The sequence below is a fragment of the Silvimonas terrae genome (genome assembly GCF_014202765.1).
Lineage (GTDB): Bacteria > Pseudomonadota > Gammaproteobacteria > Burkholderiales > Chitinibacteraceae > Silvimonas > Silvimonas terrae.
This window is the reverse complement of the sequence record NZ_JACHHN010000001.1, coordinates 795,516-910,858: the sequence shown is the minus strand read 5'-3', so window position 1 is coordinate 910,858 and position 115,343 is coordinate 795,516. Positions and strand designations below refer to the sequence as shown.

The following is a 115,343-nucleotide window of genomic DNA, read 5'->3' as shown; positions in this document are numbered from 1 at the left end:
TTGCGCGTGACTACCCCAGAGCATGAAAACAATGCCGGATTCTTGCGCGGCCAGTTGCCGGATGATCTCGTCAGTGAGGACTTCCCAGCCACGTTTGGCGTGCGATGCTGCGCAATCAGCCTCTACCGTCAGTACGGTGTTAAGCAGCAACACGCCCTGATCGGCCCAACCCGTCAGTGAACCATCTTGCGGTGGCGTCAGCCCCAGATCGCGCGCAATTTCTTTCCAGATATTGTTCAGTGAGGGTGGCTTTTTGATGCCCGGGGGTACTGAAAAACTCAGCCCATGCGCCTGACCTGCGCCGTGATACGGGTCTTGCCCCAAAATCACCACTTTGACATCGGCCGGGGCGACATGCGCCAGTGCGGCAAACCAGTGGGCACGCGGCGGATAAATCACTTTGCCGGCAGCCGCTTCGGCGGTCAGAAACGCATCAAGGCCAGTCAGTGCGGGGTTTTGGCGCAACGCCGACAACAACGGTTGCCAGGCGGCTGGAATCGCATCAAAAATCAAGAATCTGCTCCACGATTGCGGCGAATGAATTCGCGGTGATGACGGAAAACCGTCCGTTCAAAGACTTCTTTCAGGCCCGGCGTGGGGTAATCCCATTTCGCCAGAATAATGTGCGCCTGGCCATCGGCCTCGACCTGTTCCACCTGGGCGGGCAAGCTCATCAGGTAAGGCAGGCTGGCGCTTAACATCAAGCCCACGTAACCAGTCTGGCCCACGGCCAAGGGTTCGGACTGCGCCCATTGCACGTGTTCAATGCCGATCAACCCGTCCCGTTCTGACGGCTTTTGCGGGGTCAGCAAACGCGCCAGCCACAATAATTGCAGATCAAGCCGGGATTCCACCTGAGAAACCTCACGCTCTTCATGCGGGTGCTGGTCCATGGCCTCCAGCACCTCCAGGTAACGCTGGGCTTCCAGAGGATGTTGGGTGGGTTCGTTCTGCCAGGTCAGTGGCAGGCGCATTTCAAAAAAAAGACCGTCGGGGAAATTAGACATGGGCGGGTTCCACAGCGCAGTTGCGGCTCAGAGGATAGTCTGATTATAGGCTGTCGGCGGCTCAGGCCGTGCGCGCTTGCCGCACGCGCTCGTACAGGCATATGGCGGCAGCAGCGCCCACGTTGAGCGATTCAATCCCCGGGTGCATGGGGATCGTCAGCCGCAGGGTGGCGCGGGCAGCCATGTCGGCAGACACACCCTGTCCTTCCGATCCCATGACGAGGGCCAGATTACCAGTGAGCGTAGCGGCATAGAGGTCTTGCGCGTCGTCCAGCATCAGCGCAGCCACCGGGCCGGCAAAGCCATCGGCAAACTGCGCCAGGTCCGCACGTTCTACCAGATCAAGGACAAAGTGTGCGCCCATGCCGGCACGCAAGACTTTGGGTGACCACAGGTCAGCGCAATGATCAGACAACAAGACCTGGTCTACCCCGGCGGCCGCAGCGGTGCGCAAAATGGAACCGACATTGCCAGGGTCCTGGACGCCATCAAGTAACAGGCACAAACCGTGCTGCCGGGCTGTCTGGCTATCGGGAATACTCACCAGCGCCATCACGCCGGTGGGGCTGGGCAATTCAGACAGAGACTTGAACAACGTGGCTTCCAGCACCGTTGCCGGCACGTCACAGGCTTTGATCAAACCCGCTACCTCAGGATTACCGGCACCGTCTGGCGTGATCAACAGTTTTTCGATCACCCAGCCCGCATCCAGCGCGGCAGCAACGAGGTGCGCGCCATCGAGCAGGGTTTTCTTTTGCTTGAGACGGTCCCGCCGATGCGTCGCCAGTTTATGGCAAAGCTTGTACAACGCGTTCTGCGGCGAATGAATCACTTCCATACCACTCTCGGGAAAAAATCAGGCGCGGTTGTTACGCTCGGCCAGCGCACGGCTGACCAGCAAACAAACCTGTTTGAACTGGGTAAAGGTGGCTTCGTCCAGCGGCGTCAGGGAGGTGCGCTGACCGACAAACAAACCAACCGGACGCTCGTTCATGAAAATGGACATGGCACAGAAATCCCCCGCCCCAAACCGCTGTAGCCAGGTGCCCGGCAACAGTTTTTGCAGATTGATACGGGTGTGCTCGTTCAGCCAGACCGCTTGCGGCTTGGTCATCAAGCGCGCAAACAGGTGGACGTTGTCCATCGGCAGCGAAAAATCATTCAGCCGGTCTTGTGCATCCGGGCTTTGGATAAAACGGGTTCGCAACAGACTGTCTTGCGCTGAGTACACCATGAAGGCCGCGCGCTGAATGCCCATACCTTCGGTAAACACGCGCAATGCCAGTTCAATCAGTTGAGAGGCATTTGCCCCCTGGTGTGCGGCATCATTCAGCGCATGCAGCCGTTCAGCAAAGCGATTGGCCGGGGGAACAGGTGGTGCGGCGGGCTCCGGTGGAGCAACGGGTTCCCAGGGGCCCGGCAACATGGGCAAGGCATAGGCCGCCTGCAAGCGCCCGCTACGTGCGGTTTCCTTGCGCACAAACTTCAGGATGGCTGCGGTCGTCAGGTTCCAGCATTCATCCAGCGGGCTTTGCAGTACGTCTGCAATGACTTGCAGCGCAACTTCGACCTCCGGTTGCCACCAGCCGAACTCCAGCGCACGCGCCATTTTCAGCACGGCCACTTGCATGGACTGACGTGGGGTTTCCACGTGGCTGCCCGCCTGTAGCTGCACCAGGGGCTCCGGAAAATGCCAGGCACCGAGCATGTCACAGGCGGCGTTCTCGGCGCTGGCCGCGCCAGATTGATCGGTCGAGAGGATGCCCAGCAGCGTCGGCAAACCCGACAACACCGCAGCGATGAAAATTTCGTCGAGTTTGGCATCAAAGCGCTGACTGGCGTATTCGCGTGCCAGCCTGGCCGCAAAACGCAGATTGGTCACCGCCGCATGCAAGTCAGCCACCGCGTGCGGGCGATCGGGCAGCAGGCTGGCTTCCGCCACCGGGCCGTTGGCAAAGCGCTCCAGGAACGGGGTGATGCCGTAAAGCGCCAGGCAGTTTTCGACCGAAACCACATCCGCCGACAGACTGGTGCGTTCGCGATGATTGACGGTGCGTAGCACCTGCGCGGTCAACAGCGGATCACGCAATACGATGTCGACCAGATCAGCCGGCCGCACCCGGTCCGGCCGGCGCAGCATCGGCAGCAACAAATCCTTGCTGGCTTGCAGCATGGGCAGCGGGCGGTTGGTCCACTGCGCAATCCATGGTGCAAATGAGGGGGCTAGATTGACTGCCATATCAAAAGCTTGCTGTGTTTCCAGTCGCCAATATCGATGGTTTTGTCCGGTGTCTGCCCGGGCACGCCAAAGCTGTTGCTGATCAACCGGCAATCAGGCCGGCACTCTGCCTTGACCTTCTGCCACAGGCGCGGCATGGGTTCAGGTGACAAGTAAGCATAGACCACATCAAACCCGGCCAGATTCTGGGTAAACGCATCAGCGCGGCGCCAGTCCGCCTGGGCACCCAGTCGCCAGCGCCCGATCAACCAGGGTAACCAGGCCATTTCCACCCCGGTGACCGTCACATCGGGCCGGTGTTTACCCAGCCACGCCAGCACCGTCCCCGTGCCCCCACCCAGATCGATGACATGTGCATGGGACGGGATTTCCTGCGACAACAAGGCCAACGCACGCGGGTTACTCAGATACAGAGGTACCCGGCTTTGAACTGCGCCGGCAGAAACCAGGAACAACAACACAAATGCGACCAGCCACAGCCATGGTGGCACTTGCCAGCTCAAGGCGGCCAGAATGGCGGCAGGAAAACACAAGTGGATGAAACTCCACCAGTGACCGTCGTGCCAGAACCAGGCGACGAATGCAGCCGTTACGCCGCCAGCCAGTGCCAGCGCCCACACCGGGGTTGCCGGCATGAACCACCACAGCAGCGCCATGACGGCGACCGCCAGTACCTGCAACAAGACAAAACGCAGCGGCTGCGGCATTAATTCGCCCCGGACGCCACCTTGCCGCCCACTTTGGCAGCCACCTCAGACGCTGGAATGGCTTTGGCTTCCTGGTCAATACCAGCCTGCCGGCGAATTTCGGCTTCGGCTTCCTTGTTCAGCACCACAATGCTGATACGACGATTGACTGGCGCATAGATATTGGCGGTATCCAGCGGTACCTGCTCGGCAAAGCCATTCACCCGCAAAATCTTGTCGGTAGACAGCCCGCCTCCTGCCAGCAACTCGCGCCGCGAGGCATTGGCCCGGTCAGAGGAAAGCTCCCAGTTGGAATACCCGCGCTGCCCCGAGGCAAAGGGTTGCGCATCAGTGTGGCCAGACAGCGAGAGATCATTGGGGACGTCGTTCAGCAGCTTGCCGATTTCATCCAGAATATCTTTGGCATACGGCTCCAGTTCGCTAGAGCCAGACTTGAACATGGGCCGGTTCTGGTCATCCACAATCTGGATGCGCAAGCCGTCTGCCACCATGTCCAGCTTGAGTTGTTTCTTGTATTGGGCCAACTTGCTGTTGGATTTGGCCTTGTCGTCCATCAGCGCTTCAAATTTCTTTTTCAGCTCGCTCAGACGTCGCCGGTCCTTGGCTTGTTCATCTTCCTGGACGGCGCCTTTTTTCATCTGCCCCACTTGCTGGGTCAAATCCTTACCGCCGCCCTTGATCAGCGAATCAGCATCGCCCGCGCCCTCGCCGCCCCGACGGGCAATCTTGAGCGGGTTGGAGAAATAATCAGCAATCCCCTTGAGGTTGCCCTTGGACACGGAGCCCAACAGCCACATCAGCAGAAAGAACGCCATCATGGCCGTCATAAAGTCGGCGTACGCGATCTTCCAGGCGCCGCCATGATGGCCATGGCCGCCCTTCTTGATGCGCTTGACTACGATGGGGCGTTGCGAGTCGTCGCTCATGGCATGTGCTCAGAAAATCGGGTTCAACGGGGGCACAAAACAGTGCAGCTATCGTGCCGAAGAAAGTCCCGCGGGCAAGGCGTGCGAAGCGCAGACAGTACTTCCAGTACGGCAAGTGAGCACAACGCAGCCTGCGGGGCTTTCTTCACCACGATTATTTGGCCTTGGCGTTCTTCACGTAATCTTCCAGCTCCTTGAAGCTGGGGCGCTCTGTGCTCTCGACCGCCTTGCGGCCAAACTCCACCGCCACTTGCGGCGCATAGCCATTCAGGCTGGCCAGCAAGGTCGTTTTCACGGCGTTGAAGGCCTGGGTGGCCGCCGCCGCCCGCGCTTCCAGCACCGAGGCAATCGGACCCACAAAACCGTATGCCAGCAAAATACCCATAAAGGTCCCCACCAGCGCCGCGCCGATCAGCTTACCCAGCTCAGACGGAGGCAGATGCAATGAACCCATGGTGTGCACCACCCCCATCACCGCCGCCACGATACCAAACGCCGGCAAGCCGTCGGCCAGTTTGGCAATCACGGTCGAGGGCACGGCGGCCTCGTGATGGTGGGTATCGATTTCCACATCCATCAGGTTTTCAATTTCAAACGCATTGAGGTTGCCGCCGACCATCAGCCGCAGGTAATCGGTCATGAATTCGATCAGGTGATGATCGTGCGCCACTTTGGGGTATTTGCTGAACACGGCGCTGCTGTGCGGATCATCCACATCCGCTTCGATCGACATCAGACCTTCCTTGCGGATCTTGGTCAAAATCTCGAACTGCAGCGCAAACAAATCCATGAAGAAATTTTTGTTGTACGGTGAGCCTTTGAAAATCGAGGGTGCGGCCTTGAGGGTGGCTTTCATGGGCTTGCCACCGTAGCCAACGATCAAGGCACCGATCCCGCCACCAAAAATAATGACGATTTCGGTCGGTTGCCACAGCACGGCCAGTTCGCCGCCGTGCACCGCATAGGCGCCGAAAATACAAGCGACCATGAATATGTAACCAATAATGACAAACATGCGCCGTGTTTTCCCGGTATTACCGCTCTGTTATTGGAGGGAGCATCACTCTGGCATTGGCATCGCACCAATACCCATATTGTGTTCAATCAGCGTATGTAGCGTCCCGGATGACCCGGAATATTCATTATGAATACGCCTCCCGTTCCGCAGTTTAGTTGCAGTGCAAGGAGGCGACAACCGCCAATCAATCCCACAGCGGCATTTGCGCCACGGCTTGTCGTACCGGGCCGAAGCTCATGCGGTGAATCGGGCACGGCCCCAGAGCTTTGAGTGCGGCCAGATGCGCCGCAGTGGGATAGCCTTTGTGCTGGGCAAACCCGTAACCCGGCCAGCGGGTTTCGTATTCTGCGACTTCATGGTCCCGCGCTACTTTGGCCAGGACGGATGCGGCTGAAATGCAGGCATGCAGCGCGTCTCCGCCCACTACGGTTTCTACGGCGCAGGCCAGTTTGGGCGCCCGGTTGCCATCAATCAGGGCCTTGTCCGGTACGGTCTGCAAGCCCGCCACCGCGCGCTGCATGGCCAGCATGGTGGCTTGCAGAATGTTGATCTGGTCGATTTCTTCATGCGTGGCAAATGCAATCGACCACGCCAGCGCTCGTTCCTTGATTTGTGGAAACAGGCGCTCGCGTTGTTTTTCAGACAATTTTTTGGAATCGTCCAGCCCGATCAGGCCGTGATCGTCCGGCAAGATCACCGCTGCGGCGTATACGGACCCCGCCAGCGGGCCACGCCCGGCTTCATCTACCCCGCAGACCAGCATGTTTATCTCCGCTTGTTCAGCAAGGACACGACAACTTGTGCGGCGCGTTCCGCCGCATTGCAACGCAGTTGCTCATGGAACCCGGTGAAACATTGGTCTAGCCGCGCGCCAAAGCGTTTGTCATCGACCATATTGGTGACGGCCTGCAGCAGGTTTTCCACAGTGGCTTCGTGTTGCAACAATTCGGGCACCACAAAACCGCCAGCCAGCGCATTGGGCAAGCTCACATACGGCGTCTTGATCTTTTTCTTGACCATGCGATAGGTCATGCTGGACAGCTTGTAGGTCACCACCAGCGGACGCTTGGCCAGCATGGCTTCCAGCGCTGCCGTGCCAGAAGCCACGATGATGGCGTCCGAGGCCAGCATGGCATCGTGCGCGTGACCAAACATCAGGCGGAATGGCAATTCTTGTGCACCCAATTGCCACATGCGCACTTCAAACATATCCCGCGTTTCCCGGGTAATAAACGGCACCAGGAAGACGGCGTTCGGGTAACGTTCCGCCAGTTGTTTGGCGGTTTCGATAAACAAGGTGGCGTGCAGTTCCAGTTCGCTCTGGCGACTACCTGGCAGCATGGCAAATGCCAACGCCTTGTCACTCACGCCCAGTTGCTCCCGATAGACCTCCCGCTTGGGTTCCAGCGGAAACATGTCTGCCAGGGGGTGCCCCACATACGTGGCAGGCACGCCGGCTTGCCGGTAAAGCGGTTCTTCAAACGGAAACAGCAGCAGCACGTGGGATACGGCTTTGGCAATCTTTTTGAGCCGTTCGCTACGCCAGGCCCAGATCGAGGGGCTGACGTAATGGATGGTGGTGATGCCGGCCGCCTTGGCGGTGGCTTCCAGCCCAAGGTTGAAGTCCGGGGCATCAATGCCGATCACAAGGTCCGGGCGCTCGCGCAGGATGGCCTGCTTGAGTTGTCGCCGGATGCGCAACAACGCGGGCAAATGGCGAATCACCTCGACATACCCGCGTACCGCCAGTTTTTCCATGGGAACGACGGAATGCGCGCCCAGGGCTTTCATTTTGGGGCCGGCAATACCGGAAAAGCGGGCGTCGGGAATCAAGCGCTGCAGCGCTTCAATGAGCTGGGCGCCCAGTAAATCGCCCGAGGCTTCACCTGCGACAATGGCAATGCGCGGGCCGCTACCGGTCTGGGGAAAGAGTCGATCAATCATCGGCTCGACAGTATCTGGATTAAGGGTTGGGAAAAAGCCTGAAAACGACCGGTCATGGGCTTAGCGGATAAAACCGCGCTCGCTCGTCCGGATAAAACCGGCGAAACGGGCGACATCTGCGGAGCTTGCTGCCAGTTCGTCCAGCGCGGCCAGCGATTCATCCAGCGAAAGACTCTGCCGGTATAACACACGGTAGGCTTTTTTAACCTGGGCAATCTGTTCGGCGGTAAACCCGTGACGGCGCATGCCTTCGCTATGCACGCCGGCCGGTTTGGCGCGGTTACCCGCAGCCACCACAAAGGGCGGAACATCTTGCGAGATGGCGGCAGTAAACGCCGACATGGCGTACGCGCCAATCTTGCAGAACTGGTGCACGGTGGTAAACCCGCCCAGAAAGGCAAAATCATCGACGTAGACGTGGCCAGCCAGCGTGACATTATTGGCAAAAATGGTGCCACTGCCAATGCGGCAATCGTGGGCAATGTGCACGTAGGCCATGATCCAGTTGTCGTCGCCAATGCTGGTTAAACTCTCGTCCTGCACGGTACCGGTCGAGACCGTGACGTTCTGGAAGAACGCATTGCCATTGCCGATCACCAGCCGCGTGGGCTCGCCTTTATACTTTTTGTCCTGCGGATCACAACCAATGCTGCCAAACGAGTAAAACCGGTTGCGCTCGCCAATGGTGGTGACACCCGAAATGACCACATGCGCATCGACCACGGTATCAGCGCCAATGGTGACATCCGGCCCGATCACGGCATAGGGGCCAACGATAACGCTGTCATGCAACTTTGCCTTGGGGTCTACTACCGCTGTCGGATGGATGTTTGCCATATCCGTCGATCCTGGAAAAAATTCTGGCGGGCTGCTGGCCCGCCGGTTTTACACGGTTACTGCCGCGCCGCAATGCACGGCGGCGCGCTGGTCGTGCTGGTCAGCTTATTTGTTGACTTTGCGTTCAGCACACATCAGGTCAGCTTCCGCGGCAAGTTCTTCGCCCACGTAGGCCTTGGCCTGATATTTGTAGATGCCGCGTTTTTGCGCCACCATCTCCACACACAAGGTCAGTTGATCGCCAGGCAATACCTGACGCTTGAAACGGGCATTGTCGATACCGGCAAAGAAATAGAGCGTGCCATCTGTGGGCATGCGGCCTTCAGACTTGAACGACAGGACGCCAGCGGCCTGGGCCAGTGCTTCCATGATCAACACGCCAGGCATGACCGGGTATTGCGGAAAATGACCCTGAAAGAACGGCTCATTGATCGTTACGTTCTTGATTGCCTTGATCGACTTGCCCAGTTCCAGATCAACCACGCGGTCGATCAGCAAGAACGGGTATCGGTGTGGCAAATACTTGACGATCTCGTTGATGTCCATCGTCTCGCTCATTATTCCTCCTGCGTGCCGCCTGCCAGCAAGGCAGCGACCTGTTTCTCGAGTTGTTTGACCTTGCTGTTCGTGACATCAAGGCGCCGCAAATGCACGGCATTTTTGGCCCATTGGTCTTGTGGGGCCGCGGGGATCGGGCCGCCATAGACACCAGGCTCACGGATACTTTTGGTCACGGCGGTGGCGGCCAGAATGATCGTGCCGTCCGCTATTTCCAGGTGACCGCCAATCATGGCCGCGCCGCCAATCTGACAGCGTGCGCCGATGCGTGTGGAACCGGCGATGCCGACACACGATGCCATGGCGGCATGTTCACCAATCTGGCAGTTATGACCAATCATGATCAGGTTATCGATGCGTGCGCCATTGGCGACAATGGTGTCTTCCAGCGCGCCGCGATCAATCGTGGTATTGGCGCCAATCTCAACGTCATCGCCAATAATGGCACGGCCAATTTGCGGAATTTTTTCCCAGTGGTCACCGGCCCAGGCATTGCCAAAGCCATCGGCGCCGATCACTGCGCCCGGATGCAAGATGACGCGCTCGCCAATAATGCATTCCGCCATCAGGCAAGACTGCGGGTACATGCGCGCACCCGCGCCGACCTGGGCGCGTTCACCGACGTAGGCCTGCGGCATGATCACGGCACCAGGGCCGATCACCGCGCCAGCACACACCGTGGCATTGGGGCCGACTTCGGCATCTGCCGCGACAATGGCGGTCGGGTCAACATACGCAGCCGGATGCACACCGGCACGGACTGCCGGTGCCGGGTGCAGCAAGGCAGCGGCACGCGCGTAATACAGATACGGGTTATCGGTGAGGATATGCGGCGTGGTCACGCCCTCGGCATCGGCCGGCTTGAGCAATACACACGCGGCTTTGCAATCCGTCAGCAGATCTTTGAACTTGGGGTTGTTCAAAAACGTCAGGGCGTCCGGTGTAGCCCCTTCCAGTGAGGAAACACGCGTTACCTCACTATCCGCACCACAGAGTTCACCACCAAGTTTTGCTACCAGTTGGGACAAACGCATAGTCAGGTCACTTACTTGTCTGACAAGGCCTTCAGCACCTTGTCAGTGATATCGATACGCGGACTGTGGAAAGCCGCTTCCTGCAAGATCAGATCGAATTTCTCGGCTTGCGCGATCTGTTGCACCGCGTTGTTGACGCGCTCTTGAATGCCGGCCAGTTCTTCATTGCGGCGCGAATTCAGATCTTCATTGAGTTCACGCGACATGCGCTGGTAATCCAGGTTGAGCTTGACCAGCTGGCGCTCTTTATCTTTGCGATCTGCGTCGGTCAGACCACCTTTATCAAGCACCAGTTGCAAGGATTTGCCTTGATCGGCGATCTTCTGCACATCGGCACGACGGCCTTCGAACTCTTTCTCCAGCCGTTTGGTCGCGCGTTGCGCCGGGGCTGAGTCCCGCAAAATACGGTCCACGTCCACAAAGCCGATTTTCAGCGACGGATCGGCCGCGCTGGCCACACCGCAAACCAGCAACAGCACACACAGAAAGATACCAGGCAGTTGTGCAAATTTCATGCTTTAACCTCGTTCAAACCCGAAATCAGAAGATATTCCCGAGCTGGAACTGGAAGGATTCCAACTTGTCGGACTCGTCTTTCTTCAGCGCCTTGGCCAGCGAGAACTTCAACGGACCAATCGGCGACACCCACGAGAACGACGCGCCCGTGGAGTAACGCATGCTGCCCGCTGGCACGTCATCTGTCGGGCCACGCACCAGACCAGAGTCAATGAACAGGGACAAACGCGTGCTCTTGTCGTTCTTCAGGCCCGGCATCGGGAAGAACAGTTCCAGACTGTTGGTCAACATGCGGTTGCCCCCCATGCCGTCGCCGTTCTCATCCTTGGGACCAATCGTACCGTAGGAGAAGCCGCGTACCGAGTTCACGCCACCGGCATAATAGTTCTTGTAGAACGGATAGGTGGTATTACCATAGGTGCCACCATACCCGCCTTGCAGGTTCCATTCCAGCGCGGTGCCCTCATCGCCAAACGGAATCCAGTACTGGCTATTGAGGCCCAGACGATAGTACTTGAGGTCGGACGACGGGATGGCCGCTTCGGCCGAGGTGCTGAAGTTCCAGCCCTTGGTCGGGTAAGAGGCACTGTCACGCGTGTCACGGCCAAACTTGGTGTTCACGCTGAACGTGCCCGTCTTGGCACCGAATTCATTCACAAACTCGTTCACGTATTTCGGCGTGTTCGCATTGGTGATGATCTCAAGGTTGTCATAGGCCAGACCCATGCCAATCGAGTTGAACTCGGTGACTGGCAGGCCGAAGTTCAGCGCGCCACCCCAGCCGCTGGTGGTGTAGTTACCCAGGCTGTTGTAAGACGGATCGGTATCGCGCTTGTAGAAGTTCCAGCCCATGGAGATCCCGTCCGGCGTAGCGTACGGATCACTCAGACCCAGCGAGTACACGCGCTGGGCGGAGCTGTTGTTGAATTCTGCGGAGAACGCCTTGCCGCTACCCAGGAAGTTGGTCTGCGACACCGAAGCAATCAGCACCACGCCTTCAGACTGACCGTAACCGGCGCCGATGTTGAACTGGCCGGTTTTCTTTTCAGTGACCTTGACGTTCATATCCACCTGGTCCGGCGACTCGGGCACCGGTGGCGTGTCAATGGTAACTTCCTGGAAGTAATCGAGCTGGTTCAGACGCTGCTTGGAACGATCGACCTTGGAGGCATCGTACGGCGCAGATTCCAGCTGACGCAGTTCACGACGCACCACTTCATCACGGGTCATGGTGTTGCCGGTGATGTTGATGTTGCGCACGTACACCTTGCGGCCCGGGTCAACATAGAAGGTAAACGCGACGGTGTGGTTAACCTTGTCGACTTCCGGCACGGCGTTGACGTTGGCAAAAGCATAACCATCGTTGCCCAGTTTGCCCGAGATCGTTGTCGTGGCCTTGTTCAGCTTGGAGCGATTGAAGATTTCGCCCGGCTTGATGTTGACCATTTTTTCAAGCTCGGCCTGCGAGAGCGTGCTTTCGCCGGCAAACTTGATATCGCTGACCGTGTATTGCGGGCCTTCGGTCATGTTGATGGTCAGGAAGACGGTTTCTTTGTCTTCGCCAATCGCCACCTGGGTGGAGTCAATGTTGTACTCCAGATACCCGCGATCCATATAGTAGGAGCGCAGGGTTTCCAGGTCAGCCGTCATTTTCTGGCGGGAGTACTGATCGTCACGGGTGTACCAGCTAAACCAGCCCGGCGTGGACATGCTCATCTCGTCCAGCAGCTTGCTTTCCTTGAAGACATGCGAGCCGACCAGGTTCACCTGCTGGATCACCGCAGTTGCGCCTTCAGAGATATCAAACTGGATACCGACACGGTTGCGTTCAAGACGGGTCTGCGAGGTCTTGATCTGCACGGAGTAACGGCCGCGCGAATAATATTGCTGCTTGAGTTCCTGCACGGCGGCATCAAGCACGCCCTGATCAAAAATACGCCCTTCCGTAAAGTTCTGGCTCTTGAGCGCAGTCTTGATCTGGTCTTTGTCCATCAACTTGGCGCCGTTGATGTTGATCTGTGCAATCGTCGGACGTTCATCCACGGTCACGATCAGGACATCACCGCTGCGCTCCAGGCGGACATCGTTGAAAAAGCCGGTGGCGTACAGTGCCTTGATGGCCTGTTGCGCCTTGCTGTCATCCAGGTTCTCGCCCACTTTCACGGGCAGGTAGTTGAACACCGTGCCAGCGTCAGTCCGCTGCAGGCCCTCTACCCGGATATCCTTCACCACAAAAGCATCGATGGCCCAGACAGGGAGTGCACTGAAAGACAATGCTGCGCCAAGCATCAAGGAAAGCGGTTTTAATTTCATTGTGTCGGATCGGAAACTGGCAGTAATCAACCAGAGATAAGTCGGAAGAAATCGTTATATAGCGCTAGCGCCATTAACCCGGCAATAAACGCAAGGCCCAACCGCATGCCGAACGCTTGTACCCGCTCAGGGACCGGCCGTCCGGTCACCAGTTCGGCGGTATGATACAGCAAATGACCGCCATCCAGCAGCGGCACAGGTAGCAGGTTCAAAACAGCCAGGGAAAGGCTGATTCGGGCCAGTGTTTCAAGGAAGGGCAAGAACCCCATCTGGGCCGATCGCCCGGCCATGTCTGCCAGGGTAACCGGACCCCCTATCTGCTTGACAGAGACGTGGCCCACAATCATGCGACCAAACATCTGCAGGGTGAACTTGACCGTATCAATCACCTTGTTCCAGGCGGCACCAATAGCTGCTAGCGGGCCGTAGCGCAACTGCATTTGTTGCGCATTCCAGCGCGCCTCATCCAGCTTTGGCGCCAGCCCCAATTGTCCGATATGTTCACCCTTGACCACCACTTCATGTGGCGTCACGGTTTTGTTCAGCGTTTGTCCGTGCCGCTCCAGCACCAGGCTGACCGGCACCACAGGGTAACGCATGACAGCCTGCTGCAGCACGCTCCAGCTTTGCACCGGCTTGCCATTGACCGAGATAATCCGGTCGCCTGGTTTGATGTCCGCAGTCGCAGCGGCACTATCGGGGGCGACCTGGCCGATGACGTTGGTAATGGGCAAGGGTGAAATACCAAAACGGTCAATCAGACCTGCGTCTATTTCGCCCAGACTGGTCCGCGTGGGGTCCACGGCAATCGTGGCATCACCAGACTGGCTATGTACGGCCAGCTCAAAGGGCTCATGCCTGCTGGCAGCATCAATCAGGAATTCGGCCAGATCATCCCAGGTTTTAACCGGTTTGTTGTCAATGGCGTCAATACGATCACCGGCACGCAAGCCAATCTGCTGCGCGGGCGAACCTTGCGTGACATCGGCCAGCACCGGTCGCAAGGTGGTCACGCCAGAAATAAACAGCACCCAGTAAAACAACAGGGCCAACAGCAGATTGGCTGCGGGTCCCGCCACCGCCACTGCCATTTTCTTGAGTGGATGTTGCTGATTGAACGAACGCGGCAAATCTTCCGGTTCGACCGGGCGTTCACGCTCATCGAGCATGCGCACATAGCCGCCTAGCGGCACGGCAGCCAGTTGCCAGGTGGTTTCGCCCCGCTGCCAGGACAGCAGCTTTTTGCCAAACCCGATAGAGAACGTCAGAACTTTGATACCGCAACGACGCGCCACCCAGTAATGACCCAGTTCATGAAAGGTCACCAGAATGCCGATCGTCACCACAAAGGCGAGCACAGAGATCAATACGCTCATGAGGTCAGCTTTGTGCTTCCAGCCAGCGTTGTGCGGTCACGCGCGCCAGGCCGTCAGCCTGCTGCAGGGCGTCGAGCGAATCTGCCTTGCAATCACCGACGCAAGTGGCCAGCACTTCTTCAATCAGCACCGGAATTTGCGTGTAGCCAAGCTGGCGATCCAGAAATGCGGCCACTGCGACCTCGTTCGCTGCATTGAGCACAGCCGTTGCCGCCCCGCCTGCCCGCAGGGCTTCGAAGGCAAGGCGCAGACACGGTGTGCGCACCAGATCGGGCGCTTCAAAGTCCAGCCGACCCACACTAAAGAGATCCAGCGACTTGACACCCGATTCAACGCGCTGCGGATAAGACAGGCCATAGGCAATCGGGGTGCGCATATCCGGCGTGCCCAGTTGGGCCAGCACGGAGCCGTCAGCGTATTCAACCATGGAGTGGATGATGCTTTGCGGGTGCACAACCACGGTGATTTCATCGGGCCCGGCGTTGAACAGCCAGTGCGCCTCAATGACCTCCAGCCCCTTGTTCATCATGGTGGCGGAATCGACGGAAATCTTGCGCCCCATCGACCAGTTGGGGTGCTTGACGGCTTCTTCCGGCGTCACACTGGAGAGGGTCTCTACCGGGCGGGTGCGGAACGGGCCACCTGAAGCGGTCAACAGAATGCGCTTGACGCCAGCCTGAGCCAGCGTGCCGCGATAAGGATGCTCCCGATGTGCGCGGGGCAGCACCTGGAAGATGGCGTTGTGTTCGCTGTCGATTGGCAGCAGCTCGGCGCCGCTGGCGTTGACGGCATCCATAAAAAGCTTGCCCGCCAGCACCAGCGTTTCTTTATTGGCCAGCAACACACGCTTGGCGGCGCGAGCCGCCGCCAGAGTCGGGCGCATCCCTGCCGCACCGACAATCGCGGCCATCACCATGGTGACCTCTGGCGCGATGGCAACCTGCTCCAGTGCGGCCTCGCCACACAAGACTTCGGTCTCGCTACCGGCGGCCCTCAGGAGGCCACGCAGCGTTTCGGCGGATTGTTCATCCAGCACTACGGCATAACGCGGCGTGTGCTGACGGCATTGCTCCGCCAGTTTGTCGAGCTGGGTGGCGCCGGTCAGTGCGTAAACACGGAACTGGCCAGCATGACGGGCGACCACGTCAAGGGTACTCACCCCGATGCTACCGGTGGAGCCCAGCACGGTCAGCGTTTGGATTGCGCTCATGGTTACTGCCCGAAATTCGTTTTGTCGAGATTAATCAGCATGCCGGCACAGCGGCCGGAATCATGCCTGAATCAGCCAGGGCCACGCCAGCGCCGCCACAGGCAGCAAGGCAATCAGGCTATCTACGCGATCCAGCACACCACCATGACCTGGCAGCAACTGACTACTATCCTTGATGCCGGCCTGGCGCTTGAACAGGGACTCCATCAGGTCACCCACAATGGACACGGCGGTCAGACACCAACCTGCCAGCAGCATTTTCCACCAGACAATTCCGGCGACATGCCCCATGACCACGACGTAGATACCCACTGCAATCAACGCGCCAGCTACGCCTTCCCAGGTTTTTCCCGGGCTAATGGCGGGGGCCAGCTTGTGCTTGCCAAAGGCCTTGCCGGAAAAATACGCCGCCGTATCTGCAACCCAGGCCACGACCATGACGGCGAGCAAGCCGGAAGCACCAGCCTGCGCCCGCAACGCGGCCAGCGCAATACCTGCAGCGACCAGCAACAAAATGCCAGGCAGACAGCCCTTGAGCGCGGTGCTTTGCAGATTCCAGCGAAACTTGAGCCACAACGGGGCGACAACAACCCAGAACACCGTCGCCACGGCAAGCACCGGCCAGACCCACGGTTCACGGAACACAAAGAACTCAGGCGGCGCCAGCAACTCAACCAGCACACCCACTGTGACACCAAGGGCAATGCGGCCGGCGGAGCCCAGCTTGCATAAACCACCCCACTCCCACGCGCCCAGTGCGGTGACCAGCGCGGCAAACACCACCCAGCCAGAATGGGGCAGCAAATAAAGCGCACACAAAACCAGCGGTATCAAAACCAGTGCAGTCAGAACTCGGGTAATCAGCATTTCAGGACGCCGCGCTTTGTGGGTGCAGTTGTTCGCTGATCCGGCCAAACCGGCGCTCACGCCCCTGATACCAGGCCACGGCCTGGGCCATGGCGTCGTAATCGAAGTCAGGCCAGAGCATGTCGGTGAAATAGAGTTCGGCGTAGGCCAGCTGCCACAACAGGAAGTTACTGATGCGACGCTCGCCGCCGGTGCGGATAAACAGATCAGGCTCCGGCGCATAAGCCATGGCGAGATACGGCGCCAGATCAGATTCTTCTATCCGCGCCCCCGCCAGCTCCGGGCGATCCCGCAGCATGCATTCGGTCGCCTGCAAGATATCCCAGCGGCCACCGTAATCCGCAGCAATAGATAGCGTGACGCCGGCATTGCCGGCAGTGCGTGCTTCAGCAGATTCAATCCATTGCACCAACTCGGGCGCAAAATGGCTGCGGTCACCCACGATCTTCAGGCGAATGCCGTTCTCGTGCATGCGATCCACCTCGGATTGCAGCACCTTGAGAAACAAGCCCATCAGAAAAGAGACTTCGTCGGCCGGGCGGCGCCAGTTTTCGCTACTGAAGGCAAATACGGTGAGATACCGGATGCCCAGCTTGTCACACGCTTTGACCGTCGCCCGTAACGCATCGACCCCTTTTTTGTGGCCGAACACGCGGGGCATCAGGCGCTGTTTGGCCCAGCGCCCGTTGCCATCCATGATGATTGCAACGTGGCCGGGTACGCCAGACAGCTCGTCCGGGGTTTCCAGCGTGGAACTACGAAAAATACTCACCCGTCACCTCTTTGAGGACTTTCGACAACGACCGCAGCAACGCAGACTTAAACCGTCAGCAGTTCTTTTTCTTTTTCAGCCAGGGCCTTGTCGACCTCGGCGATGTATTTGTCAGTCAGCTTTTGCACTTCTTCCTGGCCACGACGCTCTTCGTCTTCGGAGATTTCCTTGTCCTTGAGCAGGTTTTTCAGGTCGTTATTGGCATCGCGACGGATATTGCGGGTCGATACGCGAGCGCCTTCGGCTTCGGTGCGTACCACCTTGATCAGGTCTTTGCGGCGCTCTTCGGTGAGCATGGGCATCGGCACGCGGATCTGGTCGCCATTGGTGGCCGGATTCAACCCCAGGTCAGAGTCACGAATGGCCTTTTCCACCTTGCCAACCATGGTCTTTTCGTACGGCTGCACAGCAATGGTCCGGGCATCGGACAGGGACACGTTGGCCACCTGGTTTACCGGCACCAAAGAGCCGTAGTAATCCACCTGAATATGATCCAGCAGGCCGGTGTGGGCGCGACCGGTACGGACCTTCATCAGGTCGGTCTTGAGCGCCTCGAGCGTCTTCTGCATGCGGGTTTCGGTATCTTTCTTCAAGTCAGCGATCATGATTCAAACCTCATCAAGCGTGGCCTGCATTGCAGTGGGTCACGCCAAATCAAAAACCGGCCGCATTTTATCACGACCGGCAAGAAAACCATGGGTCCAGCCCAAGACCCGACGTAACTTAGCAGTGTACCAGCGTACCTTCATCTTCCCCAAGTACCACGCGCTTGAGCGCGCCAGCCTTGAAGATGCTGAATACACTGATGTTCATTTTCTGGTCGCGACAGAGCGCAAATGCAGTGGCATCCATAACCTTGAGGTTACGGGAAATGGCTTCGTCAAACGTGACGGTGTGATAACGCACTGCATCCGGATTCTTCTTGGGATCGTCCGTATAGACGCCGTCCACCTTGGTCGCCTTGAGCACAATATCTGCACCCACTTCCATACCGCGCAGTGCTGCAGCCGTATCCGTGGTGAAGAACGGGTTGCCGGTACCGGCCCCAAAAATCACCACCTTGTTTTCTTCCAGATAACGGATGGCTTTGCCGCGGATATAAGGCTCTGCCACCTGCTGAATGGTCAGCGCGGACTGCACGCGACTGACGATGCCAGCGTGACGCATGGCATCTTGCAGGGCCAGTGCATTCATGACCGTTGCCAGCATCCCCATGTAGTCGGCGGTAGCGCGATCCATACCGGCAGCAGCCGGTGCCACGCCACGGAAGATATTACCGCCACCGATCACAATGGCGACCTGCACGCCCAGATCAACCACGGCCTTGATTTCCTGGACAATGCGCTCGATGGTGACACGGTTGATACCGTAGCTGTCCTCTCCCATCAGGGCCTCACCAGACAGTTTCACCAAGATGCGTTTGTATTTGGTATCGGGGCTCATTCGGGTTCCTTTTGTGAGGTATCTTGAGGATGTGACGGGCCGGCTCTTGGCCAGCCGAAGTATGCACTTTGCGATGCCACTCGAACATGGCGAAGTACACACCGGGCGAACAAACGCCGCGCGTCGCCGCGCGGCGTTGTTGTTTGGTGCGGGCAAGGTAGACACTTGCCGGTTTCGCCCGTCTTTACCCTGTCTGAGCCGTTATAGCACAGCATGGGAAAAACCGGGCGCGATGCGACGATCAGACCTTGGCAGCGGCAGCCACTTCAGCGGCGTAGTCCACAACCTTCTTCTCGATCCCTTCACCCACCACGAACATGGTGAATGCATCCACCTTGGCGCTGTTCTCGGCCAGCAGTTTTTCAACGGTCTGGTCCGGATTCTTCACGAACGGCTGACCCAGCAGGGTCACCTCAGCCAGGTACTTGGATACGCGGCCTTCAACCATCTTGGCAACGATATCAGCCGGCTTGCCCGATTCAGCAGCTTGCGCGGTGTAGATCTTGCGTTCGGATTCCAGCAATTCGGCCGGAACCTGGTCCTTGGACACACACACCGGCTTGGAAGCGGCCACGTGCATGGCGATATCCTTACCCAGTTGCTCGTCACCACCTTGCAGAGCCACCAGCACGCCGATCTTGGAGCCGTGCAGGTAAGCGGCCAGTTGACCGTTGGTTTCGTAACGCACGGCGCGACGCAGAGTGATGTTTTCTGCCAGCTTGGAGATCACAGCCTTGCGGTGTTCTTCAACGGTAGCACCGTCAACGGTCACGTTCGCCAGGGCTTCAACGTCGGTCACGTTGGATTCAGCAACGGCTTTCACGGCCAGCGCGGCAAAGGCCAGGAAGTTGGCATCCTTGCCCACAAAGTCGGTTTCGCAGTTCACTTCGATCAGCGCGCCCAGCTTCTTGTCGCCGGAGATGAATGCAGCCACGGTGCCTTCAGCAGCGGTACGACCGGCCAGCTTGGAAGCCTTGTTGCCGGACTTGATACGCAGCGCTTCTTCAGCAGCCTTGATATCGCCACCCGCTTCAACCAGGGCCTTCTTGCATTCCATCATGCCCATGCCGGTCAGTTCGCGCAGTTCGCCGACCAATTTTGCGGTAATTTCCGCCATAGTGATTCTCCTGAAATTCGAATGTGTCTCTGGATACTTGCGAAAAAGGGGCGCAACGCCCCTTTTTCATGCAGATTCTAGCGAGCTGAAATTACGCTTGCGCTTCAGCAGCAGCTTCCACGACTTCCTGCACAGCCTGGTTACGGCCTTCCAGCACGGCATCAGCCACGCCACGGGCGTACAGACGGATAGCGCGGGAGGAGTCATCGTTACCCGGGATGATGAAGTTGATGCCTTCCGGGTTGTTGTTGGTATCAACAACACCGATCACCGGAATACCCAGCTTCTGGGCTTCAACGATGGCACCCTTCTGGTAGCCAGTGTCGATCACGAAGATCGCGTCCGGCAGACCCTTCATATCCTTGATGCCGCCCAGCGAGCGCTCGAGCTTTTCAACTTCGCGCTTGATGTCCAGCAGTTCTTTCTTGCCGTAGCCGTTGTTTTCATCAGCCAGAATAGCGGTCAGGTCTTCCAGACGCTTGATGGACTGCTTGACGGTCTTGAAGTTCGTCAGCATACCGCCGAGCCAGCGGTGATCAACGAACGGCATACCGGCGCGTTGTGCTTCTTCAGCCAGGATTTCGCGAGCCTGGCGCTTGGTACCAACAAACAGGACAGTACCCTTGTTGGCCGACAGACGACGCACGTACTTCAGCGCCTCTTCGAACAGCGGCAGGGTCTTTTCCAGGTTGATAATGTGAATCTTGTTGCGAGCACCGAAAATGTACTGGCTCATCTTGGGATGCCAGTAACGGGTTTGGTGACCAAAGTGGACGCCCGCTTCGAGCATCTGACGCATGCTGATAGACATAAAACTGAACTCCGATAAGGGTTATGGCCTACCGTCCGCGTTGCACGCCGGGTCAGATAATTGATTGACCCTGAGTGGCGCACCCTTAATGGCGGACCGGGAAGATTTCCGCGAAATGCGAAAGCGCAAGATTATAACCTGATTGTGACAACTCGCTCAAGTCGCCCGGAACAACAAACACGCAGCCCGTATTTATGGTGCCCGCACCCCGGTACAGGCCGGTGCATCCGTAGTGGCACACACGCTGGTCAGGCGTGCCTGCGCGTCGGCCTGCAAAGACTGATCTGCCAGCGCCCTCGCCAGCTCAAGTTGCAGCGCAAAGTCATCGGCCAGCCAGGCTGGGTTGGCCAGAGTGCGGTCCAGCGCCAACCCTTGCTGCAGGGTTTGCCAGCCTGCCGCCGGCTGCCCTTGCACTAGATGGCTCTGTGCAATCAGCCGCAACGCATGGGCCCGTTCCGCAACCGGCAGGGCATCGCCTTGCGCCAGCACTGCATTGGCGAGCTGCAAAGCCCCGGCCGCATCGCCTTGCTGCAGACGAATGCGGGCTGCCAGATTGGATAATTGCGGAGCGATGGCGCAATCAGCGCCACACAAGGTTTGCGATTGTTGCAATAACGCGGTGGCCGCATGTGCATCAGGCATGGCCAGCAAGGCCAGTTGATAAGTGGCCTGAGCGCGTTGCGCCTTGCTGAACAAGGGCGAGTTCATGGCGCTCAGCGTGGAGATCACCTGCTGCGATTGATGCAGACGCGCCTGGGCATTCGCCAGCCCCAGTCGTGCCTCGCCCTGCCCGTTCCAGTCATCTGCCGACTGGAACAGCGTCAGCGCAATCTGCCACTGCACGGCCGCATCCTCCCAGCGCTGTTGATGACCCGCCCGGTTAGCGCTAGCCATGGCAGTGCGCGCCTGGGTGGCGACCGTCATGGCCGGCGTGGGTGGCGTCGGCGCGGAACTACAAGCCACCAGGGCACCAGCCGCCAACAGCAATAAATACAGTAAATGCTGACGCAGCATGGCTCACTCCCCCCGGCTTTCCGGCACCGGCGCCGAAGCATCCGGCGCACTGACCCAGTTGCGGAACGGCCAACTGCGTTGCGCGCCGTTCACCAGATCATCGCCACTCTGCACCAGATCCCCGGCATTACGCACAATGGAGGGCAATTGCGGCGCGACGCCATCCACCGCCTTGCGCGCGGTCGTCGCCAGCGCCGCGGCCTCACTGGCGGTGCGGTTGGCATTATCCAGAATACCCGGCAGGCGGGTAGCCACATCAGAAGCCGCCCGGTCTGCCTGGGCCAGCACCTGGTCTGCGCGGCGGGCAGCCTGGGTGGCTTGATCCAGCGTGGCGGGCAAGTCTTTGGCGGCGACTTGATCCAGATGCTGCAACACCTGATCCAGTGTTTTGCGGGTTTCACGCAGCTCAGCACTGAACTGGTTCAGATTGGCCACGGTGCCACGCACGTCCCCCTTGGGGTCATTCAGATAATCAAGCGTGTCATGAATCGAATCGATCACCGGAATCGTCCGCTGGCGCAGGTCTGCCGCAATTTCAGACAGACCCATCACTGGCGCAAAGACGAGCTTGCCACCCTCCTGAATAGGGGCTGCCGTGGCCGTGCCGCCAGCGATCTCTATATAGTGGTCGCCCAGAAAGCCATCTTGCTGCAACAGCGCCACCGAGTCGGGCTTGACCCATTTCAGATAGCGGTTCTCCACCAGCAGTTCGACGTCGACTTTGGCTTGGTCATTGAGTGCAACACGATCCACCACGCCGATTTTGAAGCCGGAAAAACGCACTTGCATACCAGTGCTCATACTGTTGCCACTTTCTGCGACAAAAGACAGCCGCGTTTTGGGTGTGAAATAACCCTGGCGAATGGCCAGCAACACCACCAGCGCAACAAAGCACAGAAAACCAGCAACAATGAACACACCGACCCGCCAGCCCAGCCACTGGAAACGGGCATCGGTGTCCTTGAGATATTTAATGGGCATCAATCGATCCGGCAATCAAAACAAGCGGTTTTGACCCACCCCATCAGGGCGGGCCGTGTTACTTTTTAGTTATATATATGCTGAAGTTCTGCCAAACACGCCAGCATATCTGCACCAGCCACAGCGCACTTCACCAGACTTCGGTTTGTGGCAATGGCAGAATCTCTTGCATATGCAGCGCCGGGTCCGGGGCACCAATGCCCACCACCACCAGCGGCACCGCCAATGTCATGCGCTCAAACAAATCTTTGCAGGCGTGCGGCGCAGACTGACTTATCCAGCCAAACCAGTCTTGATCTGCCAGCAAATACCTGGCCTCCTGCATATAGGCACGCACCAGCACCAATTGCCGCTTGCGCTCCCGATCCAGACTGGCGGGCAAGGCCGCGGCCAACTGGGTTAGCGCCTTGCCCTCCAGCCCCAATTGCGCAAACGCTTCCTGGAAGCGGACCTCTAGCTGGGCTAGCGATTGTTGGCGATGATACCAGGCCGGCAGGGCCAGGTTCTCCCACACCCGCAAATTGCTTAACAAACCACCAGTGCCTTCCAGCGCGCCAATCTGCCCGGGCGCCAACGGATTCAGCACCTCGGCACACGCGTCAAAGCGTTGCTGCATTTGTTGTTCATTGCCGCAGATCAGCCAGTAACGCTGACCCGGCTCCAGCGTTTGCTCAATCCCGCCAGACAGTTTCAGGAGAGCCATAGCGACCACATGAAATCCAGCACAAAAATCGCACTGAGCCCCCGCACTACCGCTCGGGAGGATGCCTTGGGGATATCCGTGACATACGGCCCGACCCGCAAGCCCACATGGCACGCCAGCAAACTGGTGCCCATACCGAACAGCGCCGCCTTGGCCATGCAGGTCAGCACCTGTTCCAGGGTGAGCATGCGGTCCAATTCGGACACTTGATAAGTCACATCGGCCCCCGCCCCCAGCAAGGCACCACCCAGTTGTGCGGCGACTGCCAGGTAAAATGACAGGCCAACACAGGCAACGGTCATGCCCAGCACGCGCGGCATGATCAGATAGCCACCCAGCGGAATCCCCATGCGATAGAGACTGCGGATTTCGCCATGAACCTGCATGGTCGCCAGTTCACTCGCCACCGCCGAGGATGAACGCGCCACCAGAATAATCGCGGCCAGTAACGGGCTGATCTCCTTGAACCCCAAGGACGCCAGCAGACGGAGGGCGGCCTCCTGACTTTGGCCGTATTGGCCATGCAACATCGCCACCACAATACCGCCCAGCGCAAAGCCAACCAGCAAAACCAGCAGCGCCGCCTCATTACCGGTGAAATAGATTTGCTTGAGCAATACGCGCCTGGCTGGCGCATGGCGCAAGCCGGAGAGCGGGTCAAGCACTGGGGAAAACAGGCGGCGCAGCATGAAAAATGTAAAGCCCGATGAAAGACAGCGGTCACTATAACGTGCATTTTGCCCTTGTCACAAAGGCCGGCGGACGCTGCGCTCTGGAAAAGCCCATCGCCAGCCCCAAGCTCTCTCGGTAGTTAACCCGCTTCTTTGCACCTGAAGGCGTTGTGCCGGGGCAATCAGCGCCATAGTCAATTTCGATTAGATCGACCCGATCCAATGAATTAGACTAACGACAAAATTCAAGCCCTCCATCTACACAGGAATTTTCCCATGTCCACCAGACATTCCAATCTGCTGATTCTGGGCTCTGGCCCGGCCGGTTATACCGCAGCCGTGTACGCCGCCCGCGCCAACCTCAAGCCTGTGCTGATTACCGGCCTTGCCCAGGGCGGTCAACTCACCACCACCACGGAAGTGGATAACTGGCCTGCCGACGCCGACGGCGTGCAGGGTCCGGAACTGATGGTGCGCTTTCAAAAGCATGCAGAACGCTTTGGTACGGAAATCCTGTTTGACCACATCCACACCACCTACCTGAACGAAAAGCCGATCCGCCTGGTGGGCGACTCTGGCGAATACACGTGCGACGCACTGATTGTGGCAACCGGCGCTTCGGCTCAGTACATCGGCCTGCCTAGCGAAGAAGCATTTGCCGGCAAGGGCGTATCGGCTTGCGCAACGTGTGACGGTTTCTTCTACCGTGGCCAGCGCGTCGCCGTGGTCGGTGGCGGCAATACTGCCGTGGAAGAAGCCTTGTACCTGGCCAATATTGCCAACCATGTGACCCTGATTCACCGCCGCGACACTTTCCGCGCCGAGAAAATTCTGGTCGATCACCTGATGGCCAAAGTGGCTGAAGGCAAGATTTCGCTGGAAACCCATCAAACCCTGGACGAAGTATTGGGCGACAACACCGGCGTGACCGGCGTGCGCCTGAAGTCCACACAAGACGGCAGCACAAAGAATGTCGAACTGGCGGGTGTATTCATTGCCATTGGCCACAAGCCGAACACCGACATTTTCAAGGGTCAGCTGGAAATGGACAGCACCGGCTACCTGATCACCAAGGGCGGCCGCGATGGCAATGCCACTGCGACCAGCGTGCCAGGCGTGTTTGCCGCCGGCGATGTGCAGGATCATATCTACCGCCAGGCTGTGACGTCCGCCGCCAGCGGTTGCCAGGCCGCGCTGGATGCGGATCGCTACCTGGAAACCCTGCGCTAAGCCTTGTTGTCAGAACCACATTAAAAAAAGCCGCCTCTCTGGATGCGGCTTTTTTATTGGTCGATTTGTCGATTTGTTGTTGCGTAGTGACGCCAGATCAACCGTAGCTGCGCACCACAACGGAGATGCCCTGCTGATCGCCCGGGGATGGCGCCGGATCACGCACCGGCGGCGGGCTCACGATTTCTTTTTTGACCGCTTGCCGGCCGGGGCGCTGCGGATCTTCAGCCACAGGCGGCGTTTGCGGCGGCAGATCAGTTTGAGGATTTGGCATCGGCAACACTCCAGAACACAAAACTAAAACACCAATACTAAAAGCAGCGCGCTCTGCCCGCGGGTGGGAATATCGCCATTGCCTTTGCGCTTTCTCGCCTTTCCGGCCCAACGCCTTACAGCCGGATGCCACAACCGCCATACGCATGTTATGTTGCGGGCATTACCGCTCCAACCTGCCCAGCCATGAGTTCCGACCCGAAACAGCGCCTCAAGGAAATCAAAAAGACGCTTAAACAGGCCGCTGCCGCCCCCAAGCCGGCCCCGATCAAACCACCGGAACCGACAGACCACGAACTCTTTATTGCGGCGACCAAGGGCGTTATGCCGCTTTATCGCCCCGCCACTGTGGAACATGCGCGCGCGCGACCCAGCCCGTGGCCGCGCCAGCGTGAAAAAGATGAAGCCGCCGTCATGGCCGAAGCCATGTCTGACCTGTGGCCGTGGGATGAACTGGAAAGCGGCGAAGAACTCTTGTTCATCCGGCCCGGCCTGAAGCTGGAAACCCTGCGCAAATTACGGCGTGGCGAATGGGTGGTCCAGGCACAACTGGACCTGCACGGGCACACCACAGATACCGCCCGGCTGGCGGTGGCCGAGTTTCTGCTGCAATGCCGGCGCACCAACAAGCGCTGTGTGCGTATTATTCACGGGAAGGGCCTGGGCTCGAAAAACCGCGAGCCTGTACTCAAGCTCAAACTGAAGAACTGGCTGGCCCAGCGAGATGAAGTGCTGGGCTTTAGCCAGGCACGCCCGGTTGACGGCGGCGCTGGTGCTGTACTGGTGTTGCTCAAAGGCTGGCGAGAGAAATAACGCATCGCCCGCAGCGCCCGTAAAAGTCTGTAACAGGCGGCTTAAGCTTGCCCTAAGCCCTCCAGGCGGCCATTCAGGTACAATGCCGCGTTTTCATACTAGCGTGATCCGATGAACGCCTTCTTTTCCCGTCCCGGTTTCCGGGTCCTGATTGTGGTGCTGTTTGCGGTACTGTGGTTCGGCACACTGGGTTATCGCAAGGTCATCACGCCGGATGAAGGCCGTTATGCCGAGATCGGCCGCGAGATGGCGGTCTCTGGCGACTGGGTCACGCCCCGCCTGAATGGCATCAAGTATTTCGAAAAGCCGGCCCTGCAATACTGGGGTACTGCCGCCAGCTTCAAACTGCTGGGCGAAAATGAATTTGCCGCGCGCCTCTGGCCGGGTCTGACCGGCTTTCTGGGTGTCCTGTTTGCTTTTCTTGTCTCCCGTCGTTTCTGGGGCGAGCGCGTGGCATGGCTGACCGGCGCCATTCTGGCCAGTTGCGTCTGGTGGATGGCCAATGGTCACTTTCTGACGCTGGATATGGGCGTGAGCTTTTTCATGTCGCTGGGCATGGGTGCGTTCATGCTGGCCCAGCGCAAAGACGCCACTGAAGACGAAAACCGCAACTGGATGGTGGCCTGCTGGGCCGCCATGGGTCTGGCCATCTTGTCCAAGGGCCTGATCGGCATTGTGCTGCCGGGCGCGGTGCTGGTGTTGTACTCCCTGATTCAGCGTGATGCCCGCCTGTGGCTGCGGCTGCATATTGGCAAGGGTTTGTTGGTGATGCTGGTCATTACCGTGCCGTGGTTCTGGTTTGTCTCCCGCGCCAATTCCGAGTTCTTGTGGTTCTTCTTCGTGCATGAGCACTTTCAGCGCTTTACCACGACAGAGCATCATCGGCTGGGCCCGGTCTGGTATTTTATCCCGGTCCTGATTGCCGGCATGCTGCCGTGGACGTCGCTGTTGCCGCAGGCGCTCAAGCTGGGTTGGCAGAAAGATGAAACCCAACGGTTTCAGGCCAACCGTTTCTTGCTGATCTGGGCGGTTTTCATTTTTGCCTTTTTCTCCAAGTCTGACTCCAAGCTGCCGTCTTATATCCTGCCGATTTTCCCGGCACTGGCCATGCTGGCCGCGCAAGTACTGGACAAGCTCTCGGCCCGCGCGGTGCGCTGGCACCTGGGCTGGGTGGCCTTGCTGGGTCTGGCGGTGATCATTGGCGCGTATTTCTTCGGGCAAACCGGCAGCGTACGCACGCCGCAAGAGATCAATCACATCTATTCATGGTGGCTGGTGGCAGCCGGCATGGTCTTGCTGGCCACGGGCGTTGCCACGTGGATGCTCGCCAGCCGTAACCAGAAATGCGCGGCCATTGCCGCCACGGTGATTGGCAGCGTGATTGGCTTTCAGATTCCCATGCTTGGGCATGAATCGTTTGCGGTCACCAACTCCAGCTATTACCTCGTGCAGGCGATGAAGCCCCATATCACGCCCAGCACCACGCTCTATGCCGTGGAGTACTACGATCAAAGCTTGCCGTTTTATCTCAAGCGCACACTGCAATTTGTGGATTATGTAGATGAATTTGAAACCGGCCAGAAAGCTGAGCCAGACAAACTCATCCATATGGACGAATTTGCCCGCCGCTGGCAAACCGACCAGGCCCCCATGGCCGTTGTCACCCAGACCACGTATGAGAAGCTGCAAAAACTGGGCCTCTCCATGAGCATTTTGACCAGCGACCCGCGTCGCCTTGTGATTACCCGACCATGAAAGCACTTGAATTCGTATTGATCCTGATTGGCGTGCTGCTCAACGCCGGCGCCCAACTGGCCCTGAAAGCCGGCGTGCGCAATATCGGCCATTTTGAGTTTTCTGCAGCCAATGCCCTGCCGATTGGCTGGCAGCTGGCGACCAATCCCTACATCATCACCGGCTTGTCCTGCTACGTGATCAGCGTGGTGGTATGGATCATGGCGCTCTCCCGGGTTGAGGTCAGTGTGGCCTACCCGATGCTGTCCATTGGTTACGTTGTCAACGCCATCCTTGCCTGGCAGTTATTTGGCGAGGCGCTGTCTACCCAGCGCGTGGCTGGCATTGGCATCATCATTGTTGGCGTTTACCTGATTGCCCGGAGTTAAGTTCATCCATGACTGATTTTCTGCCGTTTACCCGCCCTACCATCGACGAAGAAACCATTGCCGACGTCGCCAACGTGCTGCGCAGCGGCTGGATCACCAGCGGCCCTAAAGTGCAGGCGCTGGAAGCCGGGCTGTCGGCTTATTTCGGCGGGCGGCCGGTGCGCGTGGTCAATTCAGCGACGGGCGCCATGGAAATCGCCCTCAGACTGATGAACATTGGCGCGGGCGATGAAGTGATCACCACGCCGATGACCTGGGTGGCGACCACCAACATCATCATCAACGCCGGCGCCATGCCGGTACTGGTGGATATTGATCCGCGCACGCGCAATATTGATCTGGACAAGGTTGAAGCCGCGATCACCCCGCGCACCAAGGCCATCCTGCCGGTGGATCTGGCCGGTTTGCCAGTCGATCGTGACCGCCTGTATGCGATCGCCAAAAAACACAATCTGCGCGTGCTGGAAGATGCAGCGCAATCGCAAGGCGCCACCTGGGGCGGCCAGCGCGTCGGCAGCTTTGGCGACTTGTGTTCGATCTCGTTCCACCCGAACAAGAACATGACCACCACCGAAGGCGGTGCGCTGGTCATGAATACCGACGAAGAAGTGCGCGAGTTCGTGAAATGGCGACTGCAAGGCGTGACGCGCTTTCCGGACGGCACCATGGATTGCGACCTGCCCGGCGGCAAGTACAACCTCACGGATGTCTCCGCCGCAGTGGGCCTGGGGCAATTGAAGCGTCTGGATGAGTTCAACGCGCGCCGCGCCGAACTGGCCAGACGCTACTTCAAGCTGATCGACCGTGATTTGGGCCTGGAACTGCCGCCCGAGTCTGACGACAGCAACTGGCACATGTTCCAGCCACTGCTGCCGCTCAAGAACATGAGCATCAGCCGTGGCGAGTTTATTGATCGCATGAAAGACCAGGGCATTGGTGTCGGCATTCATTACCCGGCCCTGCATCTGTTCACCCTGTACCGTGAACGCGGTTACAAAGAAGGCATGTATCCGCACGCCGAACACGTGGGCGCGTCCACCGTCAGCCTGCCGCTGTTCCCGGGCATGAAAGACGAAGATGTAGACCGCGTGTGTGCCGCGCTCACTACCGTGCTCAAACCGGTCTTGAAGCGCTGAGCCCCGCGCGGATATCGGTCAGTCAGTGCAAAACGGGCATGACTGCGACATAACAACAATACAATCAACCGGAACCAGGTCGGGCAGCGCCCGGCCTCTTCCACTTACGACGATAGCCAAACCCTTATGAGCCAACCTGAAGTTACGGTCGTTATTCCTGTCTACAACGAAGAAGCGGGTCTACAGGCCCTGTTCGACCGGCTCTACCCGGCGCTGGATGCCCTGGGCAAAAGTTATGAAGTGCTGTTTGTGAATGACGGCAGCCGCGATCGCTCTGCCGGCATGCTGGCTGCGCAGTATGAAAAGCGTCCGGACGTGACGCGCGTGATTTTGCTTAACGGCAACTTTGGCCAGCACCGCGCCATTCTGGCCGGCTTTGAAAACGCCCGTGGCCTGCGCATTGTCACCATGGATGCCGACCTGCAAAACCCGCCGGAAGACGTCGGCACCTTGCTGGCAGAAATGGACAAGGGCCACGATTACGTGGGCTCCATCCGCCGCCAGCGTAATGACTCGGTCTGGCGCCATGTCGCCAGCCGCGCCATGAATCACCTGCGCGAGAAGCTCACCAAGATCAAGATGACCGATCAGGGCTGCATGCTGCGCGCCTATGATCGCCGCATTATCGACCTGATCAACCAATGCGCGGAAATGCATACCTTCATTCCGGCGCTGGCGTATTCGTTCTCGCAAAACCCGACCGAAGTGATTGTCGGCCATGAAGAGCGTCATGCAGGCGAGTCCAAGTATTCGCTCTACAGCCTGATCCGGTTGAATTTTGACTTGATGACCGGGTTCTCTATTGTGCCGCTGCAGGCGTTCTCCATGCTGGGCATGGTGATTTCGTTTTTCTCTGCCGTGCTGGTGCTGGTGCTGATCGGTCGCCGTATTTTCGTCGGGCCGGAAGTCGGCGGTCTGTTCACGCTGTTTGCCATTGCCTTCTTCCTGATCGGGATCACGCTGTTTGGCATCGGCATTCTGGGTGAGTACATCGGCCGGATTTACCACGAAGTTCGCCAGCGGCCGCGTTACCTGATCAGCGCCATTCTGGAAAAGAAGGACGAGGCATGAGTCGCGCCGTTGTTTTTGCTTACCACAACGTTGGCGTGCGCTGCCTGAAGGTGCTGCTGGCCCGCGGTGTCGATGTCGCACTGGTGGTCACGCATGAAGACAACCCCAACGAGAACATCTGGTTTGGTTCCGTGGCCCAGGTCTGCCGGGATTACGATATCCCGTTCATCACGCCAGAGAACCCCAACACACCAGAAGTAGAACAACAGGTTGCCGCGCTGAACGCGGACTTTTTGTTCAGTTTCTACTACCGCAACATGCTGAAAGCCCCGTTGCTGGAGTCCGTCAAACGTGGCGCGTTCAATATGCACGGCTCCCTGCTGCCCAAGTATCGCGGCCGCGTGCCGGTGAACTGGGCCATCATCAAGGGCGAAACCGAAGCCGGTGCCACCTTGCACGTCATGAACGTCAAGCCGGACAATGGCCCGTTGGTGGCGCAGCAAGCCGTACCCATCCTGCCCGATGACACGGCAGAAGAAGTGTTTGTGAAGGTCACTGTCGCAGCAGAACAGTGCCTGTATAACGCCCTGCCGGGTTTACTGGATGGCACGGCTGTTTTCACGCAGCAAGACCTCAGCCAGGGCGGCTACTTTGGTGGCCGCAAGGCGGAAGACGGGCGGATAGACTGGCAACAGTCGGCTACGCAGGTTCATAATCTGGTCCGCGCCGTCACCCATCCGTATCCAGGCGCGTTTACCGACACACCGCATGGTCGTTTGATCCTGTGGCGTACCCGTGTTGTTGCCGGCAACGGCGCCACCGGCCCGGTGGCCCTGTTCAGCGAAGCAGACCGACTGTTTGCCCGCAGTGCCGATGGTAGCGTGCTGCGTGTATTTGATGCCGAACTCGCCGGCCAGACCCTGACGGCTGAAACCCTGACCCGCATTGCGGGCGGGGCGTTGCCGCTGGTTTGAAGCGTGAACGGTCGCCGCCATGGCGCGTCGACCCTGATTTTAAATTGATTGATTAATTTGCTGGTTTCACCTGAGAAGGACAAAGAAGATGAAAAAAGTGCTGATTCTGGGCGTGAACGGTTTTATCGGCCACCACCTGACCAAGCGCATTCTGGAGACTACCGACTGGGAAGTGTTCGGTATGGATATGTTCACTGACAAGATCAGTGAATTCCTGGATCACAAGCGCTTCCACTTCTTTGAAGGTGATATCACCATCAACAAGGAATGGATCGAGTATCACGTGAAGAAGTGTGACGTGGTGCTGCCGCTGGTGGCCATTGCTACCCCGTCCACCTACGTGAACAATCCGCTGCGCGTGTTCGAGCTGGACTTTGAAGCCAACCTGCCGATCGTGCGTCAGGCGCTGCAATACAAGAAGCATCTGGTCTTCCCGTCCACCTCGGAAGTCTATGGCATGTGCCATGACGACGAGTTTGATCCGGAGAACTCCGAACTGATCTGCGGCCCGATCAACAAGCCGCGCTGGATCTACTCCTGCTCCAAGCAGTTGATGGATCGCGTGATCCACGCTTATGGCATGGAACAAGGTCTGAACTACACACTGTTCCGTCCGTTCAACTGGATTGGTGCCGGTCTGGATAACATCCACACCCCGAAGGAAGGCTCCAGCCGCGTGATTACCCAGTTCCTGGGTCACATTGCCCGTGGCGAGACCATCAAGCTGGTCGACGGCGGCCATCAAAAGCGTGCCTTCACTTACATTGATGACGGTATCGATGCGCTGATGAAGATCATCGAAAACAAGGATGGCAAGGCATCGGGCCAGATTTACAACATCGGCAATCCGGTCAACAACTACTCCATCCGCGATCTGGCTTCCATGATGATCGAACTGGCGAAAAAGTATCCGGAATACGCCGATGGCGTCGCCAAGGTGCAAGTGGTTGAAACCACGTCGGGTGAGTACTACGGCAAGGGCTATCAAGACGTGCAAAACCGCGTGCCGAAGATCGACAACACCAAGACCGATCTGAACTGGGCACCGACCACCAGCATGGCTGACGCACTCAAGGGTATTTTTGATGCGTACAAAAACCAGGTTGGCGCTGCCCGCGAACTGGTGGACTGATCTGTTCTGCGGCATGCCTGCAATAGCTTGCCGGCATGCCGCGTGAGTAAGGCAATAAAAAACGGGAGGCTCGCCTCCCGTTTTTTATTGCCAGCACCACCGCATTACTTCGCCTGGCTTTTTCCCGGCAATGGATCAGACACCGGCCATAACTGCCGCACCGGCTGATCAAAGTGGTACAGCATATAACGCTCGGTATCGTCGCCGGGGCGACTTGCCACCGCCACAGGCTCAACGCCCTTGGCCATCGCTGGTAACTGCCCGGAACGGCTTTGTACCAGCAGCCACTGGCAAGACCAGGCATCCGGCATGGTTTCCAGACGGCGTGTACGCATGCCATCGTAGTAATCCAGCAAGGCACGTTGCGGCTCACCCAGCCAGACACTCGCCACGCACTCGTTCTGTGCCACAGGTTTGTCCAGCGCCGGCTTGAGCGCGACAAACACTTCGCGATAGCGCATGCCAAAGTCCAGTGCGGGCAACCACAAGGTAGCAATCGCCCCCCAGATCAGCGTAATCAGCAAGGTCCAGCGCCAGACAAAACCGGCCGGTGTATTGCGCTCTACTCTCCGCCACAAGCCCAGCACCACGGCCACCAGCAAGGCACAAGCCACCCACGCGGCCGGATGCCAGGCAGGCGTCCAGCCCGCAAAGGTGCGGCGCGTCAGCAAAGCCTCTACCGCTGGCGGTGTCCCGGTTGCCAGTGCATAACCACACACCACCCCCGCAGCCAGTAAAAGCGTAGCCAGCAACGCAACCAGAATCGATACGCTGCTCCAGCCACGGGACTGATCCCGATACATGGTCAGCCCGGCCAGCCCCAGCAACACCAGCGGGGCCAGCAAGGGCATGGCGTACAGTTCACGTGCATCCGAGGCCAGGATCAGCACCGACAGGTTGATCATGAAAAACAGCAAAGCCGGGGCCATTGCAACGGACAACTGCACTTTGCCACGCCAGGCGCGCCAAAAGCCCCAGAGCGCCAGTGGCAACGCCGGGAAGGCATACCACGGCAATGTTTTCAGATAGAAGAACCGCGTTGCCGTCGGCCCCAGATGGGCCGTGCCATTGAAGCGGCCAAAGTTGTTGATCGATAGCCACAAGCCAAACAACGCCGGGTCACGCGCATAAAGCTGGCTTACCCATAGCGCTGGCAGCGGCAAACCCACGATCAGTGCAATCACAAACGCAAGGCCGTAGCGGCCGTTGCGGTAACCGGGCACCAGCAGGGGCAACAACACGGCCGTCAATCCCAGGCAGCCGGGCCCAAGCAAGCCCTTGGCCAGAAAAGCCACGGCGCCACCCAGCCCCAGCGCAAGGCCGCCTGCCAGCGGCCGTACCGGTGCCCAGGTCATGCCACAGATACCCCACGCCACCCCGGCAAAGAGCGCCAGGTCGGTCACCATCTGGTGGCCACGCAACGGCAAGCCCAGGCAGCCCAATAGCAGCAATATGGCCCAGCGGCCCGCGCCTTCGCCATAGATACGACGTGCGGCCAGCGCGGAGCCCAGCATGGTCAGTACTAACCAGAAGCCGGCGGTAAGGCGCGCGGCGTCAGGCGGCGACAAGATGTCCCCAAACGCCCGCAGAAACCAGGCCGCGCTGATAAAGAAAATGGGCGGCTTTTCCATGAAGGGTTCGCCGGCCAGCGTGGGCACTACCCAGTCCCCGGTTCTGGCCACGTGCTGGACCAGACCAAAGGTATAGGCCTCATCCGGCTTCCATGGCTCGTGGCCCACCAGCCCTGGCAGGAGCCAGGCCAGCAACAGGATCAGCAGCAACCAGCCAGAGATAGCGGGCAAGCGGTGCGGTAGTTCGCTACCCGCACGGGAGGAAGAAGATAGATTCAGGCTACGCATTCATTTATGGGCAAATAACAGAAGATTTGAAAACGGGGGAACCCGCAGGACGGTGAGAGGCGCAAGGTCACGCCGGATCAATGTGCGTTCAGACCCGGCTGCCACAACACATCGCCCTCACCCTGTGCCCGGTTAGCAACGCGTGCCAGCACAAACAGCAGATCCGAAAGCCGGTTGAGGTAGTGCACCGCTGCATCCGCCACTGCTTGTTCCCGGCGTAGCGCAATCAGGCTGCGCTCTGCCCGGCGGGCAACACAGCGCCCTACGTGCAGCAGGGCTGCGGCGCGGGTGCCGCCAGGCAGGATGAACTCTTTAAGCGGCGGTAGTTCGGCGTTGAAGTCGGCCAGCGCTTCATCCAGGCGCAGCAATTGTGTTTGCGTCATCGCGGTGTGCCCCGGAATACACAACTCACCGCCCAGGTCGAACAAATCGTGCTGCACCCGAACCAGACAGTCACGCACCGCCGCGGGCAGGGTTTCGCACAGCAGCACACCCAGTTGCGAGTTCAGTTCATCCACCTCGCCCAGGGCATGGATACGCAAATCGTCCTTGCTCACGCGTGAGCCGTCGCCCAGACCGGTGGTGCCGTCATCCCCTGTACGCGTGGTGATCTTGCTCAGGCGGTTGCCCATGGGTGTCGCTCCGTATGTTTGCTGTCGTCAGTGGGTTTCATCATGGCCAATCGCCACGTCGACCAGCGTCGGCTGGAGAATGGCCTCCACCGTGGCTGGTGCAAGGGCAACCAGAAACCCGCGTTTGCCACCATTGATGTAGATCTGCGCCAGCGCCGTGATGGATCGCTCCATATACACCGGCATGGCCTTGCGCGTGCCAAACGGCGACGTGCCACCCACCATATAACCAGAATGCTTGTTGGCGATCTCCGGTGTACACGGCCGGATGGTTTTTTTGTGTAGCAACCGTGCCAGGTTCTTGGTCGAGACCTCGCAATCGCCGTGCATCAGCATGATCAACGGCTGCTTGTCTTCGTCTTCCATGATCAGCGTTTTGATCACCGCGTGTTCAGCTACACCCAACTCGCGCGCAGACACCGCCGTGCCGCCTTTTTCTTCGTACTCGTACAGGTGTTCGGTGTAGACGGCCTTGTGTTGCCGCAGGGTGCGGATCGCCGCAGTGACGGGGATTTTTTCACTCATCCTGTTCTCACTTGTTGCCATGACCGGCTTGCCAGCCCGCGAGTTTACCCTGTCAGCACCCGCTGCGGCAGCTTCCTGCTACGGGCCACCCGGTCCTGGCCGGTTTTTCTGGGCCATTTCTGATAGAATACCCGATTGAATCACTCAACTATTGATCACCTCTACCGGTCAGGATCAGCCCGTGCCCCACGCCTTTGCCGAGTCGCCCCTTTCGCCCCGCTTTGCCACCCTGCCGTCGCGCTTTTTTGCGCACGTGCCGCCCACACCTTTGGCGACACCGCAACTGGTGGCATGGAACAGCGCATTGGCCAAAGAACTGGGGCTGCACGCCAACCCCCAGGACCACGCCGGCATTGATGATTATCTGGGCGGCAACCGCATTCTGGACAACACCATGCCGTTGGCGAGTGTGTATTGCGGCCACCAGTTTGGCGTGTACGTCTCGCAACTGGGTGATGGCCGGGCCATCCTGATTGCAGAACTGCCGGATGCACAAGGGCACATCCAGGAAATCCAGCTCAAGGGGGCAGGCCCGACACCGTGGTCACGCCACGCCGATGGGCGGGCGGTGCTGCGCTCCAGCATCCGTGAGTACCTGTGTTCTGAGGCCATGCATGGCCTGGGCATTCCCACCACCCGCGCACTGGCCCTGGTCGCCTCGCCCACACCCGTCTGGCGGGAAACGCGGGAAACCGCCGCCGTGGTCACCCGCGTCGCGCCCACTTTCGTGCGTTTTGGTCACTTTGAGTACTACAGCCATCATGATGAACATGAGCATCTGCGTACCCTCACCGACTGGACCATCCAGCATTTCTATCCGGAATGCGCAGACGCGCCCTCACCCGCGCTTGCTTTGCTGGAGGCGGTGATTGCCCGAACCGCCAGCATGGTTGCGCAATGGCAGGCCGTAGGCTTTTGTCATGGCGTGATGAACACCGACAATATGTCCATTCTGGGCCTGACACTCGATTACGGTCCGTTTGGCTTTATGGATGGGTTTGACGCCCGCCACATCTGCAACCACAGCGACGACAGCGGCCGTTACGCCTACAACCAGCAACCGCAGGTGGCGCTGTGGAACCTCAACGCCCTGGCGCAAGCTTTGCTGCCCTTGCTGGATAAAGAGGCCGCTATTGCCGCCTTGCATCGTTTCCAGGACTTGTTCGAAAGCGCCTTTGCCGACCAGTTCCAGGCCAAACTGGGGCTGGCTGACTGGCAAGATGAAGACTGGACCCTGCTGACCGACCTCCTGAACCTGATGCATGCCAGCCGCACCGACTGGACTACCTTCTGGCGCGATCTGGCCGCGGCCCACGATGACCAGCCATTGGCATCCCCGCTGCGTGACCGTTTTGTGGATCGGGAGGCGTTTGACGCCTGGCTGGCGCTCTATCTGGCGCGCAGCCTGCAAACTGGCCAGAGCCCGGATGAAATTGCCCGCCGCATGCGCGCCGCCAACCCGTTGTATGTGCTGCGAAATCACATGGCGGAGACGGCAATCCGCCTCGCCCAGCAAGGGGATTACAGCGAAGTCAGCCGACTGCATGCCTGCCTTTCACAACCGTTTACCGAAAACCCGGAATTTGCCGCTTATGCTGCACCAGCGCCCGACTGGGCCACAGATCTTTCTGTGTCTTGTTCGTCCTGATATTCCGTTGTAATACGCCTGTCAAAAAAACATGCCGAATGTGATTTACGCGACAGACGCGGGCTGGGATAATCGCGGCCATCCTGCCTCTGTAATCCCTACCTAATGCCCGATCTTTTCAGCGGAATCCCGTTGCACGTTGCTGTCAGCCTGACGCTGGCGCTGTTGTTTGTCCTCTTTTTCGAATTTATCAATGGTTTTCACGATACGGCCAATGCAGTCGCTACCGTGATTTACACCAAATCCATGCCGCCGCATCTGGCGGTGGTGCTCTCGGGTATTTTCAATTTTGCGGGTGTGTTGCTGGGCGGGCTGGGCGTGGCGTATGCCATCGTCCATCTGCTGCCGGTAGACCTCTTGATCAACGTCAGCACCAGCCACGGCCTGATCATGGTGTTTGCGCTGCTGGCTTCCGCCATCTTGTGGAACTTCGGCACCTGGTACCTGGGCCTGCCGGCTTCCAGCTCCCACACGCTGATCGGTTCCATTCTGGGTGTCGGCCTGACCAACGCCTGGCTGACGCACACCTCGGTCAAGGATGGGATCAACTGGGGCAAGGCCGTTGAAATCGGCATGTCGCTGATCATCTCGCCCATTGTCGGTGTGGTATTGGCCGGCACCTTGCTGCTGGTGCTGAAAAAACTGCGCCCGGATTCGGGCATGCACAAGACGCCGGAACAGCGCAAAGGCGTTGACGGCAAAAAACATCCGCCGTTCTGGACCCGCCTTGTGTTGATTCTGTCGGCGCTGGGCGTGAGCTTCGCCCACGGTTCCAACGACGGTCAGAAAGGCATTGGCCTGATCATGCTGGTGTTGATCGGCATTGTGCCGGCCAAATTTGTGGTGGACCTGGATGCCACGGCGTATCAGATCGAACGCACGCGGGACGCCACCATCCACCTGCGGCAGTTCTATCAGCGCAATGCGGCCGCCGCGAACGAGCAACAGGTCAAACTCAGTGATTATCTGGCGCTGGGCAAAGCGCCCACCAGTGACCTGCCCGCCCGTTACAAATGCGATCCGGCACTGACCGAGCCAATGATTGCCGACCTGTTGTCCACGCTCGATGGCGTGCAGTCTTACCGCGACATCACGCCGGATGCACGCAACCGCGTGCGCCGCTCGCTCTTGTGCCTGGACGATACCGCCAAGAAAGTGGGCAGCATGAAATCCATCAGTTCGGGCGAAAAAGCGGATCTCTCCCGCCTGCGCAAAGACCTGACCGCGACCACCGAATACTCGCCTTACTGGGTGATTCTGGCGGTGGCACTGGCCTTGGGTGTCGGCACCATGATTGGCTGGCGCCGCGTGGTACAAACCGTGGGTGAAAAGATCGGCAAGCAAGGCATGACCTATGCGCAAGGCCTGTCGGCCCAGATTACCGCCGCCGTTTCTATCGGCATTGCCAATATCTTTGGTCTGCCCGTATCGACGACGCACGTCCTGTCTTCCGGCGTGGCGGGCACCATGCTGGCCAACCGCAGCGGCCTGCAAGGCGCGACCATCCGCAATATTCTGCTGGCCTGGGTGTTGACCCTGCCTGCCGCCATGGCCCTGGCCGCCGGCATGTTCTGGCTGGCCAGCCGCTTCATTCAGTAATTGGTTGCACTGATTACGAAAATTGACAGATCAAACGGCGCGAACTAACATCGCGCCGTTTTCTTTTTCGGGGTTCTTCCCTTGGAAATCCAGATACAACCCGGTTTCGCCTTGCTTGTTTGCTGATCCGGCTGGACTCTGCTTTTTAGAACTGTCTACGATCTACTGCGCCCGCTCGCCAGATCGTCAACAGGCTCTTGGCCATTGTCCTGCCTGAACGGCGGGATGGTGCGCGTCTTTAAAGATTTGCCTCACCCTCTCCTTGCATTGTGATGATTTCTGTTTTGGCGGCGCAAACCGCCGCGACGGCCTGTGCTGTCGCAACAGCGTCATGACACGTTGCTGTAATGCCGGTCATGACAAGGAGATTGCATGTTCAACGTTTTTACCTTTGATCTGGCCCATTTTGTTCAGTCCCTCGTCGCACTGGTTGTTGCCTTTGTACTGGGCACCGTGATTGGGTACGAGCGCCAGTTCCGCCAACGCACGGCGGGTTTGCGCACCAATACGCTGGTGGCCGTCGCCGCAGCCGCCTTTGTCGATATGGCGTTCCGGCTGGATGGCGCGGGCGGCGCAATCCGCGTGGCGTCCTACGTGGTTTCCGGCGTGGGTTTTCTGGGGGCCGGTGCCATCATGAAAGAAGGCATCAATGTGCGCGGCCTCAACACCGCAGCGACGCTCTGGGGCTCTGCGGCGGTGGGTGCGGCCGCCGGCGTGCGGCAACTGGATGCCGCCCTGCTTTGCGCCATTTTAGTATTGGCCGCCAACACCTTGCTGCGCCCGCTGGTCAACGCCATCAACCGCCAACCGATCAGCGATCGCAGCAGCGAAGTGACCTGGGAGCTGCATGTGGTGGTCGATGGCGAGCAACAAAAGCACGCGCTGGCGCTGATCGACGCCCTGCTTGATCAAGCCCAGTACCCGCTGGGCGACATGGATATCGAGCCGTTTGGCGATGATGACGTCGAGATCACCGCCACGCTGCTGGCGACCTCCGCCAATTCCGCCGAACTGGAGCGGATTGCCAGAAAACTCTCTACGCAGAACTACATCAAGCAGGCGTTCTGGAACTCCAGCACCATGGAGTAAGCTACTCACAGACAATAAAAAAACCGCCTCAAGGGCGGTTTCTTATTTGAGACCTCAAACCGGGGTTAGCGCCCTCAAGCCACCAGCCGCGCAATCGCGCGCTCTACACGGGCCAGCCCCTCTGCAATATCTGCATCCGGCATGACCAGCGACGGCGCAAAGCGCAGCACATCCGGCCCGGCCATCAGGATCATGGCGCCTTCTTCCACGGCAAAGTTCAGCACATCGCGCGCGCGGCCTTTGTACTGGTCATTGAGTTCTGCACCAATCAACAGACCCAGACCACGCACGTCCTTGAATACCGGATAGCGTTTACCGATATCGGCCAGCGTATTACGAATCAGCGCCGCTTTGGCTTCAACGCCACTGAGCACCGCTGGATCGGTAATCACATCCATGACCGCGCCGGCCACTGCACACGCCAGCGGGTTGCCCCCGTAAGTGGTGCCGTGCGTGCCGACAGCCAGGTGTTTGGCCAGGTTTTCCGTGGTCAGCATGGCGCCAATCGGAAAGCCGCCCCCCAGACCCTTGGCGGTGGAAAGGATATCCGGCGTCACGCCGTAATGCTGGTAGGCGAACAACTGGCCGGAGCGGCCGTTGCCGCTTTGCACTTCATCAAAAATCAGGAAGGCATTGTGCTTGTCGCACAGTTCGCGAAGCGCTTGCAGGAACGCTTTGTTTGCCGGGGTGACACCGCCCTCGCCCTGGATGGGCTCAATGATCACGCATGCGGTGTCGTCATCAATCAGTGCCTTGAAGGCATCCAGGTCGTTGTAATCAAAGTGGAAAATGCCTTCCGGCTTGGGGCCGAAACCATCGGAGTACTTGGTCTGGCCGCCCACACACACGGTAAAGAAGGTACGACCGTGGAAGGAGTTATACGCGGCCAGCACTTTGTTTTTCTGCTCGCCAAAACGCTCAATGGCGGCACGGCGCGCCAGCTTGAGCGCGGCTTCGTTCGCCTCGGCACCAGAGTTGCAGAAGAACACGCGCTCGGCAAAGGTGTGCTCGACCAGTTTCTTGGCCAGCGCCAGCGCGGGCTCGTTGGTGAACACATTGGACAAATGCCACAACTTGCTGCCTTGCTCATTCAGCGCTTTCACCAGCGCTGGATGGCAATGCCCCAACGAGTTCACCGCAATACCACCACCAAAGTCGATATATTCACGACCCGCCTGATCCCACACGCGGCTACCTTCGCCACGAACCGGCACAAAAGCCGCGGGCGAGTAATTGGGCACCATGTATTGATCAAAATCGGCTCTGGTAAAAGACATTGCAGTTCCTTTTTGCGTAATCCGGATGAAGGTCGGGTCAGTAGGCACGCCCATTGGGGTTCATTCTAACTGCCATGACGCAAAGCAAAAACTACTAATTTTTGTGAGGCGTGAGGCGTGAGGCGTGAGGCGCACAGATGGTACCGCCGGGATCTGGTGGCCGCGTAAGCAATAGATATGAGTTATGCCAGTCGGGGCCGGTCCGGCGTAAAGGGGTTGCTGGATTCCCGCCAAGGGAGCCGCCGAGGTCGGGAATGACGAGGTGGTGGCGAGAATGCCCCATTCTTGCAGGCAGGCGGTTTGCGGGGTTGGAATGCTGTTGCTGTTGCTGTTGCTGTTGCTGTTGCTGTTGCTGTTGCTGTTGCTGTTGCTGTTGGGGTTGCTTTTGACTTTCCCTCCCCATTAAAGCCAAGCGCCGAAGGAGTGGAGGGAGACCTTAGGCTCCCGACCGACTGAGGGAAGCCCGGAGGGCCGCCCGGCTGGGGTCGCCTTTCTTTGGTTACTTTCTTTGGCGAGGCAAAGAAAGTGACGTGCTCCGGCCACCGCCGGTATCAAAACGCCTTTCAAACCCGCGCCGCAAGGCGCTAACACCCCCAGCGACCTTGTCCAGGCCGGCCACCCCGGATTCCCGCTACCGCTCCATCCGGGCTACGGTACTTGCTGTCGGGCAACCCCCGACATGTAAACCAACCGCGCCGTCAGGCGCTAACAGCGGTTCAAGGTTTCAAAGTCAGCCAAGGTGGATTGTCGCCAAGGCTCCGAATCCACCCTACCCACCCCGCACGCAAAAAAACGGCGCCATTCCGCTGCGCCGTTTTTTTCCCGCATCCCCACAAAACTCACCCTGCGACAGCAGTCTCCCCCGCCAACAGCAACCAGGTCTCAATCACCGTATCCGGATTCAGCGAGATGGTTTCAATCTCCTGCTCCACCAGCCACTGCGCCAGGTCCGGGTGGTCTGACGGCCCCTGGCCGCAGATCCCGACATACTTGCCCCGCGCGCGGCAGGCCTTGATCGCCATCGACAGCATGGCTTTGACTGCCTCATTGCGTTCGTCAAACGAGGCCGAAACCGGGCCGCCGGAATCACGATCAATCCCCAGCGTCAGTTGGGTCATGTCGTTGGAGCCAATGGAGAAACCATCGAAGTAATCCAGGAAGCGGTCCGCCAACACCGCGTTGGACGGGATTTCGCACATCATGATCACCCGCAGCCCATTGTCGCCGCGCTTGAGGCCGTTTTCTGCCAGCAGATCGATCACTTTGGCGGCCTCGGTCAAGGTGCGCACAAACGGGATCATCAGCTCCACGTTGGTCAGACCCATCACGTCGCGCACTTTCTTGGCGGCACGACATTCCAGCTCAAAACAATCGCGGAATGAAGGGTCGATATAACGCGAGGCCCCCCGGAAACCCAGCATCGGGTTTTCTTCATGCGGTTCGTACTGCGGGCCGCCCAACAGATTGGCGTATTCGTTGGACTTGAAGTCCGACAGCCGCACGATCACCTTGCGTGGCCAGAAAGCGGCCGCCAGCGTGGCAATGCCTTCTGCAATCTTGTCGACGTAGAAATCCACTGCGGAACGGTAACCGGCAATGCGCTCTTCCACCTTGGCTTTCAGACCCGGTTCCAGGTTCGGGTAAGCCAGCAGCGCCTTGGGGTGAACACCGATCATGCGGTTGATGATGAATTCCAGCCGCGCCAGACCCACGCCCTCGTTCGGTAACTGGCAGAATTCGAACGCCAGCTCCGGATTGCCGACGTTCATCATCAGCTTGACCGGGGACTTGGGCATTTGCGCCAGCGACACGTCCACGCGCTCAAACTTCAGTAGACCCTGGTAAACATATCCGGCATCGCCCTCGGCACACGAGACGGTCACCTCATCCCCCTCGTGCAGCAGTTGTGTGGCATCACCACACCCGACCACCGCCGGAATACCCAGTTCGCGCGCAATAATGGCCGCGTGGCAGGTGCGGCCGCCCCGGTTGGTCACAATGGCTGCGGCGCGCTTCATCACCGGCTCCCAGTCCGGATCGGTCATGTCGGACACCAGAATATCGCCCGGTTGCACACGGTCCATTTCGGTCACATCGCGGATAATGCGGACTTTGCCGGCGCCAATCTTCTGGCCAATCGCCCGGCCTTCCGTCAACACCGTGCTGCGTTCCTGCATGCGGAACTTGGTCAGCTTGTCAGCAGCCTGTTCCTGGGATTTCACGGTTTCCGGGCGGGCCTGCAGGATGTACAACTTGCCATCGATGCCATCACGGCCCCATTCGATATCCATCGGGCGTTCGTAATGCTGTTCAATGATCAGGGCGTAACGCGCCAGTTCTTCTACCTCGGCGTCAGAGATCGAGAACGCGCGGCGGTCCGCCGGGTCAACCTCGACTGTGCGCACGGATTTGCCGGCTACCGCTTCGGCATTGAATTCCATCTTGAGCGCCTTGCCGCCCAGGTGCTTGCGCACAATGGCCGGCCGCCCGGCTTGCAGGGTGGGCTTGTGCACGTAGAATTCGTCCGGGTTCACCGCGCCTTGCACGACAGTCTCGCCCAAGCCATATGAGGCGGTGACGAACACCACCTGATCGAAACCGGTCTCGGTATCGATAGAAAACATCACCCCGGCGGCGCCCTTGTCCGAACGCACCATGCGCTGGATGCCGGCCGAAAGCGCCACCAGCTTGTGGTCAAACCCCTTGTGAACGCGGTAAGAGATCGCCCGATCGTTGTAAAGGGAGGCGAACACTTCCTTGATGGCATGCAGGATGTTCTGGAAACCCTGAATGTTGAGAAAGGTTTCTTGCTGGCCAGCGAAGGATGCATCCGGCAAGTCTTCTGCCGTGGCGGATGAGCGCACGGCCACCGTTACGTCATCGCCCAGTAGCGCGTAATGCGCGGCGATTTCGTCTTCCAGCGACTTGGGAAATGGCGTGGCGACAATCCACTCGCGAATCTGCTTGCCCACCGCAGCCAGCGACTTCACGTCGTCTACATCCAGCCCTTCCAGGGCGGCGTCGATCCGGTCCGCCAGGCCTTCATGGGCCAGAAACTGGCGATAGGCGTCGGCCGTTGTGGCAAAACCACCCGGTACACGCACGCCTTTTTCGGCAAGTTGGGAGATCATTTCCCCCAAAGATGCGTTCTTGCCGCCGACCTGTTCAACCTGATGCATGCGCAGATGCACAAAGTCGATGACTTGTGCCTGGCCGGTTGCGGCGACGCCGTGGCTCGGAGTGGTATTCATCAGCGGACCTCGTCAGAATGTTGCGTTGCAGAATGGATTGCTCTCATTCTAGGCTGGGGTAAACGATCGCATAGTGGCGATAACCATTACGGGAAAATCCCGCATCGGGAAAGCCCCAATACGCACCAATAGTCTGATTTTTATCGACTTTATGTTACGCGCACCCGCCATCTTTGATCACAATTATGCATGTCAATTGCAATAACTCACATGCGACTGTCTCCCAAACAAAGCCTTACGGGGTTTCAGCAATATGCGGGTAGACGAACTCATTTATGCTGGATAAGTTTATCTTTTGACATGACGGCCGAACGGAGCAGCTGAACCATGCCGCGCACTGCATTTTTCGTCTCAGACCGCACCGGGATTACCGCAGAAATGCTGGGGCATTCTTTATTGACGCAATTTGACGACGTCAATTTCCGCCGCATTGCCCTGCCGTTTATCGATACGCCAGAAAAGGCGCAAGAAGCCGCTGCACGTATCCGCGAACAAGCCGCCGCCGATCAATGCCGGCCGATTGTGTTTACCACCATGGTGGACGAATCACTGCGCAAGATTACGCACGTGGCCGAAGCGCTGACGCTGGATTTTTTTGAAATCTTTATCAGTCCGCTGGAGCAGGAATTAGGGCGTGAATCCTCCCATACTGTGGGGCGTTCACACGGCATTTCCAATTTTGAAGAATACAAAACCCGGATTGACGCAGTTAATTTCGCCATTAGCCATGACGATGGCGTCATGCCGCGTGATTTGAATGAAGCCGACATTATCCTGATTGGTGTTTCCCGCTCGGCCAAAACGCCAACGTGTTTGTATCTGGCGCTGCAATATGGCATCAAAGCCGCCAATTACCCGCTGACGCCGGAAGACTTCGGCGCGCACACGCTACCGCGCCTGTTGTTGCCCTATCGCACCAAGCTGTTTGGCCTGACCATTGACCCGGACCGTTTGTCCCAGATACGGGAAGAACGCAAACCAGGCAGCCGCTACGCCGCGCTGGATAACTGCCAGTTTGAAGTCTCGGAAGCCGAAGCCTTGATGCGCCACGTGGGCGTGCCCTATCTGAGTTCAACGACCCGGTCGATTGAAGAACTGGCCACCACCATCATGCACCGCACCGGCCTGACCCGGCGTACCTTCTAACCCGATTTGCCATTGCATCCGGCCCCGCGCCTGGAGTTGTTTCATGATACGCACCGCTTTTTTTGTATCTGGCCGCACCGCGATTACCGCAGAGATTCTGGGGCACAGCCTGATCACGCAGTTTGATGATGTGAATTTCCGCCGGATTGTGCTGCCGTTTATTGATACGGAAGAAAAAGCCTTGCAAGCCGTCGCCCAGATCAAGGCCCAGGCCGAGGCAGACCAGTGCCGGCCAGTGGTGTTCTCTACCTTTATCAGCGAGAACCTGCGCAAACTCTTTGTGATGGACGAGGCGTTAACGCTGGATTTCTTTGAGACCTTTATCGGCCCGCTGGAAAAAGAACTGGAACGCCAGTCCAGCCACACCGCTGGCAAGGTACACGCCATCAGTAATTTTGAGGAATACAAACACCGGATCGATGCGGTGAACTTCGCCACCACGCATGATGACGGCGGTATGGCGAAAAACCTGCAAGATGCAGACGTGATCCTGGTGGGCGTCTCCCGCTCCGGCAAAACCCCGACGTGTCTTTATCTGGCGCTGCAATATGGCATCAAGGCCGCCAACTACCCATTTACACCGGAAGACTTTGCCGATCACCGCCTGCCCAAGCCCTTGCACCCGTTTCGCAACAAGTTGATCGGTATCACGATTGAACCGCAGCGCTTGTCGCAGATCAGGCAGTCACGCAAACCAGACAGTCAATACGCGCAACTGTCCACCTGCGAGCAGGAAGTCAAACTGGCGGAAAGCCTGATGCAGCATGAGCGCATTCCGTTTTTGAATACCACGCGACTGTCGATTGAAGAGTTGTCGACCACCATCATGCTCAAGGCAGGGTTGAAGCGGCGGTGTTATTGAGTGTGAGGTGTGAGGTGTGAGGTGTGAGGTGTGAGGTGTGAGGTGTGAGGTGTGAGGTGTGAGGTGTGAGGTGTGAGGTGTGCCAGATTGTGTGTCCACTTCATCATGCCTCGCAAACCAATACTTCGTCATTCCGGTCCTCGGCGGCCCCCTTGCGCCGGAATCCAGGTGTAAACAGGTGTGCCGCAGGCACTGACAATGGTTTATCAAATGGTTTGCCAGTGTCTGCCCACCTTTGGTGGGCGGACTGGATTCCGGCTCAAGGCCGGAATGACGAGTCCGGGGTATGCATCCTTCCCCCTCCTCACTCCTCACTCCTCACTCCTCACTCCTCACTCCTCACTCCTCACTCCTCACTCCTCACTCCTCACTCCTCAACCTTTCAGCAAATGACATCCCCAACTTCCGCACCAGGTCTGGAGACGGTACACTCTCGCCTTTGAACGTCCAGCCCGTTGCCCTCTATGTCCCGCTCCCGTACTGAAGCGTCTGCTTTTGAATTCAAGAATATCGGGCTCAAGCTGCTGACCTTTGTGCCAGCCACGACAGATATCACCGAGCTGGAAACCGGTTTGCAGGCCAAACTGGGTGGCCGGGATCACATGCTGACCGGTGATCAACTGGCGATTGATTTCAATCAGTTGCCACAAACGCCCACAGCACTGGATATCTCCGCCATGATCACGTTGTTGCGCCAGTTCGGCCTGCAACCCGTAGGCGCTTATGGCGGCAATGAAGCGCAGCAAACTGCCGCGCGCGAGGCCGGACTGGTGGTGTTGTCGGATGATGCAATCAGCCTGCCCGTCGCGGCGCCTGCCGCTGCACCGGTGCAGGTTGAGCGCACGCCCACCATGGTGATTACCCGTCCGGTGCGGACCGGCCAGCAGGTCTACGCCAAGGATGCCGACCTGGTGGTGATGGCGCTGGTTTCCAATGGCGCAGAAGTGATTGCCGATGGCAATATCCACGTTTACGCGCCGCTGCGCGGCCGGGCGCTGGCTGGCGCACGGGGCGATGCCAATGCCCGCATTTTCACCACCTGCATGGAAGCCGAGCTGGTCTCTATTGCCGGTGTCTACCGCACACTCGATGAATCACTGCCTGCCTCGCTCAAATCAAAGCCGGCGCAAGTGTTGCTAAACGAAGACAAACTCGTGATTGAAACGCTGACGCTGTCGTAGACGGCGCCGGCTGCTTTATACATGTACAGTCAGACTGAACACTGACTTGACCGAATCCAGACCTACAGGGGTTTTTTGTGGCCAAAATCATTGTTGTCACCTCCGGCAAGGGCGGCGTGGGTAAAACCACCACCAGCGCCAGTTTTGCTTCCGGGCTTGCGTTACGCGGCTTCAAGACCGCCGTTATCGATTTTGACGTGGGCCTGCGTAATCTTGACCTGATCATGGGGTGCGAGCGCCGCGTGGTGTACGACTTCGTCAACGTCATTCAGGGGGAAGCCTCCCTGCGTCAGGCGCTGATCAAGGACAAGAACTGCGACAATCTGTTTATCCTGCCCGCGTCACAAACGCGCGACAAGGAAGCCTTGTCCAAAGAAGGCGTGGAAAAAGTGCTCAAGGAGCTGACCCACGACGGTTTTGACTACATCATTTGCGACAGCCCGGCCGGCATTGAAACCGGTGCTTTCCTGGCGTTGTACTTTGCGGATGAAGCCATTGTCACGACCAACCCGGAAGTCTCTTCGGTCCGTGACTCTGACCGCATCATTGGCATTCTGGATGCCAAGTCCAAAAAAGCGGAAGAAGGCGGCACGGTCAAGACGCACCTGCTGATTACCCGTTACTCGCCCAAGCGGGTGGACAGCGGCGAGATGCTGTCGCTCGACGATGTGCAACATTTGCTGCGCATTTCGCTGATTGGCGTGATCCCGGAATCCGAAACCGTGCTGCAGGCTTCAAACTCGGGTACGCCAGCCATCCATAACGAAGGTTCCGATGTGTCGGAAGCCTACAAGGACGTCGTTGCCCGCTTCCTGGGCGAAGACAAGCCGCTGCGTTTTGTTGAAGTACCGAAGCAGCCGTTCTGGAAACGACTGTTCGGAGGTTAAGCCATGTCGATTCTGAGTTATTTCTTTGGCGAGAAGAAAAAAACCGCCACCGTAGCGCGCGAGCGTTTGCAAATCATTCTGGCGCATGAGCGTGCTGGCCGTGATACGCCGGACTATCTGCCCCAGTTGCAAAAAGAACTGATCGCCGTCATTTCCAAATATGTCGCCATTAATCCGGATGACATCAAGGTCCAGCTGGAAAAGAAAGACGATTTCGAAGTGCTTGAAGTGAATATCGTTCTGCCCGAGCCTGCCCGGCGTTAATCGGCCTAAAATACACATATCAATGTGACCGGCAGAGAGGCGATCGCCTCTCTTGTCTTTTGCGCAGTCGGTAAACCCGTTGCGCCGATCTGGGAATACACACTATGTCTGTCGCCATCAGAACCCCGGAAGAAATCGAAAAAATGCGCGTGGCCGGCCGGCTGGGCGCAGAACTGCTCGACTTCATTACCCCGCACGTCAAACCGGGCGTGACCACAGAAGAGCTGGACCGGCTGTGCCATGACTATATGGTTAACGTCCAGCACACTGTGCCGGCACCGCTGGGCTATCAACCCCCGGGTTACACGCCCTACCCCAAATCCATCTGTACATCCATCAACAACGTGATCTGTCACGGCATTCCCAACGACAAACCGTTGAAGAATGGCGACACCGTCAACATTGACGTCACCGTCATCAAGGACGGCTATCACGGCGATAACAGCCGCATGTTCATGGTGGGCGACAAAGTGCCTGCCCACGCAAAACGGCTGGCGCAGGTGACGTTTGACTGCATGTGGATTGGCATCGAACAGATCAAGCCAGGCGCACATCTGGGCGATATTGGTGAGGCCATCCAGCGTTATGCGGAAAAAGCCGGTTACTCGGTGGTGCGCGAGTTCTGCGGGCACGGCATTGGTGATCATTTTCATGAAGACCCGCAGGTGTTGCACTACGGTAAAGCCGGAACGGGGATTGAGCTGGAACCGGGCATGATCTTTACCGTGGAACCGATGATCAATCTGGGCAAGCGTGAAATTCGCGCCATGCCGGATGGCTGGACCATTGTGACCAAAGACCGCTCGCTATCGGCACAGTATGAACACACGGTGCTGGTCACCGACACGGGCTATGAGATCCTGACCATGTCTGCCGGTGTACAACCCAAACCTGAAAAATATCTGCTGGCTTAACCGGTAAAACCCATGACCGCCCTGCGTTCCGTTATCGCCCTGCGCGAACACCATGCGGCCCAGAAAGCCGAGTTGCATCGCAAGTTCAGCGACCCGGCCAAAGCCGCGCCGCTGTTACAGGCACTGGCCCACCTGACGGATCGCACCCTGGGCGAGTTATGGGATAGACACGGGTTTGCCGGCGACGTACTGCTGGTGGCCGTCGGCGGCTACGGACGCGGCGAGTTGTACCCGTTTTCCGATATCGACCTCCTGATCTTGTTGCCGGATCAACCTGATCCGGCCCTGCTGGAAAAGCTGGAGGTCTTTATTGGGGAGTTGTGGGATATCGGCCTGGAAGTGGGCCATAGCGTGCGCACGCTATCCGATTGCCTGGCCGAAGCGGAAAAAGACATCACCGTGCAAACGGCGCTGCTGGAGTCCCGCTGCCTGTGTGGCGACCGGCAGCGTTTTGCCGATTTCCGCGATACGGTTTACCGCCATATCGACCCCAAAGAATTTTTTGATGCCAAGCTGCTGGAACAACAGGCGCGGTATGCGCGTTTCCAGAACGCCACTTACAAGCTTGAACCCAACGTCAAAGAAGCACCGGGCGGCCTCAGAGACCTGCACCTGATTGGCTGGATTGCCTCTGCGCTGGGGCTGGGCAATAACTGGCGCAAGCTGGCGGCCATGGGCATGCTCACCCATGAAGAAAGCCAGAAACTGCGCCGGGCCGAGCGCGTGCTGCGGTGTATCCGCATCCAGTTGCACTGGACTGCCAAGCGCCACGAAGACCGCATCCTGTTTGATTATCAGAACCCGATGGCGGCTGATTTTGGGTATGTGGACAACCAGAAGCAGCGCGCCAGCGAGCAGTTGATGGCGCAGTACTATCTGGCTGCGCGCATTGTCAGTCAGCTCACGCCCTTGCTGGTGCGCGCACTGCGTACACGGATTTTTTCGCAAATCGGCGTCGAAGTCACCCCGTTGAACGAGCGTTTCCAGTTACGCGGGCCGGTGCTGGAGATCTCCCGGCCGGACGTGTTCCAGCAAGACCCGTCCGCCATCCTGGAGTTGTTCCTGGTGTTTGAACAGGAAAACTACGCCGCTGATATTGCCCCGGAAACCCTGCGGGCACTGTGGCATGCCCGCGCGCGCATTGATGACGAATTTCGCGCCAACCCGCGTAACAGGCAATTGTTTATCGACCTGTTCCGCCAACCGGCCGGGTTGACACGCATCATGCGCCGCATGAACCAGTATGGCGTGCTGGGCCGTTATATTCCGGAGTTCGGCAAGATCGTCGGGCGGATGCAGCACGACCTTTTTCATGTCTATACGGTCGATGAGCACACCTTGATGGTGCTACGCAATGTGCGCCGCTTTGCCATTGCCGCATTCACGCATGAATACCCGTTCTGCTCCCGGCTGCTGGCCGAGTTTGCCCGGCCGGAAGCGCTCTATATCGCCGCCCTGTTCCACGATATCGGCAAGGGGCGCGGTGGCGATCACTCGGAACTGGGCGAACACATTGCCGCAGACTTCTGCAACGAACACCCGCTGGATCCGGAAGATCGCAAGCTGATCCCGTGGCTGGTCAAACACCACCTGGTCATGTCCTCTTTCGCGCAAAAACGCGACGTGTACGATCCTGAGGTGATTGAAGAGTTTGCCAATCTGGTCGGTGATCAGCGTCACCTGGCTGGCCTGTACCTGCTGACCGTGGCCGATATACGCGGTACCAGCCCCAAAGTCTGGAATGCCTGGAAGGCCAAGTTGCTGGAAGACCTGTACAAGGCCACGCAGCGCTTTCTGAGTGCCCGCAGTATGCCGGTGCAATCCTGGCTGGAGGACAGGCAAGCAGAGGCGCTGCGCCTGTTACGACTGTACGGCTTGCGTGACGATGCCCACCAGGCCTTCTGGGACCAACTCGACACCATTTACTTTTTGCGGCACGACGCGCGCGAGATTGCCTGGCATACCCGCCAGCTATTCGCCCGCATCGACACCGATGTCCCCGTGGTCCGCGCCAAGTTGTCCGAATCGGGCGAAGGCTTGCAAGTCATGGTGTACACCAAGGATGTGGCCGATCTGTTTGCCCGCATCTGCGCTTTCTTTGAGAAGGCCGGGTATTCGATTTTCGACGCGCATATCCACACCACCCGCCATGGCTACGCGCTGGACAGTTTCTATGTCTATATCCCGGACCACCAGAAAGACGGCTACCGCGATCTGATCGGCTACGTGGAGTATGAACTGGCCAACCAGATCGCCCGTCAGGCCCCGCTGACCGCGCCGGGCAAAGCGCGGCTGTCCCGACAACTCAAACACTTCCCCATTCAGCCGCGTGTGGAAATCAGCGCAGATGAGCGAGGTGGCAAGTATCAGGTGTTGTCGATCACGGCGGGGGACCGTACCGGTCTGTTGTCAACCATCGCCGGCATCCTGGCCCTGAACCGCATTGAAATCCAGTCCGCCAAGATCATGACCCTGGGTGAACGCGCAGAAGATAACTTCCTGATTTCCGGGCAGATTCTCAGCGATGAGCGTGCAGTGCGGCACCTGGAAGGCGACCTGCTGGCCGCGCTGCAACTGTAAACCGGTGCTGACCACAACAAAACACCACGCCGCGGCGTGGTGTTTTGTTTGAGGCGATCCAGCAATCACGTGCCTTACTTGGCTGTCACGCGGATATCAATTCGACGGTTCTGGGCACGGCCTTCTTCGGTGTCATTGCTGGCGACCGGATGTGCATCGCCATAGCCTTCGGCACTGAGACGCGCAGGCGCAACGCCCAGCTTGACCAGTTCAGCCATCACACTGTTGGCACGCTCACCCGACAACTTCAGGTTGGTCGCAGCCGTGCCAGTATTATCGGTATAGCCGCCCAGCTTCAGTTGCACCGCCGGAAAGGCCTTCATGATCAGCGCGATATTGTTCAGTTGCTCTTCCGACTCTGGCATCAGTTTGGCAGCGCCAGTTTCAAAGGTCAGACGGTCAAAGCTGAACCAGGTGTCCTTGTCGACAGGCTTGCTGCTGTCCTTGATGAACTCGACCAGCTTCGACTCAATGCCATGCTCAGGCACATTCAGTGCCGTGCCATCCGGCAACATCAACTTGAAGAACTCACCCAGGCGGGCAGTCACGCTATTCAGCGCGCTGGTCACGCCAGATGCAGCCTCAGCCAGCGGGTTGGCCACTGCCGCCGCAGAAGCCACTGCGACCGGTGCTGATGCCGGTTGGGTACTCTCCTGGCGGGAGTCACAGGCACGCAGCAACCACAGCACCAGCAAGATAAACACCAGCACCATCAGCAACCACCCGAGCCAGCCGCCACGGCGCTTGCGCTGGGGAACAGGAACCGGGGTAATCAGCGTATTCAGTGAAGGCGTCAACGCGGCGGACCAGACAGGCATGTGATCCGTAATCAGTGCCAGCAGCTTATGGATATCCAGGTGGTCGGTCTGGGTTTTGCTGACCAACAAGCCCGCCAACAAGGAACCGCCGTAACGCAGCATTTGCTGGCCGACATGGCTGCTGGTGCCGTTGACCTGATCCAGGGCGTTGGTGATCACCGCATATTGCTCGCCAAAGACCAGCTTCAGGAAACGATCGGTCACCGAGGCCAGCGGGGCGTGGCCCTGTTGGTCATCCAGCGCAGCCCCAGTCATGGCGGCGGGCAGACTGCCTTCTGCGGCAAAAACTTGCAGGACTTCCTGCAACTGATTGCGCCATTGTGGCTGATCCGCGCGGCGGCCGGCACATTGCAGCAAGGTGGCAAAAATACGGCTCATGGTAGAGCGGGCTCTGGCCGGTTCCATGCCAAACAACTGGCTCAGACGCGATTGCTCGTCAGAGCCGATGAGCGCATTCAGGCTTTCCAGCAAGTTCATGATATTTCCTCGTTAGACAGGCGATGAGCCTATTGGCCCAGCAAAATACTGCCTATCGAGTGCTTGCGGCGACGGGACATATCTGATTTGCAGTCCCGAATTGTCCAGGCGCAAACAACACACAAACGACTTGCGGGGCGCGGCTCCAAGACTGCGCCCCGGCTGGCGTTTCAGCCTTATTTATCCGCCACTGCAGCGGTAGAAGCGGTGTCCGCTGCCGGCATGGAAGCCACGCGTGAAGCGCCCTGATACGCCAAGTAATAGCGGTTCACTGTGGTGACGTAATCCAGCAAGCGGTTGCCCACGGTCTGTTTCGCCACTTTTTCCACGTTACCTTCCCAGCGATTTGGGTCCAGCCCCTGCGCTTGTGCCTTCCTGCGCAATTGCTGGATACGCCCTTCACCCGCGTTGTACGCCGCAATCATGAATGCCAACTGGTCATCCGGCTCAATACCAGGGGATTTGAACATGTCGCGCAGATACGCCAGATAACGTGCGGCCGCCGTCACGTTCTGTTCATTATCATGCGGGTTGGTCACGCCCATCTTGCGCGCTGTGGACGGGTTGATCTGCATGATGCCGGTCGGACCATTCTTGCGGATGACCGGGTGCAGCGTACTTTCGCGCTGGCCAATCGCCGCCAGCAGCATCCAGTCCATATTGTTGGCAGATGCAACCAGCTGGAACATCGGCGCAAAAAAGCCCAGTTTGTCGACTGCGCTCAGTTGATTGGGATTGCTGATCCGGGCATCGCTGGACAAAAACCGTTGCGTGAGTTTGAGCGCACGCTGCGCCATACCCGCCCCTGGCCCGCTGATAAAGCGGTTGAGTTCGGCCAGCAGTTGCGGCTTGCTCTGGTCAACGGCCCAGGCCACATCCACCGAGGGTTCAAGACAGGCGTTACTATGCAGTCGAGGGTACTTCTTGCTCCAGAGGTCGGTGACATACCGACTGGATAGCGTTGCCACGCTGTCATCGCCCTGGATCGTACCCAGCAAGGCTTCTGCGGTGGTGCCGGCCGCTGCATCGCGTGAGACGATTTTCGGGTAATCAAGGAGCAAACGGCGGGCATAACTGCCATTGGCAATGGAGAGGGTTTTGCCCTCCGCAGCGGAGATATTGCTGATGGCCTCGGCATCCGGATTCTGGACTACACACCACTGGTCGCGCAGGTAGGGCTGGGTAAACGCAACCAACTGCTTTGCCCCCTCGTTCACGGGCATCAAACCGGCGGCAATATCGCCCTTGCCCGCCCGCAGCGACGGGATGATCTCGCCACTATCCACCGGGACAAACATCAATTTGAGCGAGGGCGCATTTTTGGCCTTGCTGCGATTGAGGAATTTTTCCAGCTCCAGCAGCATGGCGTATTCCACCCCGTGCGGCCGGCCGTTCTGAAAGAAAAAGGTAGAGGGCCCCAGCGCAACCAGCACCCGCAACTGTCGGGGAGGATTGGCAGGATCATAATCCTGGTCGCCCAGTTCGGTCTGGCTGCTGAGTGCCGGGTGTTCGCTTTTCTGGCTGGCCACGGCACGGGCCCGCTTGGGGCTGTGATTGGCGGCAAAAGCACTGCCATTACCAAGAAAAAGAACGAACAACAGAAGGTAAATCAGGGATTTGGCCTGGTTCATGCGCCGCATTCTAGGCGGCAACGCAAACCTTGTGCCAGTGGCAGAGTCACAAAAGGCTGTTTTTGCGGGATTGCCGCATATTTTTGGCCCTGGCGTGCCAATCTGCACGTCCCCCCGGAAGATCAGGCGTTGCCATACCCCGGTCAGATTGCAAAATCCGTGGCAAAACGATGGGCCCAGCCGGTGTCGCCGTCGTCAAAGGTATAACGGCCAACCTTGCCATCTGCCAGTCGTTTCACCGTCAGCCGCGCCATTTGCCCCATCGCGCCGCTCAGCCAGGACGGGCCGTCCAGATGAAAATCAAAATCTTCCGGTCCCCGTTCAAGGGTCTGCAAGGCCATGTCCAGCGCAACACGTTGATCCCAGGGCAAAGCGGCAACCACATCGACAGACATCCGTCACTCCTTCGTTTTGAGCGGCTTTATATGACATCACCGGCGCCCAGACGGTGCGCCGGTGATGAGTGTACAACGTGCCAACAGGATTGATCGACTGATCGCTTGTTCAACGGGCTGGTCAGAGTTGCGAGAAACTGCCCTGGGCCAGGTCAGACTCAAACTCGCGTAACCAGGTCGTCGGGCTCTGATCGCCCAGATACATGCGGATGCGGTCAAACCTGGCCACGCTGATTTCCCGCTGCTGCGCGCCCGCACCGTTCAGCCACGCATCATTCGCCACGACGTCAAAGTCCTCATGTATATAACCATGACGCTCGCAAGCACTGATAAATTCATCCTGTTCGGTGGGGTCGAACTGATAAAACAGTTTTTGGGGCATGGTACGTCCTCCTGGTGGGCCATCGTGACCAGCATAGACCACATCGATCCTGGTCCGGCGTACAACTTCTTGTGAGAATATCAACGGCTATATCGTCAGATAGACCCCGACCTGCGTGTAACCCTCGCGCTGCATACGGTTTTAAATGTGCAAACGCTTCATCCGGGGCCCCGAACAGGTAAAATAGCGCGCTACGTCCGCCTGCCTGCCAACCGCCCGTCGTCTGGCACGGCCAGCCGACAACCGGAATCCACCGCCATCCGGCGTCACCCGCAGTCCAGGAATCACCCATGCCTTTGCTTTACGTAGAAAACGCCAGCCTTGCTTACGGTCACTGGCCCTTGCTTGATCACGCCACCTTTGTTGTCGAAGAAGGCGAGCGCGTGGGGCTGATTGGCCGTAATGGTCAGGGCAAATCTACCCTGCTCAAGGCGATTGCCGGGCTTGCGGTGCTTGATGATGGCGAGATTCGCATTGCGCAGGATGCCCGGCTGGCTTTTGTTGCCCAGGAGCCCGAGTTCCAGCCGGGGCAGACCGTGTTTGAAGCCGTGGCCGAAGGCCTGGGTGATCTGCGGCAAGTGCTGATCAACTACCACGCTGTCGCGGATGCGCAAGACGGCAGCGAAGAAAAACTGGCGCAACTGATGCAGTTGCAGCATGAACTGGAAGCGCGGGACGGCTGGCGCTTTGACGTACTGATTTCCGGCACGCTCAGTCACCTGGGTTTGCCGCCACACACGCCAGTCGCTGATTTGTCCGGCGGCTGGAAAAAACGGGTTGCGCTGGCACGGGCCCTGGTCAGCGAACCCCAGGTGTTGCTGCTGGATGAACCGACCAACCATCTGGATGTGAGTGCCATTGAATGGCTGGAAGGTCTGTTGAACAACTTCACCGGCAGCGTGCTGTTCATTACCCACGACCGGCGTTTTCTGGATAACGTAGCCAACCGCATCATTGAACTGGATCGCGGCCAGATCACCAGTTTCCCAGGCAATTTCTCGACCTATGAAACGCGCAAGGCCGAACTGCTGGTGCAGGAAGAAACCGTCAACCGCAAGTTTGACAAATTTCTGGCGCAGGAAGAGGTATGGATTCGCAAGGGCGTCGAAGCCCGCCGTACCCGCAACGAAGGGCGCGTGCGCCGGCTGGAACAACTGCGGCGTGATCGCGCCAGCCGTCGCGAGCGTATTGGCAATGTCTCGTTCCAGCTCGATGCTGGCGACCGCTCGGGCAAATTGATTGCCGAGTTTGAAAACGCCAGCCTCTCGTTTGGCAACAAGGTCATTCTGAATGACTTCAGCTCCCGCCTGATTCGCGGTGACAAGATTGGCTTGATTGGCCCCAATGGCGTGGGCAAAACCACGTTCCTGAAACTGGTGCTGGGCGAACTGGAACCAGATAGCGGCACCGTACAGCGCGGCACCAAGATTGAAGTTGCGTATTTTGACCAGTTCCGCGAACAACTGGACGAAAACGCCACAGTTGCGGATGTGGTCAGCCAGGGTAACGAATACGTCGAAATCGGCAATTCGCGCAAGCACATCATGGGCTACCTGGAAGAGTTTCTGTTCCCGGCCGAACGCGCACGCAGCCCGGTCCGCTCTTTGTCTGGCGGCGAGCGTAACCGCTTGTTGCTGGCGCGTTTGTTCACTCGCCCGGCCAACGTGCTGGTGCTGGACGAACCCACCAACGATCTGGATATCGACACGCTGGAACTGCTGGAACAACTGTTGATCGACTACCCTGGCACCGTGTTTCTGGTGTCGCATGACCGGGCGTTTCTTGATAACGTCGTCACACAAGTTGTTGCTTTTGAGGGTGAGGGAGTTCTGCTGGAAAACGCGGGCGGCTATAGTGACTGGCAGCAAGCACGCGAGCGCATGCTCAAAGCACGTGCGGCCAGCCAGCAAAACATGGCCCGCAAAGAACCGGTTGCCGAAAAAACGCAAGAACGCCAACGACAGCGCCCTGCCCGACTAAGCTTTAACGAACAACGGGAACTGGAACGCTTGCCGGATGATATTGCAGCGCTGGAACAAGAACAGACCCAGTTGAATGAAGCACTGCTCAACCCGGATATTTACCGGACAGACCCACTCAAGGCACGCGAGATGCAAACACGGGTAGAAGTGATCGAGGCCAGCTTGCTCGAAAAACTGGAACGCTGGGAACAACTGGAAGCGCGGCGCTAACCCTTACATGGAATGGCCGTTCAGCTCGCGCGGGCAGTCTGTGCCGCGCCAATCGTCGCTGCGCCCGATGCGTGTCGGGCTGGTGTCGTTTTACGTCATTCTGCTGGCAGGCTGCGGGCTGGTTCTGGCGTGGCTCACACTGCGTGACTATGACGCGAGCCTGGATGAAGCCCGCCGCCAGAACCTCCTGCTGGCGCGCTCGCTGGACGAACAAACCACCCGCACGTTTATCTCGGCTGAACAGGCCATCCAGGGCGCGGTAGACCGTCTGGAGGTGGCTGGTGGCGTCACCAATGCAGACCCCCAGGATATTTCGCGCGAGTTGCGCAGCCGGTTACGCCTCACCCCGCAGGTCAGCGACATCGTCACGGTCGATGAACACGGCATGGTGCACAGTAGCGGAGCACATCCAGGTATTCACGATATTGATTACTCGGACCGCGCCTGGCTGCAATACCATCGTGACAGCACCGATCCGCGTTTTCTGGTTTCCTCCCCTGTACTGGGCAAGGTTTCCGACACCTGGATGATTCCCGTCTCGCACCGGGTAGACAAGCCGGATGGCAGCTTCGGGGGCGTGGTGGCGGCCGGGATTCAGCCGGAATACTTCAACCGTTTTTACCGCTCGCTCAAGCTGCCTGCTGGCACCCACATCAAACTGCTGCGCAGTGACGGCATCTTGCTGCTGAACTACCCGCTTGACCCGCGCGAACTGGGCCGCAATATGCGCGCCAGCGACGCCACCCGTTTTGATCAAAGCCGGCAAAATCACGGCGCGTTTTATACCGATAACACGCAACCGGGCAATGAAAAACTGGTGACCTTCCTCGTCTCGGAAGGCGAGTTACCCATGATTGTGATGGTGACTTCCGATCTGGATGTGGTGCTGGAGAAATTCCACAGCGATCTGCTGGGCCGCACGGTGTCTGCGCTCTTGCTGATTCTGGTGGTGAGCGCCCTGTTGTTCTTGCTATTGCGGCAAATCCGCCGGGTGGAGCAGATTGAGTCCCGCCTCTATCTGACGCAATTTACCGTGGATGAAGCACCCGACGTGATTTTGTGGGCGGACCGCCAGGCGTTTGTGCGCTATGCCAACCGCGCGGCGTCTGCCATCACCGGTTATCACCATGAAGAACTGCTGCGGATGCGTTTCCTGGACCTGTATCCGCACATTACCGACCCGCAATGGCAGGAGTTCTGGCAACGACTCCGCCTGGAAAAACGCATGGTGCACATCACCCACCAGCGCAACCAGGAAGGTGCCTTGCAGCCGGTGGAAATCACCTTCAATTACGTAGAGTTCTTTCAGGAAGCGTATATCTGCAGCACGGTGCGCGACATTACGGAACAGCAAAATTCCGAGCGGGAATTGCGCCGCCACCGCGACCACCTGCAAGACCTGGTGCTGGAGCGCACGGCAGAAATCCGTACCGTGCTGGATGCCAGCCCGCTGGCCATCATGTTGTCGGTGCGCAATACCATCCGCCTGGTGAACCCGGCATTTGAAATTCTCTTTGGTTACGCCGCCAGCGACATTATCGGCCTGCCTACCCGCGTCATTCACGCCTCGGAAGCCCGCTACAACGAACTGGCTACCACCATCTGGGCGCGCATCAACACCGGCGGCGTGTTCCGCGGCGAAATCGAATTGTTCCGCCGGGACCATTCCGGCTTCTGGGCCATGCTATACGCCAAGGCCCTGGTGCCAGGAGACCCATCCAAAGGCATGATTCTGGTGATTGAAGATGTCACGGCCCAGCGGATTGCCGCACAGGCGCTGCGCCAGTCTGAACGCCTGAAACGGACCATTATTGATACCACCGCCGATGGTTTTATCCTGATCGACACGCACCACCACATCGTCGACGTGAACCATGCTTTCTGCCAGGTGCTGGGCCTGCGCCGTGAAGACTTGATTGGCGAGCAACCCGCCGTAATCTGGGGAGAGCCGGCAGACCGCATCTTCCCCGCGTCGCTCTCCAATGAGAGCCCCAGCGAAAATCGATTGTCTGAGGTGACGCTGATTGATGCCAACGGCGAGCCTCTACCGTTCCTGGTCAGTTCTGCCGCCATTCTGGATGACCAGCACCGGCTGGAATATGCATTTGCCTTCCTGACCAATATCTCCCACCTCAAAGACATTGAGCGCCGCCTGATGGAAGCGCGGGATGCTGCGGAAGAAGCCAATATTTCCAAGTCGGCCTTCCTCGCCAATATGTCGCATGAGTTGCGCACGCCCATGCACGCCATTCTCAGTTTCTCTGAAATGGGGATTTCCAAGGCCCAGCGGGGCGAGCCTGGTGCGCTGGCGCGCTATTTTGAACGCATCCATTCCAGTGGTAACCGACTACTGGTGTTGCTCAATGACCTGCTGGACATGTCGCGCCTTGAAGCCAACAAGATGCGTTACGACAAATCCCGCCATTGCCTGCAGGTCGCGGTACAAGGTGCAGCGGCAGAAATTGCCCCGCTCTTGAGCGCCCAGAACCTGCGACTGGATATCGAGGAAGACACTCCGGCTTTGTATGCAGTGTTCGACCAGGCAAGACTGATGCAGGTGGTCGTCAATCTGCTATCCAACGCGATCAAATTCAGCCCGCCCGATGGCGTGATTGAAATCCGCTTCCTGGGCGAAGCATCCATGGCCAACGGCGTACCCGGCGTGGGTCTGACCGTGCGCGATCATGGCCCGGGTATTCCGGATGGAGAACTGGAATCCATCTTTGACAAATTCATCCAGAGTACCCGGGTACGAGCCGAAGCTGGCGGCACCGGGCTGGGCCTGGCCATCAGTAAACAGATCATGGAAGACCACAACGGTTCTGTAAGTGCGGCCAATCATCCCGATGGTGGCGCCGTGTTTACCGTATTGCTGCAAGTTGAGGCACAAGTCACCACCACTGCGGCTGGTTAGCCCTGAGGGTGGGTTTGCAGTAGAATGCACGGTTTCGCTCCTCCAGCTTGCAGACCATGCCCGATATCGCCCGCGAAGTAGCGCGTCGCCGCACTTTCGCCATCATTTCTCACCCTGACGCCGGTAAAACCACGCTCACTGAAAAGCTGCTGCTGTTCTCGGGCGCCATTCAGATGGCCGGTACCGTCAAGGGTAAAAAAGGCGGCAAGTTCGCCACATCTGACTGGATGGATATCGAAAAGCAACGGGGCATTTCGGTAGCCTCCTCGGTCATGCAGTTTGATTACCGCGACCACGTGGTCAACCTGCTTGACACCCCGGGCCACCAGGACTTCTCTGAAGACACCTATCGCGTGCTGACGGCGGTCGACTCGGCCTTGATGGTGATCGACGCCGCCAAGGGCGTGGAAGACCAGACCATCAAGCTGTTGAATGTCTGCCGCTTGCGTCACACGCCCATCGTGACCTTCATGAACAAGTACGACCGGGAAGTACGTGATAGCCTGGAACTGCTGGATGAAGTGGAGTCCGTACTCAAGATCCGCTGCGCGCCAGTCACCTGGCCGATTGGCATGGGCAAGACTTTCCGCGGCGTGTATCACATCCTCAACGATCAGGTTTTGCTGTTCACGGCTGGCGCGCGTGATAGCGACGTGACCGAAGTGATTGAAGGTCTGGACAACCCGCGTCTGGACGAATTGTTCCCGCTGGAAATCGAACAGACCCGTATGGAGCTGGAACTGGTGCGTGGCGCGTCCCACCCGTTCAATCTGGAAGATTTCCTGGCTGGCACGCTGACACCGGTGTTCTTTGGCTCTGCCATCAACAACTTTGGTGTGCGTGAAATTCTGAACGCGCTGGTCGACTGGGCACCATCCCCTGGCGCGCGCGACGCGACCTTGCGTCCGGTTGCGCCGTCCGAAGCCAAATTCTCGGCCTTTGTGTTCAAGATCCAGGCCAATATGGACCCGAAACACCGCGACCGTATTGCGTTCCTGCGCGTGTGCTCCGGTCATTTTGAACGCGGCATGAAATTCAAACACTTGCGCCTTGGTCGGGATATTGCGGCCAACTCGGTGGTGACGTTTATGGCGCAGGGGCGTGAGCAGGTTGAAGAAGCCTTTGCCGGCGATATCATCGGCCTGCCTAACCATGGCAATATCCAGATCGGGGATTCGTTCTCTGAAGGCGAAGCACTCGCCTTTACCGGCATCCCGTACTTTGCTCCGGAAATGTTCCGCGTGGTGCGCATCCGCAACCCGCTGAAAATCAAGCAACTGCAAAAAGGGTTGCAGCAGTTGGGTGAAGAAGGCGCCGTGCAGGTGTTCAAGCCGCTCAATGGCTCGGACCTGATTCTGGGCGCCGTGGGCGTGCTGCAGTTTGAAGTGGTCGCCAGCCGCCTTGCCAATGAATATGGTGTGGATGCGATGTTCGAACCGATCACCATCTACACCGCGCGCTGGACATCGTGTCCGGATGCCAAGCGTCTGGCGGAATTTGAGCGCGCACTGGAAAACAACCTGGCACGTGATGCGGCAGACAGCCTGGCGTATCTGGCCACCAGCCGCGTCAACCTGGAGCTCACCCAGGAGCGCTGGCCCGAGATTGTGTTCCATGAAACCCGCGAACACGCGGTCACGCTCTGACGCGGTTTTCCAGTTCTGTCTGGCCCATAAAAAAAGCACCGGTTATCCGGTGCTTTTTTTATTGCGCTTGCAATTTATCCAATCTGATCAAGCCTTAAAGAGGCGCAAACGAGGTCGGCGGATTCTTGCAGTAAAACTACGAAACAAAACTACATATTTATCTATTCTGCATCAAATTCCAAGCCCAATTTTTGATCTGGATCAAATATTTTCACTAGTCCTAAGCTATTGATCTGTGTAGATATTTGCCAGGAGACAGGCCTGCCATAGTGCTATTCTAACTGCACCAAAACCCTGTGGCGAACCCAGAGGGCAATCTGTAGGTCTATGTCAAACAGACAGTCACCAAGGAGCATCACCATGAACGCACCTGAAGTTAACCTGCAACTTGATGCCTGGCGTGGTTTCACCGCCGGCGAGTGGCAGAAAAAGGTCGCCGTACGCGATTTCATCCAGGAAAACTATACCCCGTACGCAGGTGATGACAGCTTTCTGGCTGGACCGACTGAACGCACCACACAACTGTGGAATGAACTCTCTGTTCTTCTGAAAGAAGAACGCCTGCGCGGTGTGCTGGAAGTCTCTGCACAAGTGGGTTCCTCGATTACCTCGCACGCACCGGGTTACATCAACAAAGATCTGGAAACCATCGTCGGTCTGCAAACGGATGCGCCGCTGCGTCGCGCCATCATGCCAAACGGTGGCCTGCGCATGGTGCAGAACTCGCTGGCAGCCTACCACTTTGAAGAATCACCGCTCATTGCGGAAATCTTCACCAAGTACCGCAAAGACCACAACATGGGCGTATTTGACGCCTATACCCCTGAAATCATGGCTTGCCGCCGCTCTGGTGTGATTACCGGCCTGCCGGATGCTTATGGCCGTGGCCGTATCATTGGCGACTATCGTCGCGTCGCCCTGTATGGCGTAGATTTCCTGATCGCCGACAAAAAGCGCGAAAAGACCGAACTGGACGATGTCGCCTTTACCGAAGACGTGATCCGTCTGCGTGAAGAACTTTCCGAACAGATCAAGGCTCTGGGCGAACTCAAGCAAATGGGTCAGTCCTACGGGTTTGACCTGGCCCGCCCGGCGGCAACTGCACAAGAAGCCATCCAGTGGCTGTATCTGGGTTATCTTGCCGCCGTGAAAGAACAAAACGGCGCGGCCATGTCGATTGGCCGTACCACCACTTTCCTTGATGTGTATATCGATCGAGATATCAAGGAAAACCGTATTACCGAATCCGAAGCGCAAGAAATGATTGACCATATGGTCATGAAGCTGCGCATCGTGCGGTTCCTGCGTACTCCGGAATACGATGAGTTGTTCTCGGGCGACCCGACCTGGGTAACAGAATCGATTGGTGGCGTGGGCCTGGACGGCCGTCCGCTGGTGACCAGATCAAGTTTCCGTGTGCTGCACACCCTGTACAACCTGGGCCCGGCACCGGAACCTAACCTGACTGTGCTGTGGTCGACGGCCTTCCCGCAGGGTTTCAAGGAATTCTGCGCCAAGGTATCCATTGATACCTCCGCCATCCAGTACGAAAACGACGACCTGATGCGTCCGAAGTGGGGCGACGATTACGCGATCGCCTGCTGCGTCTCGGCTATGGCAGTCGGCAAGCAGATGCAGTTCTTCGGTGCCCGCGTGAACGTGGCCAAGGCCATGCTGTACGCCATTAATGGCGGCATTGATGAAAAGAGTGGCAAGGTGGTTGCCAAGGGTTTTGATCCGATCAAGGGCGACGTGCTCGACTACGACGAAGTCGTGAGCAAGTACGACAAGATGCTGGACTGGCTGGCCAAGACCTACGTGACCGCGCTGAACTGCATCCACTACATGCACGACAAGTACGCCTACGAAAGGATTGAAATGGCGCTGCATGACCGCGACATCCTGCGCACCATGGCGTGTGGTATTGCGGGTCTGTCGGTGGCTGCCGATTCGCTGTCTGCCATCAAACACGCCAAGGTTCATGTGATCCGCAATGAAGCCGGTCTGGCCGTGGATTACAAGATCGAAGGCACCTATCCGGCCTACGGTAACAACGATGACAGTGTTGATGATATTGCCGTCTGGATTACCGAATCCATGATGAACAAGATCAAGGCCCAGCCTGCGTTCTATCGCAACTCTGTGCCGACCCAATCGGTGCTGACCATTACCTCTAACGTGGTTTATGGCAAGAAGACCGGTAACACACCGGACGGTCGCCGCGCTGGCATGCCGTTCTCGCCGGGTGCCAACCCCATGAACGGGCGTGACGAAAACGGCTTTATCGCTGCCGGTTTCTCGGTTTCCAAGATTCCGTACGAAGCCGCGCTGGACGGTATTTCCTGGACCGCCTCGATGACGCCGGACTCTCTGGGTCATAACGAGAAAGACCGCATGCGTACGCTGGCTGCCTCGATTGATGGTCTGTTCGGCCCGCACGGCGAAGGCGGTGGTTCTGCCTGCGCTGCAACCGAAGCTGTGGAAGGCGCCATGGATCAATTGTTCCATCTGAACATGAACGTGCTGAACCGCGACACGCTGAAAGACGCCATGGAGCACCCGGAAAACTATCCGCAATTGACCGTGCGGGTATCGGGCTACGCCGTGAACTTTGTGAAGCTGACCCGCGAACAGCAGCTGGACGTGATCAGCCGTACTTTCCACGACCGCGTTTGATCGAACTACCCCGGGCGGTACGCTTTGTACCGCCCTGTTTTCAGGTAATACGTAACAAGGCAATCAAATCATGGCGCAACTGTTCCATCTGAATATGAACGTACTCAATCGCGAAATGCTGGAAGACGCGATGGAGCATCCGGACAAATACCCGCAGCTGACCGTACGCGTGTCAGGTTATGCGGTGAATTTCGTCAAACTCACGCGTGAGCAGCAACTGGACGTCATTAGTCGCACTTTTCACGAAAAGATCTGATACTCAATGTATGTCCGGCAATGCCGGCAGCATGAGAGATATCCATGACGGACCGGTGGAGCGCGTGCTTGCCGGTCCGTTTTCATTGATGACCACTGGTAAATAAAACATGGAAACCATCGAGCTGAAAAAAGTGGGCGAGATCGCACCGCCTCTCTTTAATGACGCTGGGCTACCGGCGGGGTTTGTCCATTCGATCGAAACCGGTGCAGCCGTTGATGGACCCGGAATGCGCTTTGCGCTGTTTGTGAGTGGCTGTCAGTTCAGGTGTCTGTACTGCCACAACCCGGACACCTGGAAACTGCATAACGGCAAGTTCTATACCGTAGACGAGATCATTGCCGAGATTCGCAAATACGCCAGTTTCCTGCGTGTGGCCGGTGGGCTGACCATTTCCGGCGGCGAGCCGATGATGCAAGCACATTTCACGGGCGAGATTTTCCGCCGCGCCAAGCATGAACTCGGGTTACATACGGCCATCGACACCCAGGGTTTCCTTTCCGGCAACCTGCCAGATGAATGGTTTGAGCCTATCGACCTGGTACTGCTGGATATCAAGGAATTCAACAATGAACGGCATATGCGCCTGACCGGCAAGCCCAATGAGCCCTCCCTGTTGTTTGCCCAGCGCCTGGCCGCCATGAAAAAACCGATATGGCTGCGGTATGTGCTGGTGCCTGGTTTCTCTGATTTCGAAGAGGATGTTGAAGGACTGGCAGAATTTGTTGCTGGTCTTGGCAATGTGGAGCGTGTGGAAGTGCTGCCGTTTCACAAGCTGGGCGAGTCCAAATGGCAGGAGCTGGGGCTGGCTTATGAACTCACCGATGTGCGCCCACCCTCGCCCGAGCTGGTCCATCGGGTACGGGAGCAATTCCGCCGGCATGGGCTGGAGACGTATTGAGTGAGGTGTGAGGTGTGAGGTGTGAGGTGTGAGGTGTGCAGAGTGTCAGTGCCGGTATGCCGGTTGCAGTCTCTTTTTTTCACACCACCACATCGTCACTCCTCACTCCTCACCCCACACCCCGCACCCCGCACCCCAATCCCGGCCAAACGCGCATTTCTGGCGGATTTACGGACTTGCCGTGGTAAACTCGCCAAGCCTCGAACAAGCCCCCCTCCTCATGTACGAATTCCTGATCGGACTACGTTACACCCGCGCCAAGCGCCGTAACGGCTTTATCTCTTTTATCTCGCTGATTTCCATTCTGGGCATTGCGCTTGGTGTCGCCGCGCTCATCATCGTGCTGTCCGTCATGAACGGCTTTCAGGGTGAGGTGCGTGACCGCATCCTGGGGATGGCCGCACACGTCCAGATCAGCGGGGCGGATAACCATCTGGCCAACTGGTCTGCGGTGGCGGAACAGGCGGCCAGAAATCCCCACGTCAAAGCCACTGCCCCCTATGTGCTGGGGCAAGGTCTGCTTACGGCAGGTGGGCAGGTCAAGGGTGCTTTGATTCGCGGCATTGACCCGGCACAAGAGCCCGGCGTCAGCCCGGCCGTCGGCAATGTTGCGGGCGGCAAGCTAACGGACCTGTTGCCCGGCCAGTTTGGCGTAGTACTTGGCTGGCAACTGGCAAACGACCTGGGCGTGCGCACGGGCGACAAGGTCACACTGATTACGCCGGATGGTCAGGTTACCCCGGCGGGCATGATCCCGCGGTTTCGCCAGTTTACGGTGATGGGCGTGTTCCGCGCCGATTACTACCCCTATGACGCCGGCGTAGCGCTGATCCAGATTGGGGACGCCCAAAAGCTGTTCCGTATGGGTGATACCGTCTCCGGTGTGCGGCTACGGCTGGATGATCCGCTGCTGGCACGCAACGTCGCCATCGATTTGGGTAACCAGATGACCAGTGCCTACGTCAGCGACTGGAGTATGGAAAACCCGACGTATTTCCGTGCTGTGGAAATCGAAAAGCGCATGATGTTCCTGATCCTGACGCTGATCGTCGCGGTGGCTGCGTTCAATCTGGTCTCCACCCTGGTCATGGTCGTGACCGACAAACAGGCGGATATCGCCATCTTGCGCACACTGGGCGCATCACCTGGGTCCATCATGAAAATTTTCATGGTGCAAGGCGCGGTCTCCGGCTTTGTTGGCACGTTTACCGGTGTGGTCGGCGGCGTCATCATTGCGCTGAATGTCGGCACCATCGTGCCCTTTATCGAACGTGTGCTGGGGACGCACATTCTCTCCCCGGATGTATACCTGATCGCGGAACTCCCTTCCAAGGTCGAGTGGAGCGATGTCAGCAGCATTGGCCTGATTTCCCTCGTGCTGGCCCTGCTGGCCACCATTTATCCAAGCTGGCGTGCTTCGCGCGTCAATCCGGCTGAGGCGCTGCGCTATGAGTAAGTCTGACAACATCAGCGCGGCGGGCGACGCGGTGCTGCAAGCCAATGGTATTGGCAAACGATATGTTGCCGGCAAGCTGGAAACCCCGGTCCTTCACGATATCGACCTGACCCTGGGCAAGGGCGAGACGGTGGCGATTGTGGGCGCATCGGGGTCAGGCAAGTCCACGTTGCTGCATTTGCTGGGTGCGCTGGATCAACCTACCACCGGCAGCGTGCGCATTCTGGGGAACGACCCATTTGCCATGTCAGACGCCAAACGGGGCGAACTGCGCAACAAGCACCTGGGCTTTGTTTACCAGTTTCACCACCTGCTGCCTGAGTTTACGGCCGCAGAAAACGTCGCCATGCCCCTGCTGATCCGGCGCATGCCCAAGGAAGAGGCATTGCAGCAGGCGCAGGCCATGCTCGCTCAGGTGGGCCTGGGCAAGCGCAGTCATCACAAGCCGGGCGAAATGTCAGGCGGCGAGCGTCAGCGTGCAGCCCTCGCCCGCGCGCTGGTGACCAATCCGGCCTGCGTACTGGCCGATGAGCCCACCGGTAACCTGGATCGCGGCACGGCAGAAACCGTGTTTGGCCTGATGCTGGAACTCAATCGGCAGTTGCTGACCAGTTTTATCATCGTCACGCACGATGTCACGCTGGCGCAGCGCTGCCAGCGCCAGATGCAGCTCACAGATGGCCATCTGCACGAGCTGATCAACAGCCCCACCCTTTAACAGGACGGAACGCGGGTGCTGATCTTTCGCACCGATCAATACCCGCTGCCATTGCCTGTCGGGCATCGGTTTCCGGCCAGCAAATACGCCTTGCTGCACGCTGCCGTACAGCCCTTTGCCGCGCATCTGATCGAAGATGCTCCCGCCGCCAGCGATTACGAACTTCTGCTGGCGCACACCCCTGACTATCTGACCAAACTGATCCACGGCACCTTGTCTGTGGCGGAACAGCGCGTCATCGGCCTGCCATGGTCAGCCGCCTTGCTGGCGCGCTCGCGCCGGTCAACGGGTGCCACTCTGGCGGCGTGTCGAACCGCGTTATTGCAAGGGTGTGGGGTCAATCTGGCCGGTGGCACGCACCATGCCTGCGCCGATCATGGCAGCGGTTTTTGTGTGTTCAACGATAGCGCGGTGGCTTTGCGGGTTCTACAGGCAGAGGGGGCCATCCGCCGGGCACTGGTGATTGATCTGGATGTGCATCAGGGCAATGGGACGGCCGTGATGCTGGCCGATGACCCAAACCTGTTTACCCTATCCATTCACGGTGCCAACAATTTTCCGTTCAGCAAAGTCGCCAGTGATCTGGATATTGAACTGCCTGATGGCACAACGGATGCACGCTATCTGCACGCACTGGAAACCACCCTGCCCGCGTTGTTACGGGCACAACGCCCGGATCTGGTCATTTATCTGGCCGGGGCGGACGCATGGGAGGGTGATCGTCTGGGGCGGCTGGCGCTTACACCCGCAGGTTTGCAAAGGCGTGATGAGCTTGTGTTGTCACTCTGCCAGCAGGCAGATATCCCGGTGGCAGTGACTATGGGCGGCGGTTATGGGCGGGATATTGGTGGCACCGTGGCCATTCACGCCGCCACGGTCAACACCGCCGTGATGCTATTCGACCGGATGGCGATTTAGCCAAAGAAACACACATACAACCGCTGTGACCAACTGAGGTGTTCCCACCAGCGCTCACCTTCTTCCAGCACCAGATTGCCTTTGTCCGACAAGGCCCATGCCTTGACGCCGTTAGCCCACTCGCTGGATTCAACCCAACCGTAATGGTTGAAAAAACTCAACCACATGGCGGCTTCCTGGCCACAACCATCCTGCCAGGTCGTCAGGGACGACTGACCGGCCTCAAGAATCGGGAAACCTTCCCGCATGCGGCGCATGACCCCCAAAGCGCGCCGGGGACGGGGGATGGCAAGAGAACTCATGACCTGCTCACTCTATATTCGTTACATAACTACAATTTTACTCCTTCAACATTCGTAGTTAAGTAACAAAATACACAACTGTCATATATCGAAAACCAGATGACCGTCTACGTCAGCCGTAAAAAAAGCGGAGGAAATCCTCCGCTCTTTTTTCTGTCAGACCAAGGGGTTAGCCCATGATCACTGAATGGTGACACGAGCAAACTTGCGCTTGCCAACCTGCAGCACCACGGTTTCTCCGCGCGTCAGCAGCAGATTCTTGTCCGCGACCTTTTCACCGTTGAGTTTGACCGCGCCGGCCTGAATATCGCGAAAGGCTTGCGAGGTCGATGGACACAGTTGGGCTTCTTTCAGCACGGTGCCAATCGCCATGCCCTCGCCTTCTGCCGCCAGGGTGAATTCAGGCATTTCGTCCGGGATCGCGCCCTTCTGAAAACGCGTCTCGAAGTCTGCCAGCGCAGCCTCCGCAGCGGCTTGCGAATGAAAACGTGCGACCAGTTCTTGCGCCAGCAACACCTTGATGTCGCGTGGGTTACGTCCGTCGGCAATGTCCGCTTTGAAGGTATCAATTTCGCTCATCGGGCGGAACGACAACAGCTCAAAGTAGCGCCACATCAGCGTGTCAGACACGCTCATCACCTTGCCGAAGATTTCATTGGCCGGTTCATCAATCCCGATGTAGTTGCCCAACGACTTGGACATCTTGTTGACGCCGTCCAGACCTTCCAGCAGCGGCATCATCAGCACCACTTGCTGAGCCTTGCCATGTTGCTGTTGCAGCATACGACCCATCAGCAAGTTGAACTTTTGATCCGTGCCGCCCAACTCCATGTCCGCTTCCATGGCAACCGAGTCATACCCTTGCAGCAGCGGGTACATGAACTCGTGCACAGCGATCGGCTGGTTATTGGCAAAACGCTTGGAGAAATCATCCCGCTCCAGCATGCGCGCCACCGTGATGGAGGCCGCCAGCTTGAGCATACCGGCCGCACCCAGTTCGTTATGCCAGGTCGAGTTGAACATGACCTGGGTCTTCTCGCGATCCAGAATCTTGAACACTTGCCGCTCATAGGTCTCGGCATTGCGCTTGACGTCTTCTTCCGTCAGCGGCGGACGCGTGGTGTTCTTGCCCGTCGGGTCGCCAATCCGGCCAGTGAAATCGCCAATCAGGAACTGCGCCGTATGGCCCAGATCTTGCAACTGACGCATCTTGTTGATGAGCACGGTATGGCCCAGATGCAGATCGGGCGCGGTGGGATCAAACCCGGCCTTGATCTTCAGCGGCACGCCGGTGGTGCGGCTTTTTTCCAGCTTCTTGATCAGTTCATCTTCCGGCAGGATTTCATCCGCACCGCGCTTGATGATCTGCAGGGCAGCCAGCGTATCCGGATGCAATGGCGCTTTTTCTTGTTCAGTCATGATGATTCGATCTGATGTCCGGCTGCGATAAACGCAGCCCGGTTGATTGGCACAGACGGGCGGCTTTGCTACGCTTTGGCTGCAGCGCCCGGCAAGGAATTCGGCAAAGGTGTGATTCTATCGCAAAACGGGCCTTGCTCTAAAGCGGATGGCTGATTGAGCGGGTATGAATGCTGGGGCAAGTCCGGCGATCCACTGGTGTTGGGGTTGTAGTTGTTTTTGACTTTCCTCCCCATTAAAGCCCAGCGCCGAAGAAGGGAGGGAGACCCAAGGCTCCCGACTGACTGAGGGAAGCCCGGAGGGCCGCCCGGCTGGGGTCGCCTTTCTTTGCTTACCTTCTTTGGGGCCGCCGAGGTGGCGAAGCAAAGAAAGTAAGGTGGACCCGGCACCCCGGGTATCAAAACGCCTTTCAAACCCGCCCCAAGGCGCTAACAACCGCAACAATATGAACCAGGTCCGCCACCCCGGATTCCCGCCTGCGGCTCCATCCGGGCTACGATGTGGTTCTTTGCCAGCAAAGGCCAGATGTACTGGATTCCCGCCTCTGCGGGAATGGCGAGCTAAACATAGTCATAGTAGCCAACGCTGCACGACCGAACTCAATATCCAAAGATTCAAAACCCAGAGCCACCCCATGACCCAGCCTCCCAAGTACTACATCGGCCTGATGACCGGCACCAGCCTTGATGGTGTTGACGCGGCGCTGGTGGATTTCTCCGGGGATAAACCGCATCTTGCGGCTTCGTTCTCGCTGCCGCTGCCTGGCCCGTTGCGCGCGCAATTGATGCAACTGCAAAGTCCGTCGCCAGACGAGTTGCATCTGTCTCACCTGGCCGGCAATGCACTGGCCGATCTGTATGCCGAAGCAGTCGCGCGCTTGCTGGTCGACGCCGGCCTGAACGCCGGGCAGATTTGCGCCATTGGCAATCATGGTCAGACCGTGCGGCACCGGCCAGAACTGGGCTACACGGTGCAACTGGGTAACAACGCCCGCCTTGCTGAACTGACCGGGATCAACGTGATTGGCGATTTCCGGAGCCGGGATGTCGCTGCTGGTGGTCAAGGCGCGCCTCTGGTTCCGGCATTTCATCAGGCCATTTTTGGTCACACTGGGGAGCCCTGCGTCGTCGCCAATATTGGCGGCATTGCCAACATCACCATTCTGGCGGCAGACGGCACGGTCACCGGCTTTGATACCGGCCCGGGTAACGTGCTGATGGATTTGTGGACCTTGCAACACAAGGGCGAACACTTTGACGCCGGCGGCGCCTGGGCTGCGCAAGGCAATCTGCAAGCAGACCTGCTGCAGGCCATGCTCTCTGAGCCCTACTTTGCCCTGCTGCCCCCCAAATCAACGGGCCGGGATCTGTTTCATGGTGAGTGGCTGCAAAAGCATTTGAGCAGCGCGCGCCATGAACCGGTTGATGTCCAGGCCACCCTGAACACGTTGACGGCGCGCACGCTGGCCGATGCCATCCGCCAGCATGCGCCACAGGCCAAAGCCGTTTATCTGTGCGGCGGTGGCGCGCATAACGCACATCTGCAAACGCAGTTGCAGCAATGGTTGCCGACCCAGCAAATCAAGACCACCGCCGCACTGGGGGTTGATCCTGATTGGGTGGAGGCGTATGCCTTTGCCTGGCTGGCATGGCGTTGTGATCACCGCCAACCCGCCAACCTGCCTGGCGTCACCGGCGCACATGGGGCACGTATCCTCGGAGCAATCTGGCCGGCTTGAGTTGGTCCAGCGGGAAACACAAAACGGCAGGTGCCTCACCTGCCATTTTTTTGTGGGGTTTTCAGCAGTGTCCGCCCATTGCCGCTTGATGCCGATTGGGTTTTTGCTACGCCGATATATAGTGAACAGAACCAGACAAAAAAGTGTGTGCCTGCAACGGGCGCACCGAGGAGGCTCTGCCCATGTTCGCGATCCATCGTCGTCCCCTCGTCACACAATTCCTGATGCTGGGTAGCGTGGTGTGTATTGTGGTTTTTGGTGCGCTGGTGGTGTTTACCAGCATCAGCGTGCAACAAACCGCCCGATCGATCGCCGAGAGCAACCTCAATACCCAACTCGTGCTGGTCAAAGACATGTTCCAGCTGGCCTACCGCGACGCGCAAACCCGCAGCAAAGGCCTGCTCGACCAGTTTGAACGGCAGATGGGCGCCGATATGGTGGTCACCGGAGAGAAAACCGAAGCCGGTCTGCCGGTGGTCAAAGCGGGTGACAAAGTCCTGGATGGCGACATCGCCTTTTTGAACCAGTTCAAGGAACATACCGGCGCAGAACCCGCCATTGTCGCCAAAAACGAGGCTGGTGCTTATGTGCGGATCAACACGCTGCTGAAAGATCCCGCTGGTAAATCCATGCTGGGGACCGTCATCAAGAGCGATGACCCGATTGCCCAGACCATCAGCGCTGGCGGTACCTTTGTGGGCATGGTGATCCGCAACGGTCGTTATTACATGACCAACGCCGTTCCCATCAAAAACAGCGCGGGCCAGATTGCCGGTTGGGTGCAGACGCGCACGGATCTGACGCCAGAAATCTCTACCCTCAAACAAATGCTGAGTGGGTTGAAAGTGGGTGAAAGCGGTTATGTCTACGCCGTCATGCCGACAGGCGATGCCGGCATTGCACGCTTTGTCATTCACCCGCGTTATGAGGGCAAGCTGGTCACCGAAACCAACGGCGGCCAGCACAATGACATGTACCAGCAAATGATTACCGAGAAAGAAGGCCTGGTGCACTACACCCTCGCCAACCCGGCCCACGGTGGCGCTGTGGAAGACAAAATGGCGGCTTTTGCACAGATTCCGGACTGGAACTGGATTGTCGCCAGCGGCAGCTTTACCGAAGAATTTACCGGTCACAGCACCCAACTGCGCAACCGCCTGATTGTGGTGTGTCTGGTACTGGCCTTGATCACGCTGGGGCTGCTGTATCTGGGTCTCAAACGGCAGTTGGGCCCGCTGGCCAAAGTGGTTCACGCCATTGAACGGTTCGGTAAAGGCGACCTGACCGCGCGCATTGGCCAAACGCAGACCGGGCAAAGCGAGAATGAAATGGATCGTATTGGCGTGCAGTTCAACCAGGCGGCGGAATCACTGCAAAAACTGATGAACGATGTGCGCTTCACTGCGGGCGAAGTCGATCAGGCCACAGGCGAGTTTGATAACGCCATCAGCCGCATTGCCACAGACAGCCGCCAGCAAAGCGAATCGGCCTCCAGCATGGCCGCAACGGTGGAACAGATTACCGTCAGCATCACCCATATTGCCGACCACGCCAATGACGCCGCCAGTACGGCGCGCGATGCGCAAGGATCATCTCACGCTGGCACCAACGTGGTTGGGCGCATGGAACAGCAAATGCACACGCTGTCTGATGCCTCCCGCCAGGCCGCCGACCGGATTGCCGGGCTAGGTGAGCGTTCCAGTGAGATTTCCGGCATTGTGCGGGTGATCCGCGAAATTGCCGACCAGACCAACCTGCTGGCACTGAACGCCGCCATTGAAGCTGCCCGCGCCGGGGACGCCGGCCGGGGTTTTGCGGTGGTGGCCGATGAAGTGCGCAAACTGGCCGAACGCACGGGCAGTGCCACTCAGGAAATCAGCACGTTGATTGGTGCCATGGTCAGTGACACCCAGGCGGTCGCCAGTGAAATTGTCGCGGTCTCCGTCCAGATGAAAAACGGCGTGGAACTGGCCGGCGAAACCGGCTCGGCCCTGACCACCATTTCTGAACATACCGAGCGCACCGCCGGCATCGTTAATGACATTGCCCACGCCACGCGGGAACAATCCTCCGCCAGTGCGGCGCTGGCACACAACGTGGAATCCGTCGCGCAGACGGCGCAAAGCAATGCCACGCTGGTCGAGAGCAATCGCGCTGCGGCGCGGCAACTCAGGGAACAAGCCCAGACACTACGCAGCAAGCTGGCGCAGTTTCAGATGTAACCGGTACCGTCCGGGCTGCGCTGGCGCGCAGAAAGAGACGTCTACGCAGGGCGGATTTGGGGAGCAATCCACCGTCGCCATGGTGGATTGTCGCGTTGCTCCGAATCCACCCTAACGTACTGGATTTCCGCCGAATGACGAAAGCGCAGGCCACACGTTGCCCGGATGAAGGCCCGCCGGGCCGAGAATCCGGGGAGGCGATGCTTGCAAGAACCTGTCGCCAGTGCCACCCCGGATTCCCGCCTGCGGCTCCATCCGGGCTACCTGGCCGCACCCGAATCCTTCTTGCCCCACTGCACTCGGCACATCCGGTTCATCAAGTGGCATGGTTGCGGTGGCGATATGTCAGCCTGAAGATCAGCGCCGGACAATGACCGGCAAGCTGGCGCAATTTCAGATGCAACCCGTCGCAAGATTGCACCCGGACTTTTTTACCACGACCAAACTGTCGGCCTCTTTCAGAATGCGGGCAATCCGGTAGACTACGCCGGACTTGCCCGGAGAGCGCCATGTCGCAGCAACAACACAGCCAGTTTGCCCTGTTTGGAACCCGCCGATTTCTGCCTTTGTTCGTCACCCAGTTTTTTGGGGCATTCAACGACAATCTGTTCAAGAACGCCATGCTGGTGATGGTGGTTTTCCATGGGCTTTCGCTGTCGGGCATTGATTCCAAAACGCTGGTCAGCGCAGCAGCCGGTGTGTTTATCCTGCCGTTTTTCCTGTTCTCTGCCATTTCTGGCCAACTGGCAGAACGCTTTGACAAAGCCATCCTGGCGCAACGCGTCAAGCAGCTGGAAATCCTCATCATGCTGGCCGCTGGCCACGGTTTCTGGCAGCACAATGCCGCCGTGCTGATGGGCTGCCTGTTCATGATGGGCGTGCATTCCGCCTTGTTCGGGCCACTCAAGTACTCGGTCTTGCCGCAGTATCTGAAGCCCAACGAGCTGATGGGGGGCAACGGTCTGATTGAAGGCGGCACGTTTGTGGCGATCTTGCTGGGCCAGATTGCCGGTACTTTGATCGTGCAGCACCAACCGCATGGCGAAACCCTGATTGTCTGGGCTTGCCTTGGCGTGGCGATCATTGGCTGGCTGGCCAGCCGCAAAATGCCCAGCGCACCGGCGCCTGCGGCTAACCTCAAGATTTCATGGAACATTCTGGCCGAGACCTTCAAAATTATCGGCCAGGCGCGCGCTAACAAAACCGTGTTCAACAGTCTGCTGGGGCTGTCCTGGTTCTGGTTCCTGGGCTCTATCTATCTGATTTACCTGCCGGTGATGGCCAGCGAAATCCTGCATGGCGATCCTACCGTTTACACCTTGCTGATCACGCTGTTTTCGGTCGGGATTGGTGTGGGTTCTGTGTTGTGTGAAAAGCTTTCTGGTCACCGCGTTGAGCTGGGTCTGGTGCCGTTTGGTTCAATTGGCCTGTCGCTGTTTGGCATTGATTTGTACTTTGCCCTGCAAAACATGCCGACCGGGCCGTTTGATGTGTCTGGTTTCCTGGCCAACCACGCGCACTGGCGGGTGATGATTGACCTGGCTTTGCTGGGCGTGTTTGGTGGTTTTTACACCGTGCCACTGTACGCGCTGATCCAGACCCGCGCGGATAAAACCTTTGTATCGCGCGCCATTGCGGCCAACAACATCCTCAATTCGCTGTTCATGGTGGTGGCATCGGTCATGGGCATCGTACTGATCAAGCTGGGTATGTCGGTGCCGGGGTTGTTGCTGACTGTGGCACTGCTGAACGTGGTGGTAGCGCTGTACATTTACTCGCTGATCCCCGAGTTCCTGATGCGCTTTCTGGTATGGATCATGACCCACCTGTTGTACCGCGTACGCTCGCAGGGTTTGCAGAACATTCCGGAAGAAGGCCCGGTGGTGCTGGTGTGTAATCATGTCAGCTTTATGGATGCGCTGATCCTGGCTGGTGCGGTCCGTCGCCCCGTGCGCTTTATCATGGATCACCGCATTTTCAAGATCCCGCTGCTCAAGTTCATCTTTAAAACCGCCGGCGCCATCCCCATTGCACCGGCCAAAGAAGACCCCACACTCAAAACCAAAGCATTTGACCGTGCCGCGCAGTATCTGCAAGAGGGCGAAGTGCTGTGTATTTTCCCGGAAGGCGGAATTACCCGTAACGGTGAAATTCAGACTTTCCGCCCGGGGATTGACGAGATCATCCGCCGTACGCCGGTGCCGGTCATTCCGATGGCACTGCAAGGCTTGTGGGGCAGCTTCTTCAGCCGCAAGGATGGTGCGGCCATGATGAAGATGCCACGTCGTGCGTTCTCGAAGATTGGTTTTGTGGTGGGGACACCACTTGCACCGGAAGAAGTTACCCGGCAGCGGCTGGAAGATGAAGTACGCAAACTGCGCGGGGACTGGCAGTGAGGTAATGGGGTTAGCACTCCATCGTCATTCCGGCGGACGCCGGAATGACGAGTCAAGAGGTATGCGCGTATTCGCCTTCTCATCCCTGTTTACAACGCCAACCACACCTCACCATCCCGCACTTCCACCGCATGACAGGGCACTTGCCCCTGCTCTGGCGCCAGCGCGCTACCGGTGGCCAGGTCAATCTTGAAGTTATGCAACGGGCAAGCCACCGCACCGCCAAACACCAGACCGTGCGATAACGCGCCACCTTTGTGCGGACAATGGTCGTCCAGGGCGAATACCTGGTTTTCCGCCGTGCGGAACAAGGCGATGGCCTGGCTGCGACCACCCGGATTGACGACGCGCGCACCCTGCTGCGGGATTTCTGCCAACGCACAGATTTTCTGGAATTGTTTCATGGGTCTGTTCTCCTCAATCAGGCCGGTAACGCTGCAAACTGGTTCGCATCCACCCCATCGCGGGCACGCCACGGATCAGGTTCCAGCGCCAAAGATTGCTGCAGGCGGGCCCACAGGGCTTTGCGGCCGGCTTCGTCTTCCAGCACGCGTTGTTTGATGTAATCCAGACCCACCCGCTGCATGAAATGCACGGTGCGTTCCAGATAATGGGCTTGTTCACGGTACAACTGCAGGAAGGCCCCGCTGTACTCCATGACCTCAGTCGCGGTCTTCACTTTGACGAGAAACTCGGCCACTTCGGTCTTGATGCCGCCGTTGCCGCCAATGTAAAGCTCCCAGCCACTATCCACGGCGATAATGCCAACGTCCTTGATCCCGGCTTCGGCGCAGTTACGCGGGCAACCGGACACGGCCAGTTTCACCTTGTGGGGCGCCCACATGCGGTCCAGCGCTTTTTCCAGCTCAATGCCCATGCCGGTGGAGTCTTGCGTACCAAAGCGGCAGAACTGCTTGCCCACGCAGGTTTTGACGGTGCGCAGGCCCTTGGAATACCCCATGCCGCTGGGCATATCGAGGTCTTTCCAGATGGCCGGCAGATCGCTGCCCTTCACCCCCAGCAAGTCCAGCCGCTGGCCGCCAGTCACCTTGACCATGCGCACTTCGTATTTCTCTGCCACATCGGCAATACGGCGCAGTTCTGCCGGGCTGGTCACCCCACCCCACATGCGCGGGATGACGCTGAAGGTAGAGTCTTTCTGGATATTGGCATGCATGCGCTCGTTCACCAGACGGGCTTGCGCGTCGTCTTTGGCCTCGCCTGGCCAGGATGAAATCAGGTAGTAATTCAGCGCAGGACGGCAAGTCGGGCAGCCATCCGGTGTGCGCCATTGCAAGGCCTTCATCACGGCGGGCAATGAGGTCAGATGCCGGTTGCGGATGGCTTCGCGCACATCTTCATGCGTATGGGTGGTGCAATCGCATAGCGGTTTTTGCTTGGGCGCGGCCTGGAACGAGCTACCCACGGTGCTCATCAGGATTTGCTCCACGAGACCGGTACACGAACCGCACGATGCGCCGGCGCGGGTGTGTTTCTTGACTTCTTCCACGGTAAACAGGCCGTGTTCGGTAATGGCCTTGACGATGGTGCCCTTGCTCACGCCGTTACAACCGCAGACCTCGGCGTCCATCGGCAGCGCGGCGGCGCGGCTGGCCCCTGCGGTGCCGACGTCCCCCAGTTCACGCGGGCCGGACAAGAGATCCCGGCGCATATCGGCCACGTTGCGGCCTTCGCGCAGCAATTGGTAGTACCAGGCGCCCTCACCCGTATCGCCGTACAGACAGGCGCCGACCAGTACATCATCCTTAAGTACCAGCTTTTTGTAGATGCCCCCTTTGGGGTCCGAGACAACGATTTCGTCGTAGCTCTCGCCGCCCATAAAGTCGCCCGCCGAGAACAGATCAATCCCGGTCACTTTAAGTTTGGTCGAGGTGGTAGTGCCGGTATAACGTTGCTTGCCACAACCGGCCAACTGGTTGGCCAGCACTTTGCCCATTTCAAACAGCGGGGCGACCAGACCATAGCTGGTGCCGCGGTGATTCACGCATTCACCCAGCGCATAAATAAACGGGTCGCTGGTTTTCAGGGTGTCGTCCACCACGATGCCCTGAGTGGCTTTCAGCCCGGCGGCCCGCGCCAGCGCGTCATTCGGAACAATACCGGCAGCCATGACCACCAGGTCGGCCTTGAGCACCGTACCATCGCCCAGTTCTACCCCGGTGACGCGCTGGTCGCCCAGCAAACGACTGGCGGTCTGCCCAAGGTACAACTGCAGACCGTGATCACGCATGGCGTGTTCCAGCATGCGGCCAGCTTGTTGATCCAGTTGGCGGTTCAACAGCCACTCGCCCAGATGCACCACGCTGACTTCCATGCCACGCAGTTTGAGGCCGTGTGCGGCTTCCAGCCCCAGCAAACCACCGCCGATCACGACGGCGTGCTTGTATTGCGCTGCGGCCTCAATCATGGCCGTGGTGTCTTTGATATCCCGAAAACCCAGCACGCCCGGCAATTGGGCTCCTGGAATCGGCAGCATGAACGGGCGTGAACCGGTCGCGACAATCAGCTTGTCGTATCCCACGGCTTCACCGTTGGCAAGGGTGACCACGCGCTGCACCCGGTCAATGCCGGTGGCGGCCACACCCTTGATCAGGCGGATGCCGTTCTTTTCATACCAGGATTCCGGGTTGAGGATGATGTCAGAGAGCGTCTGCTCGCCGGCCAGCACGGGCGAGAGCTGGATGCGGTTGTAGTTGCCGCAGGGTTCATCGCCGATCACGGTCATGTCGTAGCGTTGCGCGTCATGGCGCAGGATTTCTTCCAGCGTACGTACGCCAGCCACCCCGTTGCCAATCAATACCAGTCGTTGCTTGCGCATGAGGTCACTCCAGGCCGGCCTGAACCGGCGGTTTTTATTTGATCAGGCGCAATGTTCGACAATCCTGGGCCATCAGAACAGGTGATTAGGCCAATGGGATAAATTGATTTAAATCAAAACGAAACCAGCGAAATATGCAGTTTGTATAAATTGGCAAAAGTGCCGCGCCAGGGGCGACAAATTAATGCTGATGAACTATTGATCCATTGGCGCTTAAGCCGACCATCGCGGACCAAAACCGCTAAATCAGCAAAATTTACGTCCCCCAATTCCGGCAAAAGTCATGAAAAAGGCCAGCAATCATTGCTGGCCTTTTGTTTTCATGATGAGAAATGCCCATGCCTAGCAGGGGCACTTCCCCCCGCCGGGACGATCCGCGCTGGGGTAACGCGCTTCCAGGCAGTAGCGGTAGAACGCCTCGCGGCTCATGGGCTGCGCCTCTGGATGACGCTCGCGCATGTGCTGCAGGTAGTACTCATAATCGTGCACGCCCACCATGAGACGGCAGGTCTGCACCACTTTTTTGGCGGCATCTTTCAACCCGGAGAGCCAGTCTGAACCCAGGCTGTAGCGCTCAAACATGCTCTGGCTCATGGGCAGGCCATCGGCATGGTGCGTGGCGTGCTCTTCCCTATAACGCGCATAGGCATCATCGGCTTGTGGCGGCGGCGTATGGCGGCCGGTAAAACTGGACAGATCAAGCATGGCTGGTCGCCTCCCCGCGCCACTTGGCATCGGCCTCACGCGCGGTGGGTTGCCGCGATGCCAGTGCTTTGCGAATGTTAAGGAACGCCGAAATCAGCATCACCACGGCCACCAGCATGAAGAACCCGCACAACGCGGCGTTGATCTGGTTATTGAAGGCAATGCGCTGCATATCTTCAACCGTTTTGGCCGGGGCAATGATGGTCCCCTGGGCGGCAGCGGCGTTGAACTTGTTGGCCACGGCCAGGAACCCGATTTTGGGATTGGCGCTGAAAATTTTCTCCCAGCCTGCCGCCATCGAGGTAATGAACAACCACGCGGTGGGCAGAATGGTGACCCAGGCGTAACGCTCTTTTTTCATCTTGAACAAGACCACGGTGCCCAGAATCAGCGCCATGGAGGCCAGCATCTGGTTACCAATGCCAAACAGCGGCCACAGGGTGTTGATGCCCCCCAGCGGGTCGATGACGCCCTGATAAACAAAGTAACCCCACCCTGCCACGGCAATGGTGGTGCCGATCAGGTTGCCGATCCAGGAGCGGCTCTTGCCCAGACCGGGGATCACCACACCGGCCAGATCCTGCACCATGAAGCGGCAGGCGCGCGTGCCGGCATCAACTGCGGTCAGGATGAACAGCGCTTCAAACAAAATGGCGAAGTGATACCAGAACGCCATCATGGCGCGGCTGCCAAAGATCTCCGAAATGATATGCGCCATGCCTACCGCAAAGGTCGGCGCGCCGCCCGCGCGCGAGAGAATGGATTTCTCGCCCACTTCCTGCGCAATGGTGGAAAGCGTATCCGGCGTGATGGTAAAGCCCCAGCCGTTGATGACGGTTGACGCCTCGACCACCGTTTTGCCAATCAGCGCAGCCGGTGAGTTCATGGCGAAGTACACGCCCGGATCGATCACGCTGGCGCAAATCAGCGCCATGATCGCGACGAACGATTCCATCAGCATGGCACCATAGCCAATCATGCGCATATGGCTTTCGCGCTCGATCAGCTTGGGCGTCGTGCCCGAGGCCACCAACGCATGAAAGCCGGAGATAGAACCGCAGGCAATGGTAATGAACAAAAACGGGAACAAGCTGCCGGCAAATACCGGGCCTGAGCCATCAATAAAGCGGGACACTGCGGGCATTTTCAGGTCAGGAGCGGCAAACACAATGCCAATGGCCAGCCCGACAATCACGCCAATTTTGAGAAAGGTAGAGAGGTAGTCTCGTGGCGCCAGCAACAACCACACCGGCAAGACCGAAGCGATGAAACCGTAGATCACCAGCGCCCAGGTCATTTGCGGGCCGTTGAGGGTAAAGATCGGGCCCCAGGTTGGGTCTTTGGCAATGTCACCGCCGTACACAATAGCCAGCATCATCAGCACAAAACCAATGACCGAGATCTCCGCAATCCGCCCCGGGCGGATATAGCGCATGTAGACACCCATAAACAGCGCAATGGGAATCGTGGCCGCAATGGTGAATGCACCCCACGGGCTATCGGCCAGCGCCTTGACCACCACCAGCGCAAGCGCAGACAGGATGATGATCATCACGCCCAGCGCACCCAGCATGACTACCACGCCGGCAAAGGGCCCGAGTTCCTGTTTGGCCATTTCGCCCAGTGAACGACCGTCACGGCGGGTAGAGATAAACAGCACCAGAAAGTCCTGCACCGCACCCGCCAGCATCACACCGATCAGAATCCATAAAGTGCCCGGCAGATAGCCCATTTGTGCAGCCAGAATGGGGCCCACCAGCGGGCCCGCGCCAGCAATGGCAGCAAAGTGGTGACCAAACAGGACCCATTTGTTGGTGGGTACATAATCAAGGCCATCGTTGCGCCGTTCCGCGGGGGTCAGGCGGCGGTCATCCAGTTCAAACACCTTGTTGGCGATAAAGCGACTGTAGAAACGGTAGGCAATGGCGTAACACGCCACGGCAGCCGTGACCATCCACACAGCGTTGACATGCTCACCCCGGCTCAAGGCCAGCATGCCAAAGCCGATGGCACCCAGGATTGCCACCGCAATCCAGATCAACCATTCACGACGCATATAAGTCCCCTTGTTATATTTTGCCGGCGAGTGCTGTCGGCGGACGCCTTCATTGCAGAGTGCGTAATGTAGTTTAACAACTGCCACTACATTCTTCATCCTCGACAACCCTGATCTGTGGATCAATGCTGCCATTGCTTGCATGGCAGCCCCTTTCAATTCCGTCAGGGGCTGCAATAATGACTGGATGCCGTTTGCCGGCACCATGGTCAGCCCGCAACACCGTCATCAACAAGACCAAGGATTTCATGCCCCGCTTTACGCACCGCTCGTTGCGAGTGGCAGTCTTACTGGCGTCCTGGGCCCCGGGCCTGCCGGAATTACTGCGTTATTCCCGCATCAATGTCCGCGCCGACCTGATTGCAGGGGTCTCGGTGGCCACCGTGGCTTTACCGGTCTGCATCGCCTATGCCCAATTGGCCGGATTCAGCCCGGTGGTAGGGCTATATAGCGCCATCTTGCCCATGATGGCCTACGCGCTGTTTGGCTCTTCCCGGCAGTTGATCGTGGGCCCGGATGCCGCCACCTGCGCCATGATCGCCGCCACCCTGGCCCCGCTGGCCCAGGGTGACCCGGAGCGTTATCACGCCCTCGCCATCTCTCTGACCTTGTTTACCGGACTGTTTTGCTTGCTGGCGGGCAAGCTACGGCTGGGCTTTCTGGCCGACTTGCTCTCGCGCCCCATCCTGACCGGGCTGTTGAACGGGGTGGCCATTACGATCATCGTCGGGCAACTGGGCAAGCTTACGGGGGTGACGCTGGTGGGCCGCGATGTCGTCGGCCAGGCGATTTCTTTTGTGCGGCAATTGCCCGACGCCCATGTACCGACGGTACTGGTCGCTACGGGATTGATAGTGTTGTATGTCGTGCTGCGCAAGGTCTGGCGCAATGGGCCGGTCGCGCTGGTGGTGGCGGTGGCAGCCGTGCTGGTCAGCATGGTGTTTCATCTGGAAAGCCGCCAGGTCATCACCATCGGAGATATCCCCTCATCCGTACCACGGCTGCACTGGCCGGCGCTGCCGCATGAAGACTGGGGCGATATTATTCCGTCTGCGGCGCTGCTGGCCTTTATCAGTTTCAGCAGCGGCATGCTGACCGCACGCAGTTTTGCCGCCAAAAACGGCTATCAGGTCGACGGCAACCAGGAATTCATTGCTTTTGGCGTGGTGGACATTGTCTCTGCGCTCTCGCAAGGGTTTGCGGTCACCGGTGCGGATTCGCGCACAGCGGTCAATGATGCCGCAGGCGGACGCACGCGCATGGCCCAGGTGTTTGCTGCGCTGGCCATTCTGCTGGCGCTCCTGCTGTTTGCCACGCCCATGGCCGCCCTGCCAACGGCCGCGCTGGCGGTCATCCTGATTTTCAGTTCCTGGGGGCTGACCGACTGGCGAGCCTACATCAGCCTGTACCGCATGAGCCGCGCCGAATTTGCCATTGCGCTGGGTACCTTCCTGGCGGTGCTGATTGTCGGGGTGATGCCAGGCATCCTGTTTGCCATCGCCATTGCCCTGCTGCGCTTTTTGGGGCAAGTGGCGCGACCGAGCAACTATGTGCTGGGCCTGGCCGAAGACGGCGACTTTCATGGCCTGATGTTTTACCCGACGGCGCAATCCGTGCCAGGGTTGATTGTCTACCGCTTTGAAGCCCCGCTGATCTTCTTTAATGCCGGCTATTTCAGGCAGCGCATCGAACAACTGATTGAAGCAGCGACCGAGCCGGTGCAATGGGTGCTGATCGATAGCCACGTCATCAGTATGGTGGATCTGACCGGAGCGCTCACCATTATGGAACTCGATAGCAATCTGCATGCTCGCGGCATCAATCTGGCGTTCTGCGGCCACCGCTATCTGATTGAACAGTGGCTGGAAGCCCATCACATCGAACTGAAAGGCCCGCGTGAATTGAAGCTTTTCAATACCCGTCGCACCGCACTGGCCGCCTGGCGCCAGTTGCATCCGGCGACGGTTTCCACCCCACCGGCCCCTGCGCCGGCCCATGAATAGAGAGGATCGACATGTCTGCACAAAAGCGCAAAAGCGCTGGCGCTGAACCGGCTGCCTCGCCTGAGAAAATCGCCAACAAGGACTACGAGCGCGCCCTGCGGGATTTACACGTAGAACTGGTGCATTTGCAGGAATGGGTCAAGCAGAAGGGTCTGAAGGTCTGCATTTTGTTTGAAGGGCGGGATGGCGCGGGTAAAGGCGGGGTGATCAAGGCATTGACCGAACGGGTCAGCCCACGGGTATTTCGGGTCGTCGCCCTGCCCGCCCCCACAGACCGGGAGAAAAGCCAGTTATATATGCAGCGCTATGTCCCGCACCTGCCTGCAGCCGGCGAAGTCGTCATTTTTGACCGGAGCTGGTACAACCGTGCCGGGGTGGAACGCGTGATGGGCTTCTGCACCCCGGAGCAGACAGAAACGTTTTTGCGCGGCGCACCCATCGTGGAAAAAGCCATGGTGCACGAGGGCATTATCTTGCTCAAATACTGGCTGGAAGTGGGCATGGATGAACAAACACGCCGCCTGGAAGACCGGATTGATGACGGCCGCAAGACCTGGAAGCTCTCGCCAATGGATATCGCCTCTTACAGCCGCTGGTACGACTACTCCCGCGCACGCGATGAGATGTTCGAAAAAACCAGTTCGGAATGGGCACCCTGGTACGTCATCCATTCAGATGACAAGAAGCGCACCCGCCTCAATATCATCAGCCATATCCTGGCGCAGATTCCGTACAAGAAAATGCCAAAGCAGAAGATTGTGCTGCCCAAGCGCCAGAAACCCACGGGCTATAAAGAAGCGCCGATTACCTGCCCGTTGGTTGAATTGCGCTATTGAGCACGCACGGCTGGGGTCTTCAGGCCGCAGTGAGCTTGAGCCCCACCATTCCCGCCAGCAACAGCATGACCGACACCGCCCGCAGCAGCGAGAGCGGCTCTCCCCAGAACAGTACGCCACACAACACGGAGCCCAGCACGCCGATGCCCGTCCACAAGGCATAGGCGGTGCCCAGCGGCAAGGTGCGGATGGCGTACGCCAGCAAACCCATGCTGCCCAGCAACAGGATCACAAAAGCCAGAGAGGGCCACAACCGGCTGAACCCGGCGGAAGATTTGAGGGCCACCGCCCAACCTACTTCCAGTAAGCCGGCGACGATCAGGGCAAGCCAGGAGATAACATTTGCAGACATGAAAAACGGCCTCCGTGTGAATGAGGCCGTCCTCGGTGATCAATACGCTGTGGGGTCGTCCCCACAGGGGCAGGCGCTGTCACGCCCGTTTATGCCAGACAAATAGAAACGCCAGTTTGCCTGGCGGGCACGCTGGCGTCAGCGCAAATAATGCCGGACTTGCGCTTTAGTCAGCGAAACCGCGTTCCAGATCGGCAATCAGATCACCGACATGTTCCAGACCCACGGAAATACGGATCAAGCCATCGCCAATGCCAGCACGGTTGCGGGCCTCTTGCGTCAAGCGCCCATGCGACGTGGTAGCCGGGTGGCTAATGGTGGTGCGTACATCGCCCAGGTTGGCGGTGCGCGACATCAGTTGCACCCGATCAATCACGCGCCAGGCAACATCCTTGCCGCCCTTGACGTCAAACGACACCACGCCGCCGTGGCCGCTTTGCTGGCGTTCGGCCAGTGCATGCTGCGGGTGGGATTGAAGACCGGAGTAATACACCTTGGCCACCTTGGGGTGGGCCTCCAGCCAGGTCGCCAGTTGCATGGCGTTTTCCGAATGCGCCTTCATGCGGATGCCGAGCGTTTCCAGACCCTTGAGCAGCACCCAGGCATTGAATGGCGACAGCGTCGGGCCGGCGGTACGCAGGAACAGGTAAACCGGTTCAATCAACGCATTGCTGCCGACCACCGCGCCACCCAGCACGCGGCCCTGGCCGTCGATATATTTGGTGGCCGAATGCACGACGATATCCGCGCCATGCTTGAGCGGCTGTTGCAATGCGGGCGAGCAGAAGCAGTTATCGACCGCCAGAATGGCGCCCGCGCCGTGGGCAATATCGGCAATGGCGCGGATATCTGCCACATCAATCAGCGGATTGGACGGCGTTTCCAGGAAAAACAGTTTGGTGTTCGGCTTGATGGCAGCGTGCCACTCGGCCAGATCAACCGGCGAGGCATAGGTGACTTCCACGCCGAACTTGGCCATGTAGTTGTTGAAGAACTGCATGGTGGAACCAAACAGGACACTGGAGGCGACGATATGATCCCCGGCACGCAGGTGCGCCAGACACAGCGACATAATGGCGCTCATGCCAGATGCCGTCGCCACGGCGCGCTCTGCGCCTTCCATGGCAGCAAGGCGCTCTTCAAAGGCGCTGACGGTCGGGTTGGTGAAGCGCGAATAAATAAAGCCCGGCACCTGGCCCGTGAACTTCAGCATGGCTTCTTCGGCGCTGCCCACCACAAAACTGGAGGTCAGGAACATGGCGTCCGAGTGTTCGCCAAAGTGCGTGCGCTCAGTGCCAGCGCGCACTGCCAGCGTATCAGGATGCAGCTTGCTGTAATCAAGATCAGCCATGAAATGCCCTTATCAAATTCTAGTGTCTTGTTGATTGTGCCTGATGATGCCCAGGTGGCACAGAAACAAAAGGGGCGCAAAAAGCTCCCCTTTTGTACTCCCGTTGATCCGGCAGTGCGCCGTCAGACGAGGTTCTGCTCGGCAATGCCGATATTCAGATCATGCAGGGCGCTATCGCTGCTCTTGGTCGACAGCGGTGACAGTCGCTTGGCTTCCAGTTGATCCAGGTAATCATCGGTAATGTCGCCGGTGATGTACTTGCCATCAAAACAAGAGGTTTCAAACTCCTGGATGCGGCCGCCGCTCGCTTCGCGACAGGCAGAGATCAAGTCGGTCAGTTCCTGGTAGATCACCGCGTCAGCGCCCACTTCCTCGGCAATTTGCTGGTCGGTGCGACCGGTAGCGATCAGTTCTGCGCGGGTCGGCATATCAATGCCATACACATGCGGGAACTTGACCGGGGGCGCAGCGGACGCCAGGTACACCTTGCGGGCACCGGCTTCGCGGGCCATTTGCACAATTTCTTTGGAGGTAGTACCGCGCACAATGGAGTCATCCACCAGCAGCACACTGCGACCGGCAAATTCAACGCCAATCGGGTTGAGCTTCTGCCGCACCGATTTTTTGCGTGAGGCCTGCCCTGGCATGATGAAGGTGCGGCCGATGTAGCGGTTTTTGATAAAACCTTCGCGGTACGGCAGGTTCAGCTTGATGGCCAGTTGCAGTGCCGAGGCACGGCTGGTATCCGGGATAGGGATGACCACATCGATATCCAGATCCGGAATGATCTTTTGTACACGCTCAGCCAGGTAGTCACCCATTTTCAGGCGTGCTTCATAGACCGAAATACCGTCAATGACGCTATCCGGACGGGCAAAGTACACATGCTCGAAAATACACGGCACCAGATTGGGTGTCGGGTGGCACTGGCGGTTAGACAATTCGCCCGCAAACGAAATGTAGACCGCTTCGCCCGGATCAATATCACGCACGCGTTTGAAGCCAAGGGTATCAAGCGCAACAGATTCAGAAGCAACCAGGTATTCCGTGCCCGCCTCGGTCTCGTGCGAGCCCAGGGTCAGCGGACGGATACCGTGCGGATCACGGAAAGCGACCAGGCCGTAACCGGCAATGATGGCAACCACGGCATAAGCGCCTTTGACGCGCTTGTGCACGGCGGCGACCGCTTCAAAAATGATGTCGGCGTCAAGCTTGAAACCCTGGGCACGGTTTTGCAGTTCATGCGCAAATACGTTCAGCAAGGCTTCGGAATCAGAATTGGTGTTGATATGCCGCAGATCGGTGCGGTACATCTCGTCCTTGAGCTTGGCGTCATTGGTCAGGTTGCCGTTGTGGGCCAGCACGATACCAAACGGGCTGTTGACGTAAAACGGTTGCGACTCCGCAAGGCTGGAAGCCGAACCGGCAGTCGGATACCGCACGTGACCAATGCCGGTATTGCCCCAGAGCGAGCGCATGTTGCGAGTGCGAAACACGTCACGCACAAGGCCCTGGCCTTTGTGCATATGCAGTCGCTGTTCTTCAGCGGTGACGATCCCGGCCGCGTCCTGACCACGGTGCTGTAGAACCAGCAAGCCGTCGTACAACAACTGGTTGACTGGAGTTTTGGCGACTATGCCCAGAATGCCACACATGCTGAATGCCTCTCGAAACGTGCAAAACCACGACCAGGGTTTAAACCGACCTGTCCTTGTAACCGGACTTCAGTCGTAATGAATGTGCCGGGCGAGGTCCTGGGGTAACCAGGGCAACGCCATGACGGCTGCTTGCTCAAATAACGGGCTGAACATGGCATTGCGCCAGAGCGGGCTTCTGGGTACATCGGTCAGACCGGCAATCAACACGATCATCAATGTAAACAGAAAACCACGCGCCACACCGAATACCGCCCCCAGTAACCGGTCCAGCGGACGCAAACCAGTGACTTTGAGGAACTGGGCTAGCGTCAGGCGCAGCAAGGAACACACAATCCAGGATGCAAAAAACAGCAAAACCACCGCCGCCAGATAACGCAACTGGGGCGAGGGAATGGCTTGTGGCATATAAGGTGTGGTCAATGTTGAATAATGAAAGGCCACCCAGGCCGAGATGGCCCAGCCGGCCAGTGCCATGACCTCTTGCACTAGCCCGCGCATGACGGAAAGCAGAATGGATAAGCCCAGAATGCCGAGTACGATGTAATCGAACCCGGTCACGGTCTGCTCCCGCTCGTCATGACTTCGGCGCGCATGGGTTTCATGGTTCTCATGTCTGGTTTATTTGCTCACCACCTGACCTTGATAGCCCATGGAGCTGAGCTTTTTGGCCACGTTATAGGCTTCCGAGGAGACCACCGGCCCAACGCGCACGCGGGTCAGCGTGCCGGTAGAGGTGGTGACCTTTTCCGAGTAGGCCGGCAGACCAGCGGCCTTGAGCTTGCCCACCACCTCATGCGCCTTGTCTGCGTTACCAAACGCACCCAGTTGCACGTAGTGGCGCGGCGTATTGTCTGCAGATTTATCCGCAGCCGCCGGTGTACCACCACTATCAGCGGTGCCGTTCAGGATGGCTTCAGGATCTGGCGTCGCCTTGGGTTTGGGGGTCGGTTTGGCTTCGGCCAGTTTGGGTTTGGGCGCGGCCGGCTTTTCTGGCGCGGGCGTCGGCGTGGCGCGCGGCTTGGGCGCTGGCGCCTCATCACCTTGCACTCGCTGCAACTTGCCAGGCAAGGATTGCGGCGCATGCGTGGTGCCATCCACCGGTTTGACGGCGGCAACCGGCGCGGGCGCCGTGTTGGCAGCCACCACCGGGGCGGGCGTCGCCGTTACCGTGGCCGGCGTCAGCCCATCAGGCTGAGCGGCAGATGCCACGGTGCCATCCGGGGTGACGGTGGAAGACATCGCCACGGCGGAAGCATTGCCGGCGCTGGGCGCGCTGGCGATGATTTCCACCGGATGCTGGGCCGCCAGATTGGCCGGCGGCTGCGAATCGAGCACTGTCCACAAGACAGTGAGTGAGAACAGGACCAGGGCAACCGCACCGACAAGACGACGGCGGGCGCGCTTGCGCAGGTGTTGGAGTTCGTCCGGGATATTATCTCGAGCCATTGCCATGCTGTGCAGTCATCACTTCCGCGACAGTGTAGAAGGAACCAAAGACGAGGATTCTATCAGTTTCGGCCGCCTGCTCACAGGCTGCTTTCCAGGCTTGTTCCACACTGCCATATGCGCTAGTGCGTGCCTGGGGTGCGGCTTGCAAAACAGCGGCTTGCAACTGCTCGACGCTGGCGGCGCGTGGCAACTGCGGCGTCGCGAGATACCAGTGATCAATGCGATCAGCAAGGGCGCTCACCACACCCGCAATGTCCTTGTCGCTCATTGCGCCAAATACCGCATGGGTTTTGGCGGCGTAACCCATCTGATCCAGCGCCAGGCGTAACGCCCGGGCGGCGTGCGGGTTGTGCGCAACATCCAGCACGGTTTGCGGGCGGCCCGGCAAGACCTGGCAACGCGCCGGCCATTCCACCTCGATAAGGCCGCGTTTGATATCGCCAATACCCACGGGCAGTTGCGAACGGACTTCATCCAGCATGGCAATGGCCAGCGTTGCGTTCCCCATCTGATAAGAACCGCGTAGCGCCGGGATGGGTAACGCGTGGCGCTTGCCTGTGCCGCCCCAGAACATCCACTGATTGCCTTCGCCTTCTTTCATGAAGCCGAAGTCACGGCCAATCAACTGCAAGGGCGCACCAACCTGGGCGGCGACGTCCATCACGGATTGCGGCGGGTTAGGGTCCGCGCACAAGGCCGGCTTGCCCGTGCGGAAAATACCGGCCTTCTCGGCGCCGATCAGTTCACGGGTATCGCCCAGATAAGACTGATGATCCAGATCAATGCTGACCACGCCAGCGACATCCGGATCAAACACATTCACCGCATCCAGCCGACCGCCAAGGCCGACTTCCATGATGGCAACATCAACCTCTGCGTCGATAAACTGACGCATCGCCGCCAGCGTGCCAAATTCGAAGTAGGTCAGCGTGGTTTCACCCCGTGCGGCTTCAATGGCACGGAAACTAGCCACCAGATCGGCATCGCTGGCTGGCTGCATATTGATGCGCACCCGCTCGTTGTAATCGAGCAGATGGGGTGAGGTATACGTACCCACCTTGTAGCCGGCAGCGCGGAACATGCTGGAGAGCATGGCGCACACCGAGCCCTTGCCGTTGGTGCCGGCAACCGTCAAAACGGGGAAGGATGGGGTCAGGCCCAGCGCGTCGCGCACAGTGGCAACGCGCGCCAGACCCATATCGATGGCCGAAGGGTGCAGCGCCTCAAGGTGCTGCAGCCATCCGGCCAGTGTGTCGGCATCAAAAAGCGGCATTAACGACTAACCAGCTTGGGTAACGGCAGGCTGACGGGAGAACAAAGTCACCAGCGAGGCAATTTTCTGACGCAGTTCGCGGCGGTCAACGATCATGTCGATGGCGCCCTTTTGCAACAGGAATTCGGAACGCTGGAAGCCTTCCGGCAGTGTTTCGCGCACGGTTTGCTCAATCACGCGCGGACCGGCAAAGCCAATCAGGGCACCCGGCTCCGCCAGTACGGCATCGCCCAGGAAGGCAAACGAGGCGGATACGCCGCCCATGGTCGGGTCGGTCAACAGCGAGATAAACGGCAGCCCTTCATCGGCCAGACGCGTGAGGATGGCGCTGGTCTTGGCCATTTGCATCAGGGAATTCAAACCTTCCTGCATGCGTGCGCCACCCGAGGCCGATACGCACACAAACGGCAGCTTGTTCTCAATGGCCGTACGTGCACCACGTACAAAGCGCTCGCCCACGACCGAGCCCATCGAACCACCAATGAACTTGTATTCAAAGGCCGCTACAACGATCGGCACATTCAGAATGGAACCCTGCATGACGACCAGCGCATCATCTTCACCGGTACTGTCGTGTGCGGCCACCAACTGGTCGCTATAGCGTTTGATGGCCTTGAACTTGAGCGGGTCGACCGGTTGCACTTCTGCACCGATCTCGAAACGGCCTTCCGGGTCCAGCAACAGATCAAGACGACGGCGCGCCGAGACCGGATTGTGGAAGTTGCACTTGGGGCAAACATCCAGATTCTTTTCCAGGTCAGTGCGATACAGCACCGCGCCACAGGCGGAACACTTGTGCCACAGACCTTCCGGCACAGCAGACTTGCCCGGCTCACGCGGTTTGTTGATCTTGGGCGGAAGCAGTTTTTGCAGCCAGCTCATGGGGTATTACTCCTTGCTCAGGCGCGGGCGGTATCAATGGCGGCGCGAACGCCGGAAAGGAAAGCGGTCAGGCGGTCGGCAAGACCCTCTTCACCCGCTTCCACTTCTTGCACCAGACGCGAACCAATGACCACAGCATCGGCAATTTGCGCCACGCTGCGGGCCGTTTCGGCATCGCGAATACCAAAGCCCACGCCAACCGGCACGGTCAGATGCTGTTTGATCACAGCAATCCGTTCGGCCACGTTGGAAACATCAAGGTGTGACGCGCCGGTCACGCCCTTGAGGGAAACATAATAGGCATAGCCTGCCGCCAGCTTGTTCACCGCCTGAATGCGGGAAACCGGCGTGGTCGGGGCCAGCAGGAAAATCGGATCAATCTGGTTGGCCTTGAAAATGCGGGCCAAGTCTTCGGCTTCTTCTGGCGGCATGTCTACCGTCAGCACACCATCCACACCCGCGCTGTGCGCGGCGGCGGCAAAGGACTCATAACCCCAGCGCTCCACCGGGTTGGCGTAACCCATCAGGACCACCGGCGTTTTGTCGTCGGTCTGGCGAAATTCAGCAACCATTTCCAGCACATTTTTCAAGCTTACATTGTGCTTGAGGGCGCGCTCACTGGCGCGCTGGATGACCGGGCCATCGGCCATGGGGTCAGAGAACGGCACCCCCAGCTCGATCACATCCGCCCCGCCCTTGACCAGCGCGTGCATCAGTTCAACGGTGATGCCCGGGCGTGGGTCACCGGCCGTGATGAAAGGAATCAAAGCCTGCCGGTTTTGCTGTTGAAGTGCGCCAAGCGTGGTCTGGATTCGGGACATGATCTTGTAATGTATGAGTTGGGGGGATTGTGCGGCATCGGCCATTTAAAGCCAATGCCGCATGTCGTCGCGGCGGGAAAACCGCGTGCGACCCTTACAGTTCGATACCTGCGAGGCGAGCCATCGTCGGGATATCCTTGTCCCCACGACCAGACAGGTTCACCAGAATGACCTTGTCTTTGGGCAGCGTCGGCGCCAGCTTTTTGGCGTGCGCCAAAGCATGACTGGATTCCAGCGCCGGGATGATACCTTCAAAACGGCTGAGTTCGTGGAAAGCTTCGATGGCTTGCTGGTCCGTGGCGGCGACGTACTCGGCGCGATGGATGTCCTTGAGGTAGCAGTGCTCCGGGCCAACGCCAGGGTAATCAAGTCCGGCGGAAATAGAATGCGTGTCAGCAACCTGACCGTTTTCATCCTGCATCAGGTACATACGGTTGCCGTGCAGCACGCCAGTACCGACATTGGCGGTCAGCGGTGCAGCATGACGGCCGGTTTCCACACCGTCACCACCGGCTTCAACACCGATCAAACGGACGTCCGGCACCGGAATATACGGATGGAAGATACCAATGGCGTTAGAGCCGCCACCGACGCAGGCCACGACGAAATCGGGCTGGCGACCCAGCATCTCATCCATTTGCACCTTGGCTTCTTCGCCAATCACGCACTGGAAATCACGCACCAGCATCGGATACGGATGCGGACCGGCGCAGGTGCCGATAATGTAATAGGTGGAGTCCACATTGGTCACCCAGTCGCGCATGGCTTCGTTCATGGCGTCTTTCAGGGTTTTGGAACCAGACTCTACCGGCACGACGGTCGCGCCCAGTAGTTTCATGCGGAACACATTGGGCGACTGACGCTTGACGTCTTCTGCGCCCATGTAGACCACGCACTCCAGGCCGTAACGCGCCGCGACGGTCGCCGTGGCAACGCCGTGCTGACCGGCCCCGGTTTCCGCAATCACGCGCTTTTTACCCATGCGGCGGGCCAGCAAGGCCTGGCCGATGGTGTTGTTGACCTTGTGCGCACCGGTGTGATTCAGGTCTTCCCGCTTGAGATAAATCTGGGCACCACCCAGCGCTTCGGACCAGCGACGGGCGTGGTAAATCGGAGACGGACGGCCGACGTAATGGGCCAGCTCGTAATTGAACTCTGCCTGGAAAGCCGGATCGGCTTTGGCCTTCTCATATTCGACACGCAACTCTTCGAGCGCGGGCATCAGCGTTTCGGCCACATACAAGCCGCCAAACTGGCCGAAGTGACCTTTCAGGTCGGGCTGTTGATAACGGAGAAAATCGTTCATGCGTGTCTCGCTGCCTTGATGAATTGTGCAACCTTGTTCAGGTCTTTAACGCCACGGGCGCTTTCTACCCCGCTGGACACATCGACGGCCCATGGCGCAATCCGCGCCACCGCCTCACTCACATTGACCGGATCCAGCCCGCCCGAGAGTATCAGCGGTAAAGGCAAATCCTTTGGAATCAATGACCAGTCAAACGCTTCGCCAGTCCCCCCTGGGGTGCCTTCAACAAAGGCATCAACCAGCAAACCGCGCGCATCGTGAAATAGCGCGGCATATTCTATCAAATTTGTGTCCGGTTTTACGCGAACTGCCTTGATCCACGGTTTGCCGAAACTGCGGCAGTACTCTGGCGACTCGTCACCGTGAAACTGCAAGAGGTCCAGCGGCAACACCTTCAGCAAGTCGCGCAGCCAGTCTGCATCGGCATTCACGAACAAACCCACACTGGTCACAAAGGGCGGCAAGGCAGCCAGCACGGCCTGAGCCTCGGCCACAGACACGTTGCGCGGGCTCGGTCCGTAAAACACCAGGCCAATGGCATCTGCGCCCATTTGCGCCGCAGCCCGGGCCGTGGCCGGGTCACGCAAACCGCAAATCTTCACTCTTACCTGGTGGCTCATCCAGCGGGTTCCTGCTCATCAAGGGGTAGATTGTCGCCGACCTGGCGATTTATTGCCTGAACAACTTTGTCAGATCAGACCAAAACGGGGATCGGGCTCACTGGCAAGACCGAATTCTTCAGGATAACTGACTCCGGCCAGGTAAAGCCCATCGGGCATGAAAGTAGGTGGCGCAAGTTTGCGGTCTCGCCAGCCCAGCGCCTCCAGAATCCACTCCGGCCGCTCATTGCCTTTGGCAACATGCAAGAGCGCCCCCATCAGATTGCGGACCATATGATGCAAAAAGGCATCGGCCGAAAAATCAATCGCCAGCATGGTGCCAAATTGGGTCAATTCTACCTTGCGCAGGGTTTTGACCGGCGTTTTAGCCTGACATTCCGCCGCGCGGAAGCTGGAAAAATCGTGCGTCCCCAACAAGAGCGAACCGGCTTGCCGAAATGCATCCAGATCCAGCGCAGAGTGCATCCACCCTACCCGGCCCGCCCACAAAGCGGGACGCACCGGGTGATTAAGCAGCAAATAGCGATAATGGCGTGCCGTAGCGGAAAAACGGGAATGAAACGCTTCTGGCACTTCCCGTGCCCAGCGCACGGCCACGCCATCCGGTAAAAAACTGTTTACTCCACGCACCCAGGCCGTCAACGGCCGCGCAGCATCGGTTTCAAAATGGGCGATCTGGCCACTGGCATGCACACCAGCGTCAGTACGTCCTGCCGCCTGAACCTTTACCTCATGCCCCGCCATGCGCGACACCGCAGCTTGAACCTCGCCTTGCACGGTGCGCTGGTCGGGCTGGATTTGCCAGCCGGCAAAAGCACGGCCGTCATACTCAATGGCAAGAGCGTATTTCACGGGAATATCTGGCGGAAAAACAGCAAGGTTAGCACGATGAGGACCAGCAATAGCAGCAAGAGTGCACGTTGCGCGCCCGACAAGGAACGCAACTGTAGCGTGACGTTCACCGGCTGCAGCCATTGCCCGGTCACCGGTTGCGAGATTTGTTGCCACAACGCCCGCCAATCCTGACGCTCCGCCAGCAGGCGATCAGCAAAGTCCATCGTCAGGGTCAAACGCAGCGCCCAGCGCTGCCGATTTACCCCCAGCAGCGTCAGCGGCGCAGCCAGCAGATAAATGCCGCCAAACAAGGCCTCCCGGCCGAGCGAGCGCAGCAGCCACTGCAATGAGGTCAATACCGCGACGAGGCGCGCGGCCTGTAAAAAACCCTGCCACAAACCTTCCTGCGTGGGCGCCAGCCAGCCAGACCACACATACAGCCCGGGCGTAGACCAGCCATAGACCAGCAAAATGGCCAGCAGCAGCACACGCATTCGCCGCAGCATGCGCAACATGCGCGCGGATTCAACCACAAAGGTAATGACCACCAGGGCGGCGGTCACAATGACAAGTGGCGTGGGCTGCAAGATTTGCAACCAGCACGCCACCCAGATCCAGCACAGTATTGCGTTGGCGGGATGCAATCAAACACCCCGCCCACACTCATTACTGTCTTGATGAAGACCGCAATTACAACCCATTCAACAGACCACGGATTTCCTGTTTCTGCTGGGCATTACCCTCAGCGTCGGCCTCATTGAGAATCTCGCGCGCACCTTCGATATCGCCCATGTCGATATAAGCGCGTGCCAGATCAATCTTGGTCTGCACCGGATCATCCGCGCCAAAATCGGCACCCGTATCAGTACCACCGGACAACTCACCGAACGAGGTATCCAGCTCATGCGTTGCCGCAGCGCCGGCAACCACCGGTTCAGCCGCGCCGTCATTGAGGTCAAAACTGAAATCCAGACCCAGATCATCTGCCGGGGCGGCAACGGGCGTGGCCACCGGCGCTTCGGCTTCCAGCGCAGGCAGATCCAGATCCAGATCGGCTTCAGACATGGCCGACAACGCCGCACCAGTGTGCTCTGCCGGCGTTTCTTCGCCAAAGCTCAGATCATCCAGCTCGTTGTGGGCAACGCCAAAGTCAGCCAATGCGGATTCAACCGGCCCAGCGTGGCCTGAGGCGGCCGGTGTAGCTGCGTCAAACTCGTCCAGATCAAAATCCAGCGAGGATGCCAGATCTTCTTCATGAGCTGGCGACGCCTCTACCGCAGGCGCCGGAGCACCCAGACCCAGATCCAGGTCAGCCAGCGGGTCGATCATCGGCGCAGCTTCAACGACTGGTGCCGGGGCAGCCACAGGCTCGGCAACATGAGCCGGCGCGTCCAGACCCAGATCAAAATCCAGATCATCCTTCGCTTGTTCGTGATGGTGTACGGCTTCTGCTGCCGCCAGACCAGCCGCTGCAACACCTGCGGCAGCCACACCGGCGACCAGACCACCACTTGCGCTCGGCGTGTGGGTTTCTGCCGCGCGGGCAGCCGCTTCAGTACGCAGGTACAGCGGATTTTCCGGATCCAGGTTGTGGCCAATGTATGCCGCCTGCTCCCACACCGGGCCACGGCCGTTCTGCGTGGCATAGAGTTCGGACGCAATTTCTTCGAACGAGGTTTTGTCCTTGCGCGCGGCATGGATTTCCAGCAATTTGAGCCGGATTTCGTTGCGTGACGGATCGCGCATCAACGCGTCTTTCAGGATTTCCTCAGCCTGGGCGTCACGGCCATAAGCCATGTACACCTCAGCTTCCGCGATCGGATCAACCTCATCCGTATCAATGGTGCCCAGACCCTGGCGACTAAAGTCGGTCAGGAAAGAGTTTTCTGTCGGCTGCGTACTGATGACCGCGCCACCCGTCTGGCCCAGCACAGTATTCGGCTTAAGGTCACCACCCGTGATGATGCTGTCGTCAAACGCAGCCGGCTTTTTGCGGCGGCGGTTGTAGACAAACGCACCGGCACCCAGCAGCAGCACCAGCAGGCCTGCGCCCGGAATCAGCGGGTTATCCATCAGCGAATCAAAGAACGACGGTTCTGCGGTCGGCGCAGGCGCCACCGGCACTACGTGATGGCGTGGCTTGCTGGCAGCGACCGGCGAAGCCACGGCGGCGGCAGGCTCGCTCGCCGCAGCACTGGCTTCAGAAGCCACCGGCGCAGCAGCAGCGGCCGAAGCCGCAACAGCCGGTGCGCTGGTCGGCGCGGGTGTGGGTGCTGGCGTCGGGGTTGCGGCTTGCGAGGCAGTCTTGCCTTGCAGCGCCAGAAGACCCTTCATGTCCTTGACGTTCTTTTGCAGCGAATCAACGCGACCTTGCGCTTCCTTGATTGCCTTTTCGTGGGCGATCTTGTCTTCTTCGCTGCTGCCGCCCGTGCCATTGCCGCCTGCTTTGGCGCCATTGGAGAGCTTCAGCACATCTTTGTTGGGTTGACCAGAAGCCGCGCCCTTGTCTTCAACCTTGGCGCCAATCTTGCCACTGGTGCCCTGGTTCTGGGTGGTGTTCTCAGCCGGCGTAGCCGCGGTGTTCTCTGCCACTTTCTGGCGATAGGAATGCCAGTCTTGCGATTGCAGATGAATTTCCTTGGCCGCATCGGCACGGGAAACCTGATTCATCTGATCGGCCGACGGAATCTGCAGAATCTTGCCCCGCTTGAGGCGATTCATGTTGCCGTTGAACGCATCGGCATTATTGCGATACAGACTAACCAGTACCTGTTCCAGGCTCACGCCATCCGGTTGCACCTGATGCGCAATGCTGGAAAGCGTATCGCCTGTTTTCACCGTGTAGCTGTCAGCACCCGCCTGGGCGCCCGCCGTGGCAGCTGGCGCCGGAGCGCTCTTTTCTGCACTGGCTTGCGGTGCCGGCGCAGCGGCATGACCACCCTTGCGAGCCTTGCGGCCCGAACCGGCGGCAACCGGACGCGCCGGGGTAATGGCACCCGGCAATGCACGCGGCGCAGTGCTGCCAGCGGCATTGACGTTGTTATTGTTGCTACCGTAGCCAACCGGGTCGATCAGCGCGGTGTATTCACGCTGGATACGGCCAGAAGCCCAGTTCAGGTCAATCAGCAGCTCGAGCACAGGCTCGCTGATGGACTGGCTGGAACTCACAGTCACGTAGTACTGACCATTGGGGCGCTTGTCGATATTGAAGTGCAGACCCAGCGAGGAAGATGGGTACGGCACCTGGGCTGCACCATAGGCGTCTGGCGGCGCCAGGCTCACCACCAGTGAATCAGCCTCTTCCGGTTGTACGGAAACCAGATCGATTTCCCCGCGGAACGGCTGTCCCAGACCGGACAAGACATTCAAACGTCCCAGCCCCGCCGCATGAACACTCCACGGCGCTGCAAGCATCATTGCCAGCACGCAGGCTTTGACTCCAGGTTTGATAGGCACAGCTTCCCCCAATTTCTTTCACGTAAACCGGCACAGAAATGTGCCAGCAATTTCACGAATTCCGGGTCGCGAACATAACACTTACGCCCAAAATGACGCAAGGCGACCCAACGGTTACAGCAATTATATGTTGTGGATTATGCGAAAAATCGCCAATTCAATCCGAATTGTCAAATTTAAAAAGCGGATTGTTATTTTTCAGACAACAGATGATTTACCCGTACTGCCGATCATCGGTCTGAATGCCCCGTCCAACCGGCACTGCAAGTAATTTCCAATTGGCCACTGCCCAGCTCCAGAATTCATCCCTGGATGCATCAAGCAGCATCTTGTCCGGTTGCTGACCCAGCAACCCGAGGGCGCGCCACAATACCGGAACCGGATTTTTTTGTACGGCAACTGCGGGTGCATGCGTCTGCTTGCTCAACTTTTCACCCGCCGAATTGACCAGCACCGGAATATGCGCATATTCAGGAGACGGGTAATTAAGTAAAGTCTGCAAATATCGCTGACGGGGGGTCGAATCAAGCAGATCAGCGCCGCGAACGATATGCGTTATTCCCTGCAAGGCATCATCCATCACCACCGCCAATTGATAGGCGAACAAGCCGTCGGCGCGCTTCAATACAAAATCACCCACCTCTGCAGACAGGTGCTGGCACTGCTCACCCTGAATACGATCGACATAGCAAACCGGTGCAACATTCTGGGTATTGATACGCCACGCCCGCGCGCTTGCGCCGGGCAACAGACCACTGCGACAAGTGCCGGGATAAACAGGGCCATCGACTCCGGCATGCGCCATGCTGGCGATCTCGCGCCGGGTGCATGCGCAAGGGTAAACCCGGCCGGTGCGCTGCAATTGCGCCAGTCCTTCTATATAGATCCCGTCTCGCCGGCTTTGCCAGACAACCTCGCCATCCCAATGCAAGCCCCAGTTATCCAGCTGCTGCAAAATGCTATCGCCAGCGCCAGGCACACACCGCGGCCGGTCCAGATCCTCCATGCGCACCAGCCACTCGCCGCCAGCGGCTTTTGCATCCAGATAGCTGGCGATCGCGGCGAGCAGGGAACCCGCATGCAGCACACCCGTGGGGCTGGGCGCAAATCGGCCACGATACCGCGTTGCGGTTTTGTCAGAAACCACCGCAGATGAGCCAGGTGCCGGATTTTCAACAGGTTTCATCGATCCACAATACATAGCGCAGCAGCAATTGCCAGGCAATTACACCGGAATAGTTCTGCCTGAGCGCCGCTTGTTATAAAATGGTGACAGTTTATATCACCCATCGGCGCGTTGAACGCACCGATAGATAGCCATTGCCTACCCGCTCCGACCTCATTTTAAGGAAACGCCATGACCTATGTTGTCACCGACGCCTGTGTGAAATGCAAGTACACCGACTGCGTGGATGTCTGCCCGGTTGATTGCTTTCGCGAAGGCCCGAACTTCCTGGTGATTGATCCGGATGAGTGTATTGACTGCACCTTGTGCGTGGCAGAGTGCCCGGTAGAAGCCATTTACGCCGAAGATGACGTGCCAGCCGACATGCAGGAATACATTGCGCTGAACGCTGAACTCTCCAGGACCTGGACACCGATCGTAGAGAAAAAAGACCCGCTGCCCGATCACGAAACCTGGGCCGGCGTCACCGGCAAGCTCGATCAGATCGAACGCTAAGCCATCCGCTGAACACGCAGCAAAGAACGCAACCCGGCAGCGCGACTTGCGCGAGGCCGGGTTTTTCATTTATAGTTGCGTGTTCACCCCTTGCCTGACCGGCGTCGCACCTGGCAGGCTGTTATAAACCGCAAGGAGCATCCATGCGACACTATGAAATTGTATTCATCGTGCACCCGGATCAAAGCGAGCAAGTGCCCGCAATGATCGAGCGCTACAAAGCACTGATCGCCACCGGTAACGGTACGATCCATCGTCTGGAAGACTGGGGCCGCCGCCAACTGGCTTACCCGATCCAGAAGATCCACAAGGCTCACTACGTTCTCTTGAACGTTGAAATCGGCCAGGAAACCCTGGACGAACTCGAACATGCCTTCAAGTTCAACGACGCCGTACTGCGCCATCTGACCACCAAGATGGAACACGCAGTGACTGAACCTTCCCCGATGATGAAGGAAGAGAAGTCCAAGTCGTTGGCCGCTCCGGCACAAGAAGGCCAGGCTGTCTAAGCCAGGCGCTTGAGCCCACAACGACGTGACGAAAAGCAACCGGGTTCTGCTTTATGGAACCCTGATTGAAAAGCAGACTTTACGCGTCACCCCAGCGGGTATACCGGTTCTTGAGTTAGTTGTACTGCATGAATCGGAACAGCTTGAAAACGACACGCCCCGGCGCGTCACGCTGGAAGCACCAGCCAGAGCCTCCGGGCCTGTGGCTGAAGCGTTAAGCAAATTGCAGATTGGTCAGGAACTCAAAGTGGCCGGATTTCTGGTCAGCATGGGACAAAAGTTCCGCCGCCGACTCGTGTTGCATATCGAACAGTACGAATTGTTGAATTAAAGGATAGATACCATGTCTCGCCATCTCTTCAAGCGGAAGAAATTCTGCCGCTTTACCGCCGAAGGCATCAAGGAAATCGACTACAAGGACATCGCGCTCCTGAAAGATTTCATCGCTGAAAACGGCAAAATCATCCCGGCCCGCATCACTGGCACCAAGGCCAAGTACCAACGTCAACTGTCGGCTGCCATCAAGCGCGCTCGTCTGCTCGCGCTGCTGCCGTACACCGACCTGCACTAAGTCGGGGAATAGAACATGCAAATCATTCTGCTCGAAAAAGTAGCCAACCTGGGTAACCTGGGTGATGTGGTCAAGGTCAAAGACGGTTTCGCCCGTAACTTCCTGATCCCGCAAGGCAAAGCCAAGCGCGCCACCGAATCCAACCTGAAAGAATTTGAAGCACGTCGTGCAGACCTGGAAAAGGCTCAAGCCGAAATCCTGGTTGGCGCTCAAGCTCGTGCCGAGAAGCTGCAAGGTGCTTCCGTGACTATCGCTCAGAAGGCCGGTGTTGACGGTCGTCTGTTCGGCTCCGTGGGCAACAGCGATATCGCTGAAGCCTTCACCGCCGCCGGTCACCCGGTCAAGAAGTTTGAAGTTCGTCTGCCGAACGGCGCTTTCAAGGCCATCGGTGAATACACCGTCGACCTGGCGCTGCACCACGATGTCGTGGTTGAAGCAACGGTTGTGGTTGTTGGCGAGCAATAATCTGCGCCCTTCCGCTTCGGTGGAAACCGCATAAAGAACGGGGAGCTTCGGCTCCCCGTTTTTGCGTCTGTCGCCCACATGTACCATTCTGTGGATTGGTCACAAATCGGGCACACCAAACTGCGCGCCGGTCATTATAATCAAGCCCTAATCCGGGAACCCAGGAACCAGGCACGCATGAGCTCCAGCATCAATCCAACAGACATTGCCCGGGAAACGCTCAAGCAGCTTGCCATTCGCCGGATTGCGCCAACGCCGGATCACTACGAAGAGATCTATCACGGCATTGCCGGCACACCGGAAGAACAGCGCGTTCACCCGCTGGCCCGTCTGCTGGAAGAGCGCATCGCCAGCTTTCCCCGCCAGTCCCCCGAACTATTGCGCAATCTGGACCAGTTTCGCCGCGCCATCCGCGCCGGAGAATGGGAGCGCACTCCCGAACTGATTTTTCGCTGTGTTGACCTGCAAGGCGGCCAAACCCAACTTACCCGCGGCTGGTCCGAGTTGCTGCGCGAGTTTATCCGGCAATGGGATTTACGCAATCCCGCCTATCCGGCCACGCGCAAGCAAGATTCGCTTGAAAAAGTCCTGATCAACTTTGGCTCTGACCCGGCGGCCCTGAACGAAAAGCTGGACGGGCTGGTGCGCGCATGGTCAGAAACCACCTCCAGCTCTGACACAGTAGAAGAAATCTTGCCACCTGGCGCCATTGCCGCCGAGACCATGCAGGTAAGTGGTGAGACCGGTGGGGGCCACTGGGAAGAATGGCGCGAATGCCTGGCGCAAGCACTTGATCTGGGACTGGCCGCCCGGCTGACACACTACCCGGACCTGGCCATTGACGCCTCCGCCCTCGCCCGCGAAGCCGAAGGCGTGCAGACCGAGAATGATCTGCGCAAGTTTATTCCGCGCCTGAAAAAATTCTGGATTCGCCTGGAGCTGACCAACGATCAGGAAGAACGCCTGTGTGATGGCCTGCTCAATCTGTTACGCCTGTTGACCGACAATATCGGCGAAATCATCGTCGATGAAGAATGGGTGCACGGCCAGATCGCCGTGATCCAGAACATCATGTCGCAACCCCTGGACATGCGGCTGATCTACGACGCCGAGGCCGGCCTCAAAGAGGTGATCTACAAGCAAAGCGTACTCAAGCAAGGCCTGCGGGAAGCACAAACGTCGTTGAAGTCTGTACTGACATCGTTTATTGACCGTCTGGGCACCATTGCCGACAGCACCGACCTTTATCACACGCGTATCAGCATGTATAGCGACCAGATTGAGCGCAGCAACAATCTGGCCGATCTGAAAAACGTGCTGGATAACCTGACTCAGGATACGCGTTCCATGCAGCTTGATGTGGTGCGCACGCGAGATGAGCTGGTACAAGCGCGAACCGAGGCAGATGAAGCACAATCGCGCATCGACCAACTGGAAAGCGAACTGCGCGCGGTCAGCGAGAAAATCCGCGAAGATCAGCTTACCGGAGCCCTTAACCGGCGCGGGCTGGAAGAAAGCATTCTGATTGAAACCGCCCGGGCCCAGCGCAGCGGCAGCCCCTTGGCCCTGGTTTTACTGGATCTGGATGACTTCAAGCGCCTTAATGACACGCGCGGTCACAGCGCCGGGGACAAGGCGCTGATTCACCTTGTTGCCGTTGTCAAAGCCTTGCTGCGCCCGACCGACCGCATTGCCCGTTATGGCGGTGAGGAATTTGTACTGCTGCTGCCTGATACCCCATTGGCAGAAGCGTCTATGGCCATGATGCGGCTACAGCGCGAACTCACGCGGCGCTTTTTCCTGCATAACAATGAAAAGGTGCTGATCACGTTCAGTGCGGGCGTAACCCTGCTGCTGCAAGGCGAGCCAGGCAACAAGGCCATCGACCGGGCCGATGCGGCCATGTACCGCGCCAAAAAGGCCGGCAAAAACCGGGTTGAAGTGGAAAACCCGCCCAGCGTGCCATGACACGCAACGGGCAATAAAAAAGGACGGCATTGCCGTCCTTTTTTATTGCTCACACATGCTCGCGCTTCGGGTGCGATCAGATAAACAACTCGTCTGGATGGCACACGGCGGTCCCCAGCTTGCCGACCACAATGCCGGCTGCCCGATTGGCCCACAGCATGGCCTCCGGCAGATCCAGGCCAGAGGCCAGCATCAAACCCAAGGTACCAATCACAGTATCGCCAGCGCCAGAGACATCAAACACCTCGCGCGCCACAGTCGGCATATGGGCCACCCCCTGCTTGCGGAACAGCGTCATTCCCTCCTCGCTGCGCGTGACCAGCAGTGCATCCAGATCAAGGTGTTCGCGCATGGACTGCGCCTTGGCCACCAGATCAGCCTCGTCACGCCACTCACCCGCCACTTGCCGGAACTCGGAGCGGTTAGGTGTGAGTAGTGTGGCGCCCCGATAGCGGGAGTAATCGTCCCCCTTGGGGTCGATCAACACAGGCTTGCCGGCAGCACGCGCGGCAGCAATCATGTCGAACACATGATGCAAGCCACCCTTGCCATAGTCAGACAGAATCACCACATCCGTATCTGGCAGCATGCGGCAGAAATCGTCGAGCTTGGATGCCAGGATTTCATAGCCAGGCGACTCTTCGAAGTCGATCCGCAACAATTGCTGCTGGCGGGCCAGCACACGCAGTTTTACGGTGGTGGCAATGTTGGGGTCGCGGTAAAGCGAGGTGCTGACGCCGTCCTCCTGCATCAGCCGTTCCAGCGTATCGCCAGCCTCATCTTGCCCCACCACACCAAGCAAGGTCGCTTTACCACCCAGAGCAGCGATGTTGCGGGCAACGTTGGCGGCCCCGCCGGCACGCTCTTCCGTTTTGCGGATATGGGCCACCGGCACCGGTGCTTCAGGCGAAATACGCTTTACATCGCCAAACCAGTACCGGTCCAGCATGACATCGCCCACGACCAGCACCCGCGCATGGCGCATGGCCTCGCGCAGGCTGGTATGGTCTACCGCATCAGAGACGACCGATTGCGTCATATTCAAATCCATTGTCACGAACAAGGGCCGGGTCGAACAGGTTACGACCGTCGATCACCAGAGGCTGTTTCAGGCGCGCCTTGATGCCGGCAAAATCCGGCACCTGGAATTCCTTCCACTCGGTGACAATCAATAATGCATCTGCGTTATCCAGCACGTCCATCAGCGTCTTGCCATAAACGACTTTGTCACCCAGGATGCGCTGCGCTTCGTGCATGGCCACCGGGTCAAACGCGCTGACCGTGGCGCCACGCGCCAGCAATCCGTCAATGACGACCAGGCTCGGCGCTTCGCGCATGTCATCGGTCTTGGGTTTGAAAGCCAGCCCCCAGATGGCAAAGTGCCGACCCTTGAGGTCCTCGCCAAACCGCTGGGTCACCTTTTTGACCAGCAAGCTCTTTTGCGCATCGTTCACATCCTCGACGGCCTCCAGCACTTTCAGGGTCATATCATATTCATTGGCGGTCTTGCACAGCGCCTTCACATCCTTGGGGAAGCACGAGCCACCGTAGCCGGCACCCGGATACAGAAAGCTGTAACCGATGCGCGGATCAGAGCCGATGCCTTTACGCACCAGTTCAATATCAGCACCCAGTTTCTCGGCCAGGTTAGCCAGTTCGTTCATGAACGAAATCCGCGTTGCCAGCATGGCATTGGCGGCATACTTGGTCAGTTCGGCAGAGCGGATATCCATTACCAGCATGCGCTCATGATTACGCTGGAACGGCTGGTAGATCGTGCGCATGATGCGAATGGCGCGATCATCTTCAGCGCCCACCACAATACGATCCGGGCGCATGAAGTCTTCAATCGCGGCGCCTTCCTTGAGGAACTCCGGATTGGATGCCACGGAAAATTCGATCTTCTCGCCACGCTTGGCCAGTTCTTCCGCCACAGCAGCCTTGACCTTGTCGGCCGTCCCCACGGGTACGGTGGACTTGTCGACAATGACCTTGTATTCGGTCATGGCGCGGCCGATGCTGCAGGCGGCAGCCAGAACGTATTGCAAATCGGCCGAACCGTCTTCGTCCGGCGGCGTCCCTACAGCGATAAACTGCACGGTGCCGTGTGCGACCGACTCATTGATATCGGTGGTAAAACGCAAGCGACCGGCCTGTACATTGCGAGCGACGATGTCATCCAGGCCCGGTTCAAAAATGGGAATGCCGCCAGCGCGCAGCATGTCGATCTTGCGTTGATCCAGATCCAGACAGACCACGTCGTTGCCGTACTCTGCAAGGCAAGCCCCCGTGACCAGGCCAACATAGCCGGTACCTACCACTGTGATTTTCATGAATCAGGCTTCCTTGATTTGTTGATTGAATTGTTGCAGCGTCGCAAACGGATCTTTGCTTTGCGTAATCGGCCGCCCCATAACGAGATAGTCCGCACCAGCGGCAATGGCCGCAACCGGTGTCATAACGCGGCTTTGGTCATCCGCCGCGGCATCTGCCGGGCGAATGCCCGGAGTAACCAATTTGAATTGCGCGCCGCAAACCCGCTTGAGCATGGCGGCCTCCTGAGCGGAACAAACCACCCCATCCAGGCCACTATCACGCGTCAGGCGCGCCAGACGCTCTACTTGCACTTGCGGTTCCGGCAGGCCGATTTCAGCCAGCTGAGCGGCGTCCATGCTGGTCAGCACGGTCACGGCAATCAGTAGCGGGCGCTGCGGCAACGCCTCCAGCGCCTCACGCGTGGTTTCCATCATTTTGCGCCCGCCAGAAGCGTGCACATTGACCATCCAGACGCCCATCTGCGCCGCTACCTTGCAGGCCTGGGCGACCGTATTGGGAATGTCGTGAAACTTCAGATCCAGGAACACATCAAAACCACGCTTGACCAGCCCTTCCACCACGGCGGGTCCGGCGCTGGTGAAAAGTTCTTTGCCCACTTTCAGGCGGCACTGCTCAGGGGTCACGCGATCAGCAAATGCAAACGCGGAGGCTGCATCAGCGTAATCCAGCGCAACTACGATTCTTGGGTCTTGAGACATGGCTTCCTGTCTTTGAGATTGGCGTTTCTAATGACAAATGATTGAGCTTTGCATGCGGGCAGGCAGCAGACCCGCCCGTTCACGCAGTTATTGCGCGTTGCGGCTGCGCTTGCCGCGTACCGGGGCAAAAGATTCCCAGCTGGTACACGCCGGGCAATGCCAGAAATACTGGCGAGCCTTGAAACCGCAATGGCTGCAGTAATACATCGACTGCTCACGGGTAGCCTCGTTGAGCAATTTGACGATGATTTCCAGATCCGCTTTCTCGTTGTCCGGTGCGATCAGCAAATGGGTTTCCAGCACACGCCGCAAGCCTGGCATCGTCGGGTGATTGCGCAACCGGTCCCGGATAAATGCGTAGGCCGCATCCATGCCGCTTTTGGACATGATGCGCTCGTAGAGGAGCTCCAGCACGTCCAGATCAGGATATTGACTTAGCAACCGGGTCAACAACAACGTACCCTCATCAGCGCGATCGGTAGCATCGTAGGCCGCCAGCAAGGGCCGGGCTACCAGCGCCAGGTAATCCGGATCTTGCGATTCAATCGCCAGCCAGAACTCGATGGCGGTAGCCGGATTACCCGCCTGAATAGCCAGCTCACCCTGCAAGGCACGGGCGCGGGCGCATTGCCGGTTGGCAACCAGTGCAGCTTCCAGTTCGGCACGCGCTTCATCGGGCTGTGAGCGCGCTATGGCCTGCTCGGCCAGTTCACAGTGAAATTGCGCAATCTCATGCTGATAGCTATGACTGTCATCACGCAGTTGCTGGGCAATCTCGATCGCTTTACGCCATGCCTTTTCCTGCTGGTAAACACCCAGCAGCTCGGTGCGCGCCTGGCGAGCGTAGTCGGTGTGCTGCAGCTCAGTCAGAATGGCCTCGGCCCGGTCATACAAGCCGGCCGCCATAAAATCCTGTGCCAGCTCAAACTGCGCTTGTTGTCGCTGGGCGTCGTTCAACTCAGGACGGGCCAGCAGCTTCTGGTGCATGCGGATAGCACGTTCCAGCTCACCCCGGCGGCGAAACAAGTGACCCAGTGTGAATTGCAATTCCACGGTTTCCACATGGTGGCGGGCCACTTCAACGTATACATCCACCGCGCGATTGGTCTCGCCGTTGAGCAAGTAATTCAGCCCCTTGAAATAGGCTGCGGGCAAAGAGCGCGTTTCTGACAGAACATGCTTGATGTCAATCCGCGCGGCCAGCCAGCCAAGGCCAAAAAAGGCCGGGAACGCAATCAACCACCAGTATTGTGAATCAACCATTGGACTTAACCTGGCCAGTACGAGCCGGCATTATCATTATTCTTGAATTGTTGCTGTATGACTTAAAGCACGTCGCGTGGCGGTTCTACGGCCACTGCCTCAGCCGTTGCCACCGGCGCCAGATTGCTGCGCGCGCGCAGTTCCTTGCGCAAGCCAACAAGCTCACGCCGCATGCGTACCACGCGGGTCAACGACGCCAGCAAGCCCAACGCCACACCAGCCACAAAGAAGACCAGCAGGATCATGGACAGCGGCGCAGTCCATTCGTAGCCGGCAAAGAAGCGCAGTGAGGTCGAATCCCCGTTGCTCATGGCAAAAGCCAGCAAGACCACAAACACGATCAGCTTGATGAGCCCATATACATATCGCATCTTCTATTCCACGCTGTCTCGAGTATTTATGGCGGTATTGTAGCTGATTCGGGCATTGGGGCCATGTCAGGAATTTCCTCGCTTTTGTTTCAGGCAAGTAACAGCGGAGCCGCCACTACATTGATGCACGCCCGGCGCGCAGACCTGCGCCGCTTCGCCCGCATTGTAGTCAGACAAATCAAGGCTACAGATCCGGTTTTCCAGTGCCTCGGGCATAAAAAAAAACGGCCCCCGAAGGGGCCGTTTTCTGGTGCAGGCCTGTGCCTGGAAATTACAGGAGCTCGTCAACGCGCTCGCGCAATTCCTTACCGGCCTTGAAATGGGGCACGAACTTTTCCGGAACCTCGACACGCGTGCCGGATTTCGGATTGCGCCCCACCCGCGGCGGGCGGTAATTGAGGTCAAAGCTACCAAAACCACGGATCTCGATGCGCTGGCCTTGAGCGAGGCTCTTGCCCATTGCATCGAGAATGGTTTTGACGGCCAACTCAGCATCTTTCGTCACCAGTTGCGGATAGCGCATGGTGAGCTTCGAGATGAGTTCGGACTTCGTCATGCTGCCGTGTTCCTTATTCGTTGGAACCGGACAGCTTGGCCTTCAGCAGTGCGCCCAGGCTGGTGGTGCCGGCATTGCCAGCGTCAGCAGTGGTGGACAGACGGCTCATTGCGTCCTTCTCGTCGCCCATGTCCTTGGCTTTGATCGACAGGTTGATCGAACGGTTCTTGCGATCAACGTTGATGATCATGGCTTCGACTTCGTCGCCTTCCTTCAGCACGGTACGGATGTCTTCCACGCGATCACGGGAAACTTCCGTTGCACGCAGGTAGCCTTCAACTTCTTCGGTCAGACCGATCACGGCACCCTTGGCATCCAGGGACTTCACAGTACCCTTGACGATGGCGCCCTTGTCGCTGGAACCCACGTAGTTGTTGAACGGATCACCTTCCAATTGCTTGATGCCCAGGGAGATGCGTTCCTTGTCCACGTCGATGGACAGAACCACGGCTTCAACTTCGTCACCCTTCTTGAAGTTGCGAACGGCTTCTTCGCCAGTCACATTCCAGGAGAGGTCGGACAGGTGAACCAGGCCGTCGATGCCGCCCGGCAGACCCACGAACACGCCGAAGTCGGTAATCGACTTGATCGCGCCCTTGAGCTTGTCACCCTTCTTGTAGTTTTCAGCGAATTCATCCCACGGATTGGCCATGCACTGCTTCATGCCCAGGCTGATACGACGCTTTTCTTCGTCGATATCGAGGATCATCACTTCGACTTCGTCGCCCAGAGCAACAACCTTGGACGGATGAACGTTCTTGTTGGTCCAGTCCATTTCGGACACGTGAACCAGGCCTTCGATGCCTTGTTCGATTTCCACAAATGCGCCGTAGTCGGTCAGGTTGGTGACCTTGCCGAACAGACGGGTGCCTTGCGGGTAACGACGGGACAGGCCCACCCACGGATCTTCGCCCAGTTGCTTCAGACCCAGGGACACGCGGTTCTTCTCTTGATCGAACTTCAGTACCTTGGCTTCAACTTCATCGCCAACTGCCAGCACTTCGGATGGGTGCTTCACACGACGCCATGCCAGGTCGGTGATGTGCAGCAGGCCGTCGATGCCGCCCAGGTCAACGAACGCACCGTAGTCGGTGATGTTCTTGACGATACCCTTGACCACTGCACCTTCGCGCAGGGTTTCCAGCAGCTTCTGACGCTCTTCGCCCAAGGACTCTTCCAGCACGGCGCGACGCGAAACAACAACGTTGTTGCGCTTGCGATCGAGCTTGATCACCTTGAATTCGATTTGCTTGCCTTCGAACGGGGTGGTGTCCTTGACCGGACGGATGTCGACGAGCGAACCCGGCAGGAAGGCGCGCAGGCCATTGACCATCACGGTCAGACCGCCCTTGACCTTGCCAGAGATCACGCCAGTCATGACGAGACCCTTTTCCAGAGTGTCTTCCAGCTCGATCCAGGCGGCCAGGCGCTTGGCCTTTTCGCGGGAGAGCTTGGTTTCACCGTAGCCGTTTTCCAGGCTGTCGATCGCGACGGGAACAAAGTCACCAACTTTGACTTCGACTTCGCCGTTATCGTTCTTGAATTCTTCCAGCGGAATCAGGGATTCCGACTTCAGACCGGCATTCACGGTCACGAAGTTATTATCAATACCGACGACTTCAGCGGTAATTACTTCACCAGCGCGCATTTCCTGACGCGTGAGGCTTTCTTCGAAAAGCGCGGCAAAGCTTTCCATGGAGTCGTTAAAGGTTGCAGTGGTCATGTGAATGAAAGGTTCCAGCATCTTCAGGCTTGACGCCCAAAGGGGGGTTCGTTTAACAGAGGCCCGACGTGCTTTGCGCGCGTCAGACCACCAGTTTTCCGCAAATGCGAAAGAGGCGCAGCAAATGACAAAAACAGGTCATCCACCACGCTGAACTTGCGATGCTACAGGATTCTACCAACCTGATCAAGCATTTAGCGACGATTCGCCACGTACCACCAGTCCAGAATCTGCTTCACTGCGGCGTCTACATCCATGGCGGAAGTATCCAGCAGATGGGCATCTGGCAATTGCTTGAGTGGCGCCACGCTGCGCGCCCGGTCACGCGCATCGCGCGCTTCAAGGTCGGCAGTGATCGCACCCAGGTCTGCCGCCTCGCCCCGCCCCAGCAACTGCTTGTAGCGGCGCTCGGCACGCACGGCGGCGCTGGCGGTCAGAAACACCTTCAACGGCGCTTGCGGAAACACCACCGAGCCCATGTCCCGACCATCTGCAACCAGCCCCGGTACGTGCGCAAAAGCGCGCTGGCGTTCCAGCAATGCTGCCCGTACCTGGGCAAATGCCGCCACTTTGGAGGCCCCCACACCGATGGACTCGGTGCGGATGGCGGTGCTGACGTCGCTACCGGACAGCAGGATGTGTTCACCTTCAAATTTCACATCCAGCGTTTGCGCCACGGTGGCAACGGCGTTTTCGTCATCCCACGATACGCCGGCGCGGGCGGCGGCCAATGCCGCCAGCCGGTACAGCGCGCCCGAATCCAGATAATGAAACCCCAGCGCTGCCGCAACACGTTGTGCGACAGTGCCTTTACCCGATGCGGACGGACCGTCCACGGCAATGACAGGTACGAGCAGACTTTGCATTACTGACCTGCCAGGATGCTTTCGATACGGGCGAGTTCGTCAGCACTGAAAGCCAGATTGTCGATCGCACCCAGGTTTTCATGGATTTGTTCAACACGGCTGGCGCCAATGATGACGGTGGTGACGGTACGCAAAGCCCAGGCAAGCGACATTTGCGCCAAAGTCTGGCCACGTGCCACAGCGATCTCGTTGAGCTTCTTGACCTGGGCCAGGCGCAAATCAACCTTGTCTACGGTCAGGAACGGGTTGCCACTGTCAGCCGCACGCGAATCCGCCGGCACACCATTCAGGTAGCGACTGGTCAGCAGACCTTGCGCCAGCGGGCAGAAGGCAATCGAACCAATGCCTTCTTCGTTCAGGACATCGGTCAGGCCGTCTTCAATCCAGCGGTCAAACATGGAGTACGACGGCTGATGGATCAGGCAAGGTGTGCCCAGTTCCTTCAGCACACGCGCCGCTTCACGGGTTTGTTCGGCGGAGTACGACGAGATACCGACATACAGCGCCTTGCCCTGACGCACGATGGCATCCAGCGCGCTCATGGTTTCTTCGATCGGGGTTTCCGGATCCGGACGGTGCGAATAAAAGATATCCACGTAATCAAGGCCCATGCGTTGCAGGCTTTGATCCAGGCTGGCCATCAGGTATTTGCGGCTGCCGAAATCACCGTACGGGCCATCCCACATTTGCCAGCCGGCCTTGGTGGAGATGATCAGTTCATCGCGATACGCTTTCAGATCAGTCGCCAGCACGCGACCGAACGTGGACTCTGCGGAGCCCGGGGGCGGACCGTAGTTGTTGGCGAGGTCAAAGTGGGTAATGCCGGCGTCGAACGATTCGAGCACCATCTTGCGCGAATTGTCATACGGCTTGTTATCGCCAAAGTTGTGCCACAGGCCCAGCGCCACGGCGGGCAGTTTCAGGCCGCTTTTACCGCAGCGGCGATACGGCATGCGCTCGTAGCGCGCCGGATTTGCAACGTAAGTCATGTGAGTGTCCTGTTTCTAGTGGTTCTTTTTTGATGTGCGATTTTTCGCACCGCAGCCCCAATGAAAAGCGCCTGCAAACGCAGGCGTTCTTCCTGCCGGTAAGCCCACCCGGCCCATCCATATTACGGCGTCAATTCTGACTATTTATGACGCTGACCCCAGGCAACACGTGCGCGGCTGGCGGTCGCAAAGTAGTCTTCCATGCCTTCGGTATTGCCCGCTTCGACCAGTGCAATGACGTGTTGCAACTGGCTGGCACAGGCTTTGAGGTCGGCAAGGATGGCTTCGCGATTGGCGACAGCGATATCGCGCCACATTTCCGGGTGGGAACCTGCAATGCGGGTGAAGTCCCGAAAACCTGTGGCGGCAAAATCAAGGCAGGGTTGCGCGTCAACCTTGGCCAGCACGGCGTTCATATAGGCGAACGCCAATAAGTGCGGCACATGGCTGACAGCGGCAAATATGCCGTCGTGTTGCTCAGGGGTCATGGTATACACCCGGGCGCCACATTGTTGCCATAAGGTCTGTACCTGCTCCAGCGCATTTTGGGCAGTCTCGGCAAAAGGGGTCAACACCACCCGGCGACCTTCAAACAGGCCGTATTGTGCGGCCGCAGCACCAGATAGATCGGAGCCGGCAATCGGGTGACCCGGTACGCAATGCGAGAGGTGCCGCGGCAGATGCTGGCGAAACAGTGCTGACACATCCTGCTTGGTCGAGCCACCATCGGTGACGATACAGTCGGCAGCCAGGACCGGGGCAATCTGCTGCATCAACGCACCCATCTGCCCGACTGGCGTCCCCAGGAGCACCAGATCAGCCCCCGCCACCGCCGCCGCCGCATCGTGCGAGGCTTCGTCGATCACGTTCAGGTCAAGCGCACGCTCCAGGTTGGTGGCGTTGCGCCCCACTCCGACCACGTGCTGCACCAGCCGCGCCCGTTTCAGCGCCAGGGCAAACGAGCCACCAATCAGACCC

The 115,343-nt window shown here is 58.4% G+C and carries 103 protein-coding genes and 1 pseudogene (2 of these 104 cut by a window edge); 38 read left to right on the top strand and 66 right to left on the bottom strand.

Going from position 1 to position 115,343, the window contains the following annotated elements; all coding sequences use genetic code 11:
• From ung to HNQ50_RS03660, 26 genes are all read right to left on the bottom strand, one after another.
• A protein-coding gene (ung, locus tag HNQ50_RS03785) for a uracil-DNA glycosylase (RefSeq protein WP_184097697.1) crosses the window boundary here: on the bottom strand, positions 1-513 show its 5' portion. Its footprint begins 165 nt before the window's first position; only the first 513 of its 678 coding nucleotides appear in the window; it begins with the start codon at positions 511-513; its stop codon lies beyond the left edge, outside the window.
• Entirely contained in the window at positions 510-1,007 is a 498-nt protein-coding gene (locus tag HNQ50_RS03780) for a PilZ domain-containing protein (RefSeq protein WP_184097695.1), read from the bottom strand. The genes ung and HNQ50_RS03780 overlap by 4 nt, the downstream gene beginning before the upstream one ends.
• A gap of 61 nt (positions 1,008-1,068) precedes the next feature.
• Positions 1,069-1,845 carry a TrmH family RNA methyltransferase gene (locus HNQ50_RS03775; RefSeq protein ID WP_184097693.1) on the bottom strand — a complete coding sequence of 259 codons (777 nt, stop codon included), beginning with the start codon at positions 1,843-1,845 and terminating at the stop codon, positions 1,069-1,071.
• An 18-nt stretch (positions 1,846-1,863) separates the two neighbouring features.
• Positions 1,864-3,246: an HDOD domain-containing protein gene (locus HNQ50_RS03770; protein WP_184097691.1), complete on the bottom strand. Its 1,383-nt coding sequence runs from the start codon at positions 3,244-3,246 to the stop codon at positions 1,864-1,866.
• The gene (locus tag HNQ50_RS03765) at positions 3,231-3,953 is read right to left on the bottom strand and encodes a class I SAM-dependent methyltransferase (RefSeq protein WP_184097688.1); all 723 of its coding nucleotides are present in this window, start codon (positions 3,951-3,953) and stop codon (positions 3,231-3,233) included. The genes HNQ50_RS03770 and HNQ50_RS03765 overlap by 16 nt, the downstream gene beginning before the upstream one ends.
• Positions 3,953-4,879, bottom strand: a complete 927-nt coding sequence (gene motB / locus HNQ50_RS03760; protein ID WP_184097686.1) for a flagellar motor protein MotB — start codon at positions 4,877-4,879, stop codon at positions 3,953-3,955. Before motB ends, HNQ50_RS03765 begins: the two co-directional genes overlap by 1 nt.
• 154 nt (positions 4,880-5,033) lie before the next feature.
• Positions 5,034-5,894: a flagellar motor stator protein MotA gene (motA, locus tag HNQ50_RS03755; protein WP_184097684.1), complete on the bottom strand. Its 861-nt coding sequence runs from the start codon at positions 5,892-5,894 to the stop codon at positions 5,034-5,036.
• 187 nt (positions 5,895-6,081) lie between these two features.
• On the bottom strand, positions 6,082-6,660 hold the full coding sequence (rnhB, locus tag HNQ50_RS03750) for a ribonuclease HII (RefSeq protein WP_184097682.1): 579 nt from the start codon (positions 6,658-6,660) through the stop codon (positions 6,082-6,084).
• A gap of 2 nt (positions 6,661-6,662) precedes the next feature.
• Positions 6,663-7,841: a lipid-A-disaccharide synthase gene (lpxB, locus tag HNQ50_RS03745; RefSeq protein WP_184097680.1), complete on the bottom strand. Its 1,179-nt coding sequence runs from the start codon at positions 7,839-7,841 to the stop codon at positions 6,663-6,665.
• 60 nt (positions 7,842-7,901) lie between these two features.
• The gene (lpxA, locus tag HNQ50_RS03740) at positions 7,902-8,678 is read right to left on the bottom strand and encodes an acyl-ACP--UDP-N-acetylglucosamine O-acyltransferase (RefSeq protein WP_184097678.1); all 777 of its coding nucleotides are present in this window, start codon (positions 8,676-8,678) and stop codon (positions 7,902-7,904) included.
• 105 nt (positions 8,679-8,783) lie between these two features.
• A complete protein-coding gene (gene fabZ, locus HNQ50_RS03735; protein WP_184097676.1) occupies positions 8,784-9,236 on the bottom strand; it encodes a 3-hydroxyacyl-ACP dehydratase FabZ in 453 nt (150 codons plus the stop codon).
• On the bottom strand, positions 9,236-10,270 hold the full coding sequence (gene lpxD, locus HNQ50_RS03730; RefSeq protein ID WP_221302973.1) for a UDP-3-O-(3-hydroxymyristoyl)glucosamine N-acyltransferase: 1,035 nt from the start codon (positions 10,268-10,270) through the stop codon (positions 9,236-9,238). The genes fabZ and lpxD overlap by 1 nt, the downstream gene beginning before the upstream one ends.
• 11 nt (positions 10,271-10,281) lie before the next feature.
• Positions 10,282-10,785, bottom strand: coding sequence for an OmpH/Skp family outer membrane protein (locus HNQ50_RS03725; protein WP_184097674.1), 504 nt, complete (start codon positions 10,783-10,785; stop codon positions 10,282-10,284).
• Between the two features lie 25 nt (positions 10,786-10,810).
• On the bottom strand, positions 10,811-13,099 hold the full coding sequence (gene bamA, locus HNQ50_RS03720) for an outer membrane protein assembly factor BamA (RefSeq protein WP_184097672.1): 2,289 nt from the start codon (positions 13,097-13,099) through the stop codon (positions 10,811-10,813).
• Positions 13,100-13,125: 26 nt separating this feature from the next.
• Positions 13,126-14,475, bottom strand: a complete 1,350-nt coding sequence (rseP, locus tag HNQ50_RS03715; protein ID WP_184097670.1) for an RIP metalloprotease RseP — start codon at positions 14,473-14,475, stop codon at positions 13,126-13,128.
• A gap of 4 nt (positions 14,476-14,479) precedes the next feature.
• The gene (gene ispC, locus HNQ50_RS03710) at positions 14,480-15,685 is read right to left on the bottom strand and encodes a 1-deoxy-D-xylulose-5-phosphate reductoisomerase (protein WP_184097667.1); all 1,206 of its coding nucleotides are present in this window, start codon (positions 15,683-15,685) and stop codon (positions 14,480-14,482) included.
• A 60-nt stretch (positions 15,686-15,745) separates the two neighbouring features.
• The gene (locus HNQ50_RS03705) at positions 15,746-16,552 is read right to left on the bottom strand and encodes a phosphatidate cytidylyltransferase (RefSeq protein ID WP_184097665.1); all 807 of its coding nucleotides are present in this window, start codon (positions 16,550-16,552) and stop codon (positions 15,746-15,748) included.
• Between the two features lies 1 nt (position 16,553).
• Positions 16,554-17,318, bottom strand: a complete 765-nt coding sequence (gene uppS / locus HNQ50_RS03700; protein WP_308419128.1) for a polyprenyl diphosphate synthase — start codon at positions 17,316-17,318, stop codon at positions 16,554-16,556.
• Positions 17,319-17,371: 53 nt separating this feature from the next.
• Positions 17,372-17,929, bottom strand: coding sequence for a ribosome recycling factor (gene frr / locus HNQ50_RS03695; protein ID WP_221302972.1), 558 nt, complete (start codon positions 17,927-17,929; stop codon positions 17,372-17,374).
• Positions 17,930-18,047: 118 nt separating this feature from the next.
• Positions 18,048-18,767 carry a UMP kinase gene (gene pyrH / locus HNQ50_RS03690; RefSeq protein ID WP_184097660.1) on the bottom strand — a complete coding sequence of 240 codons (720 nt, stop codon included), beginning with the start codon at positions 18,765-18,767 and terminating at the stop codon, positions 18,048-18,050.
• Positions 18,768-19,008: 241 nt separating this feature from the next.
• On the bottom strand, positions 19,009-19,884 hold the full coding sequence (gene tsf / locus HNQ50_RS03685; protein ID WP_184097658.1) for a translation elongation factor Ts: 876 nt from the start codon (positions 19,882-19,884) through the stop codon (positions 19,009-19,011).
• Between the two features lie 91 nt (positions 19,885-19,975).
• Positions 19,976-20,695, bottom strand: coding sequence for a 30S ribosomal protein S2 (rpsB, locus tag HNQ50_RS03680; RefSeq protein WP_184097656.1), 720 nt, complete (start codon positions 20,693-20,695; stop codon positions 19,976-19,978).
• Between the two features lie 192 nt (positions 20,696-20,887).
• The gene (locus HNQ50_RS03675) at positions 20,888-21,709 is read right to left on the bottom strand and encodes a hypothetical protein (protein WP_184097654.1); all 822 of its coding nucleotides are present in this window, start codon (positions 21,707-21,709) and stop codon (positions 20,888-20,890) included.
• Positions 21,710-21,712: 3 nt separating this feature from the next.
• Entirely contained in the window at positions 21,713-22,690 is a 978-nt protein-coding gene (locus HNQ50_RS03670) for an MlaD family protein (RefSeq protein ID WP_184097652.1), read from the bottom strand.
• A 130-nt stretch (positions 22,691-22,820) separates the two neighbouring features.
• Complete coding sequence (locus HNQ50_RS03665) at positions 22,821-23,393, bottom strand: hypothetical protein (protein ID WP_184097651.1); 573 nt, start codon at positions 23,391-23,393, stop codon at positions 22,821-22,823.
• Complete coding sequence (locus tag HNQ50_RS03660; RefSeq protein WP_184097648.1) at positions 23,381-24,082, bottom strand: ABC transporter permease; 702 nt, start codon at positions 24,080-24,082, stop codon at positions 23,381-23,383. The genes HNQ50_RS03665 and HNQ50_RS03660 overlap by 13 nt, the downstream gene beginning before the upstream one ends.
• A gap of 258 nt (positions 24,083-24,340) precedes the next feature.
• Here HNQ50_RS03660 and trxB point away from each other — a divergent pair, with 258 nt between their 5' ends.
• The gene (gene trxB / locus HNQ50_RS03655; protein ID WP_184097646.1) at positions 24,341-25,294 is read left to right on the top strand and encodes a thioredoxin-disulfide reductase; all 954 of its coding nucleotides are present in this window, start codon (positions 24,341-24,343) and stop codon (positions 25,292-25,294) included.
• Between the two features lie 97 nt (positions 25,295-25,391).
• Here the strand turns inward: trxB and HNQ50_RS03650 are convergent, their stop codons facing one another.
• A complete protein-coding gene (locus HNQ50_RS03650) occupies positions 25,392-25,568 on the bottom strand; it encodes a hypothetical protein (RefSeq protein WP_184097644.1) in 177 nt (58 codons plus the stop codon).
• A 185-nt stretch (positions 25,569-25,753) separates the two neighbouring features.
• Here HNQ50_RS03650 and HNQ50_RS03645 point away from each other — a divergent pair, with 185 nt between their 5' ends.
• The 7 genes from HNQ50_RS03645 to HNQ50_RS03615 all read left to right on the top strand — a co-directional run bounded on the left by HNQ50_RS03645 (position 25,754) and on the right by HNQ50_RS03615 (position 32,756).
• On the top strand, positions 25,754-26,380 hold the full coding sequence (locus HNQ50_RS03645) for a Smr/MutS family protein (RefSeq protein WP_184097642.1): 627 nt from the start codon (positions 25,754-25,756) through the stop codon (positions 26,378-26,380).
• Between the two features lie 111 nt (positions 26,381-26,491).
• The gene (locus HNQ50_RS03640) at positions 26,492-28,135 is read left to right on the top strand and encodes a phospholipid carrier-dependent glycosyltransferase (protein ID WP_184097640.1); all 1,644 of its coding nucleotides are present in this window, start codon (positions 26,492-26,494) and stop codon (positions 28,133-28,135) included.
• Positions 28,132-28,503, top strand: a complete 372-nt coding sequence (locus tag HNQ50_RS03635; protein WP_184097638.1) for an SMR family transporter — start codon at positions 28,132-28,134, stop codon at positions 28,501-28,503. Before HNQ50_RS03640 ends, HNQ50_RS03635 begins: the two co-directional genes overlap by 4 nt.
• An 8-nt stretch (positions 28,504-28,511) precedes the next feature.
• A complete protein-coding gene (locus HNQ50_RS03630; RefSeq protein ID WP_184097636.1) occupies positions 28,512-29,639 on the top strand; it encodes a DegT/DnrJ/EryC1/StrS family aminotransferase in 1,128 nt (375 codons plus the stop codon).
• A gap of 126 nt (positions 29,640-29,765) precedes the next feature.
• A complete protein-coding gene (locus HNQ50_RS03625) occupies positions 29,766-30,710 on the top strand; it encodes a glycosyltransferase (RefSeq protein ID WP_184097634.1) in 945 nt (314 codons plus the stop codon).
• Positions 30,707-31,624, top strand: coding sequence for a formyltransferase (locus tag HNQ50_RS03620; RefSeq protein WP_184097632.1), 918 nt, complete (start codon positions 30,707-30,709; stop codon positions 31,622-31,624). Before HNQ50_RS03625 ends, HNQ50_RS03620 begins: the two co-directional genes overlap by 4 nt.
• 88 nt (positions 31,625-31,712) lie before the next feature.
• A complete protein-coding gene (locus tag HNQ50_RS03615; RefSeq protein ID WP_184097630.1) occupies positions 31,713-32,756 on the top strand; it encodes a bifunctional UDP-4-keto-pentose/UDP-xylose synthase in 1,044 nt (347 codons plus the stop codon).
• A gap of 104 nt (positions 32,757-32,860) precedes the next feature.
• On the opposite strand, the gene HNQ50_RS03610 is transcribed toward HNQ50_RS03615, so the two are convergent.
• From HNQ50_RS03610 to HNQ50_RS03600, 3 genes are all read right to left on the bottom strand, one after another.
• Positions 32,861-34,615 carry an ArnT family glycosyltransferase gene (locus tag HNQ50_RS03610; RefSeq protein WP_184097628.1) on the bottom strand — a complete coding sequence of 585 codons (1,755 nt, stop codon included), beginning with the start codon at positions 34,613-34,615 and terminating at the stop codon, positions 32,861-32,863.
• A 77-nt stretch (positions 34,616-34,692) separates the two neighbouring features.
• Positions 34,693-35,247, bottom strand: a complete 555-nt coding sequence (locus HNQ50_RS03605; RefSeq protein WP_184097626.1) for a cob(I)yrinic acid a,c-diamide adenosyltransferase — start codon at positions 35,245-35,247, stop codon at positions 34,693-34,695.
• A gap of 27 nt (positions 35,248-35,274) precedes the next feature.
• A complete protein-coding gene (locus tag HNQ50_RS03600) occupies positions 35,275-35,772 on the bottom strand; it encodes an aminoacyl-tRNA deacylase (RefSeq protein WP_184097624.1) in 498 nt (165 codons plus the stop codon).
• A gap of 181 nt (positions 35,773-35,953) precedes the next feature.
• Here HNQ50_RS03600 and HNQ50_RS03595 point away from each other — a divergent pair, with 181 nt between their 5' ends.
• The 3 genes from HNQ50_RS03595 (at position 35,954) to HNQ50_RS03585 (ending at position 40,108) form a co-directional block, all read left to right on the top strand.
• Positions 35,954-37,420 carry a protein adenylyltransferase SelO gene (locus HNQ50_RS03595; RefSeq protein WP_184097622.1) on the top strand — a complete coding sequence of 489 codons (1,467 nt, stop codon included), beginning with the start codon at positions 35,954-35,956 and terminating at the stop codon, positions 37,418-37,420.
• Positions 37,421-37,525: 105 nt separating this feature from the next.
• Positions 37,526-39,019 carry an inorganic phosphate transporter gene (locus tag HNQ50_RS03590; RefSeq protein WP_184097620.1) on the top strand — a complete coding sequence of 498 codons (1,494 nt, stop codon included), beginning with the start codon at positions 37,526-37,528 and terminating at the stop codon, positions 39,017-39,019.
• A gap of 372 nt (positions 39,020-39,391) precedes the next feature.
• Positions 39,392-40,108 carry an MgtC/SapB family protein gene (locus HNQ50_RS03585; protein WP_184097618.1) on the top strand — a complete coding sequence of 239 codons (717 nt, stop codon included), beginning with the start codon at positions 39,392-39,394 and terminating at the stop codon, positions 40,106-40,108.
• Positions 40,109-40,182: 74 nt separating this feature from the next.
• On the opposite strand, the gene HNQ50_RS03580 is transcribed toward HNQ50_RS03585, so the two are convergent.
• Together HNQ50_RS03580 and ppsA are read right to left on the bottom strand one after the other, a co-directional pair.
• Positions 40,183-41,385 (bottom strand): aspartate aminotransferase family protein, encoded by a 1,203-nt coding sequence (locus tag HNQ50_RS03580; RefSeq protein WP_184097615.1) that lies wholly within the window; start codon positions 41,383-41,385, stop codon positions 40,183-40,185.
• A gap of 839 nt (positions 41,386-42,224) precedes the next feature.
• Positions 42,225-44,636, bottom strand: a complete 2,412-nt coding sequence (ppsA, locus tag HNQ50_RS03575) for a phosphoenolpyruvate synthase (RefSeq protein ID WP_184097613.1) — start codon at positions 44,634-44,636, stop codon at positions 42,225-42,227.
• A 327-nt stretch (positions 44,637-44,963) separates the two neighbouring features.
• Between ppsA and ppsR (HNQ50_RS03570) the strand changes: the two genes are divergently transcribed.
• From ppsR (HNQ50_RS03570) to HNQ50_RS03540, 7 genes are all read left to right on the top strand, one after another.
• Positions 44,964-45,782: a posphoenolpyruvate synthetase regulatory kinase/phosphorylase PpsR gene (ppsR, locus tag HNQ50_RS03570; RefSeq protein WP_184097611.1), complete on the top strand. Its 819-nt coding sequence runs from the start codon at positions 44,964-44,966 to the stop codon at positions 45,780-45,782.
• A 43-nt stretch (positions 45,783-45,825) separates the two neighbouring features.
• Positions 45,826-46,644 (top strand): posphoenolpyruvate synthetase regulatory kinase/phosphorylase PpsR, encoded by an 819-nt coding sequence (gene ppsR, locus HNQ50_RS03565; protein WP_184097609.1) that lies wholly within the window; start codon positions 45,826-45,828, stop codon positions 46,642-46,644.
• 464 nt (positions 46,645-47,108) lie between these two features.
• A complete protein-coding gene (gene minC, locus HNQ50_RS03560) occupies positions 47,109-47,825 on the top strand; it encodes a septum site-determining protein MinC (protein WP_184097607.1) in 717 nt (238 codons plus the stop codon).
• A gap of 77 nt (positions 47,826-47,902) precedes the next feature.
• Positions 47,903-48,712, top strand: coding sequence for a septum site-determining protein MinD (gene minD / locus HNQ50_RS03555; protein WP_184097605.1), 810 nt, complete (start codon positions 47,903-47,905; stop codon positions 48,710-48,712).
• Between the two features lie 3 nt (positions 48,713-48,715).
• Positions 48,716-48,976: a cell division topological specificity factor MinE gene (minE, locus tag HNQ50_RS03550; protein WP_184097603.1), complete on the top strand. Its 261-nt coding sequence runs from the start codon at positions 48,716-48,718 to the stop codon at positions 48,974-48,976.
• Between the two features lie 104 nt (positions 48,977-49,080).
• A complete protein-coding gene (gene map / locus HNQ50_RS03545; RefSeq protein WP_184097601.1) occupies positions 49,081-49,890 on the top strand; it encodes a type I methionyl aminopeptidase in 810 nt (269 codons plus the stop codon).
• A gap of 12 nt (positions 49,891-49,902) precedes the next feature.
• A complete protein-coding gene (locus tag HNQ50_RS03540) occupies positions 49,903-52,470 on the top strand; it encodes a [protein-PII] uridylyltransferase (RefSeq protein WP_184097599.1) in 2,568 nt (855 codons plus the stop codon).
• 74 nt (positions 52,471-52,544) lie between these two features.
• On the opposite strand, the gene HNQ50_RS03535 is transcribed toward HNQ50_RS03540, so the two are convergent.
• The 4 genes from HNQ50_RS03535 to HNQ50_RS03520 form a co-directional block, all read right to left on the bottom strand.
• Positions 52,545-53,765: an OmpA family protein gene (locus HNQ50_RS03535; protein ID WP_221302970.1), complete on the bottom strand. Its 1,221-nt coding sequence runs from the start codon at positions 53,763-53,765 to the stop codon at positions 52,545-52,547.
• Positions 53,766-53,941: 176 nt separating this feature from the next.
• Positions 53,942-55,396, bottom strand: coding sequence for an MltF family protein (locus HNQ50_RS03530; RefSeq protein WP_184097598.1), 1,455 nt, complete (start codon positions 55,394-55,396; stop codon positions 53,942-53,944).
• Between the two features lie 143 nt (positions 55,397-55,539).
• The gene (locus HNQ50_RS03525) at positions 55,540-55,791 is read right to left on the bottom strand and encodes a hypothetical protein (RefSeq protein ID WP_184097597.1); all 252 of its coding nucleotides are present in this window, start codon (positions 55,789-55,791) and stop codon (positions 55,540-55,542) included.
• A 121-nt stretch (positions 55,792-55,912) separates the two neighbouring features.
• Positions 55,913-56,173 carry a hypothetical protein gene (locus tag HNQ50_RS03520; protein ID WP_184097595.1) on the bottom strand — a complete coding sequence of 87 codons (261 nt, stop codon included), beginning with the start codon at positions 56,171-56,173 and terminating at the stop codon, positions 55,913-55,915.
• Positions 56,174-56,463: 290 nt separating this feature from the next.
• Between HNQ50_RS03520 and HNQ50_RS03515 the strand changes: the two genes are divergently transcribed.
• The 9 genes and pseudogenes from HNQ50_RS03515 (at position 56,464) to HNQ50_RS03475 (ending at position 69,850) form a co-directional block, all read left to right on the top strand.
• Complete coding sequence (locus tag HNQ50_RS03515) at positions 56,464-58,365, top strand: ATP-binding cassette domain-containing protein (RefSeq protein WP_184097593.1); 1,902 nt, start codon at positions 56,464-56,466, stop codon at positions 58,363-58,365.
• 7 nt (positions 58,366-58,372) lie between these two features.
• Complete coding sequence (locus HNQ50_RS03510) at positions 58,373-61,279, top strand: PAS domain S-box protein (protein ID WP_184097591.1); 2,907 nt, start codon at positions 58,373-58,375, stop codon at positions 61,277-61,279.
• Between the two features lie 56 nt (positions 61,280-61,335).
• Positions 61,336-62,925, top strand: coding sequence for a peptide chain release factor 3 (locus tag HNQ50_RS03505; RefSeq protein WP_184097589.1), 1,590 nt, complete (start codon positions 61,336-61,338; stop codon positions 62,923-62,925).
• Between the two features lie 360 nt (positions 62,926-63,285).
• Positions 63,286-65,601: a formate C-acetyltransferase gene (gene pflB, locus HNQ50_RS03500; RefSeq protein ID WP_184097587.1), complete on the top strand. Its 2,316-nt coding sequence runs from the start codon at positions 63,286-63,288 to the stop codon at positions 65,599-65,601.
• Between the two features lie 82 nt (positions 65,602-65,683).
• Positions 65,684-65,857, top strand: a pseudogene (locus HNQ50_RS03495) (glycine radical domain-containing protein); the annotation flags it as partial.
• 109 nt (positions 65,858-65,966) lie between these two features.
• Complete coding sequence (pflA, locus tag HNQ50_RS03490; protein WP_184097583.1) at positions 65,967-66,758, top strand: pyruvate formate-lyase-activating protein; 792 nt, start codon at positions 65,967-65,969, stop codon at positions 66,756-66,758.
• 220 nt (positions 66,759-66,978) lie between these two features.
• The gene (locus HNQ50_RS03485) at positions 66,979-68,214 is read left to right on the top strand and encodes a lipoprotein-releasing ABC transporter permease subunit (RefSeq protein WP_184097581.1); all 1,236 of its coding nucleotides are present in this window, start codon (positions 66,979-66,981) and stop codon (positions 68,212-68,214) included.
• Complete coding sequence (lolD, locus tag HNQ50_RS03480) at positions 68,207-68,932, top strand: lipoprotein-releasing ABC transporter ATP-binding protein LolD (RefSeq protein WP_184097579.1); 726 nt, start codon at positions 68,207-68,209, stop codon at positions 68,930-68,932. Before HNQ50_RS03485 ends, lolD begins: the two co-directional genes overlap by 8 nt.
• Before the next feature lie 15 nt (positions 68,933-68,947).
• Positions 68,948-69,850 (top strand): histone deacetylase family protein, encoded by a 903-nt coding sequence (locus HNQ50_RS03475; protein WP_184097577.1) that lies wholly within the window; start codon positions 68,948-68,950, stop codon positions 69,848-69,850.
• Here HNQ50_RS03475 and HNQ50_RS03470 read toward each other — a convergent pair.
• Together HNQ50_RS03470 and tyrS are read right to left on the bottom strand one after the other, a co-directional pair.
• Positions 69,847-70,152 (bottom strand): hypothetical protein, encoded by a 306-nt coding sequence (locus HNQ50_RS03470; protein WP_184097575.1) that lies wholly within the window; start codon positions 70,150-70,152, stop codon positions 69,847-69,849. The genes HNQ50_RS03475 and HNQ50_RS03470 overlap by 4 nt on opposite strands.
• Positions 70,153-70,332: 180 nt before the next feature.
• Positions 70,333-71,571 carry a tyrosine--tRNA ligase gene (gene tyrS / locus HNQ50_RS03465; RefSeq protein WP_184097574.1) on the bottom strand — a complete coding sequence of 413 codons (1,239 nt, stop codon included), beginning with the start codon at positions 71,569-71,571 and terminating at the stop codon, positions 70,333-70,335.
• Between the two features lie 634 nt (positions 71,572-72,205).
• On the opposite strand from tyrS, the gene HNQ50_RS03460 reads away from it, so the two are divergent.
• The 3 genes from HNQ50_RS03460 (at position 72,206) to HNQ50_RS03450 (ending at position 77,927) form a co-directional block, all read left to right on the top strand.
• Positions 72,206-73,309 carry an anhydro-N-acetylmuramic acid kinase gene (locus HNQ50_RS03460; protein WP_184097572.1) on the top strand — a complete coding sequence of 368 codons (1,104 nt, stop codon included), beginning with the start codon at positions 72,206-72,208 and terminating at the stop codon, positions 73,307-73,309.
• A gap of 182 nt (positions 73,310-73,491) precedes the next feature.
• Positions 73,492-75,531 (top strand): methyl-accepting chemotaxis protein, encoded by a 2,040-nt coding sequence (locus HNQ50_RS03455; RefSeq protein WP_184097570.1) that lies wholly within the window; start codon positions 73,492-73,494, stop codon positions 75,529-75,531.
• Positions 75,532-76,040: 509 nt separating this feature from the next.
• Entirely contained in the window at positions 76,041-77,927 is a 1,887-nt protein-coding gene (locus tag HNQ50_RS03450) for an MFS transporter (protein ID WP_184097568.1), read from the top strand.
• Positions 77,928-78,016: 89 nt separating this feature from the next.
• Here the strand turns inward: HNQ50_RS03450 and nirD are convergent, their stop codons facing one another.
• From nirD to HNQ50_RS03430, 4 genes are all read right to left on the bottom strand, one after another.
• Entirely contained in the window at positions 78,017-78,331 is a 315-nt protein-coding gene (nirD, locus tag HNQ50_RS03445; protein WP_184097566.1) for a nitrite reductase small subunit NirD, read from the bottom strand.
• Between the two features lie 17 nt (positions 78,332-78,348).
• Positions 78,349-80,766: a nitrite reductase large subunit NirB gene (gene nirB / locus HNQ50_RS03440; protein WP_184097564.1), complete on the bottom strand. Its 2,418-nt coding sequence runs from the start codon at positions 80,764-80,766 to the stop codon at positions 78,349-78,351.
• 342 nt (positions 80,767-81,108) lie between these two features.
• The gene (locus HNQ50_RS22290; RefSeq protein ID WP_184097562.1) at positions 81,109-81,471 is read right to left on the bottom strand and encodes a YbdD/YjiX family protein; all 363 of its coding nucleotides are present in this window, start codon (positions 81,469-81,471) and stop codon (positions 81,109-81,111) included.
• The gene (locus HNQ50_RS03430) at positions 81,464-83,527 is read right to left on the bottom strand and encodes a carbon starvation CstA family protein (protein ID WP_184097560.1); all 2,064 of its coding nucleotides are present in this window, start codon (positions 83,525-83,527) and stop codon (positions 81,464-81,466) included. The genes HNQ50_RS22290 and HNQ50_RS03430 overlap by 8 nt, the downstream gene beginning before the upstream one ends.
• A 179-nt stretch (positions 83,528-83,706) precedes the next feature.
• Here HNQ50_RS03430 and HNQ50_RS03425 point away from each other — a divergent pair, with 179 nt between their 5' ends.
• Both HNQ50_RS03425 and ppk2 read left to right on the top strand, forming a co-directional pair.
• Complete coding sequence (locus HNQ50_RS03425; RefSeq protein ID WP_184097558.1) at positions 83,707-85,530, top strand: SulP family inorganic anion transporter; 1,824 nt, start codon at positions 83,707-83,709, stop codon at positions 85,528-85,530.
• An 11-nt stretch (positions 85,531-85,541) separates the two neighbouring features.
• A complete protein-coding gene (gene ppk2 / locus HNQ50_RS03420) occupies positions 85,542-86,366 on the top strand; it encodes a polyphosphate kinase 2 (protein WP_184097556.1) in 825 nt (274 codons plus the stop codon).
• A 19-nt stretch (positions 86,367-86,385) separates the two neighbouring features.
• Here ppk2 and HNQ50_RS03415 read toward each other — a convergent pair whose 3' ends face one another.
• From HNQ50_RS03415 to gluQRS, 14 genes are all read right to left on the bottom strand, one after another.
• On the bottom strand, positions 86,386-86,718 hold the full coding sequence (locus HNQ50_RS03415) for a DMT family transporter (protein ID WP_221302969.1): 333 nt from the start codon (positions 86,716-86,718) through the stop codon (positions 86,386-86,388).
• 166 nt (positions 86,719-86,884) lie between these two features.
• Positions 86,885-88,069, bottom strand: a complete 1,185-nt coding sequence (locus tag HNQ50_RS03410) for an O-succinylhomoserine sulfhydrylase (protein WP_184097554.1) — start codon at positions 88,067-88,069, stop codon at positions 86,885-86,887.
• Positions 88,070-88,191: 122 nt separating this feature from the next.
• Complete coding sequence (purF, locus tag HNQ50_RS03405; protein WP_184097552.1) at positions 88,192-89,724, bottom strand: amidophosphoribosyltransferase; 1,533 nt, start codon at positions 89,722-89,724, stop codon at positions 88,192-88,194.
• Positions 89,725-89,793: 69 nt separating this feature from the next.
• Positions 89,794-90,285: a CvpA family protein gene (locus HNQ50_RS03400; protein ID WP_184097550.1), complete on the bottom strand. Its 492-nt coding sequence runs from the start codon at positions 90,283-90,285 to the stop codon at positions 89,794-89,796.
• Between the two features lie 60 nt (positions 90,286-90,345).
• Positions 90,346-91,173, bottom strand: coding sequence for an SPOR domain-containing protein (locus HNQ50_RS03395; protein WP_184097548.1), 828 nt, complete (start codon positions 91,171-91,173; stop codon positions 90,346-90,348).
• Positions 91,160-92,449 (bottom strand): bifunctional tetrahydrofolate synthase/dihydrofolate synthase, encoded by a 1,290-nt coding sequence (gene folC / locus HNQ50_RS03390; RefSeq protein WP_184097546.1) that lies wholly within the window; start codon positions 92,447-92,449, stop codon positions 91,160-91,162. The genes HNQ50_RS03395 and folC overlap by 14 nt, the downstream gene beginning before the upstream one ends.
• Positions 92,450-92,455: 6 nt before the next feature.
• A complete protein-coding gene (accD, locus tag HNQ50_RS03385; protein ID WP_184097544.1) occupies positions 92,456-93,331 on the bottom strand; it encodes an acetyl-CoA carboxylase, carboxyltransferase subunit beta in 876 nt (291 codons plus the stop codon).
• Between the two features lie 17 nt (positions 93,332-93,348).
• On the bottom strand, positions 93,349-94,152 hold the full coding sequence (gene trpA, locus HNQ50_RS03380; RefSeq protein WP_184097542.1) for a tryptophan synthase subunit alpha: 804 nt from the start codon (positions 94,150-94,152) through the stop codon (positions 93,349-93,351).
• Between the two features lie 94 nt (positions 94,153-94,246).
• Complete coding sequence (gene trpB, locus HNQ50_RS03375) at positions 94,247-95,458, bottom strand: tryptophan synthase subunit beta (protein ID WP_184097540.1); 1,212 nt, start codon at positions 95,456-95,458, stop codon at positions 94,247-94,249.
• Complete coding sequence (locus tag HNQ50_RS03370) at positions 95,455-96,078, bottom strand: phosphoribosylanthranilate isomerase (protein WP_184097538.1); 624 nt, start codon at positions 96,076-96,078, stop codon at positions 95,455-95,457. The genes trpB and HNQ50_RS03370 overlap by 4 nt, the downstream gene beginning before the upstream one ends.
• A gap of 69 nt (positions 96,079-96,147) precedes the next feature.
• Positions 96,148-96,930, bottom strand: coding sequence for a tRNA pseudouridine(38-40) synthase TruA (truA, locus tag HNQ50_RS03365; RefSeq protein WP_184097536.1), 783 nt, complete (start codon positions 96,928-96,930; stop codon positions 96,148-96,150).
• Positions 96,927-97,508, bottom strand: a complete 582-nt coding sequence (locus tag HNQ50_RS22015) for a hypothetical protein (protein WP_184097534.1) — start codon at positions 97,506-97,508, stop codon at positions 96,927-96,929. Before HNQ50_RS22015 ends, truA begins: the two co-directional genes overlap by 4 nt.
• 94 nt (positions 97,509-97,602) lie before the next feature.
• Positions 97,603-100,329, bottom strand: coding sequence for a motility hub landmark protein FimV (locus HNQ50_RS03355; protein ID WP_246428576.1), 2,727 nt, complete (start codon positions 100,327-100,329; stop codon positions 97,603-97,605).
• Positions 100,330-100,582: 253 nt separating this feature from the next.
• The gene (gene gluQRS / locus HNQ50_RS03350; RefSeq protein WP_184097530.1) at positions 100,583-101,554 is read right to left on the bottom strand and encodes a tRNA glutamyl-Q(34) synthetase GluQRS; all 972 of its coding nucleotides are present in this window, start codon (positions 101,552-101,554) and stop codon (positions 100,583-100,585) included.
• A gap of 171 nt (positions 101,555-101,725) precedes the next feature.
• Between gluQRS and fdxA the strand changes: the two genes are divergently transcribed.
• The 6 genes from fdxA (at position 101,726) to HNQ50_RS03320 (ending at position 105,562) form a co-directional block, all read left to right on the top strand.
• Positions 101,726-102,049 carry a ferredoxin FdxA gene (gene fdxA / locus HNQ50_RS03345; protein ID WP_184097528.1) on the top strand — a complete coding sequence of 108 codons (324 nt, stop codon included), beginning with the start codon at positions 101,726-101,728 and terminating at the stop codon, positions 102,047-102,049.
• 143 nt (positions 102,050-102,192) lie between these two features.
• Positions 102,193-102,558: a 30S ribosomal protein S6 gene (gene rpsF, locus HNQ50_RS03340; RefSeq protein WP_184097526.1), complete on the top strand. Its 366-nt coding sequence runs from the start codon at positions 102,193-102,195 to the stop codon at positions 102,556-102,558.
• A 25-nt stretch (positions 102,559-102,583) separates the two neighbouring features.
• Positions 102,584-102,889, top strand: a complete 306-nt coding sequence (gene priB, locus HNQ50_RS03335) for a primosomal replication protein N (protein WP_184097524.1) — start codon at positions 102,584-102,586, stop codon at positions 102,887-102,889.
• 12 nt (positions 102,890-102,901) lie between these two features.
• The gene (gene rpsR, locus HNQ50_RS03330; protein ID WP_184097521.1) at positions 102,902-103,129 is read left to right on the top strand and encodes a 30S ribosomal protein S18; all 228 of its coding nucleotides are present in this window, start codon (positions 102,902-102,904) and stop codon (positions 103,127-103,129) included.
• A gap of 15 nt (positions 103,130-103,144) precedes the next feature.
• Positions 103,145-103,594: a 50S ribosomal protein L9 gene (gene rplI / locus HNQ50_RS03325; RefSeq protein ID WP_184097519.1), complete on the top strand. Its 450-nt coding sequence runs from the start codon at positions 103,145-103,147 to the stop codon at positions 103,592-103,594.
• 177 nt (positions 103,595-103,771) lie between these two features.
• Positions 103,772-105,562, top strand: coding sequence for a GGDEF domain-containing protein (locus HNQ50_RS03320; protein ID WP_184097517.1), 1,791 nt, complete (start codon positions 103,772-103,774; stop codon positions 105,560-105,562).
• A 76-nt stretch (positions 105,563-105,638) separates the two neighbouring features.
• Here HNQ50_RS03320 and rfaE1 read toward each other — a convergent pair whose 3' ends face one another.
• The 10 genes from rfaE1 to HNQ50_RS03270 all read right to left on the bottom strand — a co-directional run.
• Entirely contained in the window at positions 105,639-106,601 is a 963-nt protein-coding gene (rfaE1, locus tag HNQ50_RS03315) for a D-glycero-beta-D-manno-heptose-7-phosphate kinase (protein WP_281386119.1), read from the bottom strand.
• Positions 106,579-107,895: a UDP-glucose dehydrogenase family protein gene (locus tag HNQ50_RS03310; RefSeq protein WP_184097515.1), complete on the bottom strand. Its 1,317-nt coding sequence runs from the start codon at positions 107,893-107,895 to the stop codon at positions 106,579-106,581. Before HNQ50_RS03310 ends, rfaE1 begins: the two co-directional genes overlap by 23 nt.
• Positions 107,896-107,898: 3 nt before the next feature.
• Positions 107,899-108,597 carry an orotidine-5'-phosphate decarboxylase gene (pyrF, locus tag HNQ50_RS03305; protein WP_184097513.1) on the bottom strand — a complete coding sequence of 233 codons (699 nt, stop codon included), beginning with the start codon at positions 108,595-108,597 and terminating at the stop codon, positions 107,899-107,901.
• Positions 108,598-108,684: 87 nt separating this feature from the next.
• A complete protein-coding gene (gene lapB / locus HNQ50_RS03300) occupies positions 108,685-109,860 on the bottom strand; it encodes a lipopolysaccharide assembly protein LapB (protein ID WP_184097511.1) in 1,176 nt (391 codons plus the stop codon).
• Positions 109,861-109,922: 62 nt separating this feature from the next.
• Positions 109,923-110,231: a LapA family protein gene (locus HNQ50_RS03295; protein ID WP_184097509.1), complete on the bottom strand. Its 309-nt coding sequence runs from the start codon at positions 110,229-110,231 to the stop codon at positions 109,923-109,925.
• A gap of 271 nt (positions 110,232-110,502) precedes the next feature.
• Positions 110,503-110,787, bottom strand: coding sequence for an integration host factor subunit beta (locus tag HNQ50_RS03290; protein ID WP_184097507.1), 285 nt, complete (start codon positions 110,785-110,787; stop codon positions 110,503-110,505).
• Positions 110,788-110,800: 13 nt separating this feature from the next.
• Positions 110,801-112,510, bottom strand: coding sequence for a 30S ribosomal protein S1 (gene rpsA, locus HNQ50_RS03285; protein ID WP_184097505.1), 1,710 nt, complete (start codon positions 112,508-112,510; stop codon positions 110,801-110,803).
• A 194-nt stretch (positions 112,511-112,704) separates the two neighbouring features.
• The gene (cmk, locus tag HNQ50_RS03280; protein WP_184097503.1) at positions 112,705-113,376 is read right to left on the bottom strand and encodes a (d)CMP kinase; all 672 of its coding nucleotides are present in this window, start codon (positions 113,374-113,376) and stop codon (positions 112,705-112,707) included.
• On the bottom strand, positions 113,376-114,365 hold the full coding sequence (gene mgrA, locus HNQ50_RS03275) for an L-glyceraldehyde 3-phosphate reductase (protein ID WP_184097501.1): 990 nt from the start codon (positions 114,363-114,365) through the stop codon (positions 113,376-113,378). The genes cmk and mgrA overlap by 1 nt, the downstream gene beginning before the upstream one ends.
• A 140-nt stretch (positions 114,366-114,505) precedes the next feature.
• Positions 114,506-115,343: the 3' portion of a prephenate dehydrogenase gene (locus HNQ50_RS03270; protein ID WP_184097499.1), read on the bottom strand. 35 nt of this gene lie beyond the right edge of the window; 838 of the gene's 873 nt are visible here — the last part of the coding sequence; its start codon lies beyond the right edge, outside the window — the gene reads right to left on this strand; it ends in the stop codon at positions 114,506-114,508.

Bases quoted from the DNA above. Each gene is read 5' to 3' on its own strand.
- HNQ50_RS03780 (WP_184097695.1), bottom strand. From the start codon at position 1,007: ATGTCTAATTTCCCCGACGGTCTTTTTTTTGAAATGCGCCTGCCACTG.
- HNQ50_RS03775 (WP_184097693.1), bottom strand. From the start codon at position 1,845: ATGGAAGTGATTCATTCGCCGCAGAACGCGTTGTACAAGCTTTGCCAT.
- HNQ50_RS03770 (WP_184097691.1), bottom strand. From the start codon at position 3,246: ATGGCAGTCAATCTAGCCCCCTCATTTGCACCATGGATTGCGCAGTGG.
- HNQ50_RS03765 (WP_184097688.1), bottom strand. From the start codon at position 3,953: ATGCCGCAGCCGCTGCGTTTTGTCTTGTTGCAGGTACTGGCGGTCGCC.
- motB (WP_184097686.1), bottom strand. From the start codon at position 4,879: ATGAGCGACGACTCGCAACGCCCCATCGTAGTCAAGCGCATCAAGAAG.
- motA (WP_184097684.1), bottom strand. From the start codon at position 5,894: ATGTTTGTCATTATTGGTTACATATTCATGGTCGCTTGTATTTTCGGC.
- rnhB (WP_184097682.1), bottom strand. From the start codon at position 6,660: ATGCTGGTCTGCGGGGTAGATGAAGCCGGGCGTGGCCCGCTGGCGGGG.
- lpxB (WP_184097680.1), bottom strand. From the start codon at position 7,841: ATGATTGATCGACTCTTTCCCCAGACCGGTAGCGGCCCGCGCATTGCC.
- lpxA (WP_184097678.1), bottom strand. From the start codon at position 8,678: ATGGCAAACATCCATCCGACAGCGGTAGTAGACCCCAAGGCAAAGTTG.
- fabZ (WP_184097676.1), bottom strand. From the start codon at position 9,236: ATGAGCGAGACGATGGACATCAACGAGATCGTCAAGTATTTGCCACAC.
- lpxD (WP_221302973.1), bottom strand. From the start codon at position 10,270: ATGCGTTTGTCCCAACTGGTAGCAAAACTTGGTGGTGAACTCTGTGGT.
- HNQ50_RS03725 (WP_184097674.1), bottom strand. From the start codon at position 10,785: ATGAAATTTGCACAACTGCCTGGTATCTTTCTGTGTGTGCTGTTGCTG.
- bamA (WP_184097672.1), bottom strand. From the start codon at position 13,099: ATGAAATTAAAACCGCTTTCCTTGATGCTTGGCGCAGCATTGTCTTTC.
- rseP (WP_184097670.1), bottom strand. From the start codon at position 14,475: ATGAGCGTATTGATCTCTGTGCTCGCCTTTGTGGTGACGATCGGCATT.
- ispC (WP_184097667.1), bottom strand. From the start codon at position 15,685: ATGAGCGCAATCCAAACGCTGACCGTGCTGGGCTCCACCGGTAGCATC.
- HNQ50_RS03705 (WP_184097665.1), bottom strand. From the start codon at position 16,552: ATGCTGATTACCCGAGTTCTGACTGCACTGGTTTTGATACCGCTGGTT.
- frr (WP_221302972.1), bottom strand. From the start codon at position 17,929: ATGATCGCTGACTTGAAGAAAGATACCGAAACCCGCATGCAGAAGACG.
- pyrH (WP_184097660.1), bottom strand. From the start codon at position 18,767: ATGAGCCCCGATACCAAATACAAACGCATCTTGGTGAAACTGTCTGGT.
- tsf (WP_184097658.1), bottom strand. From the start codon at position 19,884: ATGGCGGAAATTACCGCAAAATTGGTCGGCGAACTGCGCGAACTGACC.
- rpsB (WP_184097656.1), bottom strand. From the start codon at position 20,695: ATGTCTATCAGCATGCGTCAGATGCTCGAAGCGGGCGTCCACTTTGGT.
- HNQ50_RS03675 (WP_184097654.1), bottom strand. From the start codon at position 21,709: ATGCTGCGTCAGCATTTACTGTATTTATTGCTGTTGGCGGCTGGTGCC.
- HNQ50_RS03670 (WP_184097652.1), bottom strand. From the start codon at position 22,690: ATGCCCATTAAATATCTCAAGGACACCGATGCCCGTTTCCAGTGGCTG.
- HNQ50_RS03665 (WP_184097651.1), bottom strand. From the start codon at position 23,393: ATGGCTCTCCTGAAACTGTCTGGCGGGATTGAGCAAACGCTGGAGCCG.
- HNQ50_RS03660 (WP_184097648.1), bottom strand. From the start codon at position 24,082: ATGCTGCGCCGCCTGTTTTCCCCAGTGCTTGACCCGCTCTCCGGCTTG.
- trxB (WP_184097646.1), top strand. From the start codon at position 24,341: ATGTCCACCAGACATTCCAATCTGCTGATTCTGGGCTCTGGCCCGGCC.
- HNQ50_RS03650 (WP_184097644.1), bottom strand. From the start codon at position 25,568: ATGCCAAATCCTCAAACTGATCTGCCGCCGCAAACGCCGCCTGTGGCT.
- HNQ50_RS03645 (WP_184097642.1), top strand. From the start codon at position 25,754: ATGAGTTCCGACCCGAAACAGCGCCTCAAGGAAATCAAAAAGACGCTT.
- HNQ50_RS03640 (WP_184097640.1), top strand. From the start codon at position 26,492: ATGAACGCCTTCTTTTCCCGTCCCGGTTTCCGGGTCCTGATTGTGGTG.
- HNQ50_RS03635 (WP_184097638.1), top strand. From the start codon at position 28,132: ATGAAAGCACTTGAATTCGTATTGATCCTGATTGGCGTGCTGCTCAAC.
- HNQ50_RS03630 (WP_184097636.1), top strand. From the start codon at position 28,512: ATGACTGATTTTCTGCCGTTTACCCGCCCTACCATCGACGAAGAAACC.
- HNQ50_RS03625 (WP_184097634.1), top strand. From the start codon at position 29,766: ATGAGCCAACCTGAAGTTACGGTCGTTATTCCTGTCTACAACGAAGAA.
- HNQ50_RS03620 (WP_184097632.1), top strand. From the start codon at position 30,707: ATGAGTCGCGCCGTTGTTTTTGCTTACCACAACGTTGGCGTGCGCTGC.
- HNQ50_RS03615 (WP_184097630.1), top strand. From the start codon at position 31,713: ATGAAAAAAGTGCTGATTCTGGGCGTGAACGGTTTTATCGGCCACCAC.
- HNQ50_RS03610 (WP_184097628.1), bottom strand. From the start codon at position 34,615: ATGCGTAGCCTGAATCTATCTTCTTCCTCCCGTGCGGGTAGCGAACTA.
- HNQ50_RS03605 (WP_184097626.1), bottom strand. From the start codon at position 35,247: ATGGGCAACCGCCTGAGCAAGATCACCACGCGTACAGGGGATGACGGC.
- HNQ50_RS03600 (WP_184097624.1), bottom strand. From the start codon at position 35,772: ATGAGTGAAAAAATCCCCGTCACTGCGGCGATCCGCACCCTGCGGCAA.
- HNQ50_RS03590 (WP_184097620.1), top strand. From the start codon at position 37,526: ATGCCCGATCTTTTCAGCGGAATCCCGTTGCACGTTGCTGTCAGCCTG.
- HNQ50_RS03585 (WP_184097618.1), top strand. From the start codon at position 39,392: ATGTTCAACGTTTTTACCTTTGATCTGGCCCATTTTGTTCAGTCCCTC.
- HNQ50_RS03580 (WP_184097615.1), bottom strand. From the start codon at position 41,385: ATGTCTTTTACCAGAGCCGATTTTGATCAATACATGGTGCCCAATTAC.
- ppsA (WP_184097613.1), bottom strand. From the start codon at position 44,636: ATGAATACCACTCCGAGCCACGGCGTCGCCGCAACCGGCCAGGCACAA.
- ppsR (WP_184097611.1), top strand. From the start codon at position 44,964: ATGCCGCGCACTGCATTTTTCGTCTCAGACCGCACCGGGATTACCGCA.
- ppsR (WP_184097609.1), top strand. From the start codon at position 45,826: ATGATACGCACCGCTTTTTTTGTATCTGGCCGCACCGCGATTACCGCA.
- minC (WP_184097607.1), top strand. From the start codon at position 47,109: ATGTCCCGCTCCCGTACTGAAGCGTCTGCTTTTGAATTCAAGAATATC.
- minE (WP_184097603.1), top strand. From the start codon at position 48,716: ATGTCGATTCTGAGTTATTTCTTTGGCGAGAAGAAAAAAACCGCCACC.
- map (WP_184097601.1), top strand. From the start codon at position 49,081: ATGTCTGTCGCCATCAGAACCCCGGAAGAAATCGAAAAAATGCGCGTG.
- HNQ50_RS03540 (WP_184097599.1), top strand. From the start codon at position 49,903: ATGACCGCCCTGCGTTCCGTTATCGCCCTGCGCGAACACCATGCGGCC.
- HNQ50_RS03535 (WP_221302970.1), bottom strand. From the start codon at position 53,765: ATGAACTTGCTGGAAAGCCTGAATGCGCTCATCGGCTCTGACGAGCAA.
- HNQ50_RS03530 (WP_184097598.1), bottom strand. From the start codon at position 55,396: ATGAACCAGGCCAAATCCCTGATTTACCTTCTGTTGTTCGTTCTTTTT.
- HNQ50_RS03525 (WP_184097597.1), bottom strand. From the start codon at position 55,791: ATGTCTGTCGATGTGGTTGCCGCTTTGCCCTGGGATCAACGTGTTGCG.
- HNQ50_RS03520 (WP_184097595.1), bottom strand. From the start codon at position 56,173: ATGCCCCAAAAACTGTTTTATCAGTTCGACCCCACCGAACAGGATGAA.
- HNQ50_RS03515 (WP_184097593.1), top strand. From the start codon at position 56,464: ATGCCTTTGCTTTACGTAGAAAACGCCAGCCTTGCTTACGGTCACTGG.
- HNQ50_RS03510 (WP_184097591.1), top strand. From the start codon at position 58,373: ATGGAATGGCCGTTCAGCTCGCGCGGGCAGTCTGTGCCGCGCCAATCG.
- HNQ50_RS03505 (WP_184097589.1), top strand. From the start codon at position 61,336: ATGCCCGATATCGCCCGCGAAGTAGCGCGTCGCCGCACTTTCGCCATC.
- pflB (WP_184097587.1), top strand. From the start codon at position 63,286: ATGAACGCACCTGAAGTTAACCTGCAACTTGATGCCTGGCGTGGTTTC.
- pflA (WP_184097583.1), top strand. From the start codon at position 65,967: ATGGAAACCATCGAGCTGAAAAAAGTGGGCGAGATCGCACCGCCTCTC.
- HNQ50_RS03485 (WP_184097581.1), top strand. From the start codon at position 66,979: ATGTACGAATTCCTGATCGGACTACGTTACACCCGCGCCAAGCGCCGT.
- lolD (WP_184097579.1), top strand. From the start codon at position 68,207: ATGAGTAAGTCTGACAACATCAGCGCGGCGGGCGACGCGGTGCTGCAA.
- HNQ50_RS03470 (WP_184097575.1), bottom strand. From the start codon at position 70,152: ATGAGTTCTCTTGCCATCCCCCGTCCCCGGCGCGCTTTGGGGGTCATG.
- tyrS (WP_184097574.1), bottom strand. From the start codon at position 71,571: ATGACTGAACAAGAAAAAGCGCCATTGCATCCGGATACGCTGGCTGCC.
- HNQ50_RS03460 (WP_184097572.1), top strand. From the start codon at position 72,206: ATGACCCAGCCTCCCAAGTACTACATCGGCCTGATGACCGGCACCAGC.
- HNQ50_RS03455 (WP_184097570.1), top strand. From the start codon at position 73,492: ATGTTCGCGATCCATCGTCGTCCCCTCGTCACACAATTCCTGATGCTG.
- HNQ50_RS03450 (WP_184097568.1), top strand. From the start codon at position 76,041: ATGTCGCAGCAACAACACAGCCAGTTTGCCCTGTTTGGAACCCGCCGA.
- nirD (WP_184097566.1), bottom strand. From the start codon at position 78,331: ATGAAACAATTCCAGAAAATCTGTGCGTTGGCAGAAATCCCGCAGCAG.
- nirB (WP_184097564.1), bottom strand. From the start codon at position 80,766: ATGCGCAAGCAACGACTGGTATTGATTGGCAACGGGGTGGCTGGCGTA.
- HNQ50_RS22290 (WP_184097562.1), bottom strand. From the start codon at position 81,471: ATGCTTGATCTGTCCAGTTTTACCGGCCGCCATACGCCGCCGCCACAA.
- HNQ50_RS03430 (WP_184097560.1), bottom strand. From the start codon at position 83,527: ATGCGTCGTGAATGGTTGATCTGGATTGCGGTGGCAATCCTGGGTGCC.
- HNQ50_RS03425 (WP_184097558.1), top strand. From the start codon at position 83,707: ATGACTGGATGCCGTTTGCCGGCACCATGGTCAGCCCGCAACACCGTC.
- ppk2 (WP_184097556.1), top strand. From the start codon at position 85,542: ATGTCTGCACAAAAGCGCAAAAGCGCTGGCGCTGAACCGGCTGCCTCG.
- HNQ50_RS03415 (WP_221302969.1), bottom strand. From the start codon at position 86,718: ATGTCTGCAAATGTTATCTCCTGGCTTGCCCTGATCGTCGCCGGCTTA.
- HNQ50_RS03410 (WP_184097554.1), bottom strand. From the start codon at position 88,069: ATGGCTGATCTTGATTACAGCAAGCTGCATCCTGATACGCTGGCAGTG.
- purF (WP_184097552.1), bottom strand. From the start codon at position 89,724: ATGTGTGGCATTCTGGGCATAGTCGCCAAAACTCCAGTCAACCAGTTG.
- HNQ50_RS03395 (WP_184097548.1), bottom strand. From the start codon at position 91,173: ATGGCTCGAGATAATATCCCGGACGAACTCCAACACCTGCGCAAGCGC.
- folC (WP_184097546.1), bottom strand. From the start codon at position 92,449: ATGCCGCTTTTTGATGCCGACACACTGGCCGGATGGCTGCAGCACCTT.
- accD (WP_184097544.1), bottom strand. From the start codon at position 93,331: ATGAGCTGGCTGCAAAAACTGCTTCCGCCCAAGATCAACAAACCGCGT.
- trpA (WP_184097542.1), bottom strand. From the start codon at position 94,152: ATGTCCCGAATCCAGACCACGCTTGGCGCACTTCAACAGCAAAACCGG.
- trpB (WP_184097540.1), bottom strand. From the start codon at position 95,458: ATGAACGATTTTCTCCGTTATCAACAGCCCGACCTGAAAGGTCACTTC.
- HNQ50_RS03370 (WP_184097538.1), bottom strand. From the start codon at position 96,078: ATGAGCCACCAGGTAAGAGTGAAGATTTGCGGTTTGCGTGACCCGGCC.
- HNQ50_RS03355 (WP_246428576.1), bottom strand. From the start codon at position 100,329: ATGATGCTTGCAGCGCCGTGGAGTGTTCATGCGGCGGGGCTGGGACGT.
- gluQRS (WP_184097530.1), bottom strand. From the start codon at position 101,554: ATGAAACCTGTTGAAAATCCGGCACCTGGCTCATCTGCGGTGGTTTCT.
- fdxA (WP_184097528.1), top strand. From the start codon at position 101,726: ATGACCTATGTTGTCACCGACGCCTGTGTGAAATGCAAGTACACCGAC.
- rpsF (WP_184097526.1), top strand. From the start codon at position 102,193: ATGCGACACTATGAAATTGTATTCATCGTGCACCCGGATCAAAGCGAG.
- rpsR (WP_184097521.1), top strand. From the start codon at position 102,902: ATGTCTCGCCATCTCTTCAAGCGGAAGAAATTCTGCCGCTTTACCGCC.
- rplI (WP_184097519.1), top strand. From the start codon at position 103,145: ATGCAAATCATTCTGCTCGAAAAAGTAGCCAACCTGGGTAACCTGGGT.
- HNQ50_RS03320 (WP_184097517.1), top strand. From the start codon at position 103,772: ATGAGCTCCAGCATCAATCCAACAGACATTGCCCGGGAAACGCTCAAG.
- rfaE1 (WP_281386119.1), bottom strand. From the start codon at position 106,601: ATGACGCAATCGGTCGTCTCTGATGCGGTAGACCATACCAGCCTGCGC.
- HNQ50_RS03310 (WP_184097515.1), bottom strand. From the start codon at position 107,895: ATGAAAATCACAGTGGTAGGTACCGGCTATGTTGGCCTGGTCACGGGG.
- pyrF (WP_184097513.1), bottom strand. From the start codon at position 108,597: ATGTCTCAAGACCCAAGAATCGTAGTTGCGCTGGATTACGCTGATGCA.
- lapB (WP_184097511.1), bottom strand. From the start codon at position 109,860: ATGGTTGATTCACAATACTGGTGGTTGATTGCGTTCCCGGCCTTTTTT.
- HNQ50_RS03295 (WP_184097509.1), bottom strand. From the start codon at position 110,231: ATGCGATATGTATATGGGCTCATCAAGCTGATCGTGTTTGTGGTCTTG.
- HNQ50_RS03290 (WP_184097507.1), bottom strand. From the start codon at position 110,787: ATGACGAAGTCCGAACTCATCTCGAAGCTCACCATGCGCTATCCGCAA.
- rpsA (WP_184097505.1), bottom strand. From the start codon at position 112,510: ATGACCACTGCAACCTTTAACGACTCCATGGAAAGCTTTGCCGCGCTT.
- cmk (WP_184097503.1), bottom strand. From the start codon at position 113,376: ATGCAAAGTCTGCTCGTACCTGTCATTGCCGTGGACGGTCCGTCCGCA.
- mgrA (WP_184097501.1), bottom strand. From the start codon at position 114,365: ATGACTTACGTTGCAAATCCGGCGCGCTACGAGCGCATGCCGTATCGC.